The sequence below is a fragment of the Flavobacterium luminosum genome (assembly GCF_023635005.1).
In the GTDB taxonomy this organism is placed as follows: domain Bacteria; phylum Bacteroidota; class Bacteroidia; order Flavobacteriales; family Flavobacteriaceae; genus Flavobacterium; species Flavobacterium luminosum.
Genome location: NZ_JAMLJM010000011.1, coordinates 1 through 98,002, shown reverse-complemented (window position 1 = coordinate 98,002; position 98,002 = coordinate 1). Strand labels below are relative to the sequence as shown.

Annotated in this window: 92 protein-coding genes, 1 tRNA gene, 1 rRNA gene and 2 pseudogenes; 65 read left to right on the top strand and 31 right to left on the bottom strand. The window is 30.6% G+C overall.

Annotated elements, in window-relative coordinates; all coding sequences use genetic code 11:
• The 7 genes and pseudogenes from rrf (at position 1) to NAT50_RS11905 (ending at position 6,430) form a co-directional block, all read left to right on the top strand.
• Positions 1 to 109 (top strand): 5S ribosomal RNA (rrf, locus tag NAT50_RS11935).
• 157 nt (positions 110 to 266) lie between these two features.
• Positions 267 to 1,361, top strand: coding sequence for a redox-regulated ATPase YchF (gene ychF, locus NAT50_RS11930; protein ID WP_250593453.1), 1,095 nt, complete (start codon positions 267 to 269; stop codon positions 1,359 to 1,361).
• Positions 1,362 to 1,469: 108 nt separating this feature from the next.
• Positions 1,470 to 2,135, top strand: coding sequence for a hypothetical protein (locus NAT50_RS11925; RefSeq protein ID WP_250593452.1), 666 nt, complete (start codon positions 1,470 to 1,472; stop codon positions 2,133 to 2,135).
• A 279-nt stretch (positions 2,136 to 2,414) separates the two neighbouring features.
• Positions 2,415 to 2,570: pseudogene (locus NAT50_RS11920) on the top strand (DUF933 domain-containing protein); the annotation flags it as partial.
• A 159-nt stretch (positions 2,571 to 2,729) separates the two neighbouring features.
• Positions 2,730 to 3,260 (top strand): NADPH-dependent FMN reductase, encoded by a 531-nt coding sequence (locus NAT50_RS11915; RefSeq protein WP_250593451.1) that lies wholly within the window; start codon positions 2,730 to 2,732, stop codon positions 3,258 to 3,260.
• Between the two features lie 127 nt (positions 3,261 to 3,387).
• Positions 3,388 to 5,058 (top strand): RluA family pseudouridine synthase, encoded by a 1,671-nt coding sequence (locus NAT50_RS11910; protein WP_250593450.1) that lies wholly within the window; start codon positions 3,388 to 3,390, stop codon positions 5,056 to 5,058.
• Between the two features lie 19 nt (positions 5,059 to 5,077).
• The gene (locus tag NAT50_RS11905) at positions 5,078 to 6,430 is read left to right on the top strand and encodes a M28 family peptidase (protein ID WP_250593449.1); all 1,353 of its coding nucleotides are present in this window, start codon (positions 5,078 to 5,080) and stop codon (positions 6,428 to 6,430) included.
• 51 nt (positions 6,431 to 6,481) lie between these two features.
• On the opposite strand, the gene NAT50_RS11900 is transcribed toward NAT50_RS11905, so the two are convergent.
• Complete coding sequence (locus NAT50_RS11900; RefSeq protein ID WP_250593448.1) at positions 6,482 to 8,158, bottom strand: amino acid permease; 1,677 nt, start codon at positions 8,156 to 8,158, stop codon at positions 6,482 to 6,484.
• Positions 8,159 to 8,356: 198 nt separating this feature from the next.
• Here NAT50_RS11900 and NAT50_RS11895 point away from each other — a divergent pair, with 198 nt between their 5' ends.
• The 4 genes from NAT50_RS11895 (at position 8,357) to NAT50_RS11880 (ending at position 11,605) form a co-directional block, all read left to right on the top strand.
• Entirely contained in the window at positions 8,357 to 8,992 is a 636-nt protein-coding gene (locus tag NAT50_RS11895; protein WP_250593447.1) for a peroxiredoxin, read from the top strand.
• A 68-nt stretch (positions 8,993 to 9,060) separates the two neighbouring features.
• Positions 9,061 to 9,369, top strand: coding sequence for a thioredoxin family protein (locus NAT50_RS11890; protein WP_250593446.1), 309 nt, complete (start codon positions 9,061 to 9,063; stop codon positions 9,367 to 9,369).
• Positions 9,370 to 9,452: 83 nt separating this feature from the next.
• The gene (locus NAT50_RS11885; protein ID WP_250593445.1) at positions 9,453 to 9,710 is read left to right on the top strand and encodes a DUF6952 family protein; all 258 of its coding nucleotides are present in this window, start codon (positions 9,453 to 9,455) and stop codon (positions 9,708 to 9,710) included.
• A gap of 146 nt (positions 9,711 to 9,856) precedes the next feature.
• Positions 9,857 to 11,605: an alpha/beta fold hydrolase gene (locus tag NAT50_RS11880; protein ID WP_250593444.1), complete on the top strand. Its 1,749-nt coding sequence runs from the start codon at positions 9,857 to 9,859 to the stop codon at positions 11,603 to 11,605.
• A 200-nt stretch (positions 11,606 to 11,805) separates the two neighbouring features.
• On the opposite strand, the gene arsB is transcribed toward NAT50_RS11880, so the two are convergent.
• The 5 genes from arsB to NAT50_RS11855 are packed head-to-tail and all read right to left on the bottom strand — an operon-like array spanning position 11,806 to position 14,887.
• Complete coding sequence (gene arsB / locus NAT50_RS11875; protein ID WP_250593443.1) at positions 11,806 to 12,840, bottom strand: ACR3 family arsenite efflux transporter; 1,035 nt, start codon at positions 12,838 to 12,840, stop codon at positions 11,806 to 11,808.
• A 2-nt stretch (positions 12,841 to 12,842) separates the two neighbouring features.
• Positions 12,843 to 13,448 carry an arsenate-mycothiol transferase ArsC gene (locus NAT50_RS11870; protein ID WP_250593442.1) on the bottom strand — a complete coding sequence of 202 codons (606 nt, stop codon included), beginning with the start codon at positions 13,446 to 13,448 and terminating at the stop codon, positions 12,843 to 12,845.
• On the bottom strand, positions 13,445 to 14,059 hold the full coding sequence (locus NAT50_RS11865; RefSeq protein WP_250593441.1) for a class I SAM-dependent methyltransferase: 615 nt from the start codon (positions 14,057 to 14,059) through the stop codon (positions 13,445 to 13,447). The genes NAT50_RS11870 and NAT50_RS11865 overlap by 4 nt, the downstream gene beginning before the upstream one ends.
• Positions 14,060 to 14,071: 12 nt before the next feature.
• Positions 14,072 to 14,545 (bottom strand): DUF6428 family protein, encoded by a 474-nt coding sequence (locus NAT50_RS11860; protein ID WP_250593440.1) that lies wholly within the window; start codon positions 14,543 to 14,545, stop codon positions 14,072 to 14,074.
• Between the two features lie 18 nt (positions 14,546 to 14,563).
• Positions 14,564 to 14,887: an ArsR/SmtB family transcription factor gene (locus NAT50_RS11855; protein ID WP_250593439.1), complete on the bottom strand. Its 324-nt coding sequence runs from the start codon at positions 14,885 to 14,887 to the stop codon at positions 14,564 to 14,566.
• Positions 14,888 to 14,992: 105 nt separating this feature from the next.
• Between NAT50_RS11855 and tpx the strand changes: the two genes are divergently transcribed.
• The 8 genes from tpx (at position 14,993) to NAT50_RS11815 (ending at position 22,619) form a co-directional block, all read left to right on the top strand.
• Positions 14,993 to 15,490: a thiol peroxidase gene (gene tpx, locus NAT50_RS11850; RefSeq protein WP_250593438.1), complete on the top strand. Its 498-nt coding sequence runs from the start codon at positions 14,993 to 14,995 to the stop codon at positions 15,488 to 15,490.
• Position 15,491: 1 nt separating this feature from the next.
• A complete protein-coding gene (locus tag NAT50_RS11845; RefSeq protein WP_250593437.1) occupies positions 15,492 to 15,866 on the top strand; it encodes a diacylglycerol kinase in 375 nt (124 codons plus the stop codon).
• A 41-nt stretch (positions 15,867 to 15,907) separates the two neighbouring features.
• Positions 15,908 to 18,406, top strand: a complete 2,499-nt coding sequence (locus tag NAT50_RS11840) for a DNA translocase FtsK (protein ID WP_250593436.1) — start codon at positions 15,908 to 15,910, stop codon at positions 18,404 to 18,406.
• A 10-nt stretch (positions 18,407 to 18,416) separates the two neighbouring features.
• Positions 18,417 to 19,061, top strand: coding sequence for a LolA family protein (locus tag NAT50_RS11835; RefSeq protein WP_317236683.1), 645 nt, complete (start codon positions 18,417 to 18,419; stop codon positions 19,059 to 19,061).
• Between the two features lie 9 nt (positions 19,062 to 19,070).
• Positions 19,071 to 20,510 (top strand): LptF/LptG family permease, encoded by a 1,440-nt coding sequence (locus NAT50_RS11830; RefSeq protein ID WP_250593434.1) that lies wholly within the window; start codon positions 19,071 to 19,073, stop codon positions 20,508 to 20,510.
• A gap of 3 nt (positions 20,511 to 20,513) precedes the next feature.
• A complete protein-coding gene (gene ribB, locus NAT50_RS11825) occupies positions 20,514 to 21,647 on the top strand; it encodes a 3,4-dihydroxy-2-butanone-4-phosphate synthase (protein WP_250593433.1) in 1,134 nt (377 codons plus the stop codon).
• A gap of 146 nt (positions 21,648 to 21,793) precedes the next feature.
• Positions 21,794 to 21,878 (top strand) — tRNA-Ser (locus tag NAT50_RS11820).
• A 123-nt stretch (positions 21,879 to 22,001) separates the two neighbouring features.
• Positions 22,002 to 22,619 carry a hypothetical protein gene (locus tag NAT50_RS11815; RefSeq protein ID WP_250593432.1) on the top strand — a complete coding sequence of 206 codons (618 nt, stop codon included), beginning with the start codon at positions 22,002 to 22,004 and terminating at the stop codon, positions 22,617 to 22,619.
• Between the two features lie 62 nt (positions 22,620 to 22,681).
• Here NAT50_RS11815 and NAT50_RS11810 read toward each other — a convergent pair whose 3' ends face one another.
• The 17 genes from NAT50_RS11810 to NAT50_RS11730 form a co-directional block, all read right to left on the bottom strand.
• Positions 22,682 to 23,323, bottom strand: a complete 642-nt coding sequence (locus NAT50_RS11810) for a DUF6266 family protein (RefSeq protein WP_250593431.1) — start codon at positions 23,321 to 23,323, stop codon at positions 22,682 to 22,684.
• A gap of 1,167 nt (positions 23,324 to 24,490) precedes the next feature.
• On the bottom strand, positions 24,491 to 25,111 hold the full coding sequence (locus tag NAT50_RS11805; protein WP_250593430.1) for an NADAR family protein: 621 nt from the start codon (positions 25,109 to 25,111) through the stop codon (positions 24,491 to 24,493).
• A gap of 33 nt (positions 25,112 to 25,144) precedes the next feature.
• Positions 25,145 to 26,203: a phosphoribosyltransferase-like protein gene (locus NAT50_RS11800; RefSeq protein ID WP_250593429.1), complete on the bottom strand. Its 1,059-nt coding sequence runs from the start codon at positions 26,201 to 26,203 to the stop codon at positions 25,145 to 25,147.
• A gap of 11 nt (positions 26,204 to 26,214) precedes the next feature.
• Positions 26,215 to 26,898, bottom strand: coding sequence for a hypothetical protein (locus NAT50_RS11795; RefSeq protein WP_250593428.1), 684 nt, complete (start codon positions 26,896 to 26,898; stop codon positions 26,215 to 26,217).
• Positions 26,899 to 26,908: 10 nt separating this feature from the next.
• Positions 26,909 to 27,970 (bottom strand): putative phage abortive infection protein, encoded by a 1,062-nt coding sequence (locus tag NAT50_RS11790; protein WP_250593427.1) that lies wholly within the window; start codon positions 27,968 to 27,970, stop codon positions 26,909 to 26,911.
• Between the two features lie 12 nt (positions 27,971 to 27,982).
• Positions 27,983 to 28,840, bottom strand: a complete 858-nt coding sequence (locus NAT50_RS11785) for a Kiwa anti-phage protein KwaB-like domain-containing protein (RefSeq protein ID WP_250593426.1) — start codon at positions 28,838 to 28,840, stop codon at positions 27,983 to 27,985.
• 4 nt (positions 28,841 to 28,844) lie between these two features.
• A complete protein-coding gene (locus NAT50_RS11780) occupies positions 28,845 to 29,396 on the bottom strand; it encodes a hypothetical protein (protein WP_250593425.1) in 552 nt (183 codons plus the stop codon).
• 9 nt (positions 29,397 to 29,405) lie between these two features.
• A complete protein-coding gene (locus tag NAT50_RS11775; RefSeq protein ID WP_250593424.1) occupies positions 29,406 to 31,151 on the bottom strand; it encodes a hypothetical protein in 1,746 nt (581 codons plus the stop codon).
• Positions 31,151 to 32,677 (bottom strand): AAA family ATPase, encoded by a 1,527-nt coding sequence (locus tag NAT50_RS11770; RefSeq protein ID WP_250593423.1) that lies wholly within the window; start codon positions 32,675 to 32,677, stop codon positions 31,151 to 31,153. Before NAT50_RS11770 ends, NAT50_RS11775 begins: the two co-directional genes overlap by 1 nt.
• Positions 32,667 to 33,689 (bottom strand): DNA cytosine methyltransferase, encoded by a 1,023-nt coding sequence (locus NAT50_RS11765; RefSeq protein ID WP_250593422.1) that lies wholly within the window; start codon positions 33,687 to 33,689, stop codon positions 32,667 to 32,669. Before NAT50_RS11765 ends, NAT50_RS11770 begins: the two co-directional genes overlap by 11 nt.
• A gap of 4 nt (positions 33,690 to 33,693) precedes the next feature.
• Entirely contained in the window at positions 33,694 to 34,917 is a 1,224-nt protein-coding gene (locus NAT50_RS11760) for a DNA cytosine methyltransferase (protein ID WP_250593421.1), read from the bottom strand.
• On the bottom strand, positions 34,918 to 35,223 hold the full coding sequence (locus NAT50_RS11755; protein WP_250593420.1) for a helix-turn-helix domain-containing protein: 306 nt from the start codon (positions 35,221 to 35,223) through the stop codon (positions 34,918 to 34,920).
• Between the two features lie 143 nt (positions 35,224 to 35,366).
• Positions 35,367 to 36,200, bottom strand: coding sequence for a hypothetical protein (locus tag NAT50_RS11750; protein ID WP_250593419.1), 834 nt, complete (start codon positions 36,198 to 36,200; stop codon positions 35,367 to 35,369).
• Positions 36,201 to 36,211: 11 nt separating this feature from the next.
• Positions 36,212 to 36,484, bottom strand: a complete 273-nt coding sequence (locus NAT50_RS11745; RefSeq protein WP_250593418.1) for a helix-turn-helix domain-containing protein — start codon at positions 36,482 to 36,484, stop codon at positions 36,212 to 36,214.
• Positions 36,485 to 36,486: 2 nt separating this feature from the next.
• On the bottom strand, positions 36,487 to 36,783 hold the full coding sequence (locus NAT50_RS11740; RefSeq protein WP_250593417.1) for a helix-turn-helix domain-containing protein: 297 nt from the start codon (positions 36,781 to 36,783) through the stop codon (positions 36,487 to 36,489).
• A gap of 83 nt (positions 36,784 to 36,866) precedes the next feature.
• Positions 36,867 to 37,772, bottom strand: a complete 906-nt coding sequence (locus tag NAT50_RS11735; RefSeq protein WP_250593416.1) for a hypothetical protein — start codon at positions 37,770 to 37,772, stop codon at positions 36,867 to 36,869.
• A 35-nt stretch (positions 37,773 to 37,807) separates the two neighbouring features.
• Positions 37,808 to 39,109 (bottom strand): site-specific integrase, encoded by a 1,302-nt coding sequence (locus NAT50_RS11730; protein ID WP_250593415.1) that lies wholly within the window; start codon positions 39,107 to 39,109, stop codon positions 37,808 to 37,810.
• 467 nt (positions 39,110 to 39,576) lie between these two features.
• Here NAT50_RS11730 and NAT50_RS11725 point away from each other — a divergent pair, with 467 nt between their 5' ends.
• From NAT50_RS11725 to NAT50_RS11560, 34 genes are all read left to right on the top strand, one after another.
• Positions 39,577 to 40,830, top strand: a complete 1,254-nt coding sequence (locus NAT50_RS11725) for a site-specific integrase (RefSeq protein WP_250593414.1) — start codon at positions 39,577 to 39,579, stop codon at positions 40,828 to 40,830.
• Between the two features lie 114 nt (positions 40,831 to 40,944).
• Entirely contained in the window at positions 40,945 to 41,556 is a 612-nt protein-coding gene (locus NAT50_RS11720) for a TetR/AcrR family transcriptional regulator (RefSeq protein ID WP_250593413.1), read from the top strand.
• Between the two features lie 3 nt (positions 41,557 to 41,559).
• Positions 41,560 to 42,810 (top strand): TolC family protein, encoded by a 1,251-nt coding sequence (locus NAT50_RS11715; RefSeq protein ID WP_250593412.1) that lies wholly within the window; start codon positions 41,560 to 41,562, stop codon positions 42,808 to 42,810.
• Between the two features lies 1 nt (position 42,811).
• The gene (locus NAT50_RS11710) at positions 42,812 to 43,696 is read left to right on the top strand and encodes an HlyD family secretion protein (protein WP_250593411.1); all 885 of its coding nucleotides are present in this window, start codon (positions 42,812 to 42,814) and stop codon (positions 43,694 to 43,696) included.
• Positions 43,697 to 43,709: 13 nt separating this feature from the next.
• The gene (locus tag NAT50_RS11705; protein ID WP_250593410.1) at positions 43,710 to 44,111 is read left to right on the top strand and encodes a hypothetical protein; all 402 of its coding nucleotides are present in this window, start codon (positions 43,710 to 43,712) and stop codon (positions 44,109 to 44,111) included.
• 13 nt (positions 44,112 to 44,124) lie between these two features.
• Positions 44,125 to 44,565, top strand: a complete 441-nt coding sequence (locus NAT50_RS11700; protein WP_250593409.1) for a hypothetical protein — start codon at positions 44,125 to 44,127, stop codon at positions 44,563 to 44,565.
• The gene (locus NAT50_RS11695; RefSeq protein WP_250593408.1) at positions 44,562 to 44,849 is read left to right on the top strand and encodes a cupin domain-containing protein; all 288 of its coding nucleotides are present in this window, start codon (positions 44,562 to 44,564) and stop codon (positions 44,847 to 44,849) included. Before NAT50_RS11700 ends, NAT50_RS11695 begins: the two co-directional genes overlap by 4 nt.
• A gap of 39 nt (positions 44,850 to 44,888) precedes the next feature.
• Positions 44,889 to 45,785, top strand: coding sequence for an ABC transporter ATP-binding protein (locus NAT50_RS11690; RefSeq protein WP_250593407.1), 897 nt, complete (start codon positions 44,889 to 44,891; stop codon positions 45,783 to 45,785).
• Between the two features lie 2 nt (positions 45,786 to 45,787).
• Positions 45,788 to 46,522: an ABC transporter ATP-binding protein gene (locus NAT50_RS11685; protein ID WP_250593406.1), complete on the top strand. Its 735-nt coding sequence runs from the start codon at positions 45,788 to 45,790 to the stop codon at positions 46,520 to 46,522.
• Positions 46,523 to 46,560: 38 nt separating this feature from the next.
• Positions 46,561 to 47,667: an ABC transporter permease gene (locus NAT50_RS11680; protein WP_250593405.1), complete on the top strand. Its 1,107-nt coding sequence runs from the start codon at positions 46,561 to 46,563 to the stop codon at positions 47,665 to 47,667.
• A gap of 34 nt (positions 47,668 to 47,701) precedes the next feature.
• Positions 47,702 to 48,823 carry an ABC transporter permease gene (locus NAT50_RS11675; RefSeq protein WP_250593404.1) on the top strand — a complete coding sequence of 374 codons (1,122 nt, stop codon included), beginning with the start codon at positions 47,702 to 47,704 and terminating at the stop codon, positions 48,821 to 48,823.
• A 129-nt stretch (positions 48,824 to 48,952) separates the two neighbouring features.
• Positions 48,953 to 50,308 carry an MBL fold metallo-hydrolase RNA specificity domain-containing protein gene (locus NAT50_RS11670; protein WP_250593403.1) on the top strand — a complete coding sequence of 452 codons (1,356 nt, stop codon included), beginning with the start codon at positions 48,953 to 48,955 and terminating at the stop codon, positions 50,306 to 50,308.
• A gap of 25 nt (positions 50,309 to 50,333) precedes the next feature.
• Positions 50,334 to 51,080, top strand: a complete 747-nt coding sequence (locus NAT50_RS11665; RefSeq protein WP_250593402.1) for an LOG family protein — start codon at positions 50,334 to 50,336, stop codon at positions 51,078 to 51,080.
• Positions 51,077 to 51,511, top strand: a complete 435-nt coding sequence (locus NAT50_RS11660; protein WP_250593401.1) for a DUF2141 domain-containing protein — start codon at positions 51,077 to 51,079, stop codon at positions 51,509 to 51,511. The genes NAT50_RS11665 and NAT50_RS11660 overlap by 4 nt, the downstream gene beginning before the upstream one ends.
• A gap of 66 nt (positions 51,512 to 51,577) precedes the next feature.
• A complete protein-coding gene (locus NAT50_RS11655; RefSeq protein WP_250593400.1) occupies positions 51,578 to 52,483 on the top strand; it encodes a hypothetical protein in 906 nt (301 codons plus the stop codon).
• 10 nt (positions 52,484 to 52,493) lie between these two features.
• A complete protein-coding gene (locus NAT50_RS11650; RefSeq protein ID WP_250593399.1) occupies positions 52,494 to 53,336 on the top strand; it encodes a restriction endonuclease in 843 nt (280 codons plus the stop codon).
• An 11-nt stretch (positions 53,337 to 53,347) separates the two neighbouring features.
• Complete coding sequence (locus tag NAT50_RS11645) at positions 53,348 to 53,914, top strand: Pycsar system effector family protein (protein WP_250593398.1); 567 nt, start codon at positions 53,348 to 53,350, stop codon at positions 53,912 to 53,914.
• 33 nt (positions 53,915 to 53,947) lie between these two features.
• Entirely contained in the window at positions 53,948 to 56,311 is a 2,364-nt protein-coding gene (locus NAT50_RS11640) for a metallophosphoesterase family protein (RefSeq protein WP_250593397.1), read from the top strand.
• Positions 56,312 to 56,917: 606 nt separating this feature from the next.
• A complete protein-coding gene (locus NAT50_RS11635; protein WP_250593396.1) occupies positions 56,918 to 57,616 on the top strand; it encodes a ShlB/FhaC/HecB family hemolysin secretion/activation protein in 699 nt (232 codons plus the stop codon).
• A 134-nt stretch (positions 57,617 to 57,750) separates the two neighbouring features.
• Positions 57,751 to 58,599: an RteC domain-containing protein gene (locus NAT50_RS11630; protein ID WP_250593395.1), complete on the top strand. Its 849-nt coding sequence runs from the start codon at positions 57,751 to 57,753 to the stop codon at positions 58,597 to 58,599.
• An 89-nt stretch (positions 58,600 to 58,688) separates the two neighbouring features.
• Positions 58,689 to 58,976: a helix-turn-helix domain-containing protein gene (locus NAT50_RS11625; protein ID WP_064715049.1), complete on the top strand. Its 288-nt coding sequence runs from the start codon at positions 58,689 to 58,691 to the stop codon at positions 58,974 to 58,976.
• Between the two features lie 11 nt (positions 58,977 to 58,987).
• The gene (locus NAT50_RS11620) at positions 58,988 to 59,827 is read left to right on the top strand and encodes a transcriptional regulator (protein ID WP_250593394.1); all 840 of its coding nucleotides are present in this window, start codon (positions 58,988 to 58,990) and stop codon (positions 59,825 to 59,827) included.
• Positions 59,828 to 60,043: 216 nt separating this feature from the next.
• On the top strand, positions 60,044 to 60,655 hold the full coding sequence (locus tag NAT50_RS11615; protein WP_250593393.1) for a P-loop NTPase family protein: 612 nt from the start codon (positions 60,044 to 60,046) through the stop codon (positions 60,653 to 60,655).
• A gap of 135 nt (positions 60,656 to 60,790) precedes the next feature.
• Entirely contained in the window at positions 60,791 to 61,411 is a 621-nt protein-coding gene (locus NAT50_RS11610) for a hypothetical protein (protein ID WP_250593392.1), read from the top strand.
• Between the two features lie 81 nt (positions 61,412 to 61,492).
• Positions 61,493 to 65,764: an NACHT domain-containing protein gene (locus NAT50_RS11605; protein ID WP_250593391.1), complete on the top strand. Its 4,272-nt coding sequence runs from the start codon at positions 61,493 to 61,495 to the stop codon at positions 65,762 to 65,764.
• A 95-nt stretch (positions 65,765 to 65,859) separates the two neighbouring features.
• Positions 65,860 to 66,468 carry a DUF6088 family protein gene (locus tag NAT50_RS11600; RefSeq protein ID WP_250593390.1) on the top strand — a complete coding sequence of 203 codons (609 nt, stop codon included), beginning with the start codon at positions 65,860 to 65,862 and terminating at the stop codon, positions 66,466 to 66,468.
• Between the two features lies 1 nt (position 66,469).
• On the top strand, positions 66,470 to 67,462 hold the full coding sequence (locus NAT50_RS11595; protein ID WP_250593389.1) for a nucleotidyl transferase AbiEii/AbiGii toxin family protein: 993 nt from the start codon (positions 66,470 to 66,472) through the stop codon (positions 67,460 to 67,462).
• A 4-nt stretch (positions 67,463 to 67,466) separates the two neighbouring features.
• Positions 67,467 to 69,617, top strand: a complete 2,151-nt coding sequence (locus NAT50_RS11590) for an ATP-binding cassette domain-containing protein (RefSeq protein WP_250593388.1) — start codon at positions 67,467 to 67,469, stop codon at positions 69,615 to 69,617.
• Positions 69,610 to 70,770 (top strand): hypothetical protein, encoded by a 1,161-nt coding sequence (locus tag NAT50_RS11585; RefSeq protein ID WP_250593387.1) that lies wholly within the window; start codon positions 69,610 to 69,612, stop codon positions 70,768 to 70,770. The genes NAT50_RS11590 and NAT50_RS11585 overlap by 8 nt, the downstream gene beginning before the upstream one ends.
• 2 nt (positions 70,771 to 70,772) lie before the next feature.
• The gene (locus tag NAT50_RS11580; protein WP_250593386.1) at positions 70,773 to 72,767 is read left to right on the top strand and encodes an AAA family ATPase; all 1,995 of its coding nucleotides are present in this window, start codon (positions 70,773 to 70,775) and stop codon (positions 72,765 to 72,767) included.
• A 16-nt stretch (positions 72,768 to 72,783) separates the two neighbouring features.
• Positions 72,784 to 74,121 (top strand): hypothetical protein, encoded by a 1,338-nt coding sequence (locus NAT50_RS11575; protein WP_250593385.1) that lies wholly within the window; start codon positions 72,784 to 72,786, stop codon positions 74,119 to 74,121.
• On the top strand, positions 74,091 to 74,738 hold the full coding sequence (locus tag NAT50_RS11570) for a condensin complex protein MksE (protein ID WP_250593384.1): 648 nt from the start codon (positions 74,091 to 74,093) through the stop codon (positions 74,736 to 74,738). The genes NAT50_RS11575 and NAT50_RS11570 overlap by 31 nt, the downstream gene beginning before the upstream one ends.
• On the top strand, positions 74,735 to 77,974 hold the full coding sequence (locus tag NAT50_RS11565) for a DNA repair protein Rad50 (RefSeq protein WP_250593383.1): 3,240 nt from the start codon (positions 74,735 to 74,737) through the stop codon (positions 77,972 to 77,974). Before NAT50_RS11570 ends, NAT50_RS11565 begins: the two co-directional genes overlap by 4 nt.
• A 3-nt stretch (positions 77,975 to 77,977) precedes the next feature.
• The gene (locus tag NAT50_RS11560; protein WP_250593382.1) at positions 77,978 to 78,928 is read left to right on the top strand and encodes a hypothetical protein; all 951 of its coding nucleotides are present in this window, start codon (positions 77,978 to 77,980) and stop codon (positions 78,926 to 78,928) included.
• Between the two features lie 514 nt (positions 78,929 to 79,442).
• Here the strand turns inward: NAT50_RS11560 and NAT50_RS11555 are convergent.
• Complete coding sequence (locus NAT50_RS11555; protein ID WP_187657836.1) at positions 79,443 to 79,739, bottom strand: hypothetical protein; 297 nt, start codon at positions 79,737 to 79,739, stop codon at positions 79,443 to 79,445.
• A gap of 978 nt (positions 79,740 to 80,717) precedes the next feature.
• Here NAT50_RS11555 and NAT50_RS11550 point away from each other — a divergent pair.
• From NAT50_RS11550 to NAT50_RS11525, 6 genes are all read left to right on the top strand, one after another.
• Positions 80,718 to 81,140: a DUF6943 family protein gene (locus NAT50_RS11550; RefSeq protein WP_250593381.1), complete on the top strand. Its 423-nt coding sequence runs from the start codon at positions 80,718 to 80,720 to the stop codon at positions 81,138 to 81,140.
• 147 nt (positions 81,141 to 81,287) lie between these two features.
• Positions 81,288 to 81,521 (top strand): thioredoxin family protein, encoded by a 234-nt coding sequence (locus tag NAT50_RS11545; RefSeq protein ID WP_250593380.1) that lies wholly within the window; start codon positions 81,288 to 81,290, stop codon positions 81,519 to 81,521.
• Between the two features lie 63 nt (positions 81,522 to 81,584).
• Positions 81,585 to 82,229: a protoglobin domain-containing protein gene (locus NAT50_RS11540; RefSeq protein ID WP_250593379.1), complete on the top strand. Its 645-nt coding sequence runs from the start codon at positions 81,585 to 81,587 to the stop codon at positions 82,227 to 82,229.
• Between the two features lie 12 nt (positions 82,230 to 82,241).
• Complete coding sequence (locus tag NAT50_RS11535; RefSeq protein WP_250593378.1) at positions 82,242 to 82,505, top strand: DUF2024 family protein; 264 nt, start codon at positions 82,242 to 82,244, stop codon at positions 82,503 to 82,505.
• Positions 82,506 to 82,559: 54 nt separating this feature from the next.
• On the top strand, positions 82,560 to 83,246 hold the full coding sequence (locus NAT50_RS11530; protein WP_250593377.1) for a type 1 glutamine amidotransferase: 687 nt from the start codon (positions 82,560 to 82,562) through the stop codon (positions 83,244 to 83,246).
• A 1-nt stretch (position 83,247) separates the two neighbouring features.
• Positions 83,248 to 83,847, top strand: a complete 600-nt coding sequence (locus NAT50_RS11525) for a MarR family winged helix-turn-helix transcriptional regulator (RefSeq protein ID WP_250593376.1) — start codon at positions 83,248 to 83,250, stop codon at positions 83,845 to 83,847.
• A gap of 168 nt (positions 83,848 to 84,015) precedes the next feature.
• On the opposite strand, the gene NAT50_RS11520 is transcribed toward NAT50_RS11525, so the two are convergent.
• From NAT50_RS11520 to NAT50_RS11505, 4 genes are read right to left on the bottom strand one after another with little or no spacing between them, the layout of a single operon-like run.
• Positions 84,016 to 84,192 (bottom strand): hypothetical protein, encoded by a 177-nt coding sequence (locus NAT50_RS11520; RefSeq protein ID WP_250593375.1) that lies wholly within the window; start codon positions 84,190 to 84,192, stop codon positions 84,016 to 84,018.
• Entirely contained in the window at positions 84,179 to 84,394 is a 216-nt protein-coding gene (locus tag NAT50_RS11515; RefSeq protein ID WP_026726201.1) for a hypothetical protein, read from the bottom strand. Before NAT50_RS11515 ends, NAT50_RS11520 begins: the two co-directional genes overlap by 14 nt.
• Positions 84,395 to 84,403: 9 nt before the next feature.
• On the bottom strand, positions 84,404 to 84,799 hold the full coding sequence (locus tag NAT50_RS11510; protein WP_250593374.1) for a DUF5675 family protein: 396 nt from the start codon (positions 84,797 to 84,799) through the stop codon (positions 84,404 to 84,406).
• A complete protein-coding gene (locus NAT50_RS11505; RefSeq protein ID WP_250593373.1) occupies positions 84,799 to 85,557 on the bottom strand; it encodes a hypothetical protein in 759 nt (252 codons plus the stop codon). The genes NAT50_RS11510 and NAT50_RS11505 overlap by 1 nt, the downstream gene beginning before the upstream one ends.
• Before the next feature lie 877 nt (positions 85,558 to 86,434).
• Between NAT50_RS11505 and NAT50_RS11495 the strand changes: the two genes are divergently transcribed.
• Entirely contained in the window at positions 86,435 to 89,290 is a 2,856-nt protein-coding gene (locus NAT50_RS11495) for a tetratricopeptide repeat protein (protein WP_250593372.1), read from the top strand.
• Positions 89,291 to 89,611: 321 nt separating this feature from the next.
• On the opposite strand, the pseudogene NAT50_RS11490 reads toward NAT50_RS11495, so the two are convergent.
• The 3 genes and pseudogenes from NAT50_RS11490 to NAT50_RS11480 all read right to left on the bottom strand — a co-directional run.
• Positions 89,612 to 89,998: pseudogene (locus tag NAT50_RS11490) on the bottom strand (ATP-binding protein); the annotation flags it as partial.
• Complete coding sequence (locus NAT50_RS11485) at positions 89,995 to 90,621, bottom strand: Mu transposase domain-containing protein (protein WP_250593371.1); 627 nt, start codon at positions 90,619 to 90,621, stop codon at positions 89,995 to 89,997. The pseudogene NAT50_RS11490 and the gene NAT50_RS11485, both read right to left, overlap by 4 nt.
• Positions 90,622 to 90,653: 32 nt before the next feature.
• The gene (locus NAT50_RS11480; protein WP_250593370.1) at positions 90,654 to 91,175 is read right to left on the bottom strand and encodes a hypothetical protein; all 522 of its coding nucleotides are present in this window, start codon (positions 91,173 to 91,175) and stop codon (positions 90,654 to 90,656) included.
• Positions 91,176 to 92,384: 1,209 nt separating this feature from the next.
• Here NAT50_RS11480 and NAT50_RS11475 point away from each other — a divergent pair.
• The 5 genes from NAT50_RS11475 (at position 92,385) to NAT50_RS11455 (ending at position 97,771) form a co-directional block, all read left to right on the top strand.
• Positions 92,385 to 92,648 carry a helix-turn-helix domain-containing protein gene (locus tag NAT50_RS11475; protein ID WP_250593369.1) on the top strand — a complete coding sequence of 88 codons (264 nt, stop codon included), beginning with the start codon at positions 92,385 to 92,387 and terminating at the stop codon, positions 92,646 to 92,648.
• 1,051 nt (positions 92,649 to 93,699) lie between these two features.
• Complete coding sequence (locus NAT50_RS11470) at positions 93,700 to 94,341, top strand: DUF6266 family protein (RefSeq protein ID WP_250593368.1); 642 nt, start codon at positions 93,700 to 93,702, stop codon at positions 94,339 to 94,341.
• 184 nt (positions 94,342 to 94,525) lie between these two features.
• Positions 94,526 to 96,136 carry a type I restriction-modification system subunit M gene (locus tag NAT50_RS11465; protein ID WP_250593367.1) on the top strand — a complete coding sequence of 537 codons (1,611 nt, stop codon included), beginning with the start codon at positions 94,526 to 94,528 and terminating at the stop codon, positions 96,134 to 96,136.
• 76 nt (positions 96,137 to 96,212) lie between these two features.
• Positions 96,213 to 97,268, top strand: a complete 1,056-nt coding sequence (locus NAT50_RS11460) for an XRE family transcriptional regulator (RefSeq protein WP_250593366.1) — start codon at positions 96,213 to 96,215, stop codon at positions 97,266 to 97,268.
• Positions 97,265 to 97,771: a PIN domain-containing protein gene (locus NAT50_RS11455; protein ID WP_250593365.1), complete on the top strand. Its 507-nt coding sequence runs from the start codon at positions 97,265 to 97,267 to the stop codon at positions 97,769 to 97,771. The genes NAT50_RS11460 and NAT50_RS11455 overlap by 4 nt, the downstream gene beginning before the upstream one ends.
• Positions 97,772 to 98,002: the final 231 nt, after the last annotated feature.

The window sequence follows — 98,002 nt, the reverse complement described above, 5'->3', positions numbered from 1 at the left end:
TAAGGTGGTTATTGCGGCGGGGCTCACCTCTTCCCATTTCGAACAGAGAAGTTAAGCCCGCCAGCGCAGATGGTACTGCATTTTGTGGGAGAGTATGTCACTGCCTTTCTTTTAAAAAACCCTTCATCAACAGATGAAGGGTTTTTTGTTTTTAATCAACCCTGAATTTTGTTTCAAAGACTAATATAGTGAAGCTAAAGTGCTTTATAGTATTAGTAATTCAATCATAAAAAACCTATATTTGCACACTTTTAAAATTAAAATAAATGAAAGCAGGAATTGTAGGGTTACCTAACGTCGGAAAATCAACTTTATTCAATTGTTTATCAAATGCAAAGGCGCAAAGTGCTAACTTTCCGTTTTGTACAATTGAGCCTAATATTGGTGTAGTGAATGTTCCGGATCCTAGAATTAATCGTCTGGAGGAATTAGTTAAACCTGAGCGTGTGCAGATGGCAACCGTAGATATTGTTGATATTGCTGGTTTGGTAAAAGGTGCTAGTAAGGGGGAAGGTTTAGGAAACCAATTTCTTGGAAATATACGTGAGTGTAATGCTATTATACATGTTTTGCGTTGTTTTGATAATGACAATATCGTGCATGTTGATGGAAATGTAAATCCAATTCGAGATAAAGAAACAATTGATATTGAATTACAATTGAAGGATTTAGAAACGATAGATAAACGTTTAGAAAAGGTAAATCGTGCTGCGAAAACAGGTAATAAAGAAGCACAAGTAGAACAAGCATTATTAAATCGAATTAAAGACGCTTTATTACAGGCTAAATCCGCTCGAACTGTTGAACTCCTAAATCAAGATGAAGAAGTTTTAATGGAGAGTTTTCAGTTGATTACTGCTAAACCTGTTTTATATGTTTGTAATGTTGATGAAACTTCAGCTGCAACTGGAAATAGTTATGTAGATCAGGTACGTGAACTAGTGAAATATGAAAATGCAGAAGTTATTGTATTAGCTGTTGGTACAGAGGCTGATATTACTGAATTGGAAACGTATGAAGAGCGTCAAATGTTTTTAGAGGATTTAGGTTTAAAAGAGCCAGGATCATCTGTGTTGATTCGTGCTGCCTACAAATTATTGAATCTTCAAACGTATTTCACTGCAGGTGTTAAAGAAGTAAGAGCTTGGACTATTACTGTTGGTGATACGGCGCCAAAAGCCGCGGGTGTTATTCATACCGATTTTGAAAAAGGGTTTATTCGTGCGGAGGTGATTGCTTTTGAAGATTATTCGAAGTATGGTTCTGAAGCTAAAGTAAAAGAAGCCGGGAAATTAAGAGTGGAAGGAAAAGAGTATATTGTTCAGGATGGCGATGTGATGCATTTCCGTTTTAATGTGTAATTTAAGAGAATATCTATAATTGAACAAAGATTACAGATAAAACCGTTGGAACTTTCTCCAGCGGTTTTTTGGTATAACATTTGTGTTTGCAAATGAAAACAAACGGTCATGAAAAAATATTTTATTCTAATCTCATTTACCTTGTCTATGGTTTCCTGTAAAGACCAGGGATTAAATAATAGTTTTATTTTTTTTTCTGAAGCCCAACCCATGAATGTGGATGAGATAAGAGAATTTCCGAAGAACTTTGTTCGAACGTATACATTGGATTATTCACATCGTCTAATTGTGGAACCAAAGTGCGCATATATTAAAGAAATTGAAATTATCAGGTCTTTAAAGTCTGAATTGGATTCGATTGCGGATTTAGAATTTAGAGACAATCAAGTTTTTGATAAAACCGAAAACAAGCCCTATAAAACTTTTATGAGAGGTGATACGATTTCTTTTGAAATAGAACGTTTGGATACTATTTTTTCTTTTGCCGAAAATGAAATTGCAAAAAAATATAAATCTTCATTAATCTTAAATAAAGAGGTGGATGGAAAATACCAAACTAGTATTTTAAGATTATCAATTATTGGAGCAAAACATATTCAACTTGGAACTAAAAAAGATTTTACCAAATTAAAATCTGAACTTAAAATTCCATTTATTGCAGAAATGAAAGAAAAAGATACGATTCACGTGCTTCTAACACCATCTCGTGCCGATTTTAGAAAATTACTTCGTTTAGAGGGATTTGAATATGCAACTTTTTATTTGATGAAATAAGTAATTATGAAATTCATCAAAAATTGCTAAAAATATGGCAATTTTAATTCTGACATTAGTGACCTGTTAGATAATTATAATGTTGCTATCTTTTGTTTCTGTAAATGAAGATTCGGTTTAAATCAATAAGAAATTTTCATCTACATTCTAACAAAAGGCGAGCATGCCGATATCGTTTTGCCGATTAAAAACGAATTATCACGATTGGACCTCCCAACTCAAATTTGAGCATACCCACTCAAAAGATACCACCTATCAATATATGGCCTTAGGTTGGGGGATAAACGTTTTATTCGTGCAGAAATGATTGCTTTTGAATATTATTCGAAGTGTGGTTCAGAAGCTATAGTAAAAGAACTTGGTAAATTAAGAGTAGAAGGAAAAGAATATATTGTTCAGGATGGTGATGTGATCCATTTCTGTTTTAATGTGTAAATGAATTATAACTGACAATATTTAAAAGGTGGAATTTCGATATTTCACCTTTTTTTATGAATAATCTATTATTCAACGAATCGATGTTGTGTTATAAAAAATTCCTAACTTTAATCATTACGCTAGAAGGATTTAAGATATTTAGAAATTAAAAAGAATATGAAAATAATAGCATTTGGAGGAAGTAACAGTAAAAATTCAATCAATAAAAAATTAGCTACTTATGCTTCTTCTTTATTTGAAAACGGTTTGGTTGAAGTTTTAGATTTGAATGATTACGCACTTCCTCTTTTTAGTGTTGATTTAGAAAAAGAAATCGGACAACCTAAATTAGCGACAGATTTTTTAGAAAAAATAGCTTCTGCAGATTTATTGGTGGTCTCTATGGCGGAGAATAATGGTAATTATTCGGTGGCTTTTAAAAATTTATTCGATTGGGCTTCCCGACAAATGAAAGATGTTTTTCAGCAAAAGGACATGTTTTTAATGTCCACCTCTCCCGGTAGAAGAGGCGGCACTACTGTTTTAGAAATTGCCAAAAACGCTTTTCCTCGTTATGGAGCACAAATCAAAGCTACTTTTTCATTACCTAATTTCAATGAAAACTTCGATAGTGAACATTTAAGAATTTCTAATCCTGAACTAGATAAAGAAATTAAAACGATTGTAGCTAATTTTTACCAACAATAGGCAATTTTAGCAGTAGAACTTTTCATGTTACCACATTTTAAAAAGTGGTAACATTTTTTGTTTATAAAGTTTTTTTAGCGCTTCCTGATACGAATATTGATGAGAGATAAAGACGTATCTTTGCACCATGCAACCTACATTATTTCAGTTTTTCAAGTCAGATATTTCAGGAATTACATTACCTGAGAATTTTACTTTTCCGTTTTATTATGAGCCTCATTTGTTGTGTAAGATTGCAGCAAAGGAACTTCAGGATTATTTGCAAAACCAAAATGAATGGCAACATAATTTCGGACTCAAAGCCAACCAAGAAGGATTGGTTATAGGTAAAATGTTTGGAGTCTTAGTTTGTCAGAATCAAAACGGAGAATTAGGCTATCTATGGGCTTTCTCCGGTAAATTAGCCGAAAAAAATCATTGGTCATATTTTGTTCCAACCGTTTTCGATATGTTAACGGATCATGGTTTTTTTAAGAAAGAGGAAGAAGAAATTAATAGAATTAATAAGGAGATCGAAGCCTTAGAGTTTTCGCCGGAATACATACAATCGATCGAGAAAGTAAAGCAAACTGAGCAGAAGGCCTTTGAAGATTTGCAAAGACATAAATTACTCATCAAAGACCATAAAAAACTAAGAAAAGAACAGAGAATCAAGGCACAAGAGGAATTGTTGTTGACCGATTTTCAAGAATTCGATGCTTCGCTCAAAGAACAAAGTCAACAGGAGGGAATTTTGCTAAAAAAAATGACCACCTATTGGAATTATATCATGGCAGATGCACAAAAAGAATTGGACTTTTTTGAAGATAAAATCAATACATTAAAAGAATTAAGAAGACAAAAATCAGCTGCTTTACAACAACTATTGTTTAAAGAATATTCTTTTTTGAATCAATTTGGGAAACGAAAAAGTTTAGGCGAGATATTCGATAACAATCCACCCGCTGGAGCAGGAGAATGTGCGGCGCCTAAGTTACTGCATTACGCTTTCGAAAATAATTTGAAACCTATCGCGATGGCAGAATTTTGGTGGGGACAATCACCTAAATCTGAAGTTCGAAAGCACGGGCAATTTTATCCGGCATGTAAAAGTAAATGTGAACCCATTCTATTGGGGCATATGCTGGAAGGAATTGCTATGGATGAAAACCCTTTTTTAGAAAATCCTGCCGAAGGAAAGGACATTGAAATTCTTTTTGAAGATGAATTTTTGGCAGTGATTAATAAACCGGAAGAATTCTTATCTGTTCCGGGTAAAAGCATCGCAGATTCTGTTTATCATAGAGTCAAAGAAAAATATCCTGAAGCTACAGGACCTTTAATTGTTCATCGATTGGATATGTCTACTTCAGGGATTATGTTGATTGCCAAATCGGAAGAGGTATATGTTCAGTTACAAAGTCAGTTTATTAAGCGTACGGTAAAAAAATGCTATGAAGCTTTGTTGGATGGTGTTCTTCTAGAGAAAAAAGGAACGATTGATTTGCCGCTTCGGGTTGATTTAGAGGATAGACCAAGACAATTGGTTTGTTACGAATACGGGAAACCGGCCTTTACTAGTTGGGAAGTCATTGCAATTGAAAATGGAAAAACACGGGTTCATTTTTATCCTCTTACCGGTAGAACACATCAATTAAGAGTACACGCTTCTCATCCTCTAGGTCTTAATGCTCCTATCGTTGGAGATGATTTGTATGGTTTGAAAGCCAATAGGTTGCATTTGCATGCAAAATCAATTATCTTTATGCATCCGGTAACAGGTTTAGAAATGCAAATCGATACTGTTGCAGGTTTTTAATTAAAATCCCCTGATTATCATGAAAAAAACAACTTTTTTACTTTTAATGCTGAGTACCTCTCTGTGGGCTCAGACCGATGAAAAGCTTTTTAAAATTGTTTCGGAAATTTCCTCAAAGCGTATTGAAAACGATATCAAAACACTCGTTAATTTTGGAACCCGAAACACATTTAGCGATACAATTTCCAATAAAAGAGGTATTGGTGCAGCTAGAAGATGGATTAAAAATGAATTTGATAAAATAGATAAAGAATGTCAGAATTGTCTAGACGTGTTTTATCAAAAATATTTTGTGACCACGAATGTTGGAGAACGAGTGCCTAAAGATTCATGGATTGTAAATGTAGTAGCCATTCAAAAAGGAACTAAATATCCGAATCGTTACATCATCATGTCTGGAGACATAGATAGTAGAAATTCAGATCCTATTGATTATACCAATGATGCTCCCGGTGCAAATGACAATGCTTCCGGTATGGCAGGTACTATCGAAGCTGCAAGAGTATTGTCTAAATATCAATTTGAGAACAGTATTGTTTATTTGGGTCTTTCTGGAGAAGAGCAAGGCTTGTTTGGAGGAAAAGGTTTTGCCCAATATGCGGCCAAAAATAATTGGGAAATTATCGGTGTACTCAACAATGATATGATTGGAAATATAGAAGGCGTAGACGGAACCATCGATAACAGAACCTTCAGAATTTTTTCTGAACCGACTCCAATTACTGAAACCGAAAAAGAACGAAATAACAGAAGATTTTTTGGCGGGGAAGTCGATGGGAATTCAAGACAATTGGCTCGATATATTCATAAATTAACGACTTTGTATTTACCTGAATTAAATCCTATGATGGTATACCGTTTGGATCGATTTGGAAGAGGTGGTCACCACAGACCCTTCAATGATTTAGGTTTTGCCGGTGTACGTATCATGGAAGCTCATGAAAATTACAATAGACAACATCAGAACATACGAAAAGAAAACGGAATTGAATATGGTGATGTAATCAGTGGTGTAAATTTTGATTATGCTAAAAAGTTAACCGCTGTGAATGCAATTACCTTAGCCGCTTTAGGACATGCGCCTAAAGAGCCAGAAAAACTCCAAATAGGAGGGGCGGTTGAGCCTAATGTGAGATTTAGATGGACTAAACCTGATGATGATTCAATTGTGGGATACAAATTATATTGGAGACTAACGACTTCGCCACAATGGGAAAATTCAAGATTTCTAGGAGATGTAGATTCTTATGATTTAAAAGAATTTTCAATTGATAATTATTTCTTCGGATTGGCTTCGGTTTCAAAAAATGGACACGAGAGTTTGATTGTTTTTCCTAAAGAATTAATTCGAACAGGTTTTAAACGTAATTAAAAAAAAAGAGGCTGTTTCTAAAACAACCTCTTTTTTTATGGGTACATTGAATTATTTAGCAACATTTAATTTACTTTTTCTAAAACCGTAGGCAAAATAAATAACCAAACCAATAATCAACCAAATTCCAAACCATTTCCAGTTAGAAACCGCCATACCTGTTAGTAAGTAACAGCAGGAAATCAATCCTAGTAACGGAATTAAGGATAAGTTTTTTACAAATGCTAACACCACCATTATTAAGGTTAATACAAAGAAAGCAAGCATTGGTAAATTAGTAGCAAATGTAGCTTCAGACAAATTAAAAGTTTCAGCAAAGAATTCAGGAACGTAGTAATTCACTAAAACGATAGCCAACAAAACAAGGGCAGGGAAGATCCATTTAGAATTGATATACGGTATTCTGAATTTTCCTCTAGTGGCACGGTCTTTTAATTCTTCTTCGCTTTGAGGTGATAACATCAAAACACCACCACAAACTAATACGAAAGCAAATAGAGTACCGATACTGGTAAAATCTAATACGAAGTTTTCATCGGTAAAGAAAATAGGTAAACCTACTACGATTCCAGTCACAATAGTAGCAAAACCAGGCGTTTTGTGTTTAGGGTGAATTTCAGAGAATTTTTTTGGCATTAAACCATCACGACTCATCGTCATCCAAATACGAGGTTGTCCCATTTGAAATACCAACATAACACTAGTCATGGCTACCACAGCAGCAATAGAAACTATGAACAACATCCATTTTACTCCTTTTAAGGCAAAAATTTCAGCTAAAGGATCACTAACACCCAATAAATCATATTTCACCATTCCGGTTAAAACTAGTGCTAAAACAATATAAACAAGAGTACAAATTGCTAGTGAATAAATCATTCCACGCGGTAAGTCACGTTGCGGATTTTTACTCTCCTCGGCCAATGTAGAAACCGCATCAAAACCAATGTAAGCAAAAAATACTGCTGAAACACCTGCCATAACTCCACCAAATCCATTAGGCATGAAAGGAGTCCAATTGTCGATGTCGATGTAGAAAGCCCCCACAATGATTACCAAAAGAATAATAGCCAATTTCACATATACCATGGCATTGCTTAGGTTTTTAGATTCCTTGGTACCCCTATAAATCAAATAAGTAATAAGTACATTAATAGCTACAGCCGGTAAATCAAAAATGATTTTTAAACCTGCTAGTTCCGGTGCATTTTGCCATGCAGTTAATCCTTCTCCAACTTTATTATCCATAAATGCAGCATGAGCCGATTTATAGTTTATAGTTAACCATTCAGGCAAATGGATGCCAAAAGTTTCTAGTAAATTGGTAAAATAGCCACTCCAAGAAAAGGCAATATAAATGTTACCAATTGAATATTCCATCAATAAGGCCCAACCGATGATCCAAGCAAACAATTCTCCAAAAGAAACGTAGGCATAAGTATAAGCACTTCCGGAAACAGGCACTCTAGAGGCAAATTCGGCATAGCACATGGCAGTAAATCCACAAGCAACGGCACACATAATATAGAGTAAGATTACTCCAGGGCCTCCTGTGAAACAAGCATTTCCAATGGCTGAAAAGGTTCCACCTCCAATAATGGCTGCAATACCAAAAAAGGTTAAATCTTTAACGGTGAGTACTTTATTCAGCCCTGAATGTTCTCCGTCACCGCCTTGTTGTACTATTTTTGTTAATGGTTTTTTTCTAAATAATTGTAAAAAAGACATAGTTTTTGATGGGTTGGTTATTTTTTGGTTAACAAATATATAAAACCAAATGAATATATCGTATATTGTTGAAGAAATAGCGGTATAAGGAAAGGTTATTGTAGAATAAAAAATAATAATTAGACCTGATGTTAGGTACCGCAAATATTATATAAATTTGTAGTGTAAAAATTAATAATCATTTAAAATCATAAAAAAATGGCTTTAGTAGGAAAAAAATTCCCTAACATTACTGTTGATGCAATCTCTGAAATGGGAGATAACTTATCTATTAACATTCTAGATGAGGCTACAAAAAACAACAAAAAAGTATTACTTTTCTGGTATCCAAAAGATTTTACTTTTGTTTGTCCAACAGAATTACACGCATTCCAAGCAGCTTTATCAGAATTCGAAAAGAGAAATACTATTGTAATTGGAGCTTCTTGTGATACTAACGAAGTTCATTTTGCATGGTTAAATACTGCAAAAGACAATGGAGGAATCGAAGGTGTTACTTACCCATTGTTAGCTGATACTACTCGCAATTTGTCTAAAGCATTAGGTATTTTAGATGCAGAGGAAGTATATGACGAAGAAACTAACGAAATTTTATTGGCTGGTTCTAACGTAACTTACCGTGCTACTTATTTAGTAGATGAAACTGGTAAAATTTTCCACGAGAGCGTAAACGATATGCCATTAGGAAGAAATGTAAATGAATATTTACGTTTAATCGATGCGTATACTCACGTTCAAACTAAAGGAGAAGTTTGTCCTGCAAACTGGGAAGAAGGAAAAGATGCAATGAAAGCAGATAGAAACAGTACTGCTGAATACTTAGCTTCTCACTAAAAAATAATTGTTTCAAGTTTCAGGTTGAATTTAAAACCTGGAACTTGAAATTTTAAAACAAAACAATTATGTTTCAAGAAATAGAACAAGATAATTTAGCCGAAATTGTAGCAAATAACGAAACCGTTGTAGTACAGTATGCTGCTTCATGGTGTGGAAACTGCCGTATTATGAAACCAAAATTCAAAAAATTAGCCTCAGAAAACGAATCTATTCCTTTTTTGATTGTTGATGCAGAAAAATTTCCAGAGTCAAGAAAAATGGCTAAAGTAGACAATTTACCCACTTTTGCGACGTTTAAAAATGGACAATTGGTTAATCAAACGCAAACCAATAAAGCAGAAGTATTGGCAGAATTAGTAGCAGAAGTAATTTAATAATCGATTTGTTTTTGTTTTGAGGCAAGAATACTGTTTCACTACAACTTCAATTTTAAGTACTAACGATAAAAGCAAACCAGATGAAATTACCTGTTATTAAGCATTTGACCCAATTTATAGAAGAAAACGATCAAGATTATATTGTAGAAACCATTGAAGTGTTAGAAGCTTTAACAGAAGTTCCTTCATTAAAAGATGAAGAATTGGATGTTATTGGGGAGTTAATTTCTAACCTATATGGAGCTCTAGAAGTACACAAAATGGTTAAGGAAGGTACTGATAAAAAAGAAGCCTTAAATACTTTTATGAAAAGAGTATTGGGTTCTATAGATAAATAATACATCAACGATGTACGCCAATGAAAGACTTCTTCTAGAGGTCTTTTTTTGATATATAGTCAAAAAAATGATTTTTATATCACAAAATCAGTATAGTTGAATAAAATAATATATTTTCGTAGCCTAAATTTCTTTAAGCATTTTTTATGGGGAAAAATACTTTCTATGTTTTGGTTACGATTTTTATCAGTTTTTCTGTTTTCAGTCAGGAATTTTCGTTAAAAACAAGACCTCAAAATTTCGAGACGTTTGCCTACAGAAATGATTCAATTATACCTTTAAAATCCGTTAAAATTCTACCGGAAAGCAAGGCTGTATTTGAAAGTAAATTACCGTATCCCATCATTTTTATTCATGGTTTGAATTCCAATTCTGAAACTTGGAATGCAACGACCGATTATTTTGATAGTCAATACGGCTATACTTTTGGAGGACGATTTGATTTTTGCCTCAATGGAGATGCGAATAATTCCAAAGCCAATACTAATTTTTATCCAACTGCTGGTGCTGATATCATTGCCTTTACTGGAACTATCGTAAATGGAGACTACTATTATGTAAATTTCGATGTAAAAACTGACGGTTCTTTTGGAACCAATGTGTTAAGCAATCAATCCGCTATAGTAAAGCAAGGTAAAGCGCTAAAAAAAGCAATCGAAAGAGTTTTACAGATTACCGGAAAGGATAAAGTAATCTTGGTAGGGCATAGTATGGGAGGATTGGCCTCTAGAGAATATCTTCAAAATGCATCCAACTGGCAAGCCGATGGCAAGCATCATGTGGCAAAGTTGCTAACAGCGGGAACACCTCACGGAGGGAGTAATGCTAGTGATAATCCTATAGCTGTTTTTACCAGCGTAGATCGACAATCGGAAGCGGTAAGAGATCTAAAATCGACCTATTATTATAGTGGAGAAAAAGGAAAATTTTTGTTTGGCGGTACAGAAAAACAAGATAGTTCGAATATGAATGATAATTCGTATACCCCGGATTTTTATAATGTAGATGTGAATTGTAACGGTATTGTAGGTGATCTTATTACAGGCTTAAATCAGAAAACTATTGACCACTTTATCGATTATTCTTCTGTAATTGGAAGAATCACTAACTTTTTCGGAAGTAATATTACTACCGATGGTGTTGTAGAAGAACCATCATCTAAAATGGGGCAGTATTTGACAGGATTAACCTATCCCATGAAAATTTTTTATTTCAATTCCAGTTACGATATTATTGAAAATCATACAGAATTACCCGGTGAATATTATCAATTGATGCAAGGTTTGGATGAGCCCAATGTAAAAGAATTGGCTTATGAAATCAGCACCAATAAGATATACAATGGTTATACCACTATCCAAGAAATAGCCAATCAAGCGGATCAGGATTTTTATAAATTCACGGTTTCAGATAATGTCACTCTAAATGTATTGGTGAATGGTATTGTAACCAGTTCCATGACGGGTGCTATCTTAAATAGTTCCGGAACTGCTGTTGGTGCTATAGAAAACAAGACCGGATCTACGTTGAATTTTTCTCGAAGTGTAACTCCTGGGACGTATTTTCTAAAACTAACTAGTCTAACGCCAACGAGTTCCAATTATCAGTCTCCTTATAATTTTACGGTGACTTCTACACTGTCAATACCAGAACCGGTAGCTCAAGATGTTATGGTATATCCAAATCCGGTTAAAGATTTTTTAAATCTCGAAAATATCAGTTTCAAAACACTAACGATAACTGCATTGTCGGGACAACAATTAAAAGTGTTAGAATCGGATGGAGTACAAACAACGCATGCTATCGATATGAGTACTTTCGAGCAAGGTATTTATTTGCTAACCTTTGAAAATGTAGGTCAACAATGGCAGACATTTAAAGTGATAAAAGAATAAAACAAAAGGCTGGTTGTTGAAAAACCAGCCTTTTTGATATTTTAATAAGTCAAATCGCTAACAGTAATCCTTCTAGTACAATTATTGATACCGTCTATTCGAGTGTTTTTGTGCAATGAAATGAAGCAAAAATGTATCGAGAATTGATTTAATGCTCTTTTTCTTGTTTTGGAATAATTTTTTAAGGAAAATCTAACCGTTTAAAAATACTTTTCTCGAAGCCATAGCGCTACTTTAACCAAGGTGATTAAAATAGGAACTTCTACTAAAGGACCAATTACTCCGGCAAATGCTTCCCCGCTGTTGATGCCAAAAACTCCTATAGCAACCGCAATAGCCAACTCAAAATTATTACCTGAAGCAGTAAAGGAAAGTGCAACAGTGTCTCTATAATTAGCACCAAGTTTTTTGGCAGTAAAAAACATCGTAAAAAACATAATGAGAAAGAAAAGGACTAACGGTATAGCCACGCGTACCACATCTAAAGGAATCGCTACAATTACATCACCTTTCAAACTGAACATTACCACAATGGTAAAAAGTAGTGCTATCAAAGTAATAGGGGAGATGAACGGAATAAATTTCTGATGAAACCAAGTACTTCCTTTGTATTTGATAAGGAAATATCGACTTAAAACAGCGCCTAAAAATGGAATACCAAGATAAATCCCTACAGTTTTAGCAATTTCTAGTACAGTGATGTTAATTTTTAAACCATCTATTCCAAACAAAGGCATCATGATTTCTAAATAAAAATAGGCATATAAACTAAAGAATAGCACTTGCAGTAAACTATTAATACCTACCAATCCCGCCGTTAATTCACGGTTTCCTTCTGCTAATTCATTCCACACAATTACCATGGCAATACAAGGCGCTAAACCAATAATGATTAAGCCCGTCATATATTCCGGATAATCTCTAAGAAAGGTTATCGCCAAAAGGAACATCACAAAAGGACCAAAAATCCATGTAATGAATAATGACGTTGATATTAACTTCACGTTACGAAACACTTGTGGTATTTTCGAAAAATCTACTTTGGTCAATGGAGGATACATCATAAGAATTAATCCTATAGCCAACGGAATATTGGTGGTTCCTGATGATAAAGTATTAAAATATTTTGGGACAGAAGGAATAAAATAACCAACACCGACTCCTAGTAGCATGGCAGTAAGTATCCATAAGGTTAGATTTCGATCTATAAAATTAAGTCGTTTGTTTGCTGGCATATTTATTGAATTTTAGAAAAAACAAAGTACATTTCCGCAGCGATTTCAAGACTTCGTTCTGTGTATTTTTCGGTCATAAGTTTTGTGGAATCAAATTTTTTAGGATCCTCGTAGCGAATAGGTAATCGCAATTCGGCACCACCCACAAAAGGACAACCTTCATCGGCTGAGGAACAAGTCATAATCGCTGCAAATTCAGTAGCAGGATTAAAAGCATCGTCAAAAACTTTTGAAAAGCCAACAATCGCTGGTTCTTTGTCATCATATTGGATGGCGTAAGTAGGATTGCTCCCTTCTTTCAAAAGGGTAACGGTAAATCCTTGATCTTCCAGTGTTGTTATAATTTTAGGAAATAAAGCAGTCGTTTCGGTACCTCCCGAATAACATTCTGTTTTGGGAATTTTGAAATAAAAAGCCATCGTTTGTGCCCAAATTTGTGCCAAATGGCTTCTTCTGGAATTGTGGGTACAAATAAAATTCAGTTTGATAGATTGCTGGTTGTCTTTTTTAGCCTGAATGTACTTGATTAAAGGCTCCAAAATCGCCTGCCTTTCTGATGAAATAGTTCGAGGCAATGCATCGATGGTTTTTAAGAGTCTAGGATTCATGGTTTATTTTTGAAAGTACAAAAAATAAAATTTTGAGTGGTGCCAAAAGGAGTCTGATGATCTTCTGTAAAGCACTGTATAGTTTCAAAATGTTCCTTGAAAACGTTTTGCAATTTCATTTCGGAGTATTGCGTAATTTCAAGACCACTACACTTTAAAGGACCGTTTTCTGAAAACGTTCCTATGAACAAATAACCATTTTCACTTACCGCTTGATGAACAATCTGCTCATATCGTACAATGTCTTCTGCTGAGGTCAGAAAATGAAAACTAGCACGGTCATGCCAAACATCAAAAGTTTCTTCAGGTTTAAAATCTAAGATGTCCGACACTATAAAAGTAACTTTTTCAGCTTTAGGACCTAATCTTTTTCGGATACGGTTGATGGCATTTTCTGAAATGTCTAACAAATACAAGTTCGTATAGCCCATATCGAGTAAATGGTCAATTAAATAACTGTCGCCACCTCCCACATCAATGATTTTAGCGTCTTTATCAATGGCATTATCCCTGAAAAATTGTAGTGATGCCAATGGCTTTCTTTGGTACCAACTGACTTCAGTTTCCTGTTTGGTGGCGAAAACGTTTTCCCAATGTGTTTTTTTATTCATAGGAGCTAATTTTTAACAACAACCAGAGTTTGGGGTACAACAACTCGTTTTAGGCTTCCATTGACCTACTGTAGGCTGAGCTTGGAGTTCAGGAATACCGCATTGGTCTTTGGCCAAACAGTCGGTTAGTTTGTTAGTCAACAAAAAGTGAACACCGTCAAATTCTAAACCAAATTTACCAATCGTATTTTGCATTTGGTATTCTACTTCAATTTCAAGATCTGGAATTCCTAAGGTTTTTTCTGAAAGTTCAATAATATGAATCAATTTTTCTGGATGCAATCGGTGATCGTAATCGTTAGCTTCCCATAATTGAAAATTCACCACTTCTTCCTTACGAACGGTTCCTCCACAATCGACAAAGTGTTTGTGTATTATTCCAACTTCAGTCACATGAAAGTGTGAAGCAACCAATTCACCATTAGGTAATTGGAAAGAAATAGTCGATAAGTTTTGTAGAGCGGATTTAATTTCTGATAGTTTCATGATAATCGTATGTATTTATTAACAACATTTAGAGGATAAATGGGAGGTAATGGTACCGAAATAATGTTCTATTTTCTTCAGCGTATCCAAATTTAAACAGTAGCAAATGGCGGTTCCTTCAATATTTCCTTTAATGATATTTGCATTTTTTAGCTCTTTCAAATGCTGTGATACTGTTGGTTGAGCTAGTGGTAATTCATTAACTATGTCACCACAAATGCAAGTATCTACTTTAAGTAAATATTCTATAATGGCTATTCTAGCGGGGTGAGATAAGGCTTTAAACAAAGAGGCTACTTCGTTCTGCTCTGTTGTAAAAAAGTCTGTTTTTGATGCTCCCATATTTTAAAATTATTATATTGCAATATTACGATAAAACAATTTAAACTTCCAAATAAATAATCGATTTTTTTATTTACTTTTGGGCTTCATTTAAAATTGTCTGTTATGGCTCAAATTGCATTAAAAGGTAATCCGGTACAAACTGTTGGAAATTTACCAGAAATAGGTTCACAAGCTAAAGATTTTGCATTAGTGGCAACGGATTTGTCAGTAAAAACATTAGCAGATTTCAAAGGAAGTCAATTGGTTTTAAATATTTTTCCTAGTGTAGATACAAGTACTTGTGCGGCTTCCGTTCGAAAATTTAACGAGAAAGTAAGTGCGCTAGAAAATACCAAAGTATTGTGCATTTCTCGTGATTTACCTTTCGCACAAAACCGTTTTTGCGGGGCAGAAGGGTTAGAGAATGTGGTTAATTTATCTGATTTTAAAGACGGTTCATTCGGTAAAGATTATGGATTAACGATTGTTGATGGTCCTTTAGCCGGTCTTCATTCTCGTGTAGTGATTGTTCTAGATGCTAATGGTGTAGTGAAATATACAGAACAAGTAGCGGATATTGTAGACGAACCTAATTACGAAGCTGCCTTGGCAGTATTATAAAATGGAGTTTAAAAAAGACGAAACTTTATTTACCGGCCGACTAAAAAGTATAGTTTTTGCTTTTAGAGGGGCAGTAAAACTCATCACCACGGAACATAGTGTGATGGTCCAGTCTTCATTGGTGGTGATTATGACCATCGTTGGATTTTACTTTGAAATTTCAGCTACCGAATGGATGTTTCAGATTCTAGTTTTCGGTTTAGTGCTCAGTGTAGAAGGACTTAATACTGCTATTGAAAAAATAGCCGATTTTGTGCATCCAGCATATCATGAACGGATAGGTTTTATTAAAGATATAGCGGCCGGAGCAGTATTTTTTGCTGCATTAACTGCCATTGCAGTAGGAGCTATAATTTATATTCCTAAACTTTTTTAATTGATAATACAATCTATTTTTCTAAAAACTTTGTGACTTAAATGGCCAAATCTAAGAAAACGACTAAAACTCCTATAGAACCTGAGGAAACCAATATCCTGAAGCGTTTTGTTCCCAACAAGAAGCAAAGCGTTACTTTTGGAGTACTGCTAATACTGCTTTCTGTAGCTATGGCAGTTTCTTTTGTGTCCTATTTTGTTCATGGGAAATGGGATCAGAGTGAATTAAATGATTTCACGGATCGCACCGCGCCCGTGCAAAATTGGTTGGGTAAGTTTGGAGCTTATGTTTCAGATTTATTCATTTACAGAGGTTTCGGAGTGGCATCCTTTATGTTTGTAAAGCTTTTGTTCCTAACCGGGGCTTACTTACTCTTAGATATGGAAGTTTCCAAACTGAAAAAGACTTGGTTTTGGGACATTTTTGCCGTAATTATTCTTTCCATTTTATTGGGATTCTTTGGAAATCAATTGCCTGAATTAGCAGGAATAATCGGGTACGAGATGAATTTATTTTCTCAAGATTACATAGGAAAAACAGGAACATTATTGCTCTTACTTTTTAGTTTTGTGATATACCTGATCTTTAAAGTTAAGATTTCTCCGGAAGCCATCAAAGCTACTTTTGAGAAAACAAAGAACGAACTAAAAGAAGATTTAGCCACACCAATGGCAAGTACTCCCGCTTCTTCGGCTTACAATTTGGAAGAGTTTGCGGTGAATGAGGAAGAAGTAACTGGGAAACCGGATTCTTTGTTAACCATGCCAAATCAAAAAGATTTTACGGATGAGGAGGAAGAGTTTGGCGAAATGACGCTGAAGACAGTACCTACACAATTCGAAATTAACAAAGAAGCCTTAAAACCTACTATAGGATCTGCATCGGAGCTTACTTTAGAAATTCCTAAAAAAACCGAAGAAAGAGAAGAACCTAAACTGCATTCGGATGAATTAGTAATCCAACAGGTAGAGGAAGAGGATATTATAGAAGAAAACTTAGCCGCGAAATTGGTGTCTCATTTCGGAGAATTCGATCCTACGTTAGAATTGTCCAATTACAGATTCCCAACTATTGATTTATTAAAAGATTACGGTACGGGCGGGATTACCATCAATCAAGCGGAGTTAGAAGAAAATAAAAACAGAATTGTAGAAACTTTACGTAACTACAAAATAGATATTGCACAAATCAAAGCGACTGTTGGTCCTTCGGTAACCTTATACGAAATTGTTCCAGAAGCGGGTATTCGTATCTCTAAAATCAAGAGTTTGGAAGATGATATCGCCTTGTCGCTTTCGGCTTTAGGAATTCGTATTATTGCTCCTATGCCAGGAAAAGGGACTATTGGAATCGAGGTGCCTAACAAAAACCCAAGTATGGTTCCTATGAAAGGAGTTATTGCTTCGGCGAAATTCCAAGAGGCAGAAATGGAATTGCCTATAGCTTTAGGAAAAACTATTTCTAATGAAACGTTTGTAGTCGATTTGGCTAAAATGCCACACTTACTAATGGCGGGTGCAACAGGACAAGGAAAATCGGTAGGGTTAAATGCCGTTTTGACCTCTTTGTTGTACAAAAAACACCCTGCTGAGGTGAAGTTTGTGTTGGTGGATCCTAAAAAGGTAGAATTAACGCTTTTCAATAAAATTGAAAGACACTATCTTGCCAAACTGCCAGATACAGAAGATGCCATTATTACAGACAATTCGAAAGTAATTACTACGTTAAATTCGCTTTGTGTCGAAATGGATAATCGTTATTCTTTGTTGAAAGATGCCATGGTGCGAAACATCAAAGAGTACAATGAAAAATTCAAACAGCGTAAGTTAAATCCAGAAAACGGACACCGTTTTTTACCGTATATCGTTTTGGTTGTCGATGAGTTTGCCGATTTAATTATGACGGCGGGTAAAGAGGTAGAAACACCTATTGCGCGTTTGGCACAGTTAGCCCGAGCCATTGGAATCCACTTAATTATCGCTACACAAAGACCTTCGGTAAATGTGATTACCGGTATGATTAAAGCCAATTTCCCGGCACGAATTGCTTTCAGAGTAACTTCTAAAATCGATTCTAGAACCATTTTAGATTCTGGAGGTGCGGATCAGTTAATTGGTCGTGGGGATATGTTGTTTTCTAACGGAAACGATTTGGTACGTGTGCAATGTGCCTTTGTGGATACTCCGGAAGTAGAAAAAATAACCGAATTTATTGGAGCTCAAAAAGCGTATGCAACTGCTTATATGTTGCCAGAATTTGTAGGTGAAGACGGCGGTGGCATAAATCTTGATATTGATATCTCGGAAAGAGATTCTTTGTTCAGAGAAGCAGCGGAAGTCATAGTCACCGCACAGCAAGGTTCTGCTTCGTTAATTCAACGCAAACTGAAGTTGGGTTACAATAGAGCAGGACGATTAATCGATCAGCTGGAAGCTGCAGGAATTGTAGGTCCTTTTGAAGGAAGTAAAGCCAGAGCGGTGAATATTCCGGATCTTGCATCTTTAGAACAGTTTTTTATGAATGAAAAAAATAATAGTTAAAATGAAATTGATGAGTAAAAAGTTTGTAGGTGTTTTGTTTTTATTAATTGGTTTTGCATTGCAGGCACAAACTCCAGAAAAAGCAAAAGCTTTGTTGGATAAGGTATCAGCAAAAGTGAAAACCTATAAAAATATTCAGATTGATTTTAAATACAATTTGCAGAATGCCAAAGAAAATATCAATCAGGACAGCAAAGGAAACGTTACATTGAGTGGAAACCAATACATCTTGAACTTTATGGGAGTGAGCAAAATGTGTGATGGTGCCAAGATTTATACGATTTCTAAAGAAGATGAAGAAGTAAGCATTGCTTCGGTAGGCAAAGGAGAAGAAGATAACGACACTCCTGAAAAAATGTTGACGTTCTTTAATAAAGGCTTTAAATATTCTTGGGACATTGCTCAAAACGTAAAAGGTAAAAAAATTCAATACATAAAATTAATTCCTATCAGTTCAAAAGACGATCGTAAACAAATTTTGGTAGGAGTAGATACTAAGACCAATACGGTTTACAATACCATTACCATTGGTAAAAATGGAACACGCGTAACATTAACTGTTAATTCTTTTAAAACTAATGTTGCTTTGCCTAAAAATCATTTTACCTTTGTTAAAGCTAAATATCCTAATTATTACATCAATAATTTGGATTAATTTTGAGGAATGAAAATTCTTGATCGTTACTTACTAAAAACGTACTTGATTACATTTATTTCGGTATTTGTAATTTTGTTTTTTATATTCATACTCCAAACCGTTTGGTTGTTTATTTCTGAATTGGCAGGGAAAGACCTCGATTTGATGATGGTGATCAAATTCTTATTGTTTGCTTCACCCAAGCTAATTCCAATGGTTTTACCGCTTACGGTACTGCTTTCTTCCATTATGACTTTTGGTGATTTGGCTGAGAATTATGAATTTGCCGCCATGAAATCAGCTGGAGTTTCCTTTCAGCGTACCTTACGTCCGTTGGGAGTGTTTATACTCTTGTTGAGCCTTTGTTCCTTTTTTTTTGCGAACAACGTCATTCCTTATGCCGAATATAAATTCATCAATTTCCGAAAAAATATTGCACAAGTAAAACCCGCTTTAGCCATCGCTGAAGGGCAATTTAGTGATATAGGAAGTATTAATATCAAAGTTGATAAAAAGTCCGGTGATAAAGGAGAATTTCTTACCGGTGTTACTATTCATAAAAAATCAAGTCTAGGGGAGGGGGCTAAAACAGTCATCCGATCCAAAAAAGGGCATTTGATTAGTAGTGAAGATTCAGATTTACTGCAGTTGGTACTCATGGATGGGTATTATTATGAAGATATTACTCCCAAAAACTACAAGGATAGAGAGAAAATGCCCTTTGCGAAGGCTTTCTTTAAAAAATACAATATCAATATCGATTTATCGAAGTTAAATGCCAAAGAGGGTGAGGATGATGAAATTACGAATACCCATTCGATGTTGAAAATTAGTGATCTAAAATATACGGTAGATTCCCTGACAACAGATTACAACAAAGAAGTCATTTCTGTGGCTGATAACCTCTACCAACGATTAGGGGTTACCAACTATTATCAGGTAGATTCTATTAATCCAAAAAAACCAAAAACGCCCGAATTAACTAGTTTTTTAAACAATAAAGATAAGTTTAGAGTGTTGGATGTGGCTTCTAGTGATGCGCTAAGTTCTAAGCAGAATTTAGAAATGAACGAACTCAATTTCCGAGCAAAGAAAAAAGACATCAACAGTCATTGGTACTCTATTTATGAGAAATTCATTGTGGCCTATGCCTGTATTTTTATGTTTTTCATCGGAGCCCCTCTAGGTGCGATTATTCGCAAAGGTGGTCTAGGATTACCTATTGTTTTTGCAATGCTAATCTTTATCTCTTTCCACTTTCTGAATACTTTCGGTAAAAAGTTTTCGCAAGAATCCGGAATTACTCCGTTTTTGGGCGCATGCTTGTCTTCCATAATTCTAACCCCATTGGCCATTTACCTCACGAAAGTTGCGATTAATGACAATGGAGGAGTCAATTTCGATTTTATTACGGAACCTTTCCGAAAAATTTCCAATTTTTTCTTAAAATTCAACAAACAACAATAAATAATGGCTACTACTACCATTCAACTCAACACTATAGAAGAAGCAATAGAAGATATCCGTCAAGGGAAAGTAATTATCGTCGTAGATGATGAAGATCGCGAAAATGAAGGTGATTTTCTAGCCGCTGCCGAAAAAATTACCCCAGAGATGATTAATTTCATGGCGACTCATGGCCGAGGGCTAATTTGTGCGCCCTTAACCGAAAGTCGTTGCAGAGAATTGAGTCTGCACCCTATGGTAAACAACAATACCGACCCTATGGAAACGGCTTTTACCGTTTCGGTAGATTTAAAAGGACACGGAGTAACCACAGGAATATCCGCTTCAGACCGAGCTAAAACCATACAGGCTTTGGTGGATCCTGATACCAAACCTTTCGATTTGGCTCGCCCGGGACATATTTTTCCATTAATTGCCAAACAAGGCGGTGTTTTGCGCCGTACGGGGCATACAGAGGCTGCTATCGATTTCGCACGTCTCGCAGGCTTTAAACCCGCCGGAGTTATTGTTGAAATCATGAACGAGGACGGTTCTATGGCACGTTTACCACAATTAGTGGAAGTGGCCAAAAAATTCGATCTCAAATTGGTTTCTATTGAAGCTTTGGTAGCTTACAGAATGCAGCACGATAGTCTGATTGTGAAAAAAGAAGACTTCGATCTAGAAACCCGTTTTGGAACTTTCCGTATGAGAGCTTACGAGCAAACCACCAACAAACAAGTTCATATTGCCCTAACCAAAGGTACTTGGAACTCCGGAGATGCGGTGCTAACGAGAATCCATTCGTCTCAAGTAAATAACGATTTGTTAGGAACGTTAACTAACGATGCGGACCAGCAATTGGATGATATGTTTAAAATAATTAATGAGCAAGGGCAGGGGGCTGTCGTATTCATTAATCAGGACATGCAAGCAGTGAGTTTGTTAAATCGCATTACCGAATTGAAAGCCTTACAACAACAAGGTGAAATGAAAGCACCAAAAGTAGTAATCGATAGCAAAGATTACGGTATTGGAGCTCAAATATTACATGATTTAGACATTACCAAAATCCGATTAGTCTCTAATTCGTCCCAAGGAAAGCGCGTCGGGATGATTGGTTACGGGTTAGAAATAGTAGAATATGTAAATTATTAATTTTTTTTACTTTTCTAATTTCAAGAAAATGAAAGAGTTAAAAAATAAATGCGAAAAATTTGATTTTTTTCTTCTTTAAACGCTTGCAGAAACAAAAAAACGTTCTATATTTGCACTCGCAATACGGAAGTAAAGCGAGTCTTACTGGAGAAATGGCAGAGTGGTCGAATGCGGCAGTCTTGAAAACTGTTGACTGTAACAGGTCCGGGGGTTCGAATCCCTCTTTCTCCGCGGAATTAAAACCCTAACGATTGATTATCAATTAGTTAGGGTTTTTTATTTGCATTTTATCCCCACATTATCCCCACAATTATTGTGTTTTTTTATTTACTATTTTTATAAAAAATATAAATTATGGAAGCACAAGTATCAGTAAAACAAATAATTAGAGATTTTATCTACATTGGTAAACAATTAGATCATCTTTTTAAAGATAGATTAGAATACAAACTAATTATCGATTTTATTCTTGCTAAAGACTATTTGAATGAAGAATTAGATTTGAGGCTTCCCAAAATGAAGGAAGTCGAAGAAGCTACAGGTTTAAAATCTCATACATTAAGAAAGCTATTACTTAAAATGCACTCTGAAATATTTACTTATGAGCGGAAATTGAATTTGAGCTTCAACAAAGAAATTTACCAATTCAATATTAAGTTTTACAATAATCATTGTTTCTTTAGAGTTGATAAATTACCCCATTTACCAAAAATTGGAGAGTCAGTAAGTTTACCATTTATCAGTGCTTCGATACCAATTAATTATTTTTACGTTGATAATATCCAACATGAGTTTGAAAATGACTGCCAAATTATCGATATTACACTAAAAGTAGGTAGTTACAGTCCCTATTATCATTATATGAAAGATAGAGCTTTAGAGTTAAGAGAAATAAGTCAAAGGGAAATGTATGATTTAAGTGAAAGCCAGATTAAAGAAATAATTTACAATAAAACTCCTTATTATCGGTAACGCTACAACAATAAAAAAACCACCCTTTAAGAGGTGGTTTTGGAAATAAGTATTTACTAAATTTATGAAGCCGTACCAGAGCCAATGTAAATACTATTTGATAATTGTGTTTCTTCAAAATTCATAAAAGAAATGAACATGTGTAATTCATCACCTGAATAACTATTCGGAATAATTACCGTTTGAGATAAATCCGCTCTAGCAGCACCTTCTGTTAAGTAAACGCTTTCGCCTTTTAAAGGGTTAAAAGCTACTACCATAACTTTATCAGTTGCTAACGCATTACCTTCAGCTGAGTTATCATCCCAACTAAATTGAACTTGTCCAGGTGTGGTTAAATCAAAAATAGGGTTTAAAGCTCCAGCTAAATTACCTCTTGATAATAACGCCATTGAATAGTCAATTTCAAAATCAGGTGATACCCCTGTAATTGCATTATTCAGAATGTAAGACATCGCACTATTAAACTGCGACTTTTTTACTGCATAATTTTTATACCCAATCTTAATGAAATTTAAGTTAGGTTGTAAGAACCTCAACACTAAAGCAAATTTTGTTCTTTGATTTACTTGCAATAATGTTCTCGGATTTGCTACACTCTGAGGCTTTGCTCTAATGTAATCAATTCCTTTCCATCTTGAACCAACTACGTTGGCTACTTTTCCTGATACCCCTCCAAGAATACCTCTACCAATTTTACCCATATCTATACAATTTTAAAATTAAAAATTCAATTATGTGAGCTTGGTACGGCTTTGGTATTGATTTTTACATGTTCAAAATTATTATTTCTTAATGTATTTTTTTTAAACTCAAATTGTAATGTTAAAATTTGTTATTAATTATCATAAATTGTTAGTATTCAGATTTAAGAAGAAGGAAATTATTTTTTTATCCATTCCACTATTGCAAGTAAGCCCATAACTTTCCATTCAGAAAATAACTTTCCGAGTGGTTGGAATTGACGCTGTTTTTTTTGAAAGAATGCCTACCGATAAATATCAATCGGAGTGAAAAACGTCTGGCATTATTTTAAAAAAAATTGCACCCTAAGGGGTTTGGGGAAATGGGAGATTTCCCCAACTGTACTTTACCGAGTGCGTTGGCAGTAGCGGAACAAGGGTATAGTTTTATATTTGCTTTACGAGATTTTCTGATTGTTTTTATTGACGGCTTGATGCTAGACACGTCTTTTTAAAATCGGGTTTGTGTGTTTATTGAATTGTTCATTGACATTGCTTAGCATCAAGACGGCTTAAAAACAATTTACTACCAATGTTCTGGCAAATAAAAAACTATACTCTTGTGGGCAATTTTGATTTTTGAGGATGCTTGAAAGTTCTTGAGGATTTATTACAAGATTATGAGTTCTTATGAAAATAGGAAGCATCTTCAAAAAACAATGAAAATACTATTCCTATTTCGGGCGGGTGCGGCTGGGAGCGGATATTTTACATAATGAAATTATAGTTCTAAAAAAATACCACTAAAAATATTAACGCTTTTTTTTGAACTATAATGTTGCCATCATTATGTAAAATAGCTTGGGGTGGTTTAGCATTGGGAAAAACAGCTCTTGTTTTTTGAGATGGGTGTAAGTGGATAAAAAATGGCTTACTGTGCGCGTGGGGTTGGAAAAACAGAAAGCCATTTTTTATTGACTTACTTAGGGAAAACAAGTGCTGTTCTCGGTAGGGAAAACCACATATGCGGTGGGGAGCGTTGGACTGGGTGGGCGCAAATACGTCAGCGATAGCGTTCCTATTTTTTAATTATTTGTTTTGTAATATTAACGAAATGAAGCAAACAAAGAATTGATGCTAGGAATACTTGGACTAGAAGCGGTTTTTGTGCAGCTGAATGAGATAATGTTATACTAAACTATCTTCTAAAAGACTTTCATTGTGATAGTCAATTATCATGTCATCACATATAATATCAATATGTTGATTGTATAGTAACAATGCAGGAACATCTGGAGGATTTACACAAAAAATACGGTTATTTTCTGATATGTATTTTTCTCTTAATTCCATTAATAGTCTGCCTAAAGCATTAACACCTACTAATTCATCGTTGTTTATTGGTTTTGCTCCCCATATTTTATTATCAGTAGCGTATTCAACAATTGATTTGTTTTGTGTTTCTTTAAGTATCGTACTAAATTTATCCCAATTTTGAGCTAACTTAATTTCTAATGCCCAACGCATTACCTTTATTTGGATTTTTTCCCAATCAGGACGAGAAAATTGTGCTTTGTATTTATTACTAATCATTTTAGCTTTCATAGCATTATCTTGATTAATAATTTCAAATTGAATTTCAGGATTTGTTGGATAACGCATTGCTTGATATAAATGCTCCGAAGAAGGTATTATCACTTCATTAATATACAAAGCATAACCTGATGCCATATTAGATAAACCTCCAAATGGCTCTGTTGTTTTTCTAAAGACAATTGCCTCTTTTGCGTTGTAGTTTCTGATATTCATAGTGCAAACTTAGGTAAATATAAATAAATAATTTTAATTTCCTCTATTATATAACGGAAAAAGTCCTTTCCAATTGTGTGCTGGATTATTCCACCACAATACAATTGGACATGTATTGCTTATATTTCTCCAAGTAAAAAACAATGTACCTGTACCAAATGTTTTATAACTCGGATAGGTTTTTCCTAAAGGACGATGTTTGTGTTTTGTTGTTTCATCTTGAATTTTACTAATGATTTCAATCCCTTTGTCTAAAAATATTTGCTCTAATCTATTTCTATTTTCTTTAGAAGAGAAAAACGCCTCTTGACTTGGTTGAGTTGCTTTTCGGTATGCTTTATCTGATTGAACTGAAGCATTTTCTAAACTTACTAAATACGCATCGTATTCATTTTTTGATTTTTCTGGATATACTAAATTTAATTTTGGATTAAACCCTTTTAAATTATTTTCAATTTTATAATAACTACCAACAGGAAACTTAGCAACGTCTAAAAAATAATTTTCATCACCAAATAACTTTTTTAAAGAATATCTTGTATTATCCAAACCCCAAGAGTGTGTACAGAAAAAGAATGATAATATTCGTAATTCTTTATTAATTAACGGTTCTAATAAACTGTTATCTTCAATAAACTTTTTTATCGCAAACTTGAATGTACCTCCACTTGCTAAAACATCATCTAAATAAATATAATTTCTTACTCCTAAAGAACCACATATTTCAATTGTGAAACCTGTTTTTTCGACCATTATATCATTAACTAACTTCAATAGAATGGATTGACTCTTATGCTCTGCTTGCGAATTAATAAAATGTGTTTCTCTCAAAAAAGTTTCAATATTTTGGTAATCAAAAAATGTTGTAGCTTTATTTAGAAATTCCCAAAGTATTTCCTTTGCTTTTTCTTTTGAGATATAGACTCCTTGATTTAAAATATGCAATAGTTCACTCATAACAAATTCTTGATCTTGCTCGTCAAATTGATTTACCCAATCTAAAACGTGTTTAGATGACATAACAAAACCTTCATTATAATCTGAATGATAATCTTGTGTAATTTGTACTATATTTTCTGCTATCTGTTCCAATTCTTAATTATTTAATTTTTATCAAAATCATACTTCATGTCTTTAAAAACTTCTTTAAGATAAGCTACCTTGTTTGCTGTATCATTTAATGAAGGTTTTGAATATTCTTCAATTTCTTTACCAAAAGCAAATTCTATTTTTGAGCTTATTTTGTTGAGTTTTTTTGCTATTTTTTGTAGTTCATTGATTTCGAAATCAAGTTCTTTTCTTGTTAAACCTTTATGGTTATAATCTAATTGATATTCGTCTTCATCTAATGAATTGTAATCGAAAACTAAATTTTCTTCATCTATTTGTTTGAATCCAATATTTAAAGCTACTCTTAATGAATTTTGATAATTTATTTCTCCAATTTGATTACGGTTTATGCTAATTTTTTGTTCTAATCTATCTGTTTCTTCTAATAGATACGGTAAAATAACTTGTTTTAAAGCTTTTGAAAGATGCCCTTTTTTACGATGTTTTGGTAATATAACCCAATGTAAATCGTGTGTCATATCTAGAACAGCACCAATATAATTATCGTTATCTTTTATTAAGAAATAGGTATATGGAACATGACTATCTGAAAAACCACTTTGATACCAAATATGTGCTAATTCAACATTTTTACCAATACCAACTTTTACACAATCTTTATAATTTGGAAAGCGGTTTAGTTTGTTCATTAATTGTATGATGTATTTTTCCGTCATTAATTAAATTTTATAACTCATCCCATTCAAAAATAGTATCATTAAATCCTTTTTTGTCTTTGAGGTATTCTTTAGGTTTAAGTCCAAAATCTGCCAGTTTTAAAGGAATGTTTTTAATCATTTCATAAGTAGTAAAATATTCATTATCAATCCATCCTTTTCCAAAATTTGTTAGACTATTATAATATAAAAGCAATTGTTCATGATTTGATAATTGTGCTCTTAATAGTTTTAAATATTTTTTCTGTTCATTACTATCTTTCATAATAGTTGAATTAACAACGAAAGAAACAGTTTGATACAAATTCCTATAATAATGCCCTAAACGAGTATTGTGCCCATCAAAAGGAGTATAGGTTATCTTGAATTCATAATTTACACCATTTTCGTTACGAATAAAAATAAGATTATTATATTCTCTTTTATATTTTTCAAAATATTTTGTTTTGTACAAACTCTCTTTCCATTCTTGTTTTATTAAAATAAGATTATCTATTAAATCCTTAGTAATCCTTTCTTGTGAAGGCTTAATTAATTTAATTACTACATCGTCTGAATTAAGACCTACCCCAAAAAAGAAAACAAAATATGTAATTTCACACAGGTCTTTTTTTTCAAGATTATTTTTATAAACATCATTTGAATTATAGATTTCAAATAATTTCAAATATATAAATTTAAACTCTTGAAACATTCTCACAAAACATTTTCGACCATGAATTTTTGAAGCAATATCCATTTCATCAATATTAGCTCTATGTAAACGAATCATCTCATAAAACTGGCTTTCAAATTGCTGTATTTTAAACTGATTTTGAACTTCCTGATTGGCTTTAAACTGTACCCAAAATGCTAAAAAGGTTAATATTGTTGCTGGAACAGCAAAGATTGGATTTAAAATACCGCCAACAGTATCTCCAACAATTCCAATATTATCCAACTTATCACTTGAATAAAAAATCATTGGTAACATTATTAAAACAAAACCAATTACCCCAAGAATAATGTAAAGAACACTTAATCTTGTTCCAAACTTAATTGCTTCTTTCTCTTTGCTTATTTCTTTAATCATAAATAATTAATACTAAATAGTGATTTTAGAATTTGTCATACATCTTGTGGAAGTAATTGGCGTGATAAAATAATCCTCATCCAGAAACCTTAATAGATCTCTTATTGCATTTTTATCATTAGGTATATTTAATCTATCATTCTCATCTGAAGTTAAATTGATACCAAAATCTACTGCCAACGCAATAATATTTTGAACATTAATTCCATTCAAAACTCCACTTAACTGGATTGACTTTATTTTCTTTCTTATCGTAGAGTTTAAATGCAAATCGAAATCATCATTATTCTCTATACTAAAAAGAGCATTAGCTTTGAACGCATTAATATCGGCAGCTGTTGCTTCTTGATAGTAGTCAGAAAGGTTAAATATTTTTTTTGTATTAAAATATGAATTAAAAAATAGTTGGTTATTAGCGAATATTGCCGTTAAATTACCACTTATTGAAATTCCTCTTCTGTCAATGTCTGTATAAGTATCTTGACTATAAAAAAGAGATATTCCTCTATTTGATATGATTTTACGAGTATCAAAATGTTGAAATAAATAGTACGGAGTTCCATTTAAAACCAAATGGGTATATACTGCAAAAATATTGCCTTCAAAATTCTCAACATTAAGAACATCATATGCCAATGGATTATTAATTGAATTTACTATTTCTGCATCTAATGGATAATTATCAATATAAAATACTTGGTCTCCATCAGGTTTAAAATTTCCATTAAACTCAATTAGTTCTTTATTAACTATCAAATCATTAACACCATCTGAATAAAAATTACTTATAGCTACTTGAATATCTTGTGACAGAGGAATTCTTTTAATAACTGTTTGGTTATGCTCTTTAACTAATGCAAATAAATTCATAATACTAATCGTTTTCTAAAATCATATATTCTGTTAGCAGTGATATTGATTTAATGTTCTTACTATTGTTGATACTCTTTTTGGTTAATAATACATAAGTTACTCCACCATCAACACTTACTTCGTAAAAATGATACCCGAAAAAGTTTAGTAATGGATTAAAATGATATGAATTTGAGGTAATTACAATGAAGAAAAACAAACAACTAATAAATATCAATACCGGAATATTAAGTCCATTATCCAATTTGTTTGCTAATGGAAGTAAATAAGCTATGATAAAAGTTGTTGCTTCATTATCGGCTGTTTTAATTTCTTGAATAACAACAGGCAATTTTTCAAGCTTTGTTTCAGCTAAACGCAATATTAAAAGACAAATAATGACTAATACGATTGCAAAAATCAAATAATTTAAACCATATAAATAATTACATTTTATATTCTCTAAAAAACTTATATCCTTATTGTATTTTTCTGTCTGTTCAACAAACCAATAGGTTAGCAGTACTGGAGCTAAAGATGTTAATACTAAAAAGAGTTTTATTACTTTATTCATAATTGTAAATTATATTAACTCTAATTCTGAAAAATCTACTCTCTCAAAATTCGTTGATGAAAAATAGGTTTCTCTCAAATGTCTCCCTCTATCATAAATATCAGTGAAATATTCTTTTAACTCAATATCTGAACCATTTACAGCAAGTATTAAACGCTTGTCATTTGATTTTGAAATATAAACTCTACCAGTTAAGTTTCTAAATTCTGTATCTACAAATTGCTTCAATAATTCTTTGCTTTCAAATTCTGTATAATAGAATTTAAACAGGTTTTGCTTTTTTAAATAGGAAACAAAATTGGTTCTGAATTTCTTATGAATTTCAACTCTATATTTTTCTAATTCAAAAGAACTTTTATTGGTATAGGATTTTAAAACAAAAAGAAAATTAATTGAATAGTGATTGACAAACAAGGAATCTCTATCAAAAATTCTTTCTTTAAAATGATATGAATGTTTAATTCCTTTATCAAAATCGATTGCGAGTTTATCATCGTCAAAATTAAAAATATCCGTTACTACGCCTTGAATAAAGAAGTTTGGAGTAATATTATATCCTTCAGTAACTTTATCCCTGTATCGAATGTTATTGTTGATTTTTTTGCCCTCATTCAATAAATCGATATTAAATTGAATTACATTCTTGGCATAAGTAAATTGCTTATAAATTGAGTTCTCTTGAACCTCATTATTGGTTTTATAATACTTTGAATCTCCAATGTAAAAAATACTTTCGTCACGATCAATTAAAGAATCGTACTCAAATAAATGGTCAATAATTTTACCATCTTTATTTTCTTTCAGTTTTTTTAGTGAAACTCCTTTGCTTGTTTCTTTGGTATCGATTTTAGAAGTTATTAGCTTATCAATCATATCTTCAAATATCAAATGATAATACTTGACCATAATAAAATCTTCATTCTTATTCTGAATTGAAACTTTATTAGATTTTGAAAAATACAATTCCAATAATTTATACATTTTTACTAATGTATCTGAAAAGTATTTATAGCGTATCTTCTTTAATATTTTTGGAGCATTGGCAGCTAATTTTTCATAAGCACTTCCTTTGGCAATAGTGTAAGATTCATCTATTTGTATACTGAAATTATATTCTGTCTTTAAATGATTTAAAACGGAATAAAACATACATAATAATTCTTCCTCTGTATCGATATATTTTTTCTTTACATTGAGTTCTGAATAAATTGGTACTCCCTCATTAGTAATAAAAGGATTTGATTTTCTTACTGTTTTACCCCAATTGACTTTTTTATGTTTTGCTGAAATTTGCTTTTTATGAATAAACAGAATTGTGTTTTTATTCTTCTTATGGAAGTTTACAAAACTCAAAACAATATCCAAAAATGAGTATTCATTTTCGCCTAAAGACGAACTTAATTGCAATACATCGCCTTTTGATTGATTGGTGTTTTTATATCTTATTCTATATTCAATTAATCCTTTGTAGAAAATTATTAGAAACCGTTTTAACCAGTTTAATTCATCTTGAGATTCAATTACATCATCAATACTATTTTCAGCAAATAAATCTTTAGGGTATTTATTTAAGATTAAACCTTTTGTATCAATAAACACTTTTGGCAGTAAATAAATTACTTCATTATCGATACTATGATAATATCCCACATTATCAATAATACCATTAACACCATAAGGAGAGTAAAATTTTTCGCCAAATGTATCTTTGAGTGTTTTTAATTTATAAGGTTCTCCTTCAATAAATATTCTCATTACTCTTCTTCTGTTGTAGTTGGTTCTGTTTTATTTATATCAATTAATTTCAATCGTTCTTCAAGAATATAACTAACTAAATTATTTGAAGTACCATTCTCAAAAAAGCTTGTATAGGTTAGGTTCTTGCCATCGGCAGCTTTGAAAATAGTATTTTCTTCATCTTTAAAAACATCATTCCACAAATAGAAAATAACTTTGTTTACAAACGTGCTTTCTGAAATTACTTTTCCAGAATTTTGAGCATCAATAAACCAATTTCCTATTTGCTTGTCTTGGCTTTTAGTAATTTCAAATATTTCTTCATTGATTACTTTTAAGAAACTTAACCATTCAAATGCTTTGCCATTATCTAATTGAATTGTAAAATCTGAATATTTACACTCTGTATCAATTGGAACATATATCCAATCCCATCTTCTTTTGAATGCACTATCCATAGGAAACAAAGATTGGTCGGAAGTATTCATTGTTGCAATTATCTTTAAATTGTTTGGGAAACGAAGTTTACCATTTTCAATCCCTGGATGATTTCCTCCAAATGCTTTATCACTTAATAGATATTTGCAAAGTTCTTCTTCAGCAGTAACTTCATACTTACTAAAACCATCTTTGTCTCTATCTAATAATTGAAATAAATCTCCGAATATTTCAGCACAATTTCCTCTGTTGATTTCTTCTATTTGCAAGTAGTAAGGTTTCGTTTCATCAGCAGAAACTAAATTTTTCCAAGCATCAACATAAATTTTAGTAAAAATTTGAGGTACAAATTTGTAAGCAATTTTATCTCCGTCCATTGTTGGCTTATAACCTCCTACAAATGAATGGTAATCATAATCAGGATGAAAAGTTACTTTTTGTACATTTTTACCCTTTGTTTTATCATCAGCTCGATAAGATTTTCCTGTTCCAGGTGAACCGTAATATATTATGTTGTTTACATCTTGTGAGCTTGTTGATACTGTTGGAGTTATAACATCATCTGATGAATTATGTATTGATTGGATATTTTCTATGTAATAAAAAATGTATTCAGGTCTAAATGTACAAACATAATTATTTCTAAAATTATGCTTATACAAACCATCAAATCTTGCTTTTTGTAATGAATCTATATTTAAACCTCTTAGACTTGGATTTCCAGGATAGTTTGTATCTGGATCAATATTCCAACCTGCAAAAACAAGATTTTCTAATTTATCATTTGCATCATAACAATACACTCCTAAAATAATACTTGGATTTGGATTTGTTCTTGGGTCTTTACGATTTAATTGGATTTTTTTCTCCCTATCGTTTCTCTCCTCATTTCTGATGTTGCCATAATACACAACAATGTTTTTTTGTATATTATTAACGGTATTACGATATTCAATTGTCCATTCGCAACCATCATTACTTATTGATGTACATTCATATACACCTTGTGAAAAGAGTTGTGTCAAGATAGCTTTCTTGTCAGCAATTGACTGAACGGCACCATTATATTGAACAATTTGTGATTCTAAATTTAATTCATATCTCATAATCGGTCTTTATTTTATTTGCGAATATTTCTGCTAATTTTGATGGAACAGCATTACCTACTTGTCTCCATTGCTCTTTAAAATTACCTTCTAATTTGTAATTATCATCGATTGTTTGAAGTCTTTTTATCTCTTCTATTCTCAAAAATCTATTTTTCCAATGAAATGGACCCTGATTGTTTGAAAAACTTGCTTGTATAGTCCAAGAAGGTCTATCAGGGGTTAATTTCAATAAAAAAGTCCAATATCTTGATTTCCATTTAAATAAAGGCTTTGGATGACCTTTTTTTTCTGTATAAAATAAATAATTTTCACCTGGAGGAATATCTTTCATTAAATGATGATGTTTTGAGCCTGGCTTTTGTTCTAATTCATCTTCATTTATATTATCAAAATCACCAAGTACATCACCACATGTGACCCAATTACTTTTTCCTTGTTGTTTCTTTTCTGGATCGCAATGTGTTTCAATTGGAAATTCAAATTTTGGAAATTCCTTTTTTATACCTACACAAATGAACCTTTTACGAGTTTGTGGAATACCGTAGTTAGCTGAATTAACAACTCGATAAGTTATGTTATAGCCAAGTTTATCAGACTCATTTTCTAAAAATTCGAGTGCATCTTTGTGAGTTTTATACATAAACCCATCAACATTTTCAAATAAAAAAAACATTGGATTAACTTCTTTTATTACTCTAAAATATTCAGGAACAGCAAAACCCGCTTTTTCATCTTCAAATCCTTTTTTCTTATCTTGGAGATAATGTCTCGATTGACTAAATGGGGGACAAGGCGGACCTCCAATTACACCTATTACTTTTTGGTTAAATCTTTTAAAATCTATATTTCTAATATCATCATTTATAACTAAATCTGATAAATTATTTTTTTTGATAGTTTCACAAGCTATATCCCAAACATCTGTAGCTAAAACTGTTTTAAATCCAGCATTTTTAAAACCTAAATCTAAACCACCGCAACCTGAATATAAACTAATAATTTTGGGCATATAATTATAAATTTTCAATTAAATTTTCAACAATTGCTTTACCTAATAAAGATGGAACTGCATTACCAATTTGTTTATGAATAGATCTTCTTGAACCAACAAAATTATAATCCTCAGGAAAAGTTTGTATTGCTGCAATTTCTTTTAACCTTAACCTTCTATTATTCCAATGAAAAGGACCTTCCCAATGACCAGGTGAAGCAATAATAGTCCATGATGGTTGAGCTGGATGTAATTTCAACAAGAATGTCCAGTATCTTTTTCCAGAAACAAATTTTGGATTGGGATAGCCTCTTTTTTCAGTTAATGCTATATAGTTTTGTCCAGGAGGAACGGCTAATAAATCTTCAAAATATTTACCTTCAGTTGAATCATAATCATCACTGTAAGCAAAATCATCATATTTGCCAATCCAATCAATCACCCTTTCATATGGCTTAAGATTAGGATTTAATAAAATTTCATCAATCGATCCATTCGTTTTAATTGGGTTACTCTTGATTAGCTTTTTAGAAGCTATAAAAAATACGCGTTTCCTTTTTTGAGGAACCCCAAATTCAATGGCATTAGCTTTATAAACGATATAATTGTATCCTAATTTATCAATTGCTTCTTCAAGTGCCGAGACTGCCTCAACATTCTTTGGATGAAGTAAACTCTCAACATTTTCTAATATAAATCCATTTGGCTTTAGTTCTTCAATCATTCTTAAATATTGACCAATCATATTCCTTGGGTCTTCACTACCTAATCTGTTTTCATGAGTTTTCCAATATCCTGCTTTTGAAAAAGGCTGACAAGGAGGTCCTCCAACTAATATTAATTTATCAGGATTATTTTGTTTAATTATAGATGAATAATCTTTAGCATTCATCACTTTAATATCTTTATGAAAATGGGTTGCATGAGAAAAATATTTATTACTTTTCATTGTTGCAACACTATCTTTATCAAAATCTAAGCTTGAAATAACCTTAGAACCTGCCAATTGAGCACCAATGTCTAAACCACCTGCACCTGAAAAGAACCCTATTGTTTGTATTTTACTATCAATTATTTTATCAATATTATTATTAACAGTATAACCTCTATGGCTAAATTCAATATCTATAAAATCTTTTTTACCAAATTTTTTAAATTCATCTTCAAATAACATTAACTGTGGCTCTTGAACATACAGTAAAGATTCCTTTGGTAATTTATATTTTTTAATTTTTGCAATTTTCATTTATTCTTTTTCTTTTTTTGAATGTTTAACGCTTTCTTTAGCTACCATCATTGCTTTTAATGCTGTGTTTTCATCTTTTACTACATCATAAATTTGATCCGCTAACCAAAGTGTTACTAATTCGTCTGGAACAACTTTTAATATTTTAGCCATTTTTAATACGGTTTCTTTTTTAGCATTTCTTTCTCCTCTCTCAATTTTACTTAATTGAGCTGTGTCCATATCAAGCAATGATGCTAATTGCCGTAATAACATTTTATGTTCTTCTCGTAATATCCTGATTTTATTTCCGAATTGATTATTCATTGTTTAATTATTGACTTGTCACATATTGGCAAATATAATTAAAAACATACTGTAGATTTTTTTAGTAGTGTTTCTTTTTTTGAATAGTTATTCACAAGTTTAATATAGTGCAATTTCCAAGTATATATTAGTTGGAAACTGCACTACATTAATTGAAGTATTTTTTGATGAATTAAACCGTGAATTTTTGAATGTAAATTACTTTTCCCTAATTGTTTGAAATACTTTTTCTTATGATAGTTAAATAGATTTCTACTTTTAACGGTTATTGTATTTTCCCAAAAATTAGTATTAAAATATTTTTCATCTACATTCGCTTTTCTGTCAAATAGAAGGATATTGTTCCATTCTTGAAGTAAAGAGCAACCTAACGCTTGATGGGTTTTGTTGCTAAGTAAATCGCTTAACGTGTGTATTCCTAACTTGTTTATAAATTTAGCTTGTTTGCTTTTTACTTCAAATCGAAAGGTATTTTCTTTACAAAATGTAGGATATTGAACGTGTTTGTTGTACACTTTTATGTTTTTATAGGCATCAACACCCGCTATCTTGTAATATAAATGCTTTGTTGTTCTGTAAAACTGACGTTTTTCATGATAAATTAAATTTGCTATTAGTTTATTAATGGCTATTGGCGAAATGATATTGATTCCGTATTCCAAGTTTATAATGAAACATTTTTCTAAATCTAACTCGAATATTTCTTTGAGATGATCTATTACTTGGATTACTTTTTTTATTGTAAAATCGTCCGCATTGTGTACATCATTATTGTAAAATTTATGAATGCTTCCTGATATTTCTAACCTGTTGAAAAACTTAGTAAAATATAGATTTTCATATCTTCTTGTGATTCTCTTTTTGAGTTTATTATCAATGATTTTATCCGCTTTACCATCATATACTAAAATAGGGTTTCTCCAAACTTCATTTATCAAGACTTCATCAGTAATTTTAAACTTGATAAAGTCTACCATGACCTAAAGAGTTACTTTTTGAATGGTCGATAGTTATCATCAAGCATTTTGTTAATATCCTCTATTTTATAGACAATTTTATTGTTTATTTGGCTGTACGCAATCAATCCTTTCTCTCTCCAATTGGCAGCCGTTCCTGGACTAATTTTAAACAGTTTTTGAAACTCATCGTTATCTATAATTACCTTATCGAATATTCTTTCTTGCTTTTTGGTAACCGCATGGGTTAATTCTTCCAAGCGTTTTTCGATGTTGCTTAAACTTTCTTGAAATGGATAGCTCATAGTTATTGTTTTTTTGAATTAATACTAACTAAGGCTTGTTCGATTTCTGAACGTTTATATCTAATGAGATTTCCTAATCTATAAGGATTTAAGATTTTCTTTTTGTTCCAGTCGGAAAGTGTCACCAAAGAGACTTTAAGTATCTCGGCTGTTTCTTGGCGAGTGAGATACTCTTGTGGTGCAGTAGGTTGGAAATTTTGAGCTAAAGATTTGATTTCAGCTCTAACATCGGTTAAGATGCTTTCTTTGAATTCTTCGGGAGAAACACCGAAAACTTGTGTCATTTTACTTTGTTCCATCGTGATACGTTTTTTTCGTTATTGATGGTACAAAGTAAAGTTGGTTATGATTTGGTAAACGTTCCTTTACGTTCCGGAACGCTTTAGCTTACTTCAATTATGTTAGGTAAATGGTATTTTGCTTTATCAAATGATTTTTTGTTTTCTTCGAATTTATCATCTTCAGGGTTGAGGTATTTTCTCAATGATTCTTCGGAAATTTCAGCATTGAAATTTTGTTTAATCAATTTAGCATAAGCCGTATAATTTATTTCACCGTTTTTATTTTTTGGTGCATCAATAAAACCATTTAAAGCTAACGTCCCTAAAATATAACCGATATGCGTTTTTTTACCTATCCAATTGATTTTTGGATTAACCGCTTTTTCTTCTTTTAAATCAAACACGATTTGTTGAATTTTTTTAAGCTGAACGACAAAATCATGTCCTATCACAAATAATGACAACGGAAGAAAACTTAATGCTTTAGATCTTTTATAAATATCTTCTAAAAAATATATACTTTCAACTTTTCTAAATTTGGAATCTGAAATTAAATCAAAAATCTTTTTATCTATTTCTATTTCGTTTGAACTTGTTCTATCGTGAGTTCTTGCAATTAATTCCTGAAGATTTGGATTGTCATCTATTACTGAAAAGTATCTCGATTGTTTTTCATCTACATAAAAATCAGCTCTTAAAATTTTTAATTGCAGTTTTACAGCTTCTATATTAAAAGCTAAAAAGGAATCAAAATTATCTGGGTCTTGTGAAGATAATTCAATATAAATTTGAGATAATGCGTTTTGATATAGCTTTTTTACATTGTCTATTATTTCTCTTCTTTTAAGATGAATTTCGTTAATTTTCAATTCATAATAATAATGATTTTGATAATTAACTGGCAAAAAATATCTATGAAAATCAATTTCTTCAGCTATTGCATCCGTAAGAAATTCAGAATAATAATTTGCGCTTAAAGCTTTTATAAACGAATTAACACTTTTCATACAAAATTAAAAAGTTAAATATAGTAAACTTTATCTTACTTAACTACTTTCATTTTTTTCTCTTCAATTTCCTGTTCTTCGTTTTGCTTGTTCCAGTACTCTTTTAGTTTTTCTGCTTTTTCTGTATTAGTGATTTTGATGTACTTTAAAAATTGAGTTTCTGTTTGATGTCCTGTAATACCCATTATGGTTAAATTATCAAGTTTCCCATATAGATTGGTTGCAAAACTTCTTCTACAAATGTGTGAAGTAACTAATTCGTACTTGTGATATAAACCTTCTTCTTTACGTTTTGTTTTCTTATTGATTTTAGAACCTTGAACTTTTTCTTTAAATCCTACTTCTTCACAAACATCTTTTACATGCTCATTAAATTTCTGGTCCGAAATGGCTCTCGGAAATCCGTTTCTTTTTTCTAAAATTGCTTTTACTTGCTTGTGGAGAGGAATAGTAACTGTTTGCCCTGTTTTTTGCGTTTCAATTTCAATATAGCCATTTTTGATATTGGCATCTTTTAACCTTAAAAAATCTGAAATTCTCAATCCTGTTCGCAATCCAATAATAAATAAATCTCTTGTGTTTTCTAGTCTTTCAACTCCTTTGAAGTCGTGATTGAAGATTTTATTTATTTCATCATCATTCAAGTAAATACTATCAGCTGTAATTTTTGGTACAAAAAAGTTAGGATGCTCGATGTGAGGATGTACCGGCAAGCCTTTCAATTTTGCATCTCTGGCAATTGTTTTAAGTGTACCAATGTAATTTCCAATAGTACCTAAATTTATTTTTTGTTCTTGTGATAAGAAGTTTACGAACCTATCATAAAAGGTTAAATCTAAATCGGTAAATTTTAGCTTCGTTTTAAAGCGTTTCTCGTACTCTTCTAGCTTTTTTTGAGTTGTGTTATACTTTGTAATAGTTCCTTTGGCAATTGGCTTATTTTTGCCTTTAATTATCCTTGATGGGGCATTTTTAATAAATGTTTCCATGAACGGAATGAAAAACACTTCATCGATGGCTGTTTCATCAATAGGTCTATTGAAGAAATTAGCTATCTTTTTTCTTAACCAATGTTTATCGATGTATTCTCCTTTACTGTTATCGGAATTGAACTCATCAAATATGAATTTTTCAAGCTCTGCAAGTTTGTTATTAATAACGTCCTTGGACTTATCATCGTTTGTAAGTTTGACTTTTTGCTTTGCAGCACTCCATCTTTTAGGTTCTACCTTTAAATCGGTTGAAGCTGTTAAGTCAAATTTTCTGCCATTTTTGAAACGCAAAAGTATGTTTGTTGCGTTTTTTTCTCCTTTGATGAGGTAGTTAATAGTTGCCATTGGTACGGAATTATTATGTATTTCAATAGTTTAAAGATACAAAATTATCCCCACATAATCCCCACATTGACTATTTTTATTTATAATTCACTTAATTTTACTTAACTATGATATATTAAAAAACCCTTATTTTATAAGGGTTAACGATTGTTTTAGTAAGATTTGATATGTATTGAAAAAGTAGGTGTTTGTTCCTCTTTCTCCGCCAGTAGAAATACAAACGGTACTAAAACCCACTAAATTCAACAATTTAGTGGGTTTTTTCTTTTAGGGTTATATCAAATTATTCATTAAATCTCAAAGTTTAGGTGTCTTTCAAGGTGTCACTAAAAAATTAAATTTTCAGTGACACCTCGCAACGAAAGCACCGCTACTACAAGGTGTTCAACAACATATTCAAAAAATGTACATCTTGTGTGTAGTTATTAAATCGAATAAATTTAATACTAACTTTAAGGTCACCAACAATGAACACATCAGTATCAATTCTCTTCTACATCAAGAGAGCAAAAGCCAACAATTTAGGAGTTTGTCCAATCTACACCAGAGTTACAGTTAATGCTAAAAGATTTGAGTTTAGTACCAACAAATACATCAATCCCGATAAATGGTCCTCAGAAGGCAGCAAAGTTAAAGGCACTTCAGAAGAAGCTAGAACAATCAATAGTCATCTGGATTATCTAAAAAATCAAGTTTTAGAAGCAGGGAAGAAACTTTTCAAGAAAGATATTAGCGTTACTTCTGAAAATTTAAAGAATGAATTGTTTGGTCTATCAGAAACCAAGCGTATGCTCGTTCCCATCTTCCAAGACCACAACAATAAAATAAAAGAACTCGTTGGGAAAGAATACGCCCCAGGAACATTAGAACGATACACTACTTCACTCAAGCATACTATCGAATTTATGCAATGGAAATATAATATTTCAGATATTGATATTACCAAGATTGATCACGCTTTTATAACCGATTATGAATTCTGGTTAAGAAGTGTTAGAAATTGTGCGAATAACACAGCTGTTAAATACCTAAAAAACTTCAATAAAATCATCAAGCTTTGTTTGGCCAATGACTGGTTAGAAAAGAACCCATTTGCTAATTATAAATCAAAAGTCAAAGAAGTTGAGAGAGTTTATCTAACAGAAGTAGAAATCCAATCAATAATAGAAAAAGATTTCAAAACTGAAAGGCTTTCACTAGTTCGTGATATCTTCCTTTTTAGCTGCTTTACAGGTTTAGCATACATAGATGTCAAAAACCTAACAAAGTCACATATAAGCTACGGTATTGATGGAGAGAAATGGATATTCACGCACAGGCAGAAAACAGAAAGTGCTTCCAAAATTCCAATCCTTCCAGTTACTCAAATGATAATCGATAAATACGAAAATCATCCACAATGTTTGAATGAAAATAAACTACTACCTATCCTATCCAACCAAAAAATGAATGCTTATCTAAAAGAAATTGCAGGAGTTTGTGAAATTGAAAAAGAACTAACATTCCACATTGCTCGACATACTTTTGCTACTACTGTGACACTTACCAATGGCGTTCCAATTGAAAGCGTGAGCAAAATGCTTGGGCATAAAAATTTAAGAACTACCCAACATTATGCAAAGGTTTTAGATAGAAAAGTAAGCGATGATATGAAAATTTTAAAAGATAAATTCACTGTTCTAAATAATAGCCAATTAAATAAAAATGTAATTTCTAGTTGAATATTAATCAAATATAAATAAATGATTTATGTTAAATAAATCTTAAATAAGGTTTAATAAATATATTTTCAATAAATTTGTTAACCAAATAGTTAAATCAGATAGTTAAACATTATGAATAATAAAGAATCAGAAAATACTGAAACTGAAATATTAAATGCAGCAAAGGAAGTTTTCCTACAGAAAGGAATGGCTGGAGCAAGAATGCAAGAAATTGCGGATAAAGCCAATATAAATAAGGCATTATTACATTATTATTATAGAAGCAAACAACTTTTATTCGAGGCAGTTTTTAAAAGTGCTTTTAAATTGTTAGCTCCTCAATTAAATAGAGTGTTGAATGACGACACCGATTTATTTGAAAAAATAAGAAAATTTACAGAGAATTATGTCGCATTTGTAATCAAACATCCCTATTTGCCAAATTTTGTAATACAAGAGTTAAGTAAAAATCCTGATTTTATACAAAAACTTCGTGCAGAAAAAAACTTCCCTACAATTGATAAATTTAAAATTCAGGTTAATGAAGCGATAGATAAAGGCATTATTAAACCAATTGAAGCAGAACAATTGTTTATTAATATTATATCCTTAAATATTTTTCCATTTATAGGTGAACCTCTATTAATGGCACTTGTAAATATGGACAAAGAAAGCTACAAGAAATTATTAAAAAAACGTAAAACGGAAGTATCGGAGTTTATTATTAATTCAATAAAAATTTAAATTATGAAAAATAATTTAGTAACAATATTGCTTCTAATTTTAACTATTAGTTCTTATGCCCAACAAAAACTAACGATTGAAGAATGTTATGCTTTTGCAGAAAAAAATTATCCCATTGCTAAACAAACAAATTTTTTGCAACAGAAAACATCGTTTGAAATAGATGCTCTAAATAAAGCAAAATTACCTAAAATAGACATAAACGCACAGGCAACTTACCAATCAGATGTAATTGGATTACCTACTTCTTTACCTGGTGTAGAGCCAATAAATAAAGACCAATATAGAGCCACTTTAGATGTAAATCAATTACTTTATAATGGAGGAATGATTAATGCAAACACCAAATTAAAAGAAGCTCAAATGCTTACACAGCAACAACTAGTTGCTGTTAATTTGTATCAACTTAAATCTCGTATCAATTATTCATACATGATGATTTTGTTATGGCAAGACCAAAGAGAATTATTATTAGCCAAACAAAGCACTATCCATTCAAAAATAAAAGAAGTAAAATCAGGTGTGAAAAATGGTGCTATGTTGCCTTCATCTGAACAAGTTTTAGAAGCTGAATTGTTAAAATTAGAACAGGCATTAACTGAAAATACATTTCAACGAATAAAAGAACTTCAAAATTTAGCCGGTTTAACTTCAACAACTATAAAAGAAAACTCTGTTTTAGAAAGACCAAGTACTACTTTAGAAACAAACGGAGTACGACCTGAAATGAAATTTTTTGAACTGCAACAAGATCAAATAGAAGCTTCTAAAAATATAATTTCAAAATCAAATTTACCAAAATTAAACGCTTTTGGACAAGCTGGTTATGGAAATCCTGGTTTAAATATGCTTAATAATTCATTTGATGACTTTTATATGGTTGGTTTAAAATTGAATTGGAATGTATTTGATTGGAATAAATCAAAATCGGAGAAACAAGCTTTAGATATTGCAAAAGAAATTGTTACAACTGAAAAAGAAACTTTTGAAACCAATAATCAAATGCAATTAAACGAATTAAAATCTGAAATTTCTAAACTAGAAACCATTATTAAAACGGATTCTCAAATTATTCTGTTGCGTGATAAAGTTGTTCAATCATCCGATTCTCAAATGCGAAACGGTGTAATCACAACATCTGAATATGTAACAGAATTAAATCAACTTTTTGATGCTAAAACCAATCAAAAAGTACATCAAACACAATTAGAATTGGCTAAAATAAATTATCAAACTATTAAAGGAACCCATTAAGATGAAAAAAAGTATATTATATATTACAGTATTAGCGATATTTTCTTGTAACAAAGACAAAAATGAAGCAGATGCTTTTGGAAACTTTGAAGCTACAGAAATAACTATTTCATCTGAAGCAAACGGAAAAATCGAATTTCTAAAACTTGAAGAAGGAGATCTTTTACAAGAAAACGCTTTAGTTGGACAAATAGATACCACTCAATTGTATCTGAATAAACAACAATTATTGGCTTCAAAAAATACAATTTATTCTAAATCAACTAATGTTTTATCACAACGAAATGTGTTAAACGAACAATTAAAAACGACTTTAATTGAGCAAAAAAGAATTCAAAATATGTTTGCTGAAAGTGCTGCAACAAAACGTCAAGTAGATGAAGTAAACGGAAAAGTAAGTGTTTTAAAGCAACAAATGCAAAGTGTTGAAACCCAAAATGCACCAATTATTAACGAAGTTAAATCGATTGAAATTCAGATTGAAAAGATAAACGACCAATTAAAAAAATCAAAAATCTTCAATCCAATTTCTGGTACTGTTTTGGCCAAATATGCAGAACCAGGCGAAATAACAGCATTTGGAAAACCACTATACAAGATAGCTGATATTTCTGAAATGACTTTGCGAATCTATGTAAGCGAAACACAGTTGTCAAAAATAAAAGTTGGACAAAATGTATCGGTAAAAATTGATGCTGAAAAAGATATGAAATCATATCAAGGAACCATTTCATGGATTGCATCTTCAGCAGAGTTTACTCCTAAAATTATTCAAACAAAAGAAGAACGAGTAAATCTTGTTTATGCCGTAAAGGTAAAAGTAAAAAATGACGGTAGTCTAAAAATCGGAATGCCAGCAGAAATGTGGATTAAAGATGGAGATTAAATAATTAATAATTATGAAAAAAAAGCTTCATTATCTAATCGCATTTCTGTTAGCTGCATTTGGTTTACTTACCTTGTTTTTGAGTGCTTCAGTAATTTTTGACTTATTTGGAATTAGAGCCAAAGAAGGAAATTATGTTTTGTTCATAGTTTGGACAAATTTCATCAGTAGCATAATATATTTAGTAGCAAGTTATGGCTTAGTTAAAAACAAAAATTGGACATCAACTATTTTAGGAATTTCGGCACTAATTCTTATAAATGCATTTATTTGCTTTATTATTTATATCTACACAGACGGAGTGCATGAAACCAAAACAATTGGTGCAATGATTTTTAGAATTGTTGTAACCATAATCTTTGTTGCATTTGCTTATTTCACTATCAATAAGAAAAACCAAATTAATATTAATTAAAAAATTATAGAACATGTTAAAAATAAAAATTGCCCTTTTAGCTACATTTAGTTTACTTCTTTTCTCTTGTAATACGAAATCGAAAGAAGAAAAAGCTACTGAAATTAAAACTGAAGAACACCAACATTCTGAAAGCGAAACCATTCAACTAAATGGTGGACAAAAATGGAAAGTAGATGTTGATATGATGGCTCATATTCGTACTATGGAAAATGACGTAACTTCATTTGACAAAGAAACACCTGAAAACTATCAATTATTAGCTGATAATTTGAAAAAAAATCTTGATTTATTAACATCAAATTGCACTATGAAAGGTCAAGCTCATGATGAATTGCATAAATGGTTACTTCCTTATATCGAATTAGTTGATGATTTTTCAAAAGATAAATCAAATGAAAACCTGGCTAAAATTCAAGAATCATTTACAACCTTTAATCAATATTTCCAATGATATTAAAAAATCTTCACACCGAAAATACAGCAGTTCAAACACAGTTGTTGTTTGAATCAAATGATAAAAAAGTTGTTTCATTACAAATTGCTAAAGGCGAAACCTTAAAAGAACACGTTTCAAAAATACCTGCATTATTAGTTTGTATTTCTGGAAATGCCGTTTTTACTGATGAAAAAGGAACTGTAATTAATCTTAATTCCGGAGTTTATGTAATGATAGAAGTAAATATTAAACATGAAGTAAAAGCAATAGAAGAAAGTAATTTTCTGTTAATTAAATAGCTAATTACTAGTCACTAGTAACTAATCACTTTTAAAATAATGAGTATTTCTGTCCAAAACATATCAAAATCCTACAAATCAATCCAAGCCATTGATGACGTTTCCTTTGAAGTAAATGAAGGAGAATTATTTGGACTTATTGGACCAGATGGAGCAGGAAAAACTACTATTTTCAGAATTCTAACCACACTTTTGTTAGCCAATGAAGGAAATGCCAAAGTTTTAGAATTTGATGTTAAACAAGATTATAAAGCCATTCGAAATTCTGTGGGTTATATGCCAGGAAAGTTTTCACTGTACCAAGATTTAACAGTAGAAGAAAACCTAACCTTTTTTGCCACTATTTTCGGAACAACCATTGAAGAAAATTACGATTTAATCGAAGATATTTACGTTCAAATAGAACCGTTTAAAAAACGAAGAGCAGGAGCATTGTCTGGAGGAATGAAACAAAAACTAGCATTGTGTTGTGCCTTAATTCACGCACCAAAAGTTTTGTTTTTAGACGAACCCACAACTGGAGTTGATCCCGTTTCTCGTAAAGAATTTTGGCAAATGCTAAAACGATTACAGCAAAAAGGAATCACGATTTTAGTTTCAACACCTTACATGGACGAAGCTTCATTGTGTGATAGAATTGCTTTAATACAAAAAGGAAAAATCTTAAAAATCGATTCACCAAGCAACATCATTTCAAAATACGACAAAGTAATTTATGATATTCAATCTAAAAACACACACGGATTAATTCACGATTTGAAAAATTACTCAAGTCATTATAGTGTTTATGCTTTTGGTGAATTTATTCATTATATAGATACAAATCAAAACTTTAATCCAAACGATTTACAGGATTATTTACAACAAAAAAATCACACTCAAATTATCATAAAACCTGCTCAAACGACAATTGAAGATGTGTTTATGGATTTATAATTATGAACGAAGAAAAAATCATACAAGTCGAAAACCTAACCAAAAAATTTGGAGATTTCACTGCTGTCAAAGGAATTACTTTTGATGTGTATAAAGGAGAAATTTTCGGTTTTCTTGGAGCAAACGGAGCAGGAAAAACTACCGCAATGAAAATGCTCATCGGAATTTCTAATCCAACTTCAGGAAAAGCAAATGTTGCTGGTTTTGATGTATTGTCACAATCAGAAATGGTTAAGAAAAGTATTGGTTATATGAGCCAGAAATTTTCAATGTACGATGACTTAACAATTAAAGAGAACATTACTTTTTTTGGAGGAATTTACGGTTTATCTAGAAAACAAATCAAACAAAAAATTACACAATTAGTTGAAGAGTTAGAACTTCAAGAGGTTATAAATAATTTAGTGGGTTCATTACCATTAGGTTGGAAACAGAAATTATCTTTTTCTGTTGCCTTGTTGCATGAACCTAAAATTGTTTTTCTAGACGAACCAACAGGTGGCGTTGATCCAATAACAAGAAGACAATTTTGGGAAATGATATATACACAAGCTTACAAAGGAACAACCATTTTTGTAACCACACATTACATGGATGAAGCCGAATATTGCGACCGTGTTTCCATTATGGTTGATGGTGCTATTGAAGCATTAGACTCTCCAAAAAAACTAAAAGAACAATTCCAAGTAGATTCAATGAATGATGTGTTTTTAAAATTAGCACGTAATATTGAGTAAGCTAATTACTATTAACTAGTTACTAATTACTATTATAAATGAAAAGATTCATCGGTTTTGTAAAAAAAGAATTCTATCACATTTTTCGTGATAAACGCTCCTTGTTTATTTTATTTGGAATGCCTATTGCTCAAATTTTATTGTTTGGTTTTGCAATTACAAATGAAATTAATAATGTAGAAATTGCAATTTTTGACCAATCAAATGATGTAGAAACACAAAAAATTATTAACAAAATAAAATCGTCTCCTTATTTTAATGTCGAAAATCAAATAAATAAAGAAAGTGATATTGAAAAAGAATTTAAAAAAGGAAAAATTAAAGCGGTTTTAATTTTTGAACGTGATTTTAGTAAAAATTTGCAAACAAAAAATGTTGCAGTAGTACAAGCTATAACCGATGCTACAGAACCAAACGTAGCAAACACAATAGCAAATTATACATCTGCGATTATTCAAAATTATCAGTCACAAAAAAAACAACCTAAAACAAATTTAGTAAAAGTTGAAGTACAATCGAGAATGTTTTATAATCCAGAACTTAAAAGTGTTTTCAATTTTGTTCCCGGTGTTATGACTGTTATTTTAATGTTAGTGTCTGCAATGATGACTTCTATTTCTATTACACGAGAAAAAGAAATCGGTACAATGGAAATCCTTTTGGTTTCTCCAATAAAACCTTTTCAGGTAATTATTGGCAAAGTATTTCCTTATATTTTTCTATCAATCATTAATGCTATAATCATACTATTATTGGGCTTTTTTGTTTTCAAAATGCCAATAAATGGTAGCTTACTACTTTTATCTTTTGAAAGCATTTTATTCATTATATCTGCTCTTTCTTTAGGGATTTTAATTTCCACTATTTCAGATTCGCAACAAACGGCAATGATGCTATCCTTGATGGGGCTAATGCTACCTGTTATAATACTTTCTGGTTTTATTTTCCCAATAAATAGTATGCCTTTGCCAATGCAAATCATCAGTAATATTATTCCTGCTAAATGGTTCATTATTATTGTAAAAGCCATAATGCTTAAAGGTGTTGGTATTCAATATATTTGGAAAGAAACACTCATATTAATTGGAATGACAACACTATTTATAACAATAAGTATTAAAAAATATAAAATCAGATTAGAATAAAATTATTTTTTTAAATACACTTAATATTTTCTAAATGAAAACAATATTATTCATCATACAAAAAGAGTTCAAGCAGATTTTTAGAGATAAAAGTATGCTTCAGCTAATATTTATTTTACCTATTTTACAATTATTAATTTTGTCGAATGCTGCCACATTTGATGTTAAAAATATTGCTATCACTTTTGTTGATAATAATCAAAGTCGAGAATCTAGAGAGTTAATAAGTGCATTTGACGCTTCTACCTATTTTAATGTTACAGAATCTTATTTTTCAGAGAATAAAGCTATTGAAGAAATGCAAAAAGGTAAAACAGATATTATTGTAAACATTCCTGTAAACTTTAATCGAAATCTACAAAAAGATAAAAAAGGAAGTATTTCTGTTAACATTAATGCTATTGATGCTGCAACTGCTGGTGTAGAAAATGTGTATGTAACACAGATCGTTAGTGCTTATAATAAGAATATTCAAATACAATCTAAATATATTTCAGAAAACAAAGAAGTAGAACAAAATATAATGGTTATACCTTCTTTTTGGTATAACAATACCTTAAACTACAAAACCTTTATGGTTCCAGGCATATTAGTTTTGTTGGTAACCATGCTAACATTGTTTCTTTCGTCTATGAATATTGTTAGAGAAAAAGAGTTGGGTACATTAGAGCAAATAAACGTTACACCAATAAAAAAATATCAATTTATTATCGGAAAATTATTTCCGTTTTGGGTACTTGGATTAGTCATTTTGACTGTAGGTTTAATTATATCTAAAGTTGTTTTTAATGTTCCAATGCTAGGTAATATTTTATTAGTTTATGGCTTCACATCTATTTATTTACTTTTAATATTAGGGTTTGGTCTTTTCATATCTAATCACACAGAAACCCAACAACAAGCTATGTTTATTGCTTGGTTTTTTATGGTAATCTTTATTTTAATGAGTGGTTTGTTTACGCCTATTGAAAGTATGCCAAAATGGGCACAAAACATTACTTTGTTAAACCCAATTCGTTATTTTGTTGAGTTTATTAGAATGGTACTTTTAAAAGGTTCTGGTTTTGTTGAGGTACTAAATAATTTATTAATAGTATTTGGATTTGCAGTAGTTGTAAATGGTTTGGCTGTTTGGAGTTATAAAAAAACAAATTAAAAATTTTAAGTGACTCTATTTGATAGTTTTAAAGAATAGAACCAAACCAAGATGATTTATTTGTATAAGGAAATATAACATAGATAATTTTTAAAATAATTTGCTAAATGCAGTAAAAAATAAAACATTATGAAAATTAAATTCATTGGAGGTGCAGGAACTGTAACAGGTTCAAAAACACTAATCGAAAGTAATGGAGTAACAATTCTTATAGATTGCGGTCTTTTTCAAGGCATAAAACCCTTACGTGAACTCAACTGGGAACCATTACCAGTTTTACCATCAACAATTGATTTTGTTCTACTTACACACGGTCATTTAGACCATTGCGGTTGGTTGCCTAGATTAGTTGATCAAGGTTTTAAAGGTAAGATTTACTGCACGAGTCCAACCAAAGACATCGCAAAACTTATTTTATTGGATAGTGCAAAAATTCAGGAAGAAGAAGCTAACAAAGCTAATGAAGGGCATTATTCAAAACACCAAATTGCAAAACCACTTTATACAGTAGAACAAGCAAAACAAGTTTTTCCTCTTTTTAGAGTAGTAAAAGTGAATGAAGTTGTCAATCTTGATGCTGAAATTGAGGCAGTTTTTACAAATGCAGGACATATCATTGGAGCTTGTACAATAGATTTAATGATTGAAAATAAAAAATTAGTTTTTTCTGGAGATATTGGTCGTGATGACGATGTACTTATGTATGCACCAACAAAACCGAAAAATGCCGATTATATTTTTCTTGAAAGCACTTATGGTAATAGAATTCATCCAGACACTGATACAAAATTTGAGCTAGAAACTTACATTAACAATACAGTCAACAAAGGCGGCACAATCATTATTCCAAGTTTTGCTGTCGAACGAGCTCAAACGGTAATGTATTTGCTTTGGCAACTTAAAAGTGAAGGTAAAATTCCAAATATTCCTTACATCATTGATACACCAATGGGAATAAGAATATTAGACGTTTTTGAAAATAACACAAAATGGCACAAACTCTCTCCAAACGAATGTGTTGAAATGTGTAAAATGTTTACCATGATTATCGATTATAAAGACACAATTGAAGCTATTTATGATAAACAACCTAAAGTAGTCATTGCTGCTAGCGGAATGGTTACAGGTGGTCGAGTATTAAGCTATTTAGAAAAATATATAGGTTTGCCTGAAACAACTGTTATTATCGTTGGATATCAAGCTGAAGGAACTCGTGGGCGAAAACTATTAGAAGGTGCAAAAGACATTAAAATTCATGGAAAATATTACGAAGTAAAAGCAAAAATTCTTGAAATTGAGGGACTATCAGCTCATGGCGACCAAGAAGATTTAATCAATTGGCTATCAAATTTAGAAAATAAACCTAAAAAAGTTTTCTTGGTTCATGGAGAAAATATTCCAGCTGATGAACTTCGAATAAAAATAAACGAAAAATATGGTTTTGATTGCGTTGTTTCTTTAATGGGACAAGAGATTGATTTATAATCTCTGACAACTAAAATAATGTAACATGAAAAAACATAAAAATAAATTAATTACAAATGAGTCTTTATTTATTCGAGGGCCATTATCTCGATTTAAAGAACTAATATTCACTTTTAAAGTTCAAATTAATTTTATAAAAGCTTTTAGAAAACTACATTTTATTGGTCCTTGTGTAACTGTTTTTGGATCTGCAAGATTTACACCTGATTCAGAACATTACCAAAATGCAGAAAAAATTGGTGCAGAAATTTCTAAACTAGGGTTTACTGTTTTGACTGGTGGTGGTCCAGGAATAATGGAAGCGGCAAATAAAGGAGCATTTGAAAATGGCGGATATTCTGTAGGTTGCAATATTGTATTGCCTCGAGAACAAAAACCTAACCCATACTTACATAAATGGATAGATATTCCATATTTTTTTGTTCGTAAAGTTGTTTTAATAAAATATTCATACGCTTTTATTGTAATGCCGGGTGGTGTTGGAACTTTAGATGAATTATTTGAAGCACTTACATTAATTCAAACCAAAGTAATTAAAAACTTTCCAATAATTATTTTTGATTCAGAATATCATAAAGAACTTTGTCATCATATTAAAATTATGGTTGAAAATGAAAGCATTAGTCCAGAAGATATGAAGCTACTTTACGTTACGGATTCAATACCTGATTTAGTAACACATCTAGAAACTCATGCAATTGAAAAATTTGGATTAATCAAACAACAAATTAAACCAAAATGGTGGTTTTTTGAAAATACATCTAAAAAATGAAAAAACTAATAACAACATTATTTTTAGTTCTTTTATCCAATTATTCTCAAGGTCAAGAGTCCTATTCTTTAACGGTTAAAGTTTCAGATTTAAGAAACTCTAATGGAGATGTTCTTTTTTTATTATACAATAAAGAGGGTTCAATACCTGATGAGAAAATTAAAAACTATTATAAAAAAGAAGTTGGTACAATTTCTATGAATTCATCAACTATAACATTTAATAATATTCCTAAAGGGAACTATGCAGTATTTATACTCCATGACGAAAATAAAAATGGTAAAATTGACAAAAAGTTCATTCTACCAATAGAAGGGATAGGTTTTTCTAATTATCAAAATATTAACTTAACAAATAGACCTAGTTTTTCTAAAGCTAGTTTTAAAATAGATAAAAACCTTTCAAAAGATATTAAAATAATTTATAAATAATTAGTAACATTTAAAAATTTATCGAGTTGTGTAAAATTGATTTTGAAACATATAAATATATCATTTATGAAAAGAATTAATTTAATATACTTATTTACTGTTTTGTTTACAAATAGTATTGTTGCACAAACCTTAACAGATTCAATTGTAACTCTTAATTTAGATAAAATTGCACAAGTCAATCAAGGTGAAAGTTATGTTACTTTTCCTTTTGATATCGGAAATTTAGAACCTTTAATGTTTGAAGCAAATGTTAGTCCTAATTTTAAGATCAGAGAACGTAAAGATTCAAGATTAATGGCAGTGTTAACTTCTCAAATTATAATAAGAATGTTTGATGAGTATTCTTATCCCGTAAAAACACCAAGTTATATACCTCAAATTGCGTTCTATTTTTTAACAGGTCATAAAGATGCAGCCAATAAATTAACTTTATTTGGTAAAATTGCTCATCATTCTAATGGTCAAGATGGTAATTTTTATACAGATGATGGAAAAGTCAATTTACAATCAGGAAATTTTGCAACAAACTATTTAGAATTAGGTTTTTTACAATCATCATATAGTCAAAATTTGAAAGCTTTCAAATTTATAAAAAGCTCTGTTGAAATTCACCCAAAGAGTTGGATGTTAGAAGAACTTCATGGTCAATATAGTGGATTACGATGGCACAATACATTTTTAGCTTATAAACTTCCTATGAAATCGAACCTCATAAAAAGTAGTGAACAAAAGGCAAACTTTTCTGTAAAAGCAGAAACAACTTTGATGCTAGATAATATTAACAATTGGGACACATTTAATTCTAAAAGAATTAATGCCAGTTTAATTGTTTATTATCATCCCAAATTTTTAGAAGACATTGGATTCTTTGTTCAATTCTATCAAGGTATGGATTATTATAATATTTATTTTCAACATCAAATCAGCTCAATTAGGTTTGGTATAATGACAGAAACTTTACGTTTTTAATACTTGAATTATGAAACAAAAACCAATTTTTATTAAAAAGAATTCTATTGATGTTGAACCTTTTTCAACTCAAAAATTAGAACATTCACTACAACGTAGTGGTGCATCTAAAGAAGATATTGAAAACATTATTTCAAAAATACAACCAGAAATTTATGATGGTATTTCTTCAAATGAAATATATAAAAAAGCGTTTGCTTATTTAAAAAAATCAAACAGAACATCTGCATCACGATATAGTCTAAAACGTGCCATTTTTGAATTAGGACCAACAGGTTATCCGTTTGAAAGGTTAGTTGCAGCTTTATTGAGAGAAAAAGGATTTAATACCACTGTCAGTGTAATTTTAAATGGTGAATGTGTAACACATGAAATTGACGTATTGGCTGAAAAAGAAGGAAGCGTTTATGCAATTGAATGCAAATTTCATTCTGACTCTAAAGTATTTAGTAATGTAAAAATACCGTTATACATTAACTCAAGATTTTTAGATATCCAAAAACAATGGAATACTAATCCTAAAAACACAACACATCTCAAACAAGGCTGGTTGGTTACCAATACTAGGTTTACAATTGATGCAATAAACTATGCAAAATGCGTTGGTTTAACTTTATTAAGTTGGGATTATCCCAGTAAAAACGGAATAAAAGAAAATATAGATACTTATGGATTGTATCCTATTACAACTTTAACAACATTAACCTTAAAAGAAAAACATCAATTAATTGAAAATGATATTGTTTTGGTTAAAGAGTTATATAAAACTTCTTATTTATTGAAAAAAATTGGAATCTCTGAAATTAGGATTAAACGTGTTTTAGACGAAATAACACATTTATGTAAAATTTAAATAAAAGAACCATGGAAAATACTAATATTGAAAATAATAGTAGTTTAAGGGAAGAAAAGTTGAAAAAATTTGACACTCGTGGAGTGCAAACACTTTTTAAAACGCTATCAAGAAATCACTACATGTTATTGAAGATGATTGATAATAAAGCAAGAATTATTTTAACCGTTAATTCTATTATTACTTCTTTACTATTTGGTATTCATTTTATTACTACAGACTCTAAAACAATAAACATAAATATTGGTACTAAAATATTGGTAATAAGTAGTATGTTGTCAATGATATTTGCATTAATAAGTATGCTTCCACATAGGTATTTAGGCAATGTTTTTAAAAATAGTGGCTATAAAGGAACGTTATATGCTGCAAATTTTGCTAAACAATCATTATCTGAATTTAAAGCAGAAATTGAACGCATTATGGATAGTGGAAATGCAGTTTACAATGAAATGATTTATGACATTTATTTTTTGGGATTGGTGATTACTAAAAAACAACAATTATTATATGTTTCAGTTATAGTTCTATTGATTGGTGTATTAGCAACACTTACTTACGCAATTTTTAGTATTTAAATAAGAATTAAAAAAAGCAATTAATCGATAAATATGAAAACTTACTTTACATTTTCATCAATAATTATCCTTACATCGCTTTTATTGCATAGTTGTGCATCACTGAATCCTAAACTTAAAGACCAAATTGTACTAGAAGAAAACAAGCAGCAACCTACTTTTAAAATGTATCTAATTGGTGATGTAGGAAAACCTGATAACGGTTATACTCCTACTGCTCTTAAAGCATTGGAAAAAGAAATAATAAATGCTGATTCTTCTGATTTATTACTATTTTTAGGAGATAATGTTTACCCAAAAGGAATTCCTGAAAGTAATAGTCCAGAAAAAAGCGATGCAGAATTTGCATTATCATTACAAATCAATGTTGCAAAAAAATTTCCTGGTCGTGTTATTTTTATACCAGGAAACCACGATTGGTATAGCGGTATTTCAGGATTATACCAACAAGAATTATTAGTTAAAGAAGCATTAGGTTCTAACACTTTTTTACCTGAAAATGGTTGTGCTATTAAAAAAGTGAAGATTAATGATGAAACTATTTTATTAGTTGTTGATTCACAATGGTATATTACTAATTGGGACAAACACCCAACCATAAACGATAATTGCGAAATAAAAACACGTACAGATTTTTTTGACGAATTTAGAAGCGAAATAAAAAAAGCAAGAGGAAAAACAGTAGTAGTTGCCATTCATCATCCTATGTTTACCAATGGATCTCATGGTGGACAATATAGTTTAAAAAACCATCTTAATCCATTCCCAATTTTAGGGTCTCTTAAAAACCTTTTTAGAAATACCACTGGTGTTTCTAATGCAGACTTATCAAACAAGTTTTACAACGAATTAAAACAAAATTTAGTAACGGCATCACAACAAAACGATAATGTAATTTTTGTTTCTGGACATGATCATAATTTACAATATCTTGTTGAAGACAATATTCCGCAAATCATTAGTGGTTCAGGTTCTAAAAATACGGCTACACGGTTAGTAAAAGGAGGTAAATTTGCATACCCTAAAAGTGGATTTCCTGTTTTGAATTTTTTTAAAGATGGTTCTTCAGAAGTTAATTTTATTGCAGCAGAAAACAATCAAATAGTTTTTAATGAACAAGTTTTTCCTTCTGATTTTGAAAAATCTACAATAAAATATCCTAAAATAATTCAAGATTCAGTCAAAGAGTCTATTTATACAAATAAAGAAACCTCTAAAAATGCCTTTTTTAAATTTTTATGGGGAGAAAGATATAGAAAATACTATAGTATTCCTGTAAATGCTAAAGTAGCTTATTTAGACACTCTTATGGGTGGTTTAACTCCTATACGTAAAGGTGGTGGCACACAATCCAAAACGCTGCATTTACAAACAAAAGAGGGAAAAAGATTTGTAATGAGAGCTTTAAAAAAGAATGCCACTCAATATATTCAAGCTTCAGCTTTTAAAGACCAATATGTTGAAGGTTATTTTGAGAACACAGCTTCAGAATCACTGGTGAAAGATGTGTTTACTGGCTCATATCCTTACGCACCTTTTGTTGTGGCATCGTTGTCTAGTAGTTTGAATATTCCATATTTGAATTCGCACCTATATTATATTCCCAAACAAGATAATTTGGAAAAATACAATCAAGAATATGGTAATGAACTATACGTGTTTGAAGAATATGCATCTGAAGGAAATACTCAATTGACTAATGGAAATTTTACGGGAAACATTATAAACACCAAAGATGTTATTGAAAAAATTCATGAAGACGATACAAAAGTTATAGACGAACAAGCATACATTAAAGCTCGATTGTTTGATATGTTAATTGGTGATTGGGATAGACATTACGACCAATGGCTTTGGATAGAATATCAAGAAAATAACAAAACAGTATATAGACCATTGCCAAGAGATAGAGATCAAGCTTTTTCTAAAATGTCTGATGGTTTTATGTTAGGTACTTCAATTCACCTAATTCCTGCTTCCAAATTATTACGAAAATATGCAGCTGATTTAAAAGATGTAAAAGGATTTAATATAGAACCTTATCCTTTAGATATCGCATTTATATCACAATCCAATAAGGATATTTGGGATAAACAAGTTGCAGAAATACAAAATGATTTAACCAATGAAGTAATAGACAAAGCTTTTAATACTGTTCCAAAAGAAGTACAAGATGAATCTATTGAAACCATTAAACATCTATTAAAAGGCAGAAAAACCAATTTACAAACCATAGCCGATTCATATTATAAGCTAATAAATAAATATGCCGTTATTGTCGCAACCAATAAAAAAGATTCTATAAAAATAAATGGATTAGAAAATGGAAATGTAGAAGTTTCAATGTATCAATGGAAAGAAAATTCAAATATAGATTATTTTCATAATAGAACTTAAAACCCAAAACTTACAAAGGAAATATGGATTTATGGGTTAGATGATGATGACATTTTTAATATAACAGATGAAATAAAAAAAATAAAAATTAGAATTATTGGTGGTCAAAATGAAGATGAATACATTGTTGAAAACGGTAAAAATATAGTAATATATGATTACAAATCCAAGCCAAATACACTAAAAGAAATACATAATGCTACGATTAAACTACAAGATAAATATAGCACCAATGTTTACGATTATAAGAAACTTAAAAATAATTTCAATCAAATAATTCCGACCATTGGTACAAATCCAGATGATGGCATTAAAATTGGAATCAATAACACCTATACAACTTATGGTTTCGAAAGAAATCCATTTACTAGCCAGCATAAAATCAACACGGCTTTTTATTTTGCTACTAATGGCTATGAAATTAAATATCAAGGTGAATTTGCTAATATTATTGGCAATTTAAACTTAAAAATTAATTCAATTTTTCAAAGTCCTAACTACACCTTAAACTTTTTTGGTTTTGGTAATGAAACTGAAAATTTAGAAAATGCTTTTGGACTTGACTACAATCGAGTAAGAGTTCGCGAATTTCAACTTAATCCTTCATTGGTTTATAGAGCTTATGGTGGTAGTCAATTTAGTTTTGGTTTAGGATATGAGTCAATTGAAGTAGAAAATACTCAAAACAGATATGTAGAAAACAGTTCTCAATTGCCAAGCTATATTTTTAAGACTAATCAATTTGGAAGCATAAATACCAAATTTGAATTTGAAAATTATGATAATAAGGCATACCCTACTATAGGTTTTAAATCAAGTGTTGATATTGGTTATAAAATGAATTTGGACCAAAGCAACAGAGGTTATACTTATCTAATTCCCGAATTAAGTATTACTCATAAATTAGTATCATCAGGAAAACTTGTATTGGCTAGTAGAATAAAAAGTCAAGTTAATTTAGGTAATAATTTCGAATTTTATCAAGCAGCTTCTATTGGTGGCACTAATGGGTTAAGAGGGTTTAGAAATCAACGATTTACGGGTAACAGTTATGTTTTCCAAAATACTGACTTAAGATATAGTTTTGATAAAATAAAAACCAAATTAATACCAATCCGTTTTGGTTTATTTGGTGGGTTTGATTATGGAAGAGTTTGGTTTGATAATGAAGATTCAAACAAATGGAATAACTCTTATGGTGGTGGTTTTTTCATGTCTGGAGTTGATGTTATATCAACAAACCTTGGAGTATATAATTCAATTGATGGAATACGTATAGCTTTTAGTCTAGGTTTTGGTTTTTAGATAATTAATAATAAATCAATTATGAAAAATTTTTTTTTTAATCAAGTGGATTATTAGAAGAATTGATGCTTTCTGGAGTAATATTTTCTATTAGATTCTACTGTAAATTTAAACATAAAACTACTTATCCTAAATTGAATATAAAAACAACCAAATTATTATCCGATCTCAACGAGCAACTAAATTTTATCGAATTAGAAATTGATAATCAGATAACTCGTTGCGAAAGTTCCATTGAAATTATTTTAAAAGTATTGATTAATTTGAAAAACTTAATTTCAAAATTCAAATTCAAATCTGAAACTGAAGAAATCCAATTTTTTAAAGAAATTAAACCCCAATTCTCTTCAAAACTAATTTATTACAATATGGTCTATAAAATTGAAATGAAAAGGCCTAATGGAGGTAATAGAATTGTGAAGAAATATTTTCAGAACGAGCTTCAAAAACTTAAAGCCTATTTTGATAACGAACTCGACTTTTATAAATATTATCGCTCAGGAAGTAGTTATTTAGACCATAAATATTTTTTAAGAGGCAAATTTGATATAAAATTAGCATTAGATAGTTATTATTTTGAAACAGATGCTTCCTTCTCTACTTCTCACGACTTCAAAGTAGCAAGGATTTTAGCAAATGATTTAATTCAATTATATATTGAAGACCAACTAATTATGATAGAAAATAAAGATTTAGGTGATAAATCACAACGCAAACCGAATACAAAATTAATTTGGACAAGCTCAAAAGTAGCACTTACAGAACTAATTTATGCACTACATTCTGAAGGAGTTTTCAATAATGGTGCTGCTGACCTAAAAGATATTGCTGAAAATTTTGAACACATTTTCGAAATCGACTTAGGTCAATACCGTCGAACATTCCTTGAAATAAGAGCCAGAAAGAATGACAAAACAAAATTCATCACTACTTTAAATGAAGGCTTATTAAAACGAATGGAAAACTCAGATGAAGTCATTTAATTAAAAATCGTTCACAACTCAAACCCCGTTGTGAAATAAAACAATACAATCTTCACAAATTTGCACCATAACAATTTAAAATAAACGTTATGGCAATCGAAGTTATCACACGTGAAGACTTAAACGAATTCAGAAGTCTTCTTTTGAACGATTTAAAAGAAATCATTCAGTCCAAACCTCAACAAACAAAACAGTGGCTCAAATCCAATGAAGTCCGTAAACTGTTAAATATTTCTCCAGGTACTTTACAAAACCTCCGCATCAACGGAACACTGACCTATACCAAAATAGGTGGCATCATGTATTATGACAATTCAGATATTGATAAGTTATTAAATGGAAATAAGGTAAATGCTTTGCCTACTCTGTTTAAATAATTACAATCCGAATGAATTACATAAAACATCTCACTGGTTTCTTTGAGAAAGTAGCCATTGATAAGACGTTAAATCCAACTCACGTTAGCTTATACATTGCTTTGTTTCAATTTTGGAACTGTAATCGTTTCAAAAATCCAATCAGTATTAATCGTGATGAGGTAATGCGAATTAGCAAAATAAGTTCTAAAGCAACCTATCACAAATGTCTGAAGAACTTGCACAGTTTGGGTTATATCAATTATGAACCATCATATAATCCATTCAAAGGAAGTCATGTCATTTTATTCAACTTTTCTGAAGATTTAAAACCGTTGCCAAAATCCGAAAGAAAACCAAAAAATGAACCACTTAATGAACTTGTTTCTGAACAAGCTTTGAACAAGTCTTGTACTAGTAGTGAGACAGGTACTGAACAAGCAGTAGTACCTTCTATAAACTATATAAACAATACAAACATTTTAAACGATAAAAACGTTTCAAACTTGGAAAAGCACTCAAAAAATTTTGAAGAAAATGAAAATGATTTTGTCATTTCGGCGATAGGAGAAATCACATCCCAAGAAAAAAAGTTGCGCGAAAAAAAGAAAGGTTTCGTTGAACCAAACTTGAATGAAATCAAAACCTATTTCCAAGAAAATAACTTTCCGGAACAAGAAGCTCAAAAATTCTTCAATTACTTCAAAAGTGTCGGTTGGTTAGTTGGTGGAAAAACACCAATGGTCGATTGGCAAGCAGCAGCACAAAATTGGATGATTAACGCACCAAAATTCATTTCAAATGCAGAACAACCCAACAGAGCAAAACAACTCAATACAACAACCGACAAAGACTATTCAGAGCCATTATAGCTATAATGAGGTTATTATTTGGATAGAAAACAAAGGAGTTGAACTATACGGCAATCATTTCAAAATAATAGAAACTGATTACCCAATTGTGTACAAACTAATCGCTTATTTCCTAAAAGACGAGCCAACATGCTTTCAATACGGAATAAACCTCAACCAAGATTTGATATTAAGAGGTGGACTGCCAGTGGCAGTCAGGTATTAAAATTATAAGTTATGAATACGACATTAAGTTATTTAGAAATCATTGCTTGGTTAGAAAAAAAAGGAATTGAGTTGTATGGTAAGAAATTCAAAATCTTAGAAACAGACCATGAAATAATATACAAACTAATTGCATACTTTTTGAAGGATGAACAAGCTTGTTATCAATTCAATATCGATTTAGAAAAAGGCATCTTATTAACCGGACCAATCGGATGCGGAAAAACATCATTGATGAATTTAATGAAATACCTAACAGCCACAGAGCATAAATTTTTCGTAAAACCGTGTCGAGATATAAGCTTTGAATTCATCCAGGACGGCTACCAAATAATCCACAAATACAGCAATGGCAAACTATACCAATCAGAACCAAGAACCTATTGTTTTGACGATTTAGGAACAGAAAACAACCTAAAATACTTCGGCAACGAATGTAATGTAATGGCAGAAATTCTATTAAGCCGATATGATCTATTCATTTCAAAAAAACTCCAAACCCACATAACCACAAACCTATCAGCCACAGAAATAGAAAAACATTACGGCAACCGAGTTCGCTCCAGATTACGAGAGATGGTAAATCTAATTGCCTATGATAAATCAACATTAGATAAACGCTAACGTCAGTTCGAGTGTTTCAATAAAATTGCAACCAGCTATTTTATTGAAATGTATCGAGAACCTTTAAAAAATAAAATCCTTATAAATCCGCGTTGCGAAGCATCCGTTTCATCCGCGTTCCAAAAAAAGAAACAAATGAAAACTATAACCAACTTCTGGAACCACTTCCAACAAAATAACTTCGTTTTCCTACTCTTAAACGAAATTTCAAAAGACGAACTAAAAATCCATTTCGACAAACTAATCGAAATACTACATCAATACAACAGTAACCTAGACCTCATCATCAAAAACAAAAAAAACGATGCCGAGTTAATCATCACCGCAAACGGAAATCCCTACCTTTTCAAAGAAGTAGAATTACTAGTCCATCATGCACCAGTTGTAGAACGTTGGAATATAACAGCGTTCCTTCAACCTGAAACCAACCTAACCAAATACGAAAACGGCACCGACAAACCAATAGAGTATTACGGCATCACTTTACGAATAAGTGAAATGTATTTCATCCCATTAGAAAACCCCAATAAACCAACCGATTTAGGAATAAAAGTTTTACTCAAAAACTACATCGTCCACAAAGACAACCCAAGACTTCGAGAAGCAGTTTACGTTCATATTGAGCATCTAATTGGAGAAAAGGCTTTCGCTAATGATATTGAATTTATTGAGATTGGACAATTAAAAAATAATCAAAATGATATAATCGAAATATACAATTTACATAGTTACATAAAGAATAATAATGTTAATTAAATATTTATAAATGAAATCAAATCATAACAAAACACATTAAAATTATTTCTAATTTTATCATATTTAGTTATTTAAATTAATATGATAGATTTAATTTCTTGGGATAAATTAAAACCTTACAATTCTACTCAAAACAAAAGCTTTGAAGAATTGTGTTTTCAAATATGTATAGAAAAATATAAAAATGAAGGTAACTTTACCCGTATTGACGATAGTGGCGGTGGCGATGGAGTTGAATTTTATTTAGAATTAACTAATGGTGACATTTGGGGTTGGCAATGCAAATTCTTTGGAAGATTTGACGAAGGAGGTAGAAAAGAACAGATTAAGAAATCGTTACAAACTGCTTACAAAAAACATGGTGATAAATTAAAAAAATGGACACTTTGCTCTAAAAATTCATTGACAAACGAAGAAAAAAAATGGTTTGATAATGTTGGTAATCTAAAACACGACGGATCTACAATCTTACCTCTTGGCAATAATATTATTATTGATCATTGGGGAGATAGTATAATATTAAATCTTTTAAGAAAGTATCAAAGTATCTATAAATTCTTTTTTTCTGATAAGATTTTAGATGAAAACTGGTTTAAAGAAAAGTTTGAACTAATTTATAATTCCAATGTCATAAAGTCAAAATATTTAGATTCCTTACATGTCAAAGGTGAAGTTGATGATTTTATAACAAGACGTTTAGGTGGTAAAGATTTAGTTAATTTGATAGAAAAAAATGAAGACAATATTGGAATTTATCACTTTAAAAAAGAATTCAATGAAGAAATAAATAGGATTAGAAATGAAGAAAATAAATTTGAGTTTGATGAAATTTATCAAGAAATAAAATCATTTTTATTTGAAAATAAATATGATACAATAGTTGATGATGGTGCAAAATTACTTGATGATATAAAGTCTCATTTTTTGGCTGATAATTACAAATTATCAATTTCTTTAGAAACAAAAATTGATGAGTATAAAAATCGTTATAAAGACTTTTATGAAGCTTACATATTATATAAGAATTCCGAAAAACTTAAATCAATTCACTGGGATGATGAAGAATTAGAAAACAGTGAATCTTCGAAAGAAAAGATTAAGAAGTGTAGAGAAACATTACTTGGACCTTATTTTACACTCAGGAATTATGATTATTTCTTAGGTACTTTTGAAGAATTAATTGCGTTAAAATTAAATGAAATTCATATAAGCGGGAATGCATCTAAAGGAAAAACACACATTTCAGTTGATATAGTAAAAAAACAATTAGATAAAAATAAACCAGCCGTTTTTGTTTTTGGCAAAAGTTTCAAATCCGATTTACCTTTAAAAGACCAACTGAGAAGTATTCTAGATTTGCCAACAGATTGGACAATTAGTGATTTTTTAAGCATTTTAGATGTTGCAGGAAGAATTCAAAATACAAAAGCAATCTTACTAATTGATGGGCTTAATGAAGCTATAAAATGGAAATCTGTTTGGGGAGACAATTTAGAAGAATTAATAAACGAGATAAACGTAAAATATCCCAATATTCTATTTATCACTACTTTTAGAACATCATACAAAAAAGAATTGTTTCCTAAAGATTATTTTAATTATGATCCATATAACTATGACAAGTTGGTTAGAGTTAATGGATTTACCCATTATAATCTAAATGAAGCCATGGATAAATACTTTGAGCATTATGATATAACTCTTGTTAACTCTTCTGGAGCTATAAATGCTTTTTCTGAACCACTATATCTAAAAATATTTTGTGAGACTAAACAAGGTAAATCGGTTTCATTCCAAAATGAAGACTTATTTGATGTTTTTGAAGAATATTTAATAAAGTGCAATGAAAATATTAGCGAAAAACTAGGAAAAGAACTTAGGTTCAATAAAAAATTCACTATTAATATTCTTGAAAAAATTTCTGAATCTCTTTGGGAAAATAGCTCTAGAGAAATTGATTTTGAATATGCAATTAATAATATATTTAACGAAGAAGAGTTTCTGGTTTTTGAAAAAGAAGATTTATTAATATTTAGGGATTGGAATAATGTGGAGGTTATAACATTTACTTATGACTTACTAAGTGGTTATTTAATTGCAAAAAATCTATTCAAATCAATTGATTCTGAAGAAAAGCTAAATGAATTAATCAAATCAAAAAAATTCAAGAATGAACTTTTAAACAGAAAAATATGTCACCCACTATTCAACGATATCCTCAGAAGTTTTTGTGTATTAGCAATTAAAAAATTTGGATTAAGTTTTTATTCATCTATCAAAAACGAAACTTTAAACGATTATTTATTAAAATCTATTTTCGAAGTAAATCAAAAAAAGATTATAGATAACAAATCGATTGCAGTTAATATTATCAAAGAGAATTTTAAAGATTTTAAAAAACATAATCTCATTTTCAATCTATTCAAAAATACTGAACTAGATAGCCAAAATCCATTAAATATAGATCTACTATCTAATTTATTGTTCAATATGAAAGTTTCCGATAGAGATTTGAGTTGGACAGAATATATTAGGTCAAACAATTTTGTTTACAACAATGAATATAAAAAATTCTTAAATAGCTTTGAAGTTGCCTGCAAATCAAAAACAAAATTCAAGACTGATAAAGTTCATTTAGCGGCAAAAAAAGCAATGTGGTTTTTAACATCTACCAACAGAGAATTAAGAGACTTGTCTACAAGAGCTCTTTATTATTATGGTCGAAAATACCCTGACAAATTTCTTGAATTGGTACTATATTCCTTATCAATAAATGACCCTTATGTTTGGGAAAGAACATTAGCAGCTATGTATGGTGTTGTTATGGCTAAACACAGTACTGATGATAATTTTAAAAAATTATTCCTTCCAAGAATAGCTCTAACAATATTTGAATCCATTTTTAAAAAAGAGGCTCCTTTTTCAACAACTCATATCTTAGCTAGGGATTATGCTTCAAAAACTATTGAAATTGGATTATTGCACCATAACGATTTATTGAAACCTGAAGAAGTTTTACAGACAACTGCTCCATTTACAATAGGTGGCAATCGAAATCCTAATGAATTTGATTATGAAAAGGAAGAAGGTATTTTTTCAGTACCTATCAGTATGGATTTTAGTAACTATACTATTGGTAGAATTGTAGAGGGTGGGCATTCCTATTCTGACCCACCAGAGAAGAAAAAAGTTAGAAGGCAGATATATGCTAGAATTTATGAATTAGGTTGGAATGAAGCAGAATTTAATGATATTGATGGAAGAATAAGATCCCAAGGTTATCGTTCAAGAACAGAACAAGCCCATACTGAAAGATATGGAAAGAAATATTCATGGATTGCTTATTTTGAAATAGCTGGTTTACGGATAGACAATAAATTAATAGAGGATAATTGGGATAGATTCCGTTTCTCAGATGCAGATATAGATCCAAGCTTCCCTGAACGTGCTAAAAATAAAAAATTTGTTTTAAAAGATTATCTCGGAGATTCAAAACAACCGTTGCTAGAATGGTATACCAATGGCGGTATACCTGACATTAATGAATATCTAAAAATAGAAAAACTAAAAGGTCATGATGGAAGCTGGATATGTTTAGATGGTTTTATAGTTCAGGAAAGAAAAAAAATTTACCGTGAAGTTTTTGTATTCATAAGAGGATTGTTAGTTAAAAATGATAAATACGAAGAACTAAAAGAACATCTTATTAAAAAGGAAGATATTGGAGGTCGATTTTTACCCGACCCAAGAAGTAATTATTACACTTTTGCAGGTGAGCTATATTGTATCAAGGAATCCGTAGCCGACAATTCTTGTATAATTAGTTTTGAAACAGGTAGAAAAACAGTTAAAGTTAAGAAAGGAGAACCAGGATATTTTGCCAGACCAGTTTTTGATGAAAACAAAATAAAATTTTCATACCCAGAATTCATTGAGATAGATTCAGTAACTTATGATGAATGCGAAGTACTATTACCTGTTATGGATTACAGTTGGGAAAGTAGTCATAGTGAATTAAATAAAGCAGGTCATGAAACTGTTATTTCAAAAGAACTGGCTAATTCATTAAATCTAATTAACAAACCTCAAACTTTTGACCTTTTTGATGATAAAGGGGATTTAGCTTCGCAAAACTTATTCTATAACAAGGATTATAACAACAATCATAGATTTACGTACTTAAGAAAAGATTTATTAGATAAGTTTCTTCTAGAGAATGACTACAAACTCATTTGGGGAATTTGGGGTGAGCGTAATGTAAGATTTAAAGATATAGATTATAGTAGAAAATTTCATACCGATAACAAAGTATCCGACTTACAGATTTTTAGTGATGTTATTGAATACAAATAATATTTTTTTTGTAAATTCATTTTAAACAAAAATAATCACATCAAATGTTTTTTGTCCCATTTTTTTACTAAATTTGGGACAAACATAACATTAAAATGAAACCACAATCTATTCACAATCAAATAGAAGGAAAAATAAAATCTTTAAAAAAAGGAAGCATTCTATTTATAGCCGATTTTATAGAGTTCGGTACTGCCGAAAATGTAAAAAAGGTACTCTTGCGATTAGAAAAAAAAGAAGTTTTAATTCGATTAGCACATGGTATTTATTTATATCCCAAAAAAGATAAAATCCTTGGAACCCTATTCCCTTCAACAGAAGAAATTGCTGTGGCTATAGCAAAAAGAGATAAAGCAAGAATAATTTCTACAGGTGTACAAGCATTACAACAACTTGGCTTATCAACACAAGTACCTATGAATGTAGTCTATTTGACTGATGGAGCACCAAGAAAAATTAAAGTAGGTAAAAGAACAATCACATTCAAAAAAACCACTCCCAAAAACCTGACCATTAAAGATAAAAAACTCAACATTGTAATCCAAGGATTAAAAGAGTTAGGCAAAGACAATGTAGATGAAAATGCTAAACAAAAAATTAAAAAAGTATTGCACCAAATGTCCATTGAAAGCATAAAAGAAGATAGTGTTGCAGCACCAACATGGATTAGAAATACAATCCTTGAATTAATAAATAAAGACTAATATGAACGAGTGGCTTAAACTATCCGAAAAAAGACGGCTTGAAATACTAAACCAAGTCAATAGTCAAACAGGACTTCCAGCCGATGCAATAGAAAAAGATTGGTGGGTAACCATTACGTTAAAAGCAATTTTCTCATCAAAATTTGCACAACATTTAGTTTTTAAAGGTGGCACATCATTAAGTAAAGCCTATAACTTAATAGAACGCTTCTCAGAAGATATAGACTTATCCATTGATAGAACGATGTTAGGATTTGAAGGCGAGTTATCAAAAACACAAATAAAAAAACTTCGTAAAGCTTCAGGTAATTTTATAGTCGGAGAATTTAAAGAAGAATTGATTTCAGAACTAGAAAAGCTGGGAGTAAATAAAGAAAATTATAATTTAATCTTTGATGATGAAATAGATGACACCAGTGATCCGCATCGTATAGAATTAGAATACAACTCAATAGTTGAACCAGGAGAATACATTCCGCAAAGGGTTATCATTGAATTAGGAGCAAGAGCTTTGCTAGAGCCAAACGAACAAAAAGAAATTCAATCAATTATTGGCCAAATATATCCGGAACAAGCTTTTACAATTCAACCATTTGAAGTAATTGTAGTTTTGCCAACCAAAACCTTTTTAGAAAAAATAATGTTGCTGCATGAAGAATTTCTTAAGCCAACCGAAAACATAAGACATTACAGAATGTCAAGACATCTTTACGATATAGAAAAACTAATGGACCACGATTATGGAAAAGAAGCAATAAAAAATAAAGAGCTATTCGAAACACTAGTCCAACACCGAAGTAAATACACACCAGTAAGAGGAATTTCGTATGATTTACACACACCACAAACAATAAATTTTATTCCACCAGCTGAAGTAACTGAACTTTGGAAAAAAGACTACCAAGCCATGCAGGAATTTATGATTTATGGTGAAACCTTGGAGTTTGAAAATCTAATATTAAGAATGCAAGAATTAAAAGAAAGATTTTTATAAATAAATGGTATTAGCTGCAATTTACATAAAAGAACATAAATATTTATTTAATAATGAGCCACAAGTATTAAACTTTGGAGGCAAATATTTTTACGATTTCGAATATATTACTGATAACGATATAACTATTTATAGAAAGGAAAACAATAAATTCATAAATGATTTTTTTTCTAATGAGATCACTTTAATTTCAGGAATAGTTGGAGCAAATGGTGTAGGTAAAACAACACTATTAAAAATAATTCATAAAAGTTATCAAGAAGATACACCAGCAATTTTTGTATATGAGAAATTAACTAGTCAAGGAATAGAATATTTTATTGACAACAGGATTGGCAGTAGAAATAAAAATGGAAGTTTTATTGAAGAGACTAAACCTAGGATAAGCTTTTTTGAAAACATAGAATTTAAAAAGTTTGAGTTTAATTCTTATACACAACTTTATTATTCTCCTATTTATGATAAAAATGTTTCAGATTTTTATACTCTATTAAATATTGAATCGAAACATTCAGAGAGAACTTTGGAAGATATTTACAATGGTGGTATATTAAAAGAAGTTATATTCTTGGAAAGCAATGTCAGTCAGAGAATAAAAGATATTTATCCAGACTTCCCTAGTTATGGAAATCTAATTATTAAGCCTCGTAAACTACACAAAAGAGATTTTACAAAAGTTTATATAGATTCAAATTTAGGAAATCCAAATAAAGCTGAAACCCTTATCCATACAATAGAGAGAGATTTAAGAGTAAAAAACTTTCCAAATCCAGTAAGTCTTTTAAATAGTTATCTATCTATACTTAAAAGTGGTAATGTTACTGATGCATTAAAAGAAATTTGGGATTTGCCTCAATACAAAAATGATGATGAGCAAAACTCTCATTTAATTCACAGTTCTAATAATTTTATTAAAAATATAGAGATATCTCTGTTATCATACCTACTTCTAAATGACATATTTGCTATAACTGAATTATCAGGAACTTTTGACTATAATAAAATCTTAAAAGCTAAGAGTTTTGAAGAAGCCTTAAATTATATATTAGCAAAATACATAGTTCAAACAGATAAAGGATTTTATGATAATCCTGAAGAAGTTGATATCAATGAATACGATAAATTAATTCAAAGATGCAATACTTTGTATAATAGCTTTTCAATTTTAAGTGATGAGGATACTAAAATAATTAAAGAAAAAATTACTACTGATATTAATGGTATTAAAGCAATTAAAGATTTCTATGATTTAATTATTAAAAATCAAAACCTCATTGAAAAAAAATCCTATATAATCCTTAATGTAAAAAATAAGGAGACAAAAAAAATTCTTTCACAAATAATTCAAGCTTATGCAAAGGTAAAAGCATATTTTTCATTTATCCCAATAGCATCTATTGATTTTATCGAAATTGTAGCTGATAAAAAATTATCATTTGGAGAGAAATCACTATTGAATTTATATTCAACACTATATGAATTTACATTATTTAAAAATCATACAAGAGAAAGTAAAAATTATTTATTAATACTTGATGAAGCAGATTTAGGTTATCATCCTTTATGGAAGAGAAAGTATATTGACGCTTTAAATAAAACACTTCCAGAAATTTTTAACACTTTAGAAATCAAAGTTTTTGATAATATCAAAAAGAAGAAAGTGAATTCAGAAATGGAAAACCCAAAAATTCAAATAATTTTTACGACTCACGATCCAATAACATTATCAGACTTGCCCAATTATTCAATTGTCTTTTTAAAAAAAGATAGTCAACTCAACAGTAGTGTATTAAATATTGATGATTTTGAAAGACCTACAAATACTTTTGGAGCTAACATAAGTGATTTACTTTCTGAGTCGTTTTTTATTAATAATGGTTTAATTGGTGATTTTGCAAAAGATAAGATTGAGGAAGTAATAGTTGATCTTGATAAATTACTTGATTTGAAGTTCAATAATAAGTATGTGGATATATCTGAAGATAAAAAAATATTACTCAAAGAAACCATTGAAATAATCGATGAGCCGATCATTAAAATGAAACTGATAAATATGTACAATACAATTTTTGAAGTTTCTATTGAGAATGAAATTAATGAGTTAGAAGAAAGATTAAAATATTTAAGAAATCTAAAAAATAATCAAAATGATTAGCATAAGAGAATGTATATCAGAAACAGAGTTAATATCTATAAGAAATAAGCATATAGATTTTGTTTCAACTGAAGTTGAAAAAAGAATTGATTTCTACATAAATCTGTTTAATTATATATCTTTTTTGCAATTGCACCAAAGAACCAGAACAAGTACTATCATAAACGAAGTAAATAAAATAATTCATCCTTCACAATATGAACCGTTTATTAAAATTATTTTTAATAATGAACAGAAATTTGATTACAACAATCTTAAAAAGGCAAATTTACTCAAACCTAAAGCAAGGAATATAAACAATGTGGTTATTGCACTGAAAAAAATAAAAAAAGAAAACAGGGTATTATTAGGTCTTGATTTAAGCTTTAAAGGTTTAGCAAATAAAAGATATTATACAATTTCAAAACTAGTTTATGATCCAATTGATTTCTTATTAAAAAAAATCTTTGATTACGAAAATTGGTTTTTGAATCTTGACCCAGATGGAGTTTGGGGACCATATCAGTTGACGGAAAGTCTTGGTATGAAGGTTTGTTCTTATTGTAATCGACAATATACTTTTAGTCTATCTAAAGGAAAAAATAAAATTACAAGACCGGAATTAGATCATTTTCTTCCAAAAAATGAAAATCCATTATTATCACTAAGTTTTTTTAATTTAATACCATCTTGTACTATTTGTAATAGAGATTGTAAAGGGAAAAAAAGTTTTTCATATCAAACACATTTTTCACCTTATGAAGCAAATTCTAAACATGAATTAATTAAGTATGATTATTACCCAAAAACTTATTTAGGTTCAATTGGAGAAACAGATGAATTTAGAATTTTTGTAAAAAATGATGGTGCAAAACTTAGCCCTGAACTTAAAGCAAAAATTGACGGTAATACTAAAGTTTTTGAATTAAATACTATAGTAAATGAGCATAAAGATGTAGTACAAGAAATAATTAAAAAAAGACATATTTCTAATGATAATTATATTGAAACATTGCAAAAAACTTTTCCAGGAGCTAAATTAACTTTGGAGGAAGCATATAGATTAGCATATGGAAATTTTTACAATGAAAACGAATTTAATAAAAGACCTTTAGCAAAATTGACAAAAGATATAGCTGTTTCAATAGGTTCCTTAAAAAAATATTCAAAATAGTTATGAGTTTCCAAATAATTGCAATAAAACCTATTAAAGGCTGTCATAAAAAATATTTGAAATTATTGAATGAAAATTCTATATATTATCTATATAGAGAATTTACTATTGATGAAAATAATGACAGAATATCTTTTGAGAAGAAAATCCCAGAACAATTATATGATGTTGAGTGCTTAAACAATGAAAAAGTAAAAATTTGTATTTCTGCAATATCAGGAAAAAATGGTTCTGGAAAAAGTACACTTATAGAGCTTCTGTTCTTAGCAATTAATAACTTTTCATTCAGGTTAAACAAAAAAAATAGAAAAGCAGACCTTATTTATGTGGATGATGTAAGAGTTGAATTTTATTTTAAGACTTTTTCTATTCAAAGGAATAAAGGGGTTGAAAAGTTTTATAAAGTAAAGGTCTTTGATGATGAAGTAACAATTCATCGTTACAGAAAAGTTAAAGGAAATTTTGAATTGTACCAACCAGCAATTTCAGATGATATATACAAACTTCAAGATTTTTTTTACACAGTTACTATTAATCACTCTCATTATGCCTATAATACAGATGATTTGGGAGATTGGTTAAATGGTTTGTTTCATAAAAATGATGCATATCAAACACCTTTAGTATTAAATCCAATGCGTACTAGAGGAGACTTCAAAATTAGTACTGAAAATCATCTAGTGAAATCCAGATTAATATCTAATTTGGTTAAACCAACAACTAAATTTAACTTCAAAAAACTAACAGATAACCTTGAAGCAATTGAACTTGACATAACATTAAATGATACTAAAAGAGAAAAAATTATTTATGAATTACCTACTGATGATCCAAACCTCAATGAAAAAATAAAGCTTAAAGATCTTAATCTTAATGAGGATTTAATTTATAAAAAAATCAATAAATATTATAAATTTTCTTATGATAGTAATAATAAAAAGAAGTTGCGAATAGCATTAGATTATTTAAAGTATAAACTAGTTAATATTTGTGTGACTTATTCAGATTATGACAAATATTTTAGTACGAATAATAAAAAGTTTAATGAGGAATTATTAGACGAATATTTTAAAGAACTTTTTGTTAATGATGAAAGCCATATAACATTTAAATTAAAGCAAACACTCAATTACATTAGATTTAGTAACAATAATATCCCAATAAAAAAACAAAGAGTTCCTCTTAAAAAGATTTCAGATTTCATTTCAAAAATTAAAGAGAATAAAAACTATTCTAAAATTAATGCAATAGAGTTAATTCCTCCTCCTTTTTTCAATACAGATATAATCTTAAATTCAGAAAAAAACGAGAAAATAGAATTCAAAACTTTGAGCTCAGGAGAAAAGCAGAAAATTTATTCTATTAGTTCAATTCTTTATCATTTAAGTAATCTAGATTCAGTAAAAAACACACGAACAAAGACAGCTTACACCAATGTTAATATAATCTTGGAGGAGATTGAACTATATTTTCACCCAGAAATGCAACGAAATTTTATTAATGATATATTAAATAGTATTTCAGGAATAGAACTCAACAAAATCAAAGCAATCAATTTTTGTTTTGTTAGCCATTCACCATTTATACTTTCTGATATTCCAAAAGAAAATATTATGTTTTTAGAAAACATAGATAATAAAGCAACTCAAATCTTAAAAGATAAATCAACATTTGGTGCTAATATTCATGATTTATTAAAAGATGGATTTTTTATGAATAAAGGTTCAATTGGAGAATTTGCTAAGAAAAGAATTACTGAAACAATCCAATGGATGAATTCTATACATGAAGAAAAAGAAAAGCGTTTTAAAGAAGATTTTGAATTATTAGTAAAAGACAAAGAATATCACAAAAATATTATTGAAATAATTGACGAACCAATAATTAAATCAAAGTTACTAGAAATGTACTCCGAAATTTTCGGAAATGAAGAGAGAAAAAAGCATCTTAAATACGAAATTGATAGATTAAATAAAGAATTAAAAGCATTACAATAACGTCAAATAATACCTATTGAGTAATTCAGTAAATCCAAATTTCAACTTCATTAAAATTTTAAATGAAGAAAAAACATACAAGCTTTTATTTCCCGAGAGAGAAATAGGGCTTGCTATTGTTTTGATTTATGAAAAAATTATGGATGGAGTTTTTGAAGATGAAAAGTTTACCGAAAAAGATTTACACGATGCGTTTGAAACTATATATAAAACAAACGTACGTTATCCAAAAGAGGTTTATAGCAGCCATATTATGGATTTACAAGAATATTTTCTAGATTATAACCAGGAGTCTCAAAAATATTTTTTCAAAGATTATGCCTATAAATTTTGCAAACATGCCAAAGAAACACTTATTGGTGCTTTTAATCCAACACGAATCCAAGAGATATGCACACTTCTTTCAAAATCACTTGAAGCAAGAAATACTATAGAGGAACTTAAATTTTGGCTAAAAGAAATATTCAAAAAATATCAACCAGATTTAAGAGAACAAATTGATTTTTTAGACAGACAAATAACCGAGTCTATAGAATTACTTAAAAAAGGAACGGATTTTACGAGTCAAAATTTTCTAGAAATTTTAGTTGCAACAGATGTTAGTATGAACAATGCTCAAAACCATGTCAAAGAATTGCGTTCTGCATATTCAGAGACGAAAACAATTAGAGGCCTACTTGAACAAAAACAAAATCACGATAATGAAACAAATGAATTGATTTCTGAAGTATATGCATTTGTAAAATATATCAATGATCGTTTGAACTCAATTGATAGAAAATTAGACAGAATTCAACCCAAGGTCAGACAACTATTTTCTACATTAAGTAAACCATTACTAAGTTCAAAGATTGAAAAATTCATTCATTTCATATTGGATAAAAGTACTTTAGAATCGAATAATGGAAATAAGACTATAGTATTCCCAAATAACATTTCTTTACCACAAATTCATATTGCAACTCCACACTTCACAATAATTGATAAAGACCGGGAATTATTTCCTTCAAAGCCCAAAGAAAGAAAAACATATGTTCAAAACGAAAAAGTAATTCTGGAAAACACCAAGAAAGCACAAGAAAAAATTAAAGAAATTGATACTATAGGAAATTGGGAAAAATACATTTTTTCAGAAATAAAATTAAAAGGAAGTATCAAATTATCCGAAGTCTTTTTTAAGATTATTAATGAAAGTAAGAGCAGTCAAATAGCCGTAAGTGTTATTTTTAATATAATCAAATCGGTTTACAGCAATAACGATAAATATAAATTGGAAATTGAAAAAGAATTAGAAACAAATAGTGAATTTAATAACATTGCGTTATGGAAAATGAAAGTAATAAAGTTAGTCTAAGTAGTTTTATGTATAGTCCAAATTCTGAAGAATTATTTGCAACAATCGATTACGCATTAAAAGATGGTGTTCATTTTCAAAAAGAAGGAAAACAAATAAAACTCTATAATTTCATTTCACAAAATGAAGAAAGTCTAAAAATGTATTATAACACATTTTTTAAAGTCAATTTAGTTAAAGGAGGCGAAGACAATGCAAGTTATTATTATTTGGATTTTATAAACAGTGATAGAGGAAATATCTCTGATAAGCACAGACATATACTCAAAAGCGAATATGTTATTATTGGGTTTCTTATTTATAAAATTATGTTTATTGATAGAGATTTTGGTTTAGATTCAACACAAAAATTAAAAGAAAAAATCCGTCTTGAATGTGATGACTACAAACAAGGTATATATTCTTTAATTGCAAAATCAAAAAACATTACTCCTGGTAATTACAATGATGATATAATCGATAAAACCATACAATCCGCACTTGAAGAATTTAAAAAAATTGGATGGATAACATTAGAAAAAGATGAGTTCCATACATTACCAGCTTTCGATAGATTAATAAAAGTTTATGAAGAATATATCATAAATATAGATGAAACATTAAACGAATTGAAATGAAAAACTATCCAATAATTAGAAGATTATCAACATTAGGAATAGTACATCATCAGGGATTTGATTATGATTTTAATCCATTTAGAACTGATTTTGTTGGTGAAGGAGGTGCGGGTAAAAGTATGATTTCTGATATATTACAATTAATTTGTGTTGGTGCATCTGCTTTTCACTCTCCAACAAAGAGTACAGGAATGAGAGAGCCTAAAACTATGGTTTTAAGAACTAGTGGTAAAGGAACAGATATGGCATATGCTTTTATAAATGTTGAAATTGAAAAGAATAAATTCATTGTTATTGGAATTTATATAGAAAGTTCCGGTACTTCAAATATGTTTATCATTCAAGAGGGTAACAATTTTGATGACGATACTCAATTGATACCTTTTGACAACATTTTAGGATATTCTAATTTTCTCAAAAATGAAGAAATATTACCTATTCAAAATTTGAAAGAACACATTAGTAATACTTTAAAACTAACATGTGAATCTTGGTTTAAGACTTCAAATTATCATAAAATCCTTTTCAAAAATGAAATATTGCCTATTGATTTGTCTATTAGTAGCAAAACCTTAGAAAATTATGCCAAAATCATTCAAGCTTTTTCCAGAGAGTCTTTAGACATGAATAAAAGTGAAAAATTACAAAGTTTTCTATTTGGTGATGAAAGAGAAAAAGTATTGCTCACAAAATTTAATGAAACTATCGTTGCATTACAAGGAGACTCAAATGAATTTGAAAAAAATTTAACCGAAATAGAATTACTCACAGACAAACAAAACGCATTAAGCGAGTTATTAAAATTTAAAATTGATAAAGATGAAAAAGAGAAGATTTTCTTGTTAGCATCTTTTAAGCTATTCTCAAAAGAAATTACAGAATGCGAAAAAGAAATAATAGATAAAATTAATCTTTACGAAGATAGTTCAAAAAAGCTCATTAAATTAAAAGCTATTGCTCAAGAAAAACTAATTTCAACAAATGAAAAAATTGAAATTATAGAACCAAAATGGGATGATGCTTTTAAAGAGAAAAATAAATGGGAAGAAAGTGATAAGAAATTAAAAAAGTTTATGGATTGGCTATTGTACTTTAATTGCCAAAAAGAAGAATTAAATCAGCGTTACTATAAATACCATCAAAATAAGCTTCAGATAACTCAAATAAGAGAATTGACTGAAAAATTGAATTCAAAAAACCTATTTACTTTTTTTACCAACGAAAAATGGAGTAGTAAAAATGTACTTATTGAAATTAATTCAAAAACCGAAAATTATAAGAAAGAGCTAGAAATTAAAAACAAATTAAAAGCCTTGAATAATATTGAAGATTTAAATTCATTAGCACATTGGGCTTTAAATCAAACTAAAAAAATAGATTTATTTCAAGAAAGTATAATTCATAAATACCAAAATGAAAATATTAGAGTTGAAGAACCAAATAACACAACGTTAAGATTTATCCCAGAACCAAATCAATTGATTGAAAATCTTAAAATAAGAAGTAAAGATGATGAGGGATTTTGGCTTGATCTAAATGGTTTAATGGAATATATTCCTTTGATTGATAAACCAATTTTTGACAAGGATGACAAAGCGGAAATTAAGGACTATTTTCAAAAACAAACTTCAACAATAAAAGAAGATATTTCAAATTTGGAAATAAAATTATCAAATATTGAATCACTTAAAGAAATTTTAGAACAATTAGAAAATCCTGATGATTATATACTTGCTTTTAATTCGGAAATGGGATTAGAAGAACAACTTGAAAACCACGAAATGTATGATGTTTCTAACATTCTTTTTGATGAATATTTTGAAATATTTTGTAAAGCAAAAGAAATAGAAGAACAGCTTAAGATTGCGAGAACTGATTACAAAAAATTAGAAGATGAAAAACGAAAATTAAATAATCTTGTTCTCAATCTAGAACGCGATTTAGAATCATTCGAAACACCGAGAACTATTGCTAAAATTGATGAATATAAAATTAAATATAAATTTGTTCCGTTTGATAATGTAGATTTAGAAAACTTGGAAATTACATTAGAAGCGGCTGAAGATTATTATTCAGAAATGAATAAAATTTACAACACTTTAAAAAGTAACAACAATCAGTCAAATTCTTTAGAGGATATAGATTCAAAAATTTCAATTATTAAAGGTAAAAAGAATGAGATTTACAGCCAAAATCCTAACTTATTTACAGCAGAAGTAGAAATAGACAATAATGAAGATTTGAAAATTAATGAATTAGAAAAAAAATCAACTAACGCCAATATAGAATACATTTCAAAATATAATTCTTTGGTTTATAGTTTTATTAAACAAAAGCAAAATCAATACAAAGACACAGGCGATTTCAGCTCTTTGTGTAGAGAAATTCTTCCTCAAGAAATATTTGATGAAAAAGATTTACTAGATGAAGATGTAATTGAAAAGATATCTGATTATTTGAGAAATATAAACATCAAAAATAAAAGACTAAATAGTCGAAAACTTCAAAAATTGAGTGAGATTATTGATGATGTTTCAAATGAAGTTAGTAATCAATTAAATGACATAAGAATAATCAGTAACTTTTTAAATTCTGAGGATAAACAGATAACTGGAGGTCACAAAGTCGATTTAGATCTAATCTTTGATAATGTTTTCAAAAAAGAGTGGATGAATAGTTTTACTGAAGAAATTGATAAAGATATTCAACTTGGTATAAACGATTCTTTATTTGAAGGTCTCAAAGGTATTTCAACGGAATTAGAACATTATCCAACATTAGAAGAGAAGTTAAAGGAAGCATTTTATAGAAATGGTGGTTCGAGGTCAAATAAAATAGAAGTTAAGGATTTACTTAATCCAAAATCTTATTATAGTTTAAAGTTCTCAATTAAATCATCACAAGGTAACAAAACTGATGGCAGTACAAGTCAAACATATTCAGCTATAGCTCTTTTATGTATGGCAAAATTGTCATTAATTGATAAAACTTCATCTAAATCTAAATTAAAAAAAGGAATTCGTTATATGGCTATTGATGAGGCAGAAGGCCTTGGTAGTAATTTTGATATGTTATATAAAATTGCAAAAGCAAATGATTATCAAATCTTATCATTATCAATAAATCCAAACAAAATTGATGCAGAAAATCAAAATATTTATTTATTGCTTAACAGTTTAGAAGATGAAAATGTAAATTACACTCCAGTACCAATTTTTGGACTATTAAATAATTAAGATATGCAGAAAATTGAGTGGAAATATTTAAAAGGGTTACATCAACTATATAAATTAAAACAAACAAGGTTAAAAATAACTAACAATGATTTTATAAATCAAGTCATTTTAAAACAAAAGAAACTAATAAAATTTAAGGTTGGAAATCATTCCATTATCGAAGCATCATCAAGGTTTAATGATTATTATGAGCAAGAATTTTTAGAAACCTATGAATACTATAATAATTTCTTTGAAAAGTCAGGAATTGAAAACGATGCTAAAAAATCTTTTGATGATGAAGACTTAAAAGCATTAATGTTTGTTTTCTACAATAAAGAGGAATTAAAAAAAAATGTAACTACAGAGAAAAAATTATCTGCTTTAATTTATAAAAATCAAAATTCTAAATATTTATCTAATAAATTAAGTGTTAAGAATGCAGTGTTAAAAATATTAGAACTTACTGAATTTCCAGAAAAAGACCCGAAAAATAATCAATGGAGATTTGTAGTTGATTGTATCAAGCCAAAAGTCATTGTTTTATGCGAAAATCTTGATTGTTTAAAAGTTCCTTTAGAATATAAAAATCATAACATTGAGCTATGGTATGTTGGAGGTAATAATACCAAACCATTAGAAGATATTTCTCAAGACAAACTAAAACTACCTATATATTATTTTTGTGATTGGGATTACAACGGACTGCAAATATATTCCACAGTGAAGAGAATATTTAAATCCAAAGGAGTTGATGTTAAAATTATTCAACCTCAAACACATGAAATTGCAATTGATGTAGATGTAAAACATCACAATAGCAAGTGGAATGAAAATGAATTTTCTAATTTAAAGAAAGAAGATTTTTCATTAACACAAATAGAATTCATAAATCAATTAATAATTGATAATAAGTGGGTAGAAGAAGAATCTTTAGATTTGATTAAATTACTTAAAGCAGATAATATCATTTAATCCAAAATTATCTCATTCATCTGCACAAAAACTGCTCCTAGTCCAAGTATTCCTAGCATCAATTCTTTGTTTGCTTCATTTCGCTAATTTCATTTTTAAATAATGAGAACGTACTTTTTCGTTTAATGGTAAATTGACGTTTTTGGTTTTCAGTTGCCACTCCTTCCCAACGCTCCAAAAAAAAATTACTGTCATGGTTTTTGTCCCAACGCACATCAAGCACTTTGCCTGATGACAAGAAAATTATGTGTAAATTGGAAAATCCTGCACGCCATCAGCCAAAGAGCTTGCCCAACGCACAAAACAAAAACAAGTACGCTTCGCAACTCATGCCAGTAATTTTTTTCCCCAAGCTTTTTTACATAATGTTGCATTATAGTGCATAGGGACTATCCTGCTACTAATCAAAATCTCGGATGCACTATAATAACATTATGTAAAAAAGCCGCTCACCCAACGCTCGTGCCAGTGGCTCCAGGACAACTTTTTTTGTAGCTCCCATCGCATCACCCAGCTACAAAAAAAACCGTCCTTCGCCACTGTCTTTAAGAACATTCACCATTTCATAGGAATAGTTTCGGTTACCATTGCTTTTATGAACGTTCACGGTAACTGTTTTTATCAACTTTGCGTTTAAATAGGAAGTGTTTTCATTGCTTTTGTAAGTTCTAAAAATGGCTTTAACTTTTAGTGATTTGCCTGTGGTAAATCCATTTTTAGAACCCACAAAACCAAAATCCCCAGTAAGAGTATCATTTTTTATTTGCCAGAAAACTAGCAGTAATTGCTCCAGCGAAAAAGCTGATGCCATACCGTTTTTTAAGATAATCTGCAGAATACTGAACACTGCGACTGCCAGCTAAATTTCAAACATCAGCTTTTCCACTAAAGCAATCAGAAACATCTCAGTAAGCAAATAAAAAATGATACCCTTACTCACGCTACTGCCACATCGCACTCGGTAGTTTAATGCATTGTTTTTTGAAGATGCTTCACGTTTTCAATACAACATACCGATTACATTGAAACTTCTCTTTTCAAATCACGTTTTGGCATCCTCAAAAATCAAATCCAAGAAATGGCCACAAAAAAACAATTCCAATAAAAAGAGGGCCATTACGTTTGACCAATAAAAAGCAATAAACACTTGCAAACGAAAGAGTATCAAATTCTTTGGCCGGATGAATAGCTTTTTTATTTTCTATTTGGTTTATTCATCCATCCAAAGAATTTGATACCCTTTCCGAAGACGTCTATCTTTCAAATCAACTTTCAATACTTCGGATAAAATCCGATTAAACAAGGATATCTGATTGGAAATAGCCAACTAAAAATAAAATTCCGATTTCAATAAAAATGGCTATTCTCAATTTCCGATTAAAAAACAAATAAAAAAGAATTGAAAATTTCAAAAAAAAATAAATAAAAAAAGGAAGCAAAGATAAGTTCCAGGTATTCAAAAAAGCAAGTTCAAGCCCTGCGGGTTTCAGAAAAAATCTCCACCCAAACAGTTTCAAAACACATTTAATTTCCGATTAGACGCTGCCGAATTCAATCACGTATCGGGTAGTATTTTTTCTGAAAAACTTGCTTTTTTGAAACCTTCCACTTGGACGAATGGCTTTCTTTTTTTCTTTTTTTTCTTTTGAAATGAATATTCTTCGCTTCCAATTAAAAAATAACATTTGGCGAAAAAAATTTTAATGGGCGGAGCGTAGCGAGGCACATCTGCATTCATCAGAAATTCAACAGAAAATTAGAAGAAAACCTAATTTTTAAATCCGAAGCCATGATGAATTTTATCGTTAAAACCCACAAGAAGAACATCATTTACAGCAAACCGCACTTTTTTGTTTTAAACAAAGGAATGAACAGCGGTAAGCCCCAAAATGAGCCATTCACAAACAGTTTCGTAATCATATTTGATAGTGAAACTGATTGCGAAAATATTTTTTGGATTGCTTATAGCTTATGGAAAACAAATTTTTGGCATCAACATTTAGTGGGTTCTGTAATTCCATTTTTACGTCTTAACGATTTCAAAAAGGAGTTTTTTATAAAATCTAAAATTATGATGGAAGAACACGAAGCTCACATAAAGCATGTTGCTTCTCTTAAACTTTTGGAGCAAAAAGAAAAACAATTTCATGAAAACATCAACCTTATTAACGATATGCGAAGAGTTATCGTGCATCGTTACAGTAAGAGATAATTTAGATTTTTTTTTCATAAATACTATAAAATAAAATGAAAACAAAAAAAAAGTGAAAAATATTTTTTTAGTTAGGATAACTAACTATATTTGCATTGTAATTGCAATTTACATAAAGTATAATAATTAACATTTAAAAAAAATCTAATGAGTAAATCAATTTTTTATCACGCAGGTTGTCCAGTTTGTATTAGTGCAGAGCACGATGTAATTGACTTAATCGGACATTCAAATGTTCAAATCGTTCATCTTGGAACAGACAAATCAAGAATTGACGAAGCAGTAAAAGCAGGTGTAAAATCTGTTCCAGCATTAGTAACTCCAAAAGGAAATGTTTTACATATCAATTTTGGTGCTTCAATGGCTGATGTTATCGGTTAACAAACAAAATTTCCCTGTTGAAATATTTCAACAGGGTTTTTAATAATTTAAACTCATATCAAAATGAAAAAAATAATATTATTTTTAGCAGTTTTTACGCTTTCTTTTACGCAAGCGCAAATACAAAAACCAGCAGGTTATACTTATGGAACAAAACAAGTTTCAAAGTCTCCATTTAGTTTAGAAGATTTAAAACTTTTACAACAAACCTTATTATTTAGTGACGAGGATGTCAAATATTTAAAAATGAGCCACGATATTCTGAAAGATCAAACAAATGAAATTTTAGATGTTTGGTACGGTTTTGTTGGTGGAACGCCACAATTATTGTACTTTTTTGGAAACAAATCAACAGGAAAACCTGAAGGAGAATATTTAGCAAAAGTTAGAGAAAGATTTGCAATGTGGATATTACAAACCGCTGAAGCCAATTATAATCAAGATTGGTTGAATTATCAATACGAAATTGGGTTACGTCATTATTCAACCAAAAAAAATAAAACTGACAAAGCGACAGCAGTTCCAATTGTAAATTACAGATATATTCCTGCATTGACAATTCCCGTTACTACAACATTAAAACCATTTTTAGCCAAAAAAGGAGCAAGTTCAGAGGATGTTGATAAAATGTACAACGCTTGGGTAAAATCAGTTTTGCTACAATCGATACTTTGGGGACAACCTTATATGAAAAAAGGAGAATTTTAATTTATTTCAACTATGAAGATAGCTGTTTGGGATACATATGTAACTCGCAAAGATGGAAAAATTATGCATTTTGATATTTTAGTAGATGAAAATTTGAAAGATGAAAATCAAATTTTTGAATATGGAAAAAAGTATCTAAAAAGTGTAATGCAAGAAGGACAAAATTTAACTTCAAAAGAATGTGTTTTTTGCCATATTGACAAAGCACCTGTTGAAGTTGAGAAACAAATTATAAAAAGTGGTTTTGCTATTATAGAAATGGAAAATTGCTATTAATTTTTTAATAAGCCGAAAGATTAATACTTTCGGCTTATTACTTTAACTAATTTTATGAGAATACATTATATACAACACGTTGTTTATGAGGATTTAGGATGTATTAATGATTGGGTAAATAAAAGAAAACATAAAATTTCATCAACTAAAATATTCGAAAACGAAACTTTTCCAAATATTGAAACTTTTGATTTATTGATAATTCTTGGTGGTCCAATGAGTGTAAATGACAACACAAAATGGATAAAAAAGGAAAAATTGTTTATTGCAAAAGCCATTGAAAATAATAAAAAGGTTTTAGGAATTTGCCTTGGTTCACAATTTATTGCTTCTATTTTGGGCTCGAAAGTATTTCAAAACTCAAAAAAAGAAATTGGTTGGTTTCCAATTCAGATTACAAAATATGAAGAATTTGAAAATCCAATTGAAAAATTTAACAGCAAAATTACAGTTTTTCATTGGCACGGTGAAACATTTAATTTGCCTAAAAATTCATTTCATTTGGCTAAAAGCGAAATTTATCAAAATCAAGCATTTATGTACAATAGAAATGTAATTGCGTTACAGTTTCACCTTGAAGTTACCGAAAAATCTTTAGAAAAAATGATTACTTTTGGCAAAAACGAATTAATAAATGATGATTTCATTCAAAGCATAGAAAATATGAGAAGTTTTAAAAACAACATAATTGAATGCAACAAAAGAATGTTTTTGTTATTAGAATATTTTGAAAAAAATTAATATGTCAGTTTTCAATCTTAATGATCAAAACTCAAATCTTGACAATAAAATTGTGGCAGGATTAGACCGTATTTCACAGGTTTTTAAAACCCTACTTTGGGAAAAATCAAAAACTTATAATTTAAGTCCAATTCAAATACAATTGCTTATTTTTATTGCATATCACAGTGACGAAAAAACTACAGTAAGTTATCTTTCTCAAGAATTTAATTTGTCAAAACCAACAATAAGCGATACAATTAAAACTTTAGAGCAAAAACAATTCATTAACAAAATTATTGATAAAAAAGATACAAGAAGTTACACGATTGAATTAACAGAAAAAGGTGAAAATATCGTTTTTGAAACAGAAAGTTTTGTAAATCCCTTGACCGATATTATTACAAATTTGAAACAAAATGATAAATTAGTTTTGTGGAAAAATATAACAGGTATTATTCAGCAGTTGAACGAATTAAAAATAATAAGCGTTCAAAGAACTTGTTTTAAATGTAAATATTACTCTAACATTAATAATAATTCATTTTGTAATTTACTTAATCAAAATTTAAATACTGAAGACATAAGAATTGATTGCGAGGAGTTTGAGTTAAAAGTATAATTAATTTTCTTCTAAATAGAAAATACTTAATTAATAAAATTCTAAGACAGTAAATATAATTACTCATGAAGTTATTTTAAATAAATTTGGAGGAATGTAAAAAAGCCAGGTCTCACGACTTGGCTTTCATTTTGTTCAACCCAAAGGTCACCACAACTAGGGCTAAACTTATTTTTTGTGCTTCTTATTTAGGCTTTTAAGCAGTAACGAAATCGTAAAACTGACCACAGCTCCAACAGTTGCTAAGATAACCGTTTTGGCAATATCATTAGAAGAAAGATTGGGTACAATACTTAAAAATGTGCCTCCTGCAGTACCCATCAATGTGGGATTATTGGCTGTCATCCGTTGTAGTTAGCTGACTTGCAGCTGACAAAACTCCTCCAGCTACTGCAACATAGCCACCAATGGTAGTTACAATAGCAGGTAGTGCAATTGGAGCAGCTAAAATTGTTCCACCAACGGCAGCTAATGCCAACCCAACAGTTCGAAGCACTTTGAAAAATTTTGGTGTGGGAGCTTTTGCTCTATTGATAATTTTTTTCATAATCTATAATTAAGATTGGATAATTAATTCAATACTTTCTTTATTGTCCAAAGCTTTGTAAACAAATGCTTTTAGCTTCGTAAAAGCTTTTCTCGACATCAAACCTAAACCAGGTCCAGAAAGTTTAGTAACAGGAGCAATACAACCTTGCAATTCCTTTTGAGCATTATTGGCAGGATGAAATAGAATAAACTTTCTATTTGGAACATCCAACAATTCCAAATGCCATTTATATTTTGCACTGTATCGCTTTCTAATAAAATATTTCCCCTCAGGAATGCAGGAAACCTTCGTTTCGTTCATCTTCCACGGCAACTCTATTGTGTTACAAATCAATTTGCCTTCGCATTCGAGTTTACCATTTGTTCCATCAGGGAAATAAGTTCTAGTTAACCAAATAACCATTACACACCGCTGTCAACTTTTGCAATAGACAATGGGTTAAAAGCACCATTTTTCAATGGGTACATTTGTCCATTTATCTCCTGATAGAACTCAACACCTAGAGCCAAAAATAAAGGCTTAGTTGAGTTAGCAGTAACCACATTCACTTGATTAATTGGAGCAGTAGCAGTTCCGTCCCAAGGTAAAATTGCCGTTTCAGAAGTAGCAACCACATACGTTTCAGCTTCAAAATCAATCTCAGCTCCTCCAGAAATGATTTTGTAGTGAGTAGTTCCACTTGGAGCAGCAATCATATTCGCAGGAATAAATGATGCCAAATCCACAGTAATTTCACCAGCCACACGGTCAATAGTTGCCACAAACGGAGCAAACAGAGTGGTTCCAAGCTTACCACGAATATTGAATTCAAAACCAAATAACAATTCAGCTTCTCCATCAATCACGTTACGCAAACCACGTTCACTAACTGTATCTGCTTGGATAACTTTAACCATCGCTTGTGTCAAACGACTAACCATTCTACTATCCGCAGAATTTAAAAGCAATGGTCGTAAAGCCGTTCTAAGCATTTTTCCTGCCTTTCCAGCTCTACCAAACTCGGAACCATTCTCACGAGTTCTTTGAAACGCGGGATCACTTGCAATTCTACTAGCGTCAATTCCGCCTTTTTCTCTTGCTAAGTGACCATCTTGCGTTTTATAAAAAGTAATATCTCCGATAGTACCTTTTAATTTAATTATGCCTTTCTGTCTAGCCATAACTTCAAAATTTTGTTAAACATTCATCTAAAATCTCCTTCATTCTTTCAATCAGTTGCAACCACATTTTGAATGATTATAGCAAAGTTTACAAAGCATTTCACTAAAGAAAAAGTAACAAGTGTACCATATGTCCAAAATCGACACAAGTGTCTTAAATGAACATAAAAAGCCAATAAATAAGTATGAAAAATTATAACTAAATTGCAAAAGATTTTCTGCACGTCAGAAGTATAGCATAGCTATATCAAAGGTATAGATAAAGTATGAAATTGAATAATCAGAGGGTGTGCATCTATCCAAAGGACATACAACGAATAACAGGCAAGAGTTATCGTCAATGTACTAGATTGATGCAAAAGATAAAAAAAGACCTCAATAAGCTCGAAAATGAGTTTCTAACGATTGAAGAGTTCTGTACATATAGTGGCATAAAATATGAACAAGTAACTCACTTGATTTTTGGTTAAATTAGAAGAAATGCTAAAACAAATTTTAATCAAGAAAAGTAGCGACAAGCACTTAAATAACTAGTTCAATTTTTAGTCTTGATGCTTTACTATTCAAATAATTATCCTTATATTTGACTACTTTGAATTTAGAATAATAGTAGCCTTATAAAAGAGGTGTCAGTCGAGGTGTCACTTAAATTAAATGCTTTGCGAAGTATTGATTTTATTGGTGGCTTTTGTAGCAGACAAATCCCTCTTTCTCCGCAAAAACCCTTGTAATCTATTGATTATGAGGGTTTTCTTTTTTTAGGTGTAAATTTAGGTGTAAGTAACCTGATTTTTATCTTCTTCTTTTAATTCTAAAAATCAATCATATTAAAAGCATTTGATATGAATTTCCATATTTTTATGAATTAATTTTATATATGCTAGAACAAATAATAAATGTTTTTGAAGTCAATACAGATGCAATTGCCACAAATAGAGGCTTCTATTATCAATATTTAACCATTTTAAAAAAATGGATTCATAATTTTATTGAAAATAATGATATCGATGCTTACTCTGAGGTAGACCAAGACATTAAAGAAGTAGGAGAAAGTTTATTATTTACCCAAGTTAAGTGCTATACATCAAATTTTAGTTTGAATTCGAAGGAAGTTAAAAATACAATTTTCAATTTCTTTATATTATATCTAAAAAATAAAGACTTAATCAGTGATGTGAGTTTTTGTTTTACTACTAACACAAAAGTTGCTGCTAGCGAAAAACTATTATCTAAATGGATTTATGATGAAAAACTAGAAGACAATAATCTGAGAGTATTATGTTGTCATAAAATCAAAGAAGTCTTATATAAAGAAATTAAAAATAGAAAAAACAAAAATCTAAATAAACAAAAATCAATTGAGAATAGAGATTTAATTAAATCATCAACGGAAAATTTAATCCAAATTGTTAATCTTGAGATTGAAAATTTTACTAAATCAATTAAATGGAAATTTGAGAACCTTGTTCCTAATGAAGCAATAAATAAAATAAAGTTTGAAATTGAGAAATTATTAGAAAATGAAAAATTTCAAAATAGACCAATCTCTCTTTTGTTTGGTGTTTTAATTTCTGAGATTTATAAACGTTCCCAAGACAGCAACCCTCTTAATAGATGTTTAACAAAGAAAGTTATAGAAAATATTTTAAATCATTCAGATGAAGAAATTGAAAGATATCTTAATGTTAAATTCTTTAAGTTGATTAATATTGATATAGAATTACTAAGAACCAATATACAAAGCATTCAATCAAAAGTTGAAGAACATGATTTTGAAATTAATTCTTTAAAAAAAACAATTGTATCTGGTATCATAAAACAATTACCCAAAAACTTAAATTTAATACCCGATTATACTTCTATTAATATATATGATTGGGAAAATTTTTTAATTACTATAAATACCGAATTAGTATCTAGAAAATTAGTATCTATTTTTAGCCATGGAGGAATGGGTAAAACTTCATTTGCAAAAAAATATCTCAAAACTTATTCAAACTACAATCATATCGTTTGGATTACAGTTGAAAATTCTATACTAAATGCGTTTGCTCTTGATGAAATTTTAATAAAAAATCTAAATCTTGATTTTTCGCCTAAAGATGACATTGAGCATCGATTCAAAGTTATTTTAAATGAATTAGCCAAAATTAAAGGAGAAAACTTAGTCATTGTAGATATACAAGAGTTAGAAGAAGATAAAGCATACTTAAATCAATTCATTAGTCTTTCTAATTGGCAAAAATTAATTCTCACTAGAAATAATATAAAAACAATTTCATCTAAAAAACTCCCTAAAATTGAAATTGAAAATGCTAAAAGTATTTTCCAAACTTATTGTAATAAAGAAGATATTGATAACAAATTATTGACTGAATTTATTGATTTTGTTGAGTTCAATGTTTTAGTTATAGAACTCACAGCTAAAACAATTGAAAATAGTTTTGATTTAACTTTGGAACAGTTTTTTACTTCTTTAAAGGAGCAAAACTTAAATGATGAAGACTACAATATTGATATTGATTTACCAGACGAAAACAATTCCATTAAGATTTTTAATTATCTCCTTAAAAAATTTAGTTTTAAGAACCTCAAATCTAATGAATATAGTTATCTAGAATATCTTTCTCTTTTACCTTCAAGAGATATTATTATTGAAGATATTATTCTTATTAACGGTTTAGAACATTATAAAGAAAATAAAGTTCATATAATGAATATTTTAATTAGTCTTGATAAGAAGGGACTTATAGAGTTTACATCTGATAAGAAGAGAGTAAATATCCATAAGATTATAAAAGAATTAGTATTGTATAATGAGCGAGAAACTTTATCTCCTTTCGTTGGTAACATATTTTATATTACTTGGTTAACAGCCAGAATTAAAGAGGGAAAAAATAATCCTTCCATTTCTTATAGATATTTAAAGTATGCACAATCAATTTTAGACAATATTAAAGAAAAATATAGAAGAGCAGTATATCAGCCCTTAATTATGTTAGAAAATGAGTTGTTATATTCTTATAGATTTTATATTCATTTTGAAAACGAATTAGATAAATGGATTGATTTGGCTTCTAGAGCTGAAAAATATCAAGCGATAAGCAATATAAATCTTGGAGTAATATATAATAATCTCGGTTTGGCATATGCCCATACTGATTATGGAAAAGCTTTAGAACAGTTCAAAAAGGCATTAGATTCATTTAATAAAAGTGATAAAATATATCAACCTGAGATTATAACTGTTTTAAATAACATTTCCAATGTTTATCTTATGAATAATGACATTGTTAATGCTCTTGATAATTTCAAAAAAATTCAAAATTTTAGAAAAAAACATAATATTTATAATGACCAACAATTAGTAATTGAATATAAAATATTAGCAGAAAGCTATAAAATGTGTGGAGATATAAAGAAGGCAATTGAATTTATGTCCGAAGGGATTAAATTACATTTCACATTAAAGCCTGAAATTAGAAATGATTTTTTTCTAAGTGCTTGTTATAACTACTTATCAAAATTATTTTTGTTAGACAACAATTTAGATATGGGCATTTTACATCAAGAAAATGCGATAAACATTCTAAGCGAAATGGGCATTAAAAATAGTGAGCATTTACTACTAATGTATGAAATTCTACGACAATTGTATAAAGTCAAAGGTTTATCAAATAAGGAAAAAATAATAATTGAGAAAATTAATACATTTAAAATTTTTGAAATTTAATCATATTAGATGAAAAATTGTTCAATAGAATTAAAATGTCCTATAACATAATTTATAATTAATTTTCTTCAATAGAAGTGAACCAATTACCATTTTTTCTAATAAGATTCCATCTAATATATTTATCCCGTTCATATATCAATGTATAAAGCTTAATAGAAGTACCTTCTATTAAGCTTTCAATAGTGCAAATTCCAGTGATATTGACCACCCAATTCCAATTCAAATTGACCACCTAATTTCGGAGCAAAATGACCACCTCCATTTTTCATTAAAAACTACTTTTTTCTTGTGTTAATTTGTGATTCATATATATTAAAATTACTCTTTGTTGATTCCTCTTTTCTTTCTCATGGATTCGCCTTGTAATTCGATGCGATGGGATTGGTGTATAAGTCGGTCTAAAATGGCATCATCTATGGTTTTTTCTCCGATTATATCGTACCAACCTTGTACTGGTATTTGGGAAGTTACGATTATAGAACCGTTATTATGTCTGTCTTCTATGATTTCTAAAAGTGTAATTCGGTTTTGACTATCTAATGCTTGAAGTCCAAAATCATCTAATATGATAACATCTTGTCGTTCTATTTTGGCTAATTCTCTTAGATAAGAACCATCGGCTTTAGCCATTTTTAACTTAGCGAACAACTTAGATGTATTGTAATAACTAACTTTATATCCTTGAATACATGCTTGATAACCTAATCATAAGGTTTGTAATTTCTTGGATGAATAGCGATTCGATTGTATTTGTAGAAGATTTCAACCGTAGTTTTGGCATACAAAAGTTTTACTTTTTTTCTCACATATTGGTATGGAACACTGTAATAACTCTTGTCCTGACTCAGTAATGCATGACCGTTTTGCATTACTGTTGCAAAGGATTGGTATTTGATTTCAAAGCGTTCTTGAGGTAATGGGCGTAGTTTTTGCTTCTCATCTTCTATAAATAATTCATAACGAGTATAGGGTCTTCCTGTGAGTTTTTTGTGATTATGAGCATCTAATAAATCCCATATTTGTTGGTTTAATTCTTCTAAACTATAGAACTGTTTTTGTTTTAGATGTACATAAATTCTTCGGTATAAGATTTTTACGGCTCCTTCTGCTAATGATTTATCTCTTGGTCTGTAAGCTCTTGCAGGTAATATGGTAGTTTCGTAATGCTCTGCTAAATCGGCTAAGGTTTCATTAATTGTTGGTTCAAAACGACTGCTCTTAATTACGGCTGACTTTAGATTATCTGGAACAATTGCCGCTGGAACACCTTCAAAAAAACGTATAGCGTTCTCTACCGATGTGACAAAATCTTCTTTCTGTTGGCTCATAGAAGCTTCAGCATACGTGTGTTGACTTGCATCTAATATGGCACAAAAAACTGTACTTCTTTAATCTCTCCTGTATCCTTGTCAGCAATAGAAAGTGTTTTTCCAGCATAATCCACATACATTTTATCACCTGCTTTGTGATTCATGTGCATTACTGGATTAACGCGTTTACTCCATATTTTAAAGTGATGTCTAAATTGAGAACTCTTAAAACCATCAGGATGTATAGCAATATATCGTTCCCACATATGCTGGACGGTAACACCAACTTTCTTGAGTTCGCGCTCCATTTGTGGAAAAAAATCATAAAGCTTTTGTAGTCTAGGATCTATGGTTTCAACCGTATTCTGTGAAAATAAAACTTCAAGTTCGGCATCTGTTTTGGCTTCAATAGCTTCAAAACTTAAGCCTAGAAGTTCAAATAAAGAAATATATTTCTTTACCGTATTTCTTGAGAGCGATAAGTAATTGCTAATAAACAATTTACTCTTACCGCTACAGTGAAATTTAATTACTTTTCTAATCTTACTCATGTCTGTTACTTTGTTTGCCATAATCCGTATTTTTTGTACGAATGTATGAGCTAACAACATGAAAAAAAGTAACTGTTTTTAATGGCTAATTTACCCTAAAATTTAGGTGGTCAATTTGGACTGGAAAGTGGTGGTCAGTTTGCACCGTTTTTTCCAGGTTAAATTGGCCAATAGCGTTATTTTTAGTGCTTCTACGTTAGACGACAGGGCGTTGAGTTGCGAAAACTTATTTTCAATTTTAGTGTTTCTTTACGTGCTTTCACCAAAAATATCTTTATTGATGTAAGGGTTCTCTAAATTTGACGGTAATTGGGTGGCATTCAGTTTGAGGTCCCCATCCGTCATAGCGGTAATTCCTCCCAACAAATTCGAAAAGTTATACCCCCCAGAACCGGTCGAATGAATCTCTTCCTCTTGGATGTCGGTTTTAATGTTCACCGCAAATGGGTTGATGTTAAGCAATTTGATTTCGATTAAACTATTGCGTTTGAATTTCGGATTGTTTAGAGTATCAATAATCTCGGACGACTTATTGAGTTTGAAGTATTCGAAGTTATCGGTTTTATAATCGTATTGGATTCTTTATTTGTCTTGCGCCATTGCCAAAGTAGTGCACAAGAATAGGGTAGTTGTGAAGAATAGTTTCATGGGTAGTTTCTGTTTGTACTCAAATTTAATAAAAATTGTCCTTTTTTTGATATATGATTGTTAAGTTTTAGTGGTCAGCTTTCAGTGCTCAGCTATCAGCTATCAGTTATCACTTTAGTAGCGAAGCGCCTCTTTTATGAGCTTATCTCATCACGTCATAGGTCTTATATTTACTTATATGCCTTAAATGGTTTGAACTTTCAGTGTTCAGCTATCAGTTATAATTTCATCAGTGAAGTGACTCTTTAACGTACTTACCTCAACGCATTGATAGGTCTTATCTTCTCTTATATGCGTATTGAAAAAAAGCAGCAAGCCTTAAAAGTTATTAATAACAATGCGTTTATGTTAAAGTATTGATTTTTAATTGTTTAAATTTTTAATAGGTCGCTTCACTTTCAAAAAAACACTACTTTTTTTGTACCATATTACAACTTTTAATACTATTTTGGAAATAGGTCATTACTGTTGTTGATAACTAAAGTTTTAAGCCTTTATTTTTTTTATGAAATTTGTTAAAAGCAAATAAGAAAGCCTTATTAGCTAGAGAATTATTTTTTAATTTATTAATAGTATAAGCCTTTGAAATCAGAAGTAGACGTATTAAAAACTCAAGTAGATGAGTTATTGAAAGTAGTGCAAGAATTGCAACAACAAAATAGTGAAGAGGGTTGGTATGATGGTGCCGATTTGAAACAACTATTCAGTTTTAGCGATTCGACTCTAGCGCGTTATCGCAAAGAAAATAGAATTCCTTTTACCAAATTAGGAGGGCGTATTTTGTATCCTAAGTCGTATTTCACCAAATCGCTTATGGCCAAAATGAAAAACAAACACTTGTTGTAAACCTCCTGAGTTTACCTCTCCCTCTTTCGTTCTAATCGCATATAGAACACCCTTCACCACATCGTATCGTGTAAAGCAATAAAGTAGTTCCGGCTATTAGCTGTCAGCTATCAGTGCTCAGCTATCAATGTTCAGTTGTCAGCAATCAGTCTACAGATTCCCACTATAACTTTAAAAGCAAAGCGCCTCTGTTATGGACTTTTCTCAACGCATCGATAGTCCTTATTTTTTCTTATATGGCTTGTATGGTTTGAGATTTCAGTGTTCAGCTATCAGCTATCAGTGTTCAGGTATCGGTATTCAGTTTTGAAGTATTACCAAATGCGTGAAGCGCATGAACTCTTTCATGAACTTACCGCAACGTAACGTCAAACTTATCTTCCCTTATATGGTTTATAATTTCAGTCTTCAGCAATCAGTCTTCAGATTCCCATCATAACATCAAAAGCGAAGCGTCTCTGATATGGACTTGTCTTAATATATCGATAAGTCTTATGTTTCCTTATATGCCTTATATGGTTTGAGCTTTCAGTATTCAGTGCTCAGGCATTAGTATTCAGTTTTGAAGTATTACCAAATGCGCTAAGCGCATGAACTCTTTCATGAACTTACCGCAACGTAACATAAAACTTATGTTTCCTTATATGCCTTATATGGTTTAAAATTTCAGTGTTCAGCTTTCAGCCTATTTTTCTACTTTTCTTTTACTTTTCTTCGAGCCTTGTTCGTATCAACCCCTGTTTTTACGAAGCGCGTACGAACCACATACGAACAAAGTACGAACAAAACCCCTATAAAAATCCCTCCAACCCTTCATTGACTATCAAACACTATCAAAAGGTGTCAAAACCTGTCAAAAGGTGTCAAAACCTGTCAAAAAAGAGCAAAAGCTTCCAAAGTATAGCAATACCATTCAAAACCTATTAAAACTCTTTAATTCAGTCACTTAACTTGTTTTTTGCTAAAAAGCTGCTCTATCTTTGTGATGTTCTTTGGTAGCGCGCATCAAAAACAAAAGGTTTTTTATTAATTCACAAAATTTTATTAAAGTATGGGTACATACAACAAAGGCATCTTAGGTGCATTTTCAGGAAAAGTAGGTCCGGTAGTGGGTGCTACGTGGCGCGGTAAAGAGGTAATGCGTAGTTTACCTAAAAAAGGGAGCCGTATGGCCACCGATTTTCAACAAGCGCAAAGAAGTAAGTTTGCAATGACCACCGAGTTTTTAGGAGGAATTCAACCGGTAATTAAGCGTTATTTCGGCAGCGATACGGGTTTAAAAACGCGACGCAATCAGGCGATGTCGTACCTGATGAAAGAGGCCCTCGTGTTTAACGATCCCAATTACGAGTGGGATTACACCAAAGTCTTGATTAGTAAGGGCGACTTGCTGGGGATGAACAACGGTCAAGTAGTAGCCGGAACGGGGCAAAACCTTGAGTTTAGTTGGACCGACAACAGTGGGCAAGGGGAAGCCCAAGCGACCGACGCCTTGGTGGTCGTGGCCTATGAGCCTACCTCCAAAACTACGGTCTATAATTTGAATGCAGGTACTCGAAACAGCAGCAGTGCTACCTTGGCTTTACCTACTTTTCTTAGTGGGTTAGAGGTGCAGGTATGGGCTACGTTTGCTTCTGCCGACGAGAAGTTGGCGGCGACCAGTTTGTACTTAGGTTCTGTAACTGTGGCTTAATCTTTAGTGATGAATAGTGTTCGCACTATACCTTTGAAACGCCCTGCCGCTATTGGTGGGGCGTTTAGTTTTGATTTTAATTTTATTACCTCCTTGTATTATTTAAAATTTGAAATTAAAAAAATTAACAATTGTAAGAATTCTTTTTTTTCTTTATGTTTGAGGCTATTCCATATAACCCACTATGAGTAAAACTACCGTAAAAGCCGATATTAATTTTGAACAAGAACTTTGGAAAGCCGCTAATGAATTACGTGGTGCTGTAGCTGAAAATCAATATAAAGACTATGTGTTGCCGATGATTTTCTTGAAGCACATGTCCGAGCGTTATGAAATGCGTAAAGAAGAATTAACGACTTTACTACACGATAAAACTTCTAATTATTTTACGACAGACGAAGCGGAAATCAACTATGTGTTGGAAGATGCGGATGAATATTTGTCTAAAAATGTATATATCATTCCCAAACAAGCCACTTGGGACTACTTAAAAGCCAATGCCGAACAAGACAATATCAAAGTCATTGTAGATGATGCTTTTGACTTGTTAGATGCTACTTTGGCACAATTTAGACCCGATTTAAAAGGGATTTTACCACGTATTTTTGTGAAAAGCCAATTAACCGCACGCCAAGTAGGTGGTTTAATTAATTTACTTTCCAATCCTAAGTTATCGCAAAAGGAAAATCCTGAAAGTGATGTGCTAGGGCGTGTGTATGAATATTACATTGGCAAGTTTGCTTTGGCAGAGGGGTCTGGTGCGGGACAATTCTTTACGCCAGGCAGTATTGTGCGTTTGATGGTAGAAATGATTGAGCCTTATGAAGGAAAAATCTTTGATGCGGCTTGTGGTAGTGGTGGTATGTTTGTGCAATCGTTGAAGTTTTTAGAAAGCCATGGAGGCGACAAACGTAAGATTTCTATTTACGGACAGGAGCGTTATGATGGTACGTTGCGTTTGTGTAAAATGAACTTAGCCTTACGTGATTTGTCCTTTGATGTACGTTTGGGCGACTCGTTATTGAACGACCAATTTCCTGATTTAGAAGCGGATTATATAATTGTAAACCCTCCGTTTAATGTGAGCCAATGGCATCCAGAAGACTTACCTGAAAACGACCCACGCTTGTTTGGACCGAAAGAAGAATTTACTACCGATGGTAACGCCAACTTTATGTGGATGCAAACCTTTTGGAGCCATTTGAGCAACAAAGGAACCGCGAGTGTAGTAATGGCAAATGGAGCCATGACCTCTAACAACAAAGGAGAGAAAAATGTACGTGAGTTTATGGTAAACAACAGCATGATTGATTGTATTGTACGTTTACCCGATAAATTGTTTTTAACTACAGGCATACCTGCTTGTATTTTTATATTAAGTAAAAACCGAGATGGCAAAGATGGCATCCACCGCGAACGTAAAAACGAAATCTTGTTCATAGATACCAGTAAAATGGGTACTATGGAAAGCCGTAAACTACGTGTGTTTACCGATGCCGATATAGACAAAGTAGCCGCAACCTACCATGCTTGGCGTAATAAACAAGATAGTCAGGCTGAGCTTGTCGAAGCCTATAATAACATCGATGGCTACTGCTACGCTGCTACCTTAGAAGAGGTACGCAACCAAGACTACAAACTCACCCCAGGTATTTATGTAGGGACCGAAGAAGTGGAAGACGACGGGATTGCTTTTGAAGACAAAATGGCAAGCTTACAAGCTACTTTACAAGAGCAGTTTGCGAAAGGGAATGAGTTACAGCAAAAGATATTGGAGAATTTTAATAAGTTGTAAATGTTAAAGTTATATTAGTTAAGGTTGACAAATAAAATATTTTTTATAATTTTGTCAACAACTAAATAAATTTATTATGAAAGAAATTGTAGCTAAAAGAATTAAATCTGCTAGAGGATTAGCAGGTTTATCATTACGTGAACTATCAGAAAAATTAGATGGTTTAGTGAGCTATAATGCTATTTCAAAGTACGAAAAGGCTGAAATGATGCCCGATAGTAAAGTGCTTTTACAATTAGCAAAAGTTTTAAATGTGAAATTAGATTACTTTTTTCGTCCGTTTACAATTTCTATTGAAAACATTGAATTTAGAAAGAAAAGTAAACTAGGTGTAAAAAAAGTAACCAGTATTAAAGAAGAAGTTACTGATATTATTACTCGTTACATTGAAGTAGAGCAGTTTTTAAATTTAGAATCTAATTTTAATAATCCTATTAAAAATATTTCAATTCCTGATGGTAACGCTGTAGAGCAAGCAGTAAACCAGTTAATTAAAGATTGGAATATAGGTATTAACGCTTTGCCCAATGTGATTGAGTTATTAGAAGACAAAGAAATCAAAGTGATTGAAATTGATGCGGACGAAGATTTTGATGGATTCTCAGGCTGGGCTACTGGCAATATTCCAGTAATTGTAATTAACTCTAAATTTTCTGTAGAACGTAAACGTTTTACTGCCTTACATGAATTGGGACATTTGCTATTAAGTTTTAATTCTAATTTAGTTGAAAAAGAAATAGAACGTTTGTGCCATCGTTTTGCTGGTGCTATGTTGATGCCAAAAGAAACTTTTTTATTAGAATTAGGAGCACAACGCAATAAAATAAGTTTATCCGAATTAATAGCTATCAAGGAAACCTACGGTATTTCTATTCAGGCTATTATGGCAAGAGCTAAAGATTTGGGTGTAATTTCAGAAGAGCGTTACATTAATTTCAGACGTTGGATAAATGAAGATCCTAGTCGTAAAAAAGAAATTGATTTAGGAAAATTTCAAGGAAGAGAAAGTTCTACTCGTTTTAAACAATTGTTATACAGAGCTACAGCAGAAGATTTAGTTTCGTTGAACAAAGCGGCTAGTTTAGCCAATATGAAATTAGCGGATTTTAGAAAAGAATTTGTGTTGTTATGAGGATAATTGTCAATGATGCTAATATTTTAATTGATTTAGTGAAGCTAGATATCTTGTTTCACTTTTTTCAATTGCCTTTTAGTTTTCATACGACAGATATTATTTTTGATGAATTAGACCCAGCACAACAAGCATTGCTTTTGCCTTATATTGAAACAGAACAACTTGTTGTGGAAGGATTTACAGGAGAAGAATTATTAGCCATTGCCTCATTGAAAGATGAAAAAAATCAACTTTCTATGGAGGATTGCTCTGCCGTTTTTTGTGCTCAAAAATTAGAAGCAGATTTAATTACTTCCGATAAAAACTTACGAAATTTTGCTAGAAGTAAAGCGGTTCCTATTAGAGGACATTTATGGGTGTTGGACATGCTTTTTAGTTATGCTATTATGACTAGTATAGAAGTTACAGCATTATTACATCGATTGCAAACCGAAATAAACCCAAGACTAGGATTACCATTAGCCGCTTGTGAAGAATTGAGACAAAAATGGAACACATAATTAACACACTGTTTGTCATCTCGACGCAAGGAGAGATCACATAAAGTTAAAATAAAAGATAGCGTGATGCGATGCTTCCGTAGCCTGTACTGACAAAGGAAGTATCAGCATGAACTGTGTTTATTTCCAAATTTATTTTAGTTAATTTTCACTGAATAATATTCTTTTTTTGTTGCAATCGCAAAAGCTTGTTTTAATAATTTGTTTACAACTGCAATTAATGCAAGCTTT

Bases quoted from the DNA above. Each gene is read 5' to 3' on its own strand.
- ribB (WP_250593433.1), top strand. From the start codon at position 20,514: ATGGCTACTACTACCATTCAACTCAACACTATAGAAGAAGCAATAGAA.
- NAT50_RS11925 (WP_250593452.1), top strand. From the start codon at position 1,470: ATGAAAAAATATTTTATTCTAATCTCATTTACCTTGTCTATGGTTTCC.
- ychF (WP_250593453.1), top strand. From the start codon at position 267: ATGAAAGCAGGAATTGTAGGGTTACCTAACGTCGGAAAATCAACTTTA.
- NAT50_RS11540 (WP_250593379.1), top strand. From the start codon at position 81,585: ATGAAAAAAATAATATTATTTTTAGCAGTTTTTACGCTTTCTTTTACG.
- NAT50_RS11780 (WP_250593425.1), bottom strand. From the start codon at position 29,396: ATGAATAAAGTAATAAAACTCTTTTTAGTATTAACATCTTTAGCTCCA.
- NAT50_RS11790 (WP_250593427.1), bottom strand. From the start codon at position 27,970: ATGATTAAAGAAATAAGCAAAGAGAAAGAAGCAATTAAGTTTGGAACA.
- NAT50_RS11580 (WP_250593386.1), top strand. From the start codon at position 70,773: ATGAGTTTCCAAATAATTGCAATAAAACCTATTAAAGGCTGTCATAAA.
- NAT50_RS11900 (WP_250593448.1), bottom strand. From the start codon at position 8,158: ATGTCTTTTTTACAATTATTTAGAAAAAAACCATTAACAAAAATAGTA.
- NAT50_RS11640 (WP_250593397.1), top strand. From the start codon at position 53,948: ATGAAAACTTACTTTACATTTTCATCAATAATTATCCTTACATCGCTT.
- NAT50_RS11725 (WP_250593414.1), top strand. From the start codon at position 39,577: ATGAACACATCAGTATCAATTCTCTTCTACATCAAGAGAGCAAAAGCC.
- NAT50_RS11560 (WP_250593382.1), top strand. From the start codon at position 77,978: ATGCAGAAAATTGAGTGGAAATATTTAAAAGGGTTACATCAACTATAT.
- NAT50_RS11710 (WP_250593411.1), top strand. From the start codon at position 42,812: ATGAAAAAAAGTATATTATATATTACAGTATTAGCGATATTTTCTTGT.
- NAT50_RS11495 (WP_250593372.1), top strand. From the start codon at position 86,435: ATGCTAGAACAAATAATAAATGTTTTTGAAGTCAATACAGATGCAATT.
- NAT50_RS11460 (WP_250593366.1), top strand. From the start codon at position 96,213: ATGAAAGAAATTGTAGCTAAAAGAATTAAATCTGCTAGAGGATTAGCA.
- NAT50_RS11650 (WP_250593399.1), top strand. From the start codon at position 52,494: ATGAAACAAAAACCAATTTTTATTAAAAAGAATTCTATTGATGTTGAA.
- NAT50_RS11605 (WP_250593391.1), top strand. From the start codon at position 61,493: ATGATAGATTTAATTTCTTGGGATAAATTAAAACCTTACAATTCTACT.
- arsB (WP_250593443.1), bottom strand. From the start codon at position 12,840: ATGCCAGCAAACAAACGACTTAATTTTATAGATCGAAATCTAACCTTA.
- NAT50_RS11600 (WP_250593390.1), top strand. From the start codon at position 65,860: ATGAAACCACAATCTATTCACAATCAAATAGAAGGAAAAATAAAATCT.
- NAT50_RS11700 (WP_250593409.1), top strand. From the start codon at position 44,125: ATGTTAAAAATAAAAATTGCCCTTTTAGCTACATTTAGTTTACTTCTT.
- NAT50_RS11845 (WP_250593437.1), top strand. From the start codon at position 15,492: ATGGAGTTTAAAAAAGACGAAACTTTATTTACCGGCCGACTAAAAAGT.
- NAT50_RS11705 (WP_250593410.1), top strand. From the start codon at position 43,710: ATGAAAAAAAAGCTTCATTATCTAATCGCATTTCTGTTAGCTGCATTT.
- NAT50_RS11535 (WP_250593378.1), top strand. From the start codon at position 82,242: ATGAAGATAGCTGTTTGGGATACATATGTAACTCGCAAAGATGGAAAA.
- NAT50_RS11610 (WP_250593392.1), top strand. From the start codon at position 60,791: ATGAAAACTATAACCAACTTCTGGAACCACTTCCAACAAAATAACTTC.
- NAT50_RS11510 (WP_250593374.1), bottom strand. From the start codon at position 84,799: ATGGTTATTTGGTTAACTAGAACTTATTTCCCTGATGGAACAAATGGT.
- NAT50_RS11785 (WP_250593426.1), bottom strand. From the start codon at position 28,840: ATGAATTTATTTGCATTAGTTAAAGAGCATAACCAAACAGTTATTAAA.
- NAT50_RS11885 (WP_250593445.1), top strand. From the start codon at position 9,453: ATGAAATTACCTGTTATTAAGCATTTGACCCAATTTATAGAAGAAAAC.
- tpx (WP_250593438.1), top strand. From the start codon at position 14,993: ATGGCTCAAATTGCATTAAAAGGTAATCCGGTACAAACTGTTGGAAAT.
- NAT50_RS11765 (WP_250593422.1), bottom strand. From the start codon at position 33,689: ATGCCCAAAATTATTAGTTTATATTCAGGTTGCGGTGGTTTAGATTTA.
- NAT50_RS11690 (WP_250593407.1), top strand. From the start codon at position 44,889: ATGAGTATTTCTGTCCAAAACATATCAAAATCCTACAAATCAATCCAA.
- NAT50_RS11750 (WP_250593419.1), bottom strand. From the start codon at position 36,200: ATGGTAGACTTTATCAAGTTTAAAATTACTGATGAAGTCTTGATAAAT.
- NAT50_RS11865 (WP_250593441.1), bottom strand. From the start codon at position 14,059: ATGAATAAAAAAACACATTGGGAAAACGTTTTCGCCACCAAACAGGAA.
- NAT50_RS11625 (WP_064715049.1), top strand. From the start codon at position 58,689: ATGGCAATCGAAGTTATCACACGTGAAGACTTAAACGAATTCAGAAGT.
- NAT50_RS11530 (WP_250593377.1), top strand. From the start codon at position 82,560: ATGAGAATACATTATATACAACACGTTGTTTATGAGGATTTAGGATGT.
- NAT50_RS11860 (WP_250593440.1), bottom strand. From the start codon at position 14,545: ATGAAACTATCAGAAATTAAATCCGCTCTACAAAACTTATCGACTATT.
- NAT50_RS11655 (WP_250593400.1), top strand. From the start codon at position 51,578: ATGAAAAGAATTAATTTAATATACTTATTTACTGTTTTGTTTACAAAT.
- NAT50_RS11520 (WP_250593375.1), bottom strand. From the start codon at position 84,192: ATGACAGCCAATAATCCCACATTGATGGGTACTGCAGGAGGCACATTT.
- NAT50_RS11835 (WP_317236683.1), top strand. From the start codon at position 18,417: ATGAGTAAAAAGTTTGTAGGTGTTTTGTTTTTATTAATTGGTTTTGCA.
- NAT50_RS11615 (WP_250593393.1), top strand. From the start codon at position 60,044: ATGAATACGACATTAAGTTATTTAGAAATCATTGCTTGGTTAGAAAAA.
- NAT50_RS11695 (WP_250593408.1), top strand. From the start codon at position 44,562: ATGATATTAAAAAATCTTCACACCGAAAATACAGCAGTTCAAACACAG.
- NAT50_RS11645 (WP_250593398.1), top strand. From the start codon at position 53,348: ATGGAAAATACTAATATTGAAAATAATAGTAGTTTAAGGGAAGAAAAG.
- NAT50_RS11515 (WP_026726201.1), bottom strand. From the start codon at position 84,394: ATGAAAAAAATTATCAATAGAGCAAAAGCTCCCACACCAAAATTTTTC.
- NAT50_RS11880 (WP_250593444.1), top strand. From the start codon at position 9,857: ATGGGGAAAAATACTTTCTATGTTTTGGTTACGATTTTTATCAGTTTT.
- NAT50_RS11895 (WP_250593447.1), top strand. From the start codon at position 8,357: ATGGCTTTAGTAGGAAAAAAATTCCCTAACATTACTGTTGATGCAATC.
- NAT50_RS11485 (WP_250593371.1), bottom strand. From the start codon at position 90,621: ATGAGCCAACAGAAAGAAGATTTTGTCACATCGGTAGAGAACGCTATA.
- NAT50_RS11550 (WP_250593381.1), top strand. From the start codon at position 80,718: ATGATGAATTTTATCGTTAAAACCCACAAGAAGAACATCATTTACAGC.
- NAT50_RS11585 (WP_250593387.1), top strand. From the start codon at position 69,610: ATGATTAGCATAAGAGAATGTATATCAGAAACAGAGTTAATATCTATA.
- NAT50_RS11770 (WP_250593423.1), bottom strand. From the start codon at position 32,677: ATGAGATATGAATTAAATTTAGAATCACAAATTGTTCAATATAATGGT.
- NAT50_RS11905 (WP_250593449.1), top strand. From the start codon at position 5,078: ATGAAAAAAACAACTTTTTTACTTTTAATGCTGAGTACCTCTCTGTGG.
- NAT50_RS11830 (WP_250593434.1), top strand. From the start codon at position 19,071: ATGAAAATTCTTGATCGTTACTTACTAAAAACGTACTTGATTACATTT.
- NAT50_RS11735 (WP_250593416.1), bottom strand. From the start codon at position 37,772: ATGAAAAGTGTTAATTCGTTTATAAAAGCTTTAAGCGCAAATTATTAT.
- NAT50_RS11810 (WP_250593431.1), bottom strand. From the start codon at position 23,323: ATGGGTAAAATTGGTAGAGGTATTCTTGGAGGGGTATCAGGAAAAGTA.
- NAT50_RS11675 (WP_250593404.1), top strand. From the start codon at position 47,702: ATGAAAACAATATTATTCATCATACAAAAAGAGTTCAAGCAGATTTTT.
- NAT50_RS11730 (WP_250593415.1), bottom strand. From the start codon at position 39,109: ATGGCAACTATTAACTACCTCATCAAAGGAGAAAAAAACGCAACAAAC.
- NAT50_RS11620 (WP_250593394.1), top strand. From the start codon at position 58,988: ATGAATTACATAAAACATCTCACTGGTTTCTTTGAGAAAGTAGCCATT.
- NAT50_RS11740 (WP_250593417.1), bottom strand. From the start codon at position 36,783: ATGGAACAAAGTAAAATGACACAAGTTTTCGGTGTTTCTCCCGAAGAA.
- NAT50_RS11570 (WP_250593384.1), top strand. From the start codon at position 74,091: ATGGAAAATGAAAGTAATAAAGTTAGTCTAAGTAGTTTTATGTATAGT.
- NAT50_RS11815 (WP_250593432.1), top strand. From the start codon at position 22,002: ATGGAAGCACAAGTATCAGTAAAACAAATAATTAGAGATTTTATCTAC.
- NAT50_RS11565 (WP_250593383.1), top strand. From the start codon at position 74,735: ATGAAAAACTATCCAATAATTAGAAGATTATCAACATTAGGAATAGTA.
- NAT50_RS11795 (WP_250593428.1), bottom strand. From the start codon at position 26,898: ATGACGGAAAAATACATCATACAATTAATGAACAAACTAAACCGCTTT.
- NAT50_RS11745 (WP_250593418.1), bottom strand. From the start codon at position 36,484: ATGAGCTATCCATTTCAAGAAAGTTTAAGCAACATCGAAAAACGCTTG.
- NAT50_RS11680 (WP_250593405.1), top strand. From the start codon at position 46,561: ATGAAAAGATTCATCGGTTTTGTAAAAAAAGAATTCTATCACATTTTT.
- NAT50_RS11915 (WP_250593451.1), top strand. From the start codon at position 2,730: ATGAAAATAATAGCATTTGGAGGAAGTAACAGTAAAAATTCAATCAAT.
- NAT50_RS11840 (WP_250593436.1), top strand. From the start codon at position 15,908: ATGGCCAAATCTAAGAAAACGACTAAAACTCCTATAGAACCTGAGGAA.
- NAT50_RS11590 (WP_250593388.1), top strand. From the start codon at position 67,467: ATGGTATTAGCTGCAATTTACATAAAAGAACATAAATATTTATTTAAT.
- NAT50_RS11890 (WP_250593446.1), top strand. From the start codon at position 9,061: ATGTTTCAAGAAATAGAACAAGATAATTTAGCCGAAATTGTAGCAAAT.
- NAT50_RS11910 (WP_250593450.1), top strand. From the start codon at position 3,388: ATGCAACCTACATTATTTCAGTTTTTCAAGTCAGATATTTCAGGAATT.
- NAT50_RS11660 (WP_250593401.1), top strand. From the start codon at position 51,077: ATGAAAAAACTAATAACAACATTATTTTTAGTTCTTTTATCCAATTAT.
- NAT50_RS11525 (WP_250593376.1), top strand. From the start codon at position 83,248: ATGTCAGTTTTCAATCTTAATGATCAAAACTCAAATCTTGACAATAAA.
- NAT50_RS11720 (WP_250593413.1), top strand. From the start codon at position 40,945: ATGAATAATAAAGAATCAGAAAATACTGAAACTGAAATATTAAATGCA.
- NAT50_RS11855 (WP_250593439.1), bottom strand. From the start codon at position 14,887: ATGGGAGCATCAAAAACAGACTTTTTTACAACAGAGCAGAACGAAGTA.
- NAT50_RS11670 (WP_250593403.1), top strand. From the start codon at position 48,953: ATGAAAATTAAATTCATTGGAGGTGCAGGAACTGTAACAGGTTCAAAA.
- NAT50_RS11760 (WP_250593421.1), bottom strand. From the start codon at position 34,917: ATGAAAATTGCAAAAATTAAAAAATATAAATTACCAAAGGAATCTTTA.
- NAT50_RS11870 (WP_250593442.1), bottom strand. From the start codon at position 13,448: ATGAATCCTAGACTCTTAAAAACCATCGATGCATTGCCTCGAACTATT.
- NAT50_RS11545 (WP_250593380.1), top strand. From the start codon at position 81,288: ATGAGTAAATCAATTTTTTATCACGCAGGTTGTCCAGTTTGTATTAGT.
- NAT50_RS11755 (WP_250593420.1), bottom strand. From the start codon at position 35,223: ATGAATAATCAATTCGGAAATAAAATCAGGATATTACGAGAAGAACAT.
- NAT50_RS11665 (WP_250593402.1), top strand. From the start codon at position 50,334: ATGAAAAAACATAAAAATAAATTAATTACAAATGAGTCTTTATTTATT.
- NAT50_RS11505 (WP_250593373.1), bottom strand. From the start codon at position 85,557: ATGGCTAGACAGAAAGGCATAATTAAATTAAAAGGTACTATCGGAGAT.
- NAT50_RS11715 (WP_250593412.1), top strand. From the start codon at position 41,560: ATGAAAAATAATTTAGTAACAATATTGCTTCTAATTTTAACTATTAGT.
- NAT50_RS11685 (WP_250593406.1), top strand. From the start codon at position 45,788: ATGAACGAAGAAAAAATCATACAAGTCGAAAACCTAACCAAAAAATTT.
- NAT50_RS11805 (WP_250593430.1), bottom strand. From the start codon at position 25,111: ATGAATATCAGAAACTACAACGCAAAAGAGGCAATTGTCTTTAGAAAA.
- NAT50_RS11555 (WP_187657836.1), bottom strand. From the start codon at position 79,739: ATGGCATCAGCTTTTTCGCTGGAGCAATTACTGCTAGTTTTCTGGCAA.
- NAT50_RS11595 (WP_250593389.1), top strand. From the start codon at position 66,470: ATGAACGAGTGGCTTAAACTATCCGAAAAAAGACGGCTTGAAATACTA.
- NAT50_RS11470 (WP_250593368.1), top strand. From the start codon at position 93,700: ATGGGTACATACAACAAAGGCATCTTAGGTGCATTTTCAGGAAAAGTA.
- NAT50_RS11480 (WP_250593370.1), bottom strand. From the start codon at position 91,175: ATGGCAAACAAAGTAACAGACATGAGTAAGATTAGAAAAGTAATTAAA.
- NAT50_RS11465 (WP_250593367.1), top strand. From the start codon at position 94,526: ATGAGTAAAACTACCGTAAAAGCCGATATTAATTTTGAACAAGAACTT.
- NAT50_RS11455 (WP_250593365.1), top strand. From the start codon at position 97,265: ATGAGGATAATTGTCAATGATGCTAATATTTTAATTGATTTAGTGAAG.
- NAT50_RS11775 (WP_250593424.1), bottom strand. From the start codon at position 31,151: ATGAGAATATTTATTGAAGGAGAACCTTATAAATTAAAAACACTCAAA.